This window comes from Citrobacter sp. CK191 (assembly GCF_030333435.1).
GTDB classification, from domain to species: domain Bacteria; phylum Pseudomonadota; class Gammaproteobacteria; order Enterobacterales; family Enterobacteriaceae; genus Citrobacter_B; species Citrobacter_B koseri.
Window position 1 is genome coordinate 59,006 of record NZ_JAOWFX010000034.1, and the last position, 115,343, is coordinate 174,348.

At 55.0% G+C, this 115,343-nt stretch carries 99 protein-coding genes and 1 pseudogene (2 of these 100 running past the window's edge); 35 read left to right on the forward strand and 65 right to left on the reverse strand.

All coding sequences use genetic code 11. The features are described from left to right. The 9 genes from OGV82_RS20025 to OGV82_RS20065 all read right to left on the reverse strand — a co-directional run. On the reverse strand, nt 1–1,889 hold the 5' portion of the coding sequence (locus OGV82_RS20025; RefSeq protein WP_373271749.1) for a cation-transporting P-type ATPase. 829 nt of this gene lie to the left of the window's left edge; only the first 1,889 of its 2,718 coding nucleotides appear in the window; it begins with the start codon at nt 1,887–1,889; the stop codon falls past the left edge of the window. Nucleotides 1,890–2,344: 455 nt separating this feature from the next. After that, nucleotides 2,345–3,112 (reverse strand): Fe(3+) dicitrate ABC transporter ATP-binding protein FecE, encoded by a 768-nt coding sequence (gene fecE / locus OGV82_RS20030; protein WP_047459649.1) that lies wholly within the window; start codon nt 3,110–3,112, stop codon nt 2,345–2,347. Continuing rightward, entirely contained in the window at nt 3,113–4,069 is a 957-nt protein-coding gene (fecD, locus tag OGV82_RS20035; protein WP_047459646.1) for a Fe(3+) dicitrate ABC transporter permease subunit FecD, read from the reverse strand. Then, the gene (fecC, locus tag OGV82_RS20040; protein WP_047459643.1) at nt 4,066–5,052 is read right to left on the reverse strand and encodes an iron-dicitrate ABC transporter permease FecC; all 987 of its coding nucleotides are present in this window, start codon (nt 5,050–5,052) and stop codon (nt 4,066–4,068) included. The genes fecD and fecC overlap by 4 nt, the downstream gene beginning before the upstream one ends. Continuing rightward, entirely contained in the window at nt 5,049–5,951 is a 903-nt protein-coding gene (locus tag OGV82_RS20045) for a Fe(3+) dicitrate ABC transporter substrate-binding protein FecB (RefSeq protein WP_047459639.1), read from the reverse strand. Before OGV82_RS20045 ends, fecC begins: the two co-directional genes overlap by 4 nt. Nucleotides 5,952–6,051: 100 nt before the next feature. Next, the gene (gene fecA / locus OGV82_RS20050; protein WP_047459636.1) at nt 6,052–8,367 is read right to left on the reverse strand and encodes a TonB-dependent Fe(3+) dicitrate receptor FecA; all 2,316 of its coding nucleotides are present in this window, start codon (nt 8,365–8,367) and stop codon (nt 6,052–6,054) included. Between the two features lie 97 nt (nt 8,368–8,464). Then, nucleotides 8,465–9,421 carry a ferric citrate uptake sigma factor regulator FecR gene (fecR, locus tag OGV82_RS20055; RefSeq protein ID WP_012134603.1) on the reverse strand — a complete coding sequence of 319 codons (957 nt, stop codon included), beginning with the start codon at nt 9,419–9,421 and terminating at the stop codon, nt 8,465–8,467. Next, nucleotides 9,418–9,936, reverse strand: coding sequence for a ferric citrate uptake sigma factor FecI (gene fecI, locus OGV82_RS20060; RefSeq protein WP_012134602.1), 519 nt, complete (start codon nt 9,934–9,936; stop codon nt 9,418–9,420). The genes fecR and fecI overlap by 4 nt, the downstream gene beginning before the upstream one ends. Nucleotides 9,937–10,092: 156 nt before the next feature. Continuing rightward, the gene (locus tag OGV82_RS20065) at nt 10,093–10,374 is read right to left on the reverse strand and encodes a YjcB family protein (RefSeq protein WP_012134601.1); all 282 of its coding nucleotides are present in this window, start codon (nt 10,372–10,374) and stop codon (nt 10,093–10,095) included. Between the two features lie 576 nt (nt 10,375–10,950). Here OGV82_RS20065 and pdeC point away from each other — a divergent pair. Beyond that, complete coding sequence (pdeC, locus tag OGV82_RS20070; protein ID WP_012134600.1) at nt 10,951–12,537, forward strand: cyclic di-3',5'-guanosine monophosphate phosphodiesterase PdeC; 1,587 nt, start codon at nt 10,951–10,953, stop codon at nt 12,535–12,537. 2 nt (nt 12,538–12,539) lie between these two features. On the opposite strand, the gene soxS is transcribed toward pdeC, so the two are convergent. Continuing rightward, on the reverse strand, nt 12,540–12,863 hold the full coding sequence (soxS, locus tag OGV82_RS20075; protein WP_012134599.1) for a superoxide response transcriptional regulator SoxS: 324 nt from the start codon (nt 12,861–12,863) through the stop codon (nt 12,540–12,542). Between the two features lie 86 nt (nt 12,864–12,949). On the opposite strand from soxS, the gene soxR reads away from it, so the two are divergent. The 4 genes from soxR (at nt 12,950) to OGV82_RS20095 (ending at nt 17,869) form a co-directional block, all read left to right on the forward strand. Next, a complete protein-coding gene (gene soxR / locus OGV82_RS20080; protein WP_012134598.1) occupies nt 12,950–13,408 on the forward strand; it encodes a redox-sensitive transcriptional activator SoxR in 459 nt (152 codons plus the stop codon). Nucleotides 13,409–13,726: 318 nt separating this feature from the next. Continuing rightward, nucleotides 13,727–14,395 (forward strand): glutathione S-transferase family protein, encoded by a 669-nt coding sequence (locus tag OGV82_RS20085; RefSeq protein ID WP_012134597.1) that lies wholly within the window; start codon nt 13,727–13,729, stop codon nt 14,393–14,395. A 325-nt stretch (nt 14,396–14,720) separates the two neighbouring features. Continuing rightward, a complete protein-coding gene (gene ghxP / locus OGV82_RS20090; protein ID WP_024130830.1) occupies nt 14,721–16,070 on the forward strand; it encodes a guanine/hypoxanthine transporter GhxP in 1,350 nt (449 codons plus the stop codon). Between the two features lie 152 nt (nt 16,071–16,222). Then, entirely contained in the window at nt 16,223–17,869 is a 1,647-nt protein-coding gene (locus OGV82_RS20095; protein ID WP_012134595.1) for a Na+/H+ antiporter, read from the forward strand. A 99-nt stretch (nt 17,870–17,968) separates the two neighbouring features. Here OGV82_RS20095 and OGV82_RS20100 read toward each other — a convergent pair whose 3' ends face one another. Continuing rightward, nucleotides 17,969–18,856: a LysR family transcriptional regulator gene (locus OGV82_RS20100; RefSeq protein ID WP_012134592.1), complete on the reverse strand. Its 888-nt coding sequence runs from the start codon at nt 18,854–18,856 to the stop codon at nt 17,969–17,971. A gap of 103 nt (nt 18,857–18,959) precedes the next feature. Between OGV82_RS20100 and OGV82_RS20105 the strand changes: the two genes are divergently transcribed. Continuing rightward, entirely contained in the window at nt 18,960–19,370 is a 411-nt protein-coding gene (locus OGV82_RS20105) for a CidA/LrgA family protein (protein WP_012134591.1), read from the forward strand. After that, a complete protein-coding gene (locus OGV82_RS20110; RefSeq protein WP_012134590.1) occupies nt 19,363–20,052 on the forward strand; it encodes an LrgB family protein in 690 nt (229 codons plus the stop codon). Before OGV82_RS20105 ends, OGV82_RS20110 begins: the two co-directional genes overlap by 8 nt. A 39-nt stretch (nt 20,053–20,091) precedes the next feature. Here the strand turns inward: OGV82_RS20110 and actP are convergent, their stop codons facing one another. The 3 genes from actP to acs form a co-directional block, all read right to left on the reverse strand. Continuing rightward, nucleotides 20,092–21,741 carry a cation/acetate symporter ActP gene (gene actP / locus OGV82_RS20115; RefSeq protein ID WP_012134589.1) on the reverse strand — a complete coding sequence of 550 codons (1,650 nt, stop codon included), beginning with the start codon at nt 21,739–21,741 and terminating at the stop codon, nt 20,092–20,094. Beyond that, nucleotides 21,738–22,052: a DUF485 domain-containing protein gene (locus tag OGV82_RS20120; RefSeq protein ID WP_024130828.1), complete on the reverse strand. Its 315-nt coding sequence runs from the start codon at nt 22,050–22,052 to the stop codon at nt 21,738–21,740. Before OGV82_RS20120 ends, actP begins: the two co-directional genes overlap by 4 nt. 136 nt (nt 22,053–22,188) lie before the next feature. Then, nucleotides 22,189–24,147, reverse strand: coding sequence for an acetate--CoA ligase (acs, locus tag OGV82_RS20125; RefSeq protein ID WP_012134587.1), 1,959 nt, complete (start codon nt 24,145–24,147; stop codon nt 22,189–22,191). Between the two features lie 435 nt (nt 24,148–24,582). Between acs and nrfA the strand changes: the two genes are divergently transcribed. The 7 genes and pseudogenes from nrfA to gltP all read left to right on the forward strand — a co-directional run bounded on the left by nrfA (nt 24,583) and on the right by gltP (nt 32,910). Then, the gene (gene nrfA, locus OGV82_RS20130) at nt 24,583–26,019 is read left to right on the forward strand and encodes an ammonia-forming nitrite reductase cytochrome c552 subunit (protein ID WP_012134584.1); all 1,437 of its coding nucleotides are present in this window, start codon (nt 24,583–24,585) and stop codon (nt 26,017–26,019) included. Nucleotides 26,020–26,131: 112 nt separating this feature from the next. Continuing rightward, nucleotides 26,132–26,698, forward strand: a complete 567-nt coding sequence (nrfB, locus tag OGV82_RS20135; RefSeq protein WP_024130827.1) for a cytochrome c nitrite reductase pentaheme subunit — start codon at nt 26,132–26,134, stop codon at nt 26,696–26,698. Continuing rightward, a complete protein-coding gene (nrfC, locus tag OGV82_RS20140; RefSeq protein WP_012134582.1) occupies nt 26,695–27,366 on the forward strand; it encodes a cytochrome c nitrite reductase Fe-S protein in 672 nt (223 codons plus the stop codon). Before nrfB ends, nrfC begins: the two co-directional genes overlap by 4 nt. Then, nucleotides 27,363–28,319 carry a cytochrome c nitrite reductase subunit NrfD gene (gene nrfD / locus OGV82_RS20145; protein WP_012134581.1) on the forward strand — a complete coding sequence of 319 codons (957 nt, stop codon included), beginning with the start codon at nt 27,363–27,365 and terminating at the stop codon, nt 28,317–28,319. Before nrfC ends, nrfD begins: the two co-directional genes overlap by 4 nt. Before the next feature lie 18 nt (nt 28,320–28,337). Next, nucleotides 28,338–30,552 (forward strand): annotated as a pseudogene (gene nrfF, locus OGV82_RS20150) (heme lyase NrfEFG subunit NrfF). Continuing rightward, the gene (nrfG, locus tag OGV82_RS20155) at nt 30,549–31,250 is read left to right on the forward strand and encodes a heme lyase NrfEFG subunit NrfG (RefSeq protein WP_373271750.1); all 702 of its coding nucleotides are present in this window, start codon (nt 30,549–30,551) and stop codon (nt 31,248–31,250) included. Before nrfF ends, nrfG begins: the two are co-directional and overlap by 4 nt. Nucleotides 31,251–31,596: 346 nt before the next feature. After that, on the forward strand, nt 31,597–32,910 hold the full coding sequence (gltP, locus tag OGV82_RS20160) for a glutamate/aspartate:proton symporter GltP (RefSeq protein ID WP_024130825.1): 1,314 nt from the start codon (nt 31,597–31,599) through the stop codon (nt 32,908–32,910). 103 nt (nt 32,911–33,013) lie between these two features. On the opposite strand, the gene yjcO is transcribed toward gltP, so the two are convergent. After that, nucleotides 33,014–33,703: a Sel1 family TPR-like repeat protein YjcO gene (gene yjcO, locus OGV82_RS20165; RefSeq protein ID WP_101744329.1), complete on the reverse strand. Its 690-nt coding sequence runs from the start codon at nt 33,701–33,703 to the stop codon at nt 33,014–33,016. A gap of 182 nt (nt 33,704–33,885) precedes the next feature. Beyond that, entirely contained in the window at nt 33,886–36,033 is a 2,148-nt protein-coding gene (gene fdhF, locus OGV82_RS20170) for a formate dehydrogenase subunit alpha (RefSeq protein WP_077956844.1), read from the reverse strand. Nucleotides 36,034–36,322: 289 nt separating this feature from the next. On the opposite strand from fdhF, the gene OGV82_RS20175 reads away from it, so the two are divergent. After that, nucleotides 36,323–37,054: a response regulator transcription factor gene (locus tag OGV82_RS20175; RefSeq protein WP_047459626.1), complete on the forward strand. Its 732-nt coding sequence runs from the start codon at nt 36,323–36,325 to the stop codon at nt 37,052–37,054. An 85-nt stretch (nt 37,055–37,139) separates the two neighbouring features. Here OGV82_RS20175 and OGV82_RS20180 read toward each other — a convergent pair whose 3' ends face one another. The 6 genes from OGV82_RS20180 to OGV82_RS20205 all read right to left on the reverse strand — a co-directional run bounded on the left by OGV82_RS20180 (nt 37,140) and on the right by OGV82_RS20205 (nt 43,368). After that, on the reverse strand, nt 37,140–38,135 hold the full coding sequence (locus OGV82_RS20180; RefSeq protein ID WP_096753815.1) for a carbohydrate kinase family protein: 996 nt from the start codon (nt 38,133–38,135) through the stop codon (nt 37,140–37,142). After that, complete coding sequence (locus tag OGV82_RS20185) at nt 38,132–38,992, reverse strand: ketose 1,6-bisphosphate aldolase (RefSeq protein ID WP_012134569.1); 861 nt, start codon at nt 38,990–38,992, stop codon at nt 38,132–38,134. The genes OGV82_RS20180 and OGV82_RS20185 overlap by 4 nt, the downstream gene beginning before the upstream one ends. Before the next feature lie 14 nt (nt 38,993–39,006). Next, the gene (locus OGV82_RS20190; protein WP_024130824.1) at nt 39,007–39,687 is read right to left on the reverse strand and encodes a D-lyxose/D-mannose isomerase; all 681 of its coding nucleotides are present in this window, start codon (nt 39,685–39,687) and stop codon (nt 39,007–39,009) included. 125 nt (nt 39,688–39,812) lie between these two features. After that, nucleotides 39,813–40,754 carry an ABC transporter substrate-binding protein gene (locus OGV82_RS20195; protein WP_012134567.1) on the reverse strand — a complete coding sequence of 314 codons (942 nt, stop codon included), beginning with the start codon at nt 40,752–40,754 and terminating at the stop codon, nt 39,813–39,815. Nucleotides 40,755–40,855: 101 nt separating this feature from the next. Beyond that, nucleotides 40,856–41,851, reverse strand: coding sequence for an ABC transporter permease subunit (locus tag OGV82_RS20200; RefSeq protein WP_047459617.1), 996 nt, complete (start codon nt 41,849–41,851; stop codon nt 40,856–40,858). Next, nucleotides 41,848–43,368 carry a sugar ABC transporter ATP-binding protein gene (locus tag OGV82_RS20205; RefSeq protein WP_012134564.1) on the reverse strand — a complete coding sequence of 507 codons (1,521 nt, stop codon included), beginning with the start codon at nt 43,366–43,368 and terminating at the stop codon, nt 41,848–41,850. The genes OGV82_RS20200 and OGV82_RS20205 overlap by 4 nt, the downstream gene beginning before the upstream one ends. 114 nt (nt 43,369–43,482) lie before the next feature. Between OGV82_RS20205 and OGV82_RS20210 the strand changes: the two genes are divergently transcribed. Next, complete coding sequence (locus OGV82_RS20210) at nt 43,483–45,741, forward strand: hybrid sensor histidine kinase/response regulator (protein WP_286462829.1); 2,259 nt, start codon at nt 43,483–43,485, stop codon at nt 45,739–45,741. 14 nt (nt 45,742–45,755) lie between these two features. Here the strand turns inward: OGV82_RS20210 and alsK are convergent, their stop codons facing one another. From alsK to OGV82_RS20240, 6 genes are all read right to left on the reverse strand, one after another. Further along, the gene (gene alsK, locus OGV82_RS20215; protein ID WP_047459611.1) at nt 45,756–46,670 is read right to left on the reverse strand and encodes an allose kinase; all 915 of its coding nucleotides are present in this window, start codon (nt 46,668–46,670) and stop codon (nt 45,756–45,758) included. Continuing rightward, a complete protein-coding gene (alsE, locus tag OGV82_RS20220; RefSeq protein WP_047459608.1) occupies nt 46,654–47,349 on the reverse strand; it encodes a D-allulose-6-phosphate 3-epimerase in 696 nt (231 codons plus the stop codon). The genes alsK and alsE overlap by 17 nt, the downstream gene beginning before the upstream one ends. A 10-nt stretch (nt 47,350–47,359) precedes the next feature. Then, nucleotides 47,360–48,340 (reverse strand): D-allose ABC transporter permease, encoded by a 981-nt coding sequence (alsC, locus tag OGV82_RS20225; protein WP_012134559.1) that lies wholly within the window; start codon nt 48,338–48,340, stop codon nt 47,360–47,362. Continuing rightward, nucleotides 48,319–49,851, reverse strand: coding sequence for a D-allose ABC transporter ATP-binding protein AlsA (alsA, locus tag OGV82_RS20230; RefSeq protein ID WP_012134558.1), 1,533 nt, complete (start codon nt 49,849–49,851; stop codon nt 48,319–48,321). Before alsA ends, alsC begins: the two co-directional genes overlap by 22 nt. Before the next feature lie 226 nt (nt 49,852–50,077). Next, nucleotides 50,078–51,013: a D-allose transporter substrate-binding protein gene (gene alsB / locus OGV82_RS20235; RefSeq protein WP_012134557.1), complete on the reverse strand. Its 936-nt coding sequence runs from the start codon at nt 51,011–51,013 to the stop codon at nt 50,078–50,080. Nucleotides 51,014–51,066: 53 nt separating this feature from the next. Then, a complete protein-coding gene (locus tag OGV82_RS20240; RefSeq protein ID WP_047459603.1) occupies nt 51,067–51,957 on the reverse strand; it encodes a MurR/RpiR family transcriptional regulator in 891 nt (296 codons plus the stop codon). Between the two features lie 359 nt (nt 51,958–52,316). On the opposite strand from OGV82_RS20240, the gene rpiB reads away from it, so the two are divergent. Both rpiB and yjdP read left to right on the forward strand, forming a co-directional pair. Next, a complete protein-coding gene (rpiB, locus tag OGV82_RS20245; RefSeq protein ID WP_024130821.1) occupies nt 52,317–52,766 on the forward strand; it encodes a bifunctional allose-6-phosphate isomerase/ribose-5-phosphate isomerase RpiB in 450 nt (149 codons plus the stop codon). A gap of 69 nt (nt 52,767–52,835) precedes the next feature. Beyond that, nucleotides 52,836–53,168 (forward strand): DDRRRQL repeat protein YjdP, encoded by a 333-nt coding sequence (gene yjdP / locus OGV82_RS20250; RefSeq protein ID WP_012134552.1) that lies wholly within the window; start codon nt 52,836–52,838, stop codon nt 53,166–53,168. Nucleotides 53,169–53,223: 55 nt separating this feature from the next. On the opposite strand, the gene phnP is transcribed toward yjdP, so the two are convergent. The 16 genes from phnP to OGV82_RS20330 all read right to left on the reverse strand — a co-directional run bounded on the left by phnP (nt 53,224) and on the right by OGV82_RS20330 (nt 65,097). Then, nucleotides 53,224–53,982, reverse strand: a complete 759-nt coding sequence (phnP, locus tag OGV82_RS20255; protein WP_047459600.1) for a phosphonate metabolism protein PhnP — start codon at nt 53,980–53,982, stop codon at nt 53,224–53,226. An 8-nt stretch (nt 53,983–53,990) separates the two neighbouring features. Beyond that, entirely contained in the window at nt 53,991–54,425 is a 435-nt protein-coding gene (phnO, locus tag OGV82_RS20260; protein WP_012134549.1) for an aminoalkylphosphonate N-acetyltransferase, read from the reverse strand. Then, the gene (gene phnN, locus OGV82_RS20265; RefSeq protein ID WP_012134548.1) at nt 54,412–54,966 is read right to left on the reverse strand and encodes a ribose 1,5-bisphosphokinase; all 555 of its coding nucleotides are present in this window, start codon (nt 54,964–54,966) and stop codon (nt 54,412–54,414) included. The genes phnO and phnN overlap by 14 nt, the downstream gene beginning before the upstream one ends. Before the next feature lie 2 nt (nt 54,967–54,968). Then, nucleotides 54,969–56,105 carry an alpha-D-ribose 1-methylphosphonate 5-triphosphate diphosphatase gene (phnM, locus tag OGV82_RS20270; protein WP_047459597.1) on the reverse strand — a complete coding sequence of 379 codons (1,137 nt, stop codon included), beginning with the start codon at nt 56,103–56,105 and terminating at the stop codon, nt 54,969–54,971. Next, nucleotides 56,102–56,782 (reverse strand): phosphonate C-P lyase system protein PhnL, encoded by a 681-nt coding sequence (phnL, locus tag OGV82_RS20275; RefSeq protein WP_047459594.1) that lies wholly within the window; start codon nt 56,780–56,782, stop codon nt 56,102–56,104. The genes phnM and phnL overlap by 4 nt, the downstream gene beginning before the upstream one ends. Nucleotides 56,783–56,905: 123 nt before the next feature. Next, nucleotides 56,906–57,664 (reverse strand): phosphonate C-P lyase system protein PhnK, encoded by a 759-nt coding sequence (gene phnK, locus OGV82_RS20280; protein ID WP_047459591.1) that lies wholly within the window; start codon nt 57,662–57,664, stop codon nt 56,906–56,908. After that, entirely contained in the window at nt 57,661–58,452 is a 792-nt protein-coding gene (phnJ, locus tag OGV82_RS20285; protein ID WP_174234025.1) for an alpha-D-ribose 1-methylphosphonate 5-phosphate C-P-lyase PhnJ, read from the reverse strand. Before phnJ ends, phnK begins: the two co-directional genes overlap by 4 nt. A gap of 46 nt (nt 58,453–58,498) precedes the next feature. Further along, nucleotides 58,499–59,566, reverse strand: a complete 1,068-nt coding sequence (locus OGV82_RS20290; protein ID WP_012134543.1) for a carbon-phosphorus lyase complex subunit — start codon at nt 59,564–59,566, stop codon at nt 58,499–58,501. Continuing rightward, nucleotides 59,566–60,150, reverse strand: coding sequence for a phosphonate C-P lyase system protein PhnH (gene phnH, locus OGV82_RS20295; protein WP_047459587.1), 585 nt, complete (start codon nt 60,148–60,150; stop codon nt 59,566–59,568). The genes OGV82_RS20290 and phnH overlap by 1 nt, the downstream gene beginning before the upstream one ends. Next, nucleotides 60,147–60,599: a phosphonate C-P lyase system protein PhnG gene (gene phnG / locus OGV82_RS20300; RefSeq protein ID WP_012134541.1), complete on the reverse strand. Its 453-nt coding sequence runs from the start codon at nt 60,597–60,599 to the stop codon at nt 60,147–60,149. Before phnG ends, phnH begins: the two co-directional genes overlap by 4 nt. 4 nt (nt 60,600–60,603) lie before the next feature. Beyond that, nucleotides 60,604–61,329, reverse strand: a complete 726-nt coding sequence (gene phnF, locus OGV82_RS20305) for a phosphonate metabolism transcriptional regulator PhnF (RefSeq protein ID WP_024130818.1) — start codon at nt 61,327–61,329, stop codon at nt 60,604–60,606. Nucleotides 61,330–61,349: 20 nt separating this feature from the next. Continuing rightward, a complete protein-coding gene (gene phnE / locus OGV82_RS20310) occupies nt 61,350–62,129 on the reverse strand; it encodes a phosphonate ABC transporter, permease protein PhnE (protein WP_012134539.1) in 780 nt (259 codons plus the stop codon). Between the two features lie 104 nt (nt 62,130–62,233). Then, complete coding sequence (phnD, locus tag OGV82_RS20315; protein ID WP_024130817.1) at nt 62,234–63,250, reverse strand: phosphonate ABC transporter substrate-binding protein; 1,017 nt, start codon at nt 63,248–63,250, stop codon at nt 62,234–62,236. Nucleotides 63,251–63,273: 23 nt separating this feature from the next. Further along, the gene (gene phnC / locus OGV82_RS20320; protein ID WP_012134537.1) at nt 63,274–64,062 is read right to left on the reverse strand and encodes a phosphonate ABC transporter ATP-binding protein; all 789 of its coding nucleotides are present in this window, start codon (nt 64,060–64,062) and stop codon (nt 63,274–63,276) included. 132 nt (nt 64,063–64,194) lie between these two features. Beyond that, nucleotides 64,195–64,641: a VOC family metalloprotein YjdN gene (yjdN, locus tag OGV82_RS20325; RefSeq protein WP_047459584.1), complete on the reverse strand. Its 447-nt coding sequence runs from the start codon at nt 64,639–64,641 to the stop codon at nt 64,195–64,197. 120 nt (nt 64,642–64,761) lie between these two features. Further along, entirely contained in the window at nt 64,762–65,097 is a 336-nt protein-coding gene (locus tag OGV82_RS20330) for a zinc ribbon domain-containing protein YjdM (RefSeq protein WP_003031835.1), read from the reverse strand. Nucleotides 65,098–65,528: 431 nt separating this feature from the next. Between OGV82_RS20330 and crfC the strand changes: the two genes are divergently transcribed. Then, nucleotides 65,529–67,883: a clamp-binding protein CrfC gene (gene crfC, locus OGV82_RS20335; RefSeq protein WP_047459582.1), complete on the forward strand. Its 2,355-nt coding sequence runs from the start codon at nt 65,529–65,531 to the stop codon at nt 67,881–67,883. After that, the gene (locus tag OGV82_RS20340) at nt 67,880–68,773 is read left to right on the forward strand and encodes a diguanylate cyclase regulator RdcB family protein (protein WP_012134530.1); all 894 of its coding nucleotides are present in this window, start codon (nt 67,880–67,882) and stop codon (nt 68,771–68,773) included. The genes crfC and OGV82_RS20340 overlap by 4 nt, the downstream gene beginning before the upstream one ends. 17 nt (nt 68,774–68,790) lie before the next feature. Here OGV82_RS20340 and kdgT read toward each other — a convergent pair whose 3' ends face one another. Beyond that, entirely contained in the window at nt 68,791–69,789 is a 999-nt protein-coding gene (gene kdgT / locus OGV82_RS20345) for a 2-keto-3-deoxygluconate transporter (RefSeq protein WP_286462830.1), read from the reverse strand. Between the two features lie 708 nt (nt 69,790–70,497). Here kdgT and proP point away from each other — a divergent pair. Then, a complete protein-coding gene (gene proP, locus OGV82_RS20350) occupies nt 70,498–72,000 on the forward strand; it encodes a glycine betaine/L-proline transporter ProP (RefSeq protein ID WP_047459579.1) in 1,503 nt (500 codons plus the stop codon). A 178-nt stretch (nt 72,001–72,178) separates the two neighbouring features. Beyond that, complete coding sequence (pmrR, locus tag OGV82_RS20355) at nt 72,179–72,268, forward strand: LpxT activity modulator PmrR (protein WP_052194426.1); 90 nt, start codon at nt 72,179–72,181, stop codon at nt 72,266–72,268. On the opposite strand, the gene pmrB is transcribed toward pmrR, so the two are convergent. The 15 genes from pmrB to uxuA all read right to left on the reverse strand — a co-directional run bounded on the left by pmrB (nt 72,262) and on the right by uxuA (nt 90,207). Further along, nucleotides 72,262–73,347, reverse strand: a complete 1,086-nt coding sequence (gene pmrB / locus OGV82_RS20360; RefSeq protein WP_024130816.1) for a two-component system sensor histidine kinase PmrB — start codon at nt 73,345–73,347, stop codon at nt 72,262–72,264. The genes pmrR and pmrB overlap by 7 nt on opposite strands. Further along, nucleotides 73,348–74,016 (reverse strand): two-component system response regulator PmrA, encoded by a 669-nt coding sequence (gene pmrA / locus OGV82_RS20365; protein WP_012134524.1) that lies wholly within the window; start codon nt 74,014–74,016, stop codon nt 73,348–73,350. It abuts the gene before it with no gap. Next, a complete protein-coding gene (gene eptA, locus OGV82_RS20370) occupies nt 74,013–75,656 on the reverse strand; it encodes a phosphoethanolamine transferase EptA (protein ID WP_101744331.1) in 1,644 nt (547 codons plus the stop codon). Before eptA ends, pmrA begins: the two co-directional genes overlap by 4 nt. Nucleotides 75,657–75,854: 198 nt before the next feature. After that, entirely contained in the window at nt 75,855–77,501 is a 1,647-nt protein-coding gene (gene fumA / locus OGV82_RS20375; RefSeq protein ID WP_058668435.1) for a class I fumarate hydratase FumA, read from the reverse strand. Nucleotides 77,502–77,587: 86 nt separating this feature from the next. Then, the gene (gene dcuB / locus OGV82_RS20380; protein WP_012134520.1) at nt 77,588–78,928 is read right to left on the reverse strand and encodes an anaerobic C4-dicarboxylate transporter DcuB; all 1,341 of its coding nucleotides are present in this window, start codon (nt 78,926–78,928) and stop codon (nt 77,588–77,590) included. 597 nt (nt 78,929–79,525) lie between these two features. After that, nucleotides 79,526–80,245, reverse strand: coding sequence for a two-component system response regulator DcuR (gene dcuR / locus OGV82_RS20385; protein ID WP_012134518.1), 720 nt, complete (start codon nt 80,243–80,245; stop codon nt 79,526–79,528). Next, nucleotides 80,242–81,873: a sensor histidine kinase gene (locus tag OGV82_RS20390; RefSeq protein ID WP_024130815.1), complete on the reverse strand. Its 1,632-nt coding sequence runs from the start codon at nt 81,871–81,873 to the stop codon at nt 80,242–80,244. The genes dcuR and OGV82_RS20390 overlap by 4 nt, the downstream gene beginning before the upstream one ends. A 109-nt stretch (nt 81,874–81,982) precedes the next feature. Further along, nucleotides 81,983–82,936 (reverse strand): nickel/cobalt transporter, encoded by a 954-nt coding sequence (locus OGV82_RS20395; protein ID WP_101744332.1) that lies wholly within the window; start codon nt 82,934–82,936, stop codon nt 81,983–81,985. 105 nt (nt 82,937–83,041) lie between these two features. Beyond that, nucleotides 83,042–83,821: a heme ABC transporter ATP-binding protein gene (locus OGV82_RS20400; protein ID WP_101744333.1), complete on the reverse strand. Its 780-nt coding sequence runs from the start codon at nt 83,819–83,821 to the stop codon at nt 83,042–83,044. Continuing rightward, nucleotides 83,814–84,806: a FecCD family ABC transporter permease gene (locus OGV82_RS20405; protein WP_012134514.1), complete on the reverse strand. Its 993-nt coding sequence runs from the start codon at nt 84,804–84,806 to the stop codon at nt 83,814–83,816. The genes OGV82_RS20400 and OGV82_RS20405 overlap by 8 nt, the downstream gene beginning before the upstream one ends. Beyond that, nucleotides 84,806–85,627: a heme/hemin ABC transporter substrate-binding protein gene (locus tag OGV82_RS20410; protein ID WP_012134513.1), complete on the reverse strand. Its 822-nt coding sequence runs from the start codon at nt 85,625–85,627 to the stop codon at nt 84,806–84,808. Before OGV82_RS20410 ends, OGV82_RS20405 begins: the two co-directional genes overlap by 1 nt. Then, entirely contained in the window at nt 85,624–86,652 is a 1,029-nt protein-coding gene (gene chuS, locus OGV82_RS20415) for a hematinate-forming heme oxygenase ChuS (RefSeq protein ID WP_286462833.1), read from the reverse strand. Before chuS ends, OGV82_RS20410 begins: the two co-directional genes overlap by 4 nt. A gap of 45 nt (nt 86,653–86,697) precedes the next feature. Further along, complete coding sequence (locus tag OGV82_RS20420) at nt 86,698–88,680, reverse strand: TonB-dependent hemoglobin/transferrin/lactoferrin family receptor (RefSeq protein ID WP_012134511.1); 1,983 nt, start codon at nt 88,678–88,680, stop codon at nt 86,698–86,700. 75 nt (nt 88,681–88,755) lie between these two features. Next, a complete protein-coding gene (hemP, locus tag OGV82_RS20425) occupies nt 88,756–88,992 on the reverse strand; it encodes a hemin uptake protein HemP (RefSeq protein ID WP_077956852.1) in 237 nt (78 codons plus the stop codon). A 150-nt stretch (nt 88,993–89,142) separates the two neighbouring features. Next, nucleotides 89,143–90,207 carry a mannonate dehydratase gene (gene uxuA, locus OGV82_RS20430; protein ID WP_012134508.1) on the reverse strand — a complete coding sequence of 355 codons (1,065 nt, stop codon included), beginning with the start codon at nt 90,205–90,207 and terminating at the stop codon, nt 89,143–89,145. A 478-nt stretch (nt 90,208–90,685) separates the two neighbouring features. Between uxuA and uxaC the strand changes: the two genes are divergently transcribed. From uxaC to OGV82_RS20465, 7 genes are all read left to right on the forward strand, one after another. Further along, a complete protein-coding gene (gene uxaC / locus OGV82_RS20435) occupies nt 90,686–92,095 on the forward strand; it encodes a glucuronate isomerase (RefSeq protein ID WP_101744334.1) in 1,410 nt (469 codons plus the stop codon). 20 nt (nt 92,096–92,115) lie between these two features. After that, nucleotides 92,116–93,660 carry an MFS transporter gene (locus OGV82_RS20440; protein WP_047459551.1) on the forward strand — a complete coding sequence of 515 codons (1,545 nt, stop codon included), beginning with the start codon at nt 92,116–92,118 and terminating at the stop codon, nt 93,658–93,660. A 73-nt stretch (nt 93,661–93,733) separates the two neighbouring features. After that, nucleotides 93,734–95,197 carry a mannitol dehydrogenase family protein gene (locus OGV82_RS20445; RefSeq protein WP_012134505.1) on the forward strand — a complete coding sequence of 488 codons (1,464 nt, stop codon included), beginning with the start codon at nt 93,734–93,736 and terminating at the stop codon, nt 95,195–95,197. A 371-nt stretch (nt 95,198–95,568) separates the two neighbouring features. Next, entirely contained in the window at nt 95,569–96,612 is a 1,044-nt protein-coding gene (locus tag OGV82_RS20450; protein WP_058668439.1) for a TRAP transporter substrate-binding protein, read from the forward strand. A 76-nt stretch (nt 96,613–96,688) separates the two neighbouring features. Continuing rightward, nucleotides 96,689–98,563: a TRAP transporter large permease gene (locus OGV82_RS20455; RefSeq protein WP_012134503.1), complete on the forward strand. Its 1,875-nt coding sequence runs from the start codon at nt 96,689–96,691 to the stop codon at nt 98,561–98,563. A 117-nt stretch (nt 98,564–98,680) separates the two neighbouring features. Then, the gene (locus OGV82_RS20460; RefSeq protein ID WP_012134502.1) at nt 98,681–99,445 is read left to right on the forward strand and encodes an SDR family NAD(P)-dependent oxidoreductase; all 765 of its coding nucleotides are present in this window, start codon (nt 98,681–98,683) and stop codon (nt 99,443–99,445) included. Nucleotides 99,446–99,490: 45 nt separating this feature from the next. Further along, nucleotides 99,491–99,910, forward strand: a complete 420-nt coding sequence (locus tag OGV82_RS20465) for an RbsD/FucU family protein (protein WP_012134501.1) — start codon at nt 99,491–99,493, stop codon at nt 99,908–99,910. A 41-nt stretch (nt 99,911–99,951) separates the two neighbouring features. Here OGV82_RS20465 and OGV82_RS20470 read toward each other — a convergent pair whose 3' ends face one another. Next, complete coding sequence (locus OGV82_RS20470; protein ID WP_338423709.1) at nt 99,952–101,019, reverse strand: LacI family DNA-binding transcriptional regulator; 1,068 nt, start codon at nt 101,017–101,019, stop codon at nt 99,952–99,954. Nucleotides 101,020–101,361: 342 nt separating this feature from the next. On the opposite strand from OGV82_RS20470, the gene OGV82_RS20475 reads away from it, so the two are divergent. Continuing rightward, nucleotides 101,362–103,569 (forward strand): TonB-dependent receptor, encoded by a 2,208-nt coding sequence (locus tag OGV82_RS20475; protein ID WP_047459541.1) that lies wholly within the window; start codon nt 101,362–101,364, stop codon nt 103,567–103,569. Between the two features lie 30 nt (nt 103,570–103,599). Beyond that, on the forward strand, nt 103,600–103,830 hold the full coding sequence (locus OGV82_RS20480) for a hypothetical protein (protein WP_047459537.1): 231 nt from the start codon (nt 103,600–103,602) through the stop codon (nt 103,828–103,830). Nucleotides 103,831–103,866: 36 nt separating this feature from the next. Here the strand turns inward: OGV82_RS20480 and OGV82_RS20485 are convergent, their stop codons facing one another. After that, on the reverse strand, nt 103,867–104,643 hold the full coding sequence (locus OGV82_RS20485) for an SGNH/GDSL hydrolase family protein (RefSeq protein WP_012134496.1): 777 nt from the start codon (nt 104,641–104,643) through the stop codon (nt 103,867–103,869). Between the two features lie 10 nt (nt 104,644–104,653). Then, nucleotides 104,654–105,691, reverse strand: coding sequence for a porin (locus tag OGV82_RS20490; RefSeq protein ID WP_101744336.1), 1,038 nt, complete (start codon nt 105,689–105,691; stop codon nt 104,654–104,656). A gap of 414 nt (nt 105,692–106,105) precedes the next feature. Here OGV82_RS20490 and OGV82_RS20495 point away from each other — a divergent pair, with 414 nt between their 5' ends. Then, complete coding sequence (locus OGV82_RS20495; protein WP_047459533.1) at nt 106,106–107,476, forward strand: class-II fumarase/aspartase family protein; 1,371 nt, start codon at nt 106,106–106,108, stop codon at nt 107,474–107,476. 37 nt (nt 107,477–107,513) lie between these two features. Here OGV82_RS20495 and OGV82_RS20500 read toward each other — a convergent pair whose 3' ends face one another. Next, nucleotides 107,514–108,407, reverse strand: a complete 894-nt coding sequence (locus tag OGV82_RS20500; RefSeq protein WP_047463819.1) for a MurR/RpiR family transcriptional regulator — start codon at nt 108,405–108,407, stop codon at nt 107,514–107,516. Nucleotides 108,408–108,754: 347 nt separating this feature from the next. Here OGV82_RS20500 and dcuC point away from each other — a divergent pair, with 347 nt between their 5' ends. The 3 genes from dcuC to OGV82_RS20515 all read left to right on the forward strand — a co-directional run bounded on the left by dcuC (nt 108,755) and on the right by OGV82_RS20515 (nt 114,098). Then, a complete protein-coding gene (dcuC, locus tag OGV82_RS20505) occupies nt 108,755–110,122 on the forward strand; it encodes a C4-dicarboxylate transporter DcuC (protein ID WP_047459531.1) in 1,368 nt (455 codons plus the stop codon). Nucleotides 110,123–110,148: 26 nt separating this feature from the next. Beyond that, nucleotides 110,149–111,843, forward strand: a complete 1,695-nt coding sequence (locus OGV82_RS20510; protein ID WP_047459528.1) for an NAD-dependent malic enzyme — start codon at nt 110,149–110,151, stop codon at nt 111,841–111,843. Nucleotides 111,844–112,199: 356 nt separating this feature from the next. After that, nucleotides 112,200–114,098 carry a methyl-accepting chemotaxis protein gene (locus tag OGV82_RS20515; protein WP_080750339.1) on the forward strand — a complete coding sequence of 633 codons (1,899 nt, stop codon included), beginning with the start codon at nt 112,200–112,202 and terminating at the stop codon, nt 114,096–114,098. 129 nt (nt 114,099–114,227) lie between these two features. Here the strand turns inward: OGV82_RS20515 and OGV82_RS20520 are convergent, their stop codons facing one another. Continuing rightward, nucleotides 114,228–115,343 carry the 3' portion of an EAL domain-containing protein gene (locus OGV82_RS20520; RefSeq protein ID WP_047459526.1) on the reverse strand. The gene runs 318 nt beyond the window's last position, so 1,116 of the gene's 1,434 nt are visible here — the last part of the coding sequence; the start codon falls outside the window, past its right edge — the gene reads right to left on this strand; it ends in the stop codon at nt 114,228–114,230.

A 115,343-nucleotide genomic window follows, 5' to 3' on the forward strand; every position in this document is an offset into this window, starting at 1 on the left:
TTCACCAGACGCAGTTTATGTTCAGGGCTGGTGCGGGCAAAGATGTCGTAGGTGACAGCGGCTTCGGCTAATGCCGCATCGTCCATCTGCTCCAGTTCGTAGCCCGTTACCGCGTGGGTGCTGTTATGAATCCCCAGCATGCCGCCGATACTCATGGCCGTTTGCGGGTGATCGCCGGTGATCATCTTCACGCGAATCCCCGCCTGCTGGCAGGCCTGGATTGCGTCAATGGCCTCTGGGCGCGGCGGATCCATCATACCTGCGATGCCCAGGAAGATCAGACCGTCATTCAGGCACTCATGGGTGAGAGAGGCGGCTTCTGCACGCCCTGGCTTCCAGGCTGCCGCAACCATGCGCAGACCTTCTTTCGCATAGCGCGCGATCTCCGCTTCCCAGTGATTTTGCGTAAAAGCTTCAGTACCGGTAGCAGTCTGCTGTAGCTGGCACAGTTTAAACAACACATCTGGCGCGCCGGTCACCAGTACGCGCTCTTCATTTCCAATGCGATGGTGCGTCGCCATGTATTTGTACTGCGAATCGAACGGGATTTTGCTGCGCAGTTCAGTTTCAATGGCGGGAAGGCGCGCTTTTGCCGCCAGCACTTTTAAGGCTCCTTCCGTTGGCCCGCCGGTGATGCCCCAGTGACCGTTTTCGTCCTGAATCAATTGGCTGTCATTACACAGGTCGATAGTGCGAAGGTAGTTCTCCAGCAGGCTGCCGGGCAGGATCTCTACCGCAGCGTCGCTCTCCTCAGTATGGATCTCGCCCATTGGCTCATAGCTGTTGCCCTGAACGCGGTAATTTTTGTCCGCCGTAATAATGGCTTTTACCGTCATCTCATTCATGGTCAGGGTGCCCGTTTTATCGGAACAGATCACGGACATCGCACCCAGCGTCTCGACCGTCGGCAGCTTGCGGATAATGGCGCGTTTGCGGGCCATCGTCTGTACGCCGAGCGACAGAATAATTGAGATGATCGCGGGCAGCCCTTCCGGTACGGCCGCGACGGCAAGGCTAATCAGAGAAAGCAGCAGTTCGCCCATCGGCATATCGCGCAGCAGCAGACTGAACACAAATAGTCCTGCCATCATGGCGACGATAATGGCGAAAATGGCTTTGCCGAGTTTATCCATCTGAACCAGCAGCGGGGTACGGTGCTTCTCAATGCCCGTCATCATCTGGTTGATGTGGCCGAGTTCAGTCTCTTCACCGGTGGCGATAACCACGCCCAGCCCAGCGCCTGCGCTGATGGTGGTGCCGGAGAACAGCAGATTTTTACGATCGCCTAACGGCAGTTCGCCGGTAAGGGTGTCGGCTGTTTTATCGACAACGGTGGACTCACCCGTCAGGATGGCCTCTTCAACCCGCAGGTTGTGGGCTTCCATAACGCGAAGATCTGCCGGGATGCGATCGCCTGCGCGCAGCACGACGATATCGCCCACCACCAGTTCGGTTGTGGGGACGGTTTCATGTTGACCGTTGCGGATAGCGACCGCTGAGTTCGACAGCATATTGCGGATGCTTTTCAGCGACTTTTCCGCGTTATTTTCCTGAATGTGGCCAATCAGCGCGTTGATAACGGCAACACCCAAAATGACGGCCGTATCCACCCAATGACCCATGACCGCAGTCAGCACCGCCGCAGCGATCAGGACATAAATCAGAACATCGTGGAAATGCGCCAGGAAGCGTAACCATGCCGGTTTGCCTGCTTTTTCTGGCAGCGCGTTAGGCCCATGCTGCGCGAAACGCGCGCTGGCTTCATTTTGCGTCAGCCCGGAAGGCTGACTCTGCTTTTTTTCAAGTACCTCGTTAACAGATTGCTGGTACGGTTTTTTTTCAACGCATGGCGCAGAATGGAGACGATTTTTATTCGGCATTCTGGTCAATTTAAAATTCCTCGAAGTATAAAATGCATAATGTTTTGAATCGCGCTTATACTATTAAAATAAAGAGTCTGAATTATTGACATTAATCAATGGCGTTTCGTTAAAGATTATTTTATCTTGATGGTTAGATAACGCTTGTAGCGTATATTTTCAGTGTTTTGATGGAAGTGTAAACTTAGTAAAGGAGGTAATTATGTTAGGAATATATAGCGGTAGGCGATTGATGTTACTGGTTATTTTTGCAATCATTATCGCGGTAATTAGCGGGATTTCAACCTACGCCTTCGTTAAATATCTGGGTTGAAAAACACTAAATATAGTGTTCCTTACATAACTTTTAAATATTTAAAGTTAATGACAGAGAATAAAAATAAAGGGCATAAGAATATATTTTTGATGAGCAGTCTGACAGGATGAACAGACTGCTCTGGACAGGTAAAAATATGGCTAGCAGACTAACGAATAATACACATTGGTTTTCCTGTCAGCGGTTCAGGGTGAATTTCCGCATCAACCTGAAATACATTGCGTAATAATTCTGGTTGCATCACATCAACAGGTTGCCCTTGCGCAATCACATTCCCCTGCGCCAGCACGACAAGATGATCGCAATAGCGACTTGCCTGATTCAGATCGTGCAGTACCGTCACGACCGTTTTTCCCGCCTGTTTTAGCATCTGCATGAGCGCCATCAACTCCACCTGATGATTAATGTCGAGCCAGGTGGTGGGTTCATCCAGTAATACAATGGGCGTATCCTGCGCTAACACCATCGCCAGAAACACGCGCTGCCGCTGACCGCCGGACAGCTCCGTCAGCCGCCTGTCTGCCAGCGCGTCAGTGTGCGTCTGCGCCATTGCCCGGTTGACATGCTGATGGTCGTCGCGAGAAAGCCGCCCCCACAGCGGCAGCCACGGGCTGCGGCCATAGCTGACCAGTTCCCGCACGGTGATCCCTTCCGGCGTCATGTGCTGTTGCGGCAGTAGCGCCAGGTGACGCGAAAGCGCGCGGGGTGAGAATGCCGACAGCGGCTTACCCGCAATGTGCAAGGTGCCGGATTGCGGTATGAGCAGGCGGGCAAGGCATTTCAGCAGCGTCGATTTGCCGCAGCCATTAGGCCCCAGTAATGCGGTGATCTGCCCGGCGGGTAGCGTAACCGACAGGCCGTCAAGAATGCGTTTATCACCGTATCCGGCAGTCAGGTTTTCACATCTGATATCCATCTAGCGCATCCTCACAAGCAACCAGATAAACCACGGCGCGCCGATAATGGCGGTGAGCATGCCTGCCGGAAGCTCCGTGGGAGGGTTAATGATCCTTGCCAGCAAATCGGCCAGCGTTAAGACAAATGCGCCGATTAGCGCAGCGCCGGGCAGCAGCCAGTGATGGCGCCCTCCCAGCAGGCGTCGGGTCAGGTGGGGCACGACCAGGCTGACGAAAGCTATCGGCCCGCAAACTGCCACGCTGGTGGCTGCCAGCGCGACGGCGAGGAGCAATCCCAGGCGCTGCGCCCGCCTGACCGGGACGCCGAGCGTGCTGGCGCGATCATCGCCCAGCGCCAGCAGATCCAGATCGCGGCAAAACCAGGCGCTGAGCGGAATAAGCGCCAGCATTACCGGCAGCGCCACATACACAAACGACCAGCCGCGTCCCCATAAACTGCCGGTCAGCCACAGCAGCGCGTTGTTAACGTCCTGCGGGCGGGAGAGCATCAGGTAATCCGTCAGGCTGGCCCAGGTTGCCGACAACGCCACGCCGATTAACGCCAGACGCAGGGGGGAGGAGCGACCCGCAATCGCACGCAGCAAGATCAGTGCACAAAGCCCGCCCACAAATGCCAGCAGCGGCAGCCAGACGACCGACAGCGATGGCAGCAGCATGAGTGCGCTTACCGTCGCCAGATTGGCGGCATGGTTCACCCCTAAAATATCCGGCGAGGCCAGCGGATTACGCACGATGCCTTGCACCAGTACGCCGGAAATCGCCAGGGCGGCGCCGACGAATATCGCCAGCAGCAGTCTCGGCAGACGATACTGGGTCAGAACATAGTGGTGCTCGTGACCGGTATGCCAGCCATCGATCAGCGCGGACCAGGGCAGGGGAACCACGCCCAGACGCAATGACAGCAGCGCGGTGATACTCAGCAGGAGCAACGTGATGAGCAGAATAAAGGCTTTCATCCACGCCTCCTTGCCAGCCAGACAAAACACGGTGCGCCAATCAGCGCCAGCACTGCGCCTGCCGGAAGTTCGCCCGGCCAGGCCAGCGCTCGCGCCAGAATATCCGCCAGCAGCATAAACGTTGCGCCCATCAGTAGGCTCATCGGCAGCAACTTACGCTGGTCGTGACCTGACCACGCCCTGGCCAGATGCGGCATTAACAGGCCGATAAACGCCACCGGCCCCGCCACGCTGACGCAGGTGCCGACCAGCACCAGCACGCCGATATTGACGGTAAGCCGCAGCTGAAACAGGTTTACGCCGAGCGTGTGTGCAGCGACATCGCTGACGTTGAGCAGATTAAGGGCGTTCGCCAACAGCAGCATGGCGGGAATAATCACCAGAACAAAAGGAAAGAGCTGCCAGAACTCAGCCCAGCGCACATGGGCAATACCGCCCGCCAGCCATGAAAAAATGCCGTAAGCGTGGTCTTCCGCCAATAACAGCGTGATGCGGGTCAGCGCCATACACAGCGCGGAGAGCGCGATTCCGGCGAGAATCAGTTTGTTGCGGTCGGGCTCCTGTCGCCAGCCGCCGCCAGCCAGCATCACCAGAAGCCAGGCGAGGCCTCCGCCTGCGGCGGCGATAAACGCGATGGAATACCCGCTGAGCAATATGGGGCTGAATGCGCTGGTTAACGCTATCGCCAGTGCCGCACCGCTGTTAATGCCGGTCAGAGAAGGGGAGGCTAGCGGGTTATGGGTCAGGGTTTGCAGCAATGTTCCCGCCAGGGCAAGGCTGGCGCCAATCAGCAATGCCACCAGGCTGCGCGGCAGACGTAAATTACGCACCAACGCCTCCGAAAGCGGAGGCGTTGAAGAAGGAAACAGGGCATGCAGAGCACTGACGGGTGAAATCGGGATCGCCGAGTAGCAGAACAGGCTCAGCCAGAACGCTGCCAGGAGCGCCAGTACGGGCGCTCCCCAAATGATCAATGTCCTCATTGCGTGGTATCAGGCGTCTGGTGATGAAAGATTTTCACCGTATCGCCGGCAATGCGTTCCGCAGCGAAAATCCCGCGCATCCGCGCCCAGCTATTGCTATCGACAGCGGCAACCTGGTGGTGTTGCGACGCCTGGAGCATGGACCACAACGTATCCTGCTGCCAGCGTTTAACGATGCTCTCCTGGCGGTAGTGCGCGACAATCAGCCACTGCGGATCGAGCGCCAGTAGCCGCTCCAGATTAATCGTGGTCATTGGCGCAGAGCTGATTGCCTCCGGCACGCGCAGACCCAGCGCAGCGAGCACGCCGCCCGTATACGATTCGTGGCTGTGCAGATTAAACTGCTGTTCGCGTGAGGTGCCGAATACCACGCTGGCCCCTTTCGGCAAGTGGGCGGCAAATGCGCGCATACGTTCCCGATGCAACGTCAGTCGTTTTTGCATTTCCGCATCTTTACCTGATACTTTCCCGATGATCGCAGCGGATTGCAGATTTTCGGCGTACGTTTCATTACGGGATTTGAGCAACAACACGGGGGCGATCTCTTGCAGCGCGGCGTAAATCCCTGCGTGGCGGCTGCTGTCAGCGATAATCAGGTCAGGCTTTAGCGCGCCGATCGCCTCAAGGCTCGGCTGAGCGCGGGTGCCGACGGACTGCCATTGCCCAATAATCTGGCGCACTTCCGGCAGCAGACGCATGGGATCGTTGTCATCGGCGATCCCCACCGGACTGACGTTCACCGCCGCCAGCGCATCGGCAAACGACAGTTCCAGTACGACAATCCGTTGCGGCGTTTTATTCAGGGTAAAGGCGCCGTGTTCATCCTGCACCGTCACGGCAAAAACCGGCGCAGCCAGGACGATCAGGCTGAAAAAATAAACGCGAATAAAAGCAAACATAGTCAACTCCGGTTGCCGGATGGCGTTGCGCTTACCTGGCCTACGTCACTCTGTAGGCCGGGTAAGGCATTTACGCCGCCACCCGGCAACAAATGAACAATCAGAACTTCAGTGACCCTTGCAGGTACAGCGTTCGTGGCTGTCCGGCATAGATGCCTTTGTTGTTGTCGTCATACGAGCGGGTGTAATACTCATGGTCGAAGATATTCTTTACGCCAAACGCGAGGTTCAGGTTGGCCATCTCGGGGCCGAAGTCATACGCCACGCGCGCGCCCCACAGCATGTAACCCGGAATACGCCCGGTGCTGCCGTCTGCGCTCTCTTTCCCGGTATTGGCGTTGTCGGCAAACTGGCTGGACTGGAAATCGCTGTTCAGGTTGAACGTCCAGTTGCCGGGTTTGTAATCCACGCCCAGCGTCCCTTTATGCTTTGGTGAGAACGGCACCTGATTGCCGTAAGTGTCGCCTTTTTCGCGAATTTCGGCGTTAACGTACGCGTAGTTAGCGTAAACGGCGACATTTTCCAGCGTGGGCGTCATATCGCCGAGATCGTAACGTACCTGCGTTTCCAGCCCGGTATGACGGGTTTTGCCACGGGCGGTGACCGTATCGTTAGTCTGGTTGGAGTCGTACTGATTATTAAAGTTAATCAGGAACAGCCCCATTTCCGCCGTCAGCGCGCCGTTGTCGAATCGGGTTCCGACTTCCCAGGTTCGCGCTTTTTCCGGTTCCACATTGCCGCTTTGCACAGCCTTGCCAATTTGACTGTACTGTACGGTGCCGAACGAGCCTTCAGTGTTGGCATAAAGATTCCAGCTGTCAGTGAGGTGGTAGAGGACGTTAAGCGCCGGAAGCGGGGCGTTGTAGCTCACCTCTTCGTGCGTACCTTTAACGTTGTTGTCCTGGTAGGATTCAATGTGTTCAAAACGCATACCTGGCGTAATGGTCCAGTTGCCGATATCAATTTTGTCATCGAGATACCAGGCGTGAGCTTCGGTCCCTGAACGTGTATCACGGTCATAAGGGCTGGATGTTGACGGCAACTGACCGCTGGTGGTTGCGGTGTAGTAGCGCATTTCATGCGTGGATTCATTGACATAGCGATAGCCTACGCCGACTTCATGCGCAGACGGGCCAATCATAAAGCTCTGGCTGTAGCGCGGTTCAATGCCGCGAACCCAGTAGTAGCGCGGTGAGAGCGTAATGCGTTTTCCTTGCTCTAAATAACCGCTGCGCAGGGTGCGGGTGTAGAAACCCTGAATATTGAATTTGTGCTGGCTGTCGGGTTGGTATTGATACCCCAGACTGGCAAGCTGGCGGCGGCCCCAGAAGCTGTCATACGGGCGCGTGGACTGCCAGCGATCGGCGTCGTAGTCGGCGCGGGACAGGCCGCCGGGCATATCGGCGTGACCGTCATAGTATTGCAGCAGGCTATTGAAGGTATGTACCTCGTCAGGCGCATATTTGCTTTTCAGCATCACGTCGTCGATACGGGTGTTGCTGTGTTCGCGCCAGTCGCTGCCGCGCGTGCCGGAGTAGAGCAGGGCCGTGCCGAAACCGTTATCCGCCGTTCCGCCTACCATCAGGTTGTGCGTCTCTTTTGGATTGTTTTGCGACGAGGTGGGGCTGAGTTGCCCTTCAACGCCGGCTTCAATACCGAAATCCTGCGGAATCGCGCGGGTCACGAAGTTCACCACGCCACCCACGCTTTGCGGCCCATAGCGCACCGCGCCGCCGCCGCGCACCACGTCAACGGCATCCATATTGCCCAGAGAGACCGGCGCGAGCGACAGCTGCGGCTGACCGTATGGCGCAAAAGGCACGGGGATGCCGTCCATCAATACCGTCGAGCGGCTGGCCAGGCGTGGGTTAAGACCGCGAATACCGAAGTTCATTGCCAGGTCATGGCTGCCGGTGCCGTTGTTTTCCGGGGCGTTGACGCCGGGGATACGGTTCAGCGCTTCGCGCATGGTCGTCGCGCCGGTTTTGGTGAAATCATCCCGGCGGATAACGTCACGCGCGCCGGCATGTTCGAACACGTCGTTTTCCCGGGCTTCACCCAGCCAGTCGCCGACTACGGTCAACGAGTCCTCGCTGGCAACCGGGGCGGCTTCCAGCGTCCAGGTGTTATCGCCTAACGATTTTTCCTGTAGGCCGCTCCCCTTTAGCAGTGTGCGCAGGCCATCTTCAAGCGCGTAGTCGCCGTGCAGTCCGTCGCTGTGTTTGCCCCGCGTGAGCGAAGCATCTACTGACATAATAATGCCGCTGCGGGCAGCGTATTGATTAAGTGCTTTGTCTAAGTCTCCGGCGGCAATATCGAACTGCGTGGCAAATGCAGGCAGTGAAGCCAGTCCGGCAAGCGGAAGCAGGCTTAAACGAATCGCCATCACCAGAGGTGCTGTGTTATGAAAGGCCATCACGTCTCCATCATCATTTCTTTATTTGTATTCAGTTATGAAGTCGAACGAGCGGGGCAAAAGGGACAATAAAAATGATAATTTTTTTCGTTATCGTTTAAATGGCGGGGGACAGCGTGACCCAGTAACGCGTAACAAACTGAATTTTCACAGGAAGTGTTTTCGCGATCGCATTCAGTACGGCATCGGTGTTGCCGAGCGGGAACGTCCCTGTCAGGCGTAATCCGGCAACGGCCGGGTCACAACGCAGTATGCCGTGCCGGTAGCGCGAGAGCGTGGCGATGACGTCGCCCAGAGGTTTGTCGCTGAAACTTAACACGCCCTGCGTCCAGCTTGCAGACTCGTCATTCAATGATGCGACGTCGCCAAACTGTGAGGCGCTGAAGCGCACCGTTTCACCTTGCTGAATAACCCGTTTTTGTTGCGGATCTCCGGCGAGAATCGCTTCGACGGCATGTTGGCGGACGCTAAGGACGGTTTCATCGCCGTCCTGGCGTACGGTAAATTCCGTACCCAATGCGGTGAGCTGGCCCTGGCGCGTCTGTACACGAAACGGGCGTTGCAGCGCGTCTTTTCCGGTGGTAATGGCGATCTCGCCGTACCAGAGCTGGATCTGGCGCTGGCTACCGTCAAATCGCACGTTAACCGCGCTGTCGGTATTCAGCGAAAGCAACGTGCCATCCTCCAGCGTCTGCTGGCGAGTCTGCCCCCGGGCGGTACGATAATCAGCACGCAGACCTTCGCCCAACTCCGATCGCCAGAGCTGCCAGCTGCCGCCCGCGCAGACCAGCAACAGCAATCCTTTCAGTACGTGGCGGCGCGTCAGGCGGCTGTCTTTCAGCGTGTGGCTGGCGAGTTTGCCGGGGACGCTGCTCATCTGGCAGCGCAGGTTTTCGACCTGCTGCCAGGCCCATTGATTATCCTGATCTTGTTCATACCACTGCTGCCAGCGCGCTTCCTGCTGGGGGCTTACGCGCTCCCCGCTTAAAACGGCATACCAGTGTGAGGCTGAACGTAGCGCCTGGCGGCGGGCATCGGTGAGGGAGGTTTTCACAGATCATGCTCCAGGCGGAACAGCAGGCAGTGTTCCGTGGCTTTCGCGACGTACTTTTTCACCGAGCTGACGGAAACATTCAGACGTTGCGCGATGTCGCTGTAGGTCAGCCCGTCAAGCTGAGAAAGCAGGAAGGCCGTTCTCGCTTTGGCGCTCAACCCGTCCAGCATCCTGTCGACAAGTTGCAGCGTTTCGAGATGCGACTGCTTTTCTTCAGCGGAAGGCGCCAGCGTTTCGGGTAACTGCGCAAGCATCTCCAGATACGCTTTTTCCAGCGCATTGCGGCGGAAAAGGTCGATCATCACCCGTTTGGCGACGGTGCAGAGAAACGACTTTGGGTCGCGAATCGCCGTCAGAGATTCACCGTTAATAATACGCAGGAAGGTGTCCTGGGCGACGTCGTCGGCGTCGAACGCCGACTGTAACTTTCGCGCCAGCCAGTGCGTCAGCCAGCCGTGATGCGCGCGATACAGCGATTCAAACGTTAAAGGAGCGCACTGAACTGGAGTCGGCATAGCGGAAAAGTATCAAAAGTTAATCATCACGGCGGGGATGTTAATATGAGAATAGTTCTCATTACAATAAATGATACGGCGATTTTAGCGGGATAAAGGTTAACTGGCTGTTTTTGAGAGAATAAAAAAGCCTCCGGGCGGAGGCTTATATCAGCATCAGGTCAACACCATCGGCCACTCTGGCGGGGTATGGCTCATGGCTTCCACCATCACGGCTTCGATATTGTTCCAGATTGCGGAGACATCCATCAGAGTGATGCCGAGTAACCCGGTTGCAAACCAGCAGGCCGATACGACGCCAAGGCCGCTACTGATCACCGCGAGTCCGATATAGTCGGATTTACGAAAGCGAATATTGAGCGTGCTGGCTAAAAACATGAGCACAGCGCTCAGCAGTTGCCAGCGGAGAAGAACCACGCCAGTGGTTATGGTAGCCATGAAACATTTCCTCTGAGAATAGCAGGTGCCCTGGACAGCGCGGCGTTGCTCACGGAAGGCGTGGTACACTCTGGCTATCGACGGGCATGACATCGACACTGAATGAAACAACGTTTCTGTTTCATCATTTTTGTGAACTATATCACAATAAATTGTTTGTTAGCCAGTGCAGGGCACCCTTTTTTGTGCGCTTTATAACCACAAATTAAACATGGGTATCTGAAGGGGGCTATACCGGAAGATTATGGGGCTGGTTATTGAAGATGTATTTTTATTACCATTTTATTAGCGCCGGAAAATTAACCAGCCTGGAAATTTAACTTAATTTTTCTGCATTAATCGGAAAAAACCCTGGAAAATTCTTACTCCTTTTGGATTAGAATATTCCCTAATAAAAATAAGCATAACTTTAAGTTTGCCTTACGGGAAAATATTATCGTCATCCGTCAATATCAGACTTTTACCAGGAAAAGTCTGTTGCTAATGTCGCTTAATTCATGCAACGTAATCACCTGTTTGTTATAGCATCCGCCTTGATGATGACAGGCACAGACAATTCAGGGATACAGGGCCGAAATGAATCATAGCGCGCAACGAAAGTTGCTGAGATTCCTTGGAACAATCATGGTGGTATTACTCCCCGTGATGCTGGCGCTATGGTTTGCCCACATGCGGGCGGTGTCTGAAACCCGTAATCAACTGCACTCTTTTGCCGAGCTGGCATTAGAAAAAACGGAACTGGTTGTCCAGCAGGTGGAGCTGGCCCGCGACGCGATACAGCAGTATCAGGGAAAAGCCTGTACTCCTGCGCATCAAAAACGAATGCAGGATATTATTCGTGGTCGTCTGTATATCAGCGAGTTAATTTATGCGCAAGACGATCATTTTTTATGCTCTACGGTAATGGCGCCTGCCAGTCCTTATATTATCCCTGCCGCAGATTATAAACGAGAACCAGACGTTTCTATTTATTACTATCGTGATACGCCGTTCTTTGCTGGCTACAAAATGACGTATATGCAAAGAGGACACTATGTCGCGGTAATAAATCCGTTGTCTTACAGCGAGGTGATGTCAGACGATCCCACTCTGGCCTGGGGCGTATATGATACGGTGACGAACTCCTTTTTCTCCGTGAGCGAGCAGGCAAACGTCGAACAATTATTACCGTTGCTGCACCGTGATGAATCTACCTTTCAGCAAAATAATCGCTTCTATACTATTGCCCATTCAGAAAAACGTCCGATCGCGATAATTGTTTCCACTGATAACGCGCGTTTCTATCAGAACCTGTACCATCAGGCGACGTTAACGCTGCCGTTAGGCATTATCTGTAGCATCATTGTGTTATTGATGTGGTCGCGTACGCGCGAGGAATATCATTCACCGCGCCGTTTGTTGCAGCGAGCGATCGATAAACGTCAACTGCGTCTTTATTATCAGCCCATTATTGATATTCAAAATGAAAAATGCGTGGGGGCGGAGGCGCTATTGCGCTGGCCTGGTTTTGAAGGGCAGGTGATGAGCCCGGCAGAGTTTATCCCGCTGGCTGAAAAAGAGGGGATGATTGCGCAGATTACCGATTACGTGGTGGAAGAAGTATTCAACGATCTGGGACATTTTCTCGCCTCGCAACCTCATCTTTATATCTCTATTAATCTCTCTGCTTCTGATTTCCACTCCTCCCGGCTTATCGCGTTAATTGCGGAGAAAGCCCGCCAGCATTCCGTTCTTGCGCAACAAATTAAGGTGGAAGTGACAGAGCGCGGCTTTATTGACGTGCCGAAAACCACGCCGGTTATTCAGGCATTTCGTCAGGCGGGTTTTGAAGTGGCGATTGATGATTTTGGAACAGGGTATTCAAACCTGCACAACCTGTATTCATTGAATGTCGATATTCTGAAGATTGATAAATCCTTTATCGACACGCTGACCACCAATAGCACCAGCCATCTGATCGCGGAACACATCATCGAAATGGCGCAAAGCTTACACCTGAAGGCCATTGCCGAGGGCGTGGAAACGGCAGATCAGGTGAACTGGCTGTTCAAGCGCGGCGTTCAGTATTGTCAGGGATGGTATTTTGCGAAGGCGATGCCGCCGCAGGCGTTTATTCAGTGGCTGCAACAGTCGCCCGCACTCCTGATGCAGCGCGGGCAGTAAAGTTACAGACGATGACGGTAGTCGCTGGGCGTGCGGTCAAACTCGCGGCGGAAGACGCGCGAAAATGTCTGTTGCGACACATATCCCAGATCCATCGCGATATCAAAAATGGGGCGCTCGGTCGTTCGTAGCTCTACGGCGGCCAGCAGGAGTCGGCGCTGACGAATATAGTCGCCCAGCGTCTGATGCATCACCGTGCGGAACATCCGCTGTAAATACCACTTCGAGTAACCTGATTTTTTTGCGACCACATCAATGTTCAGCGGTTGGTCGATATGTTCATCAATCCATTCAATAAGGGTCTGAATTATCTGCTGATGGGACATATTGCTGCCTCTTTCTCAGTGTTCGATTCGTCGTTTTGTCTGCGGGCGAGTATAATTCCTCAAGTTAACTTGAGGTAAAGCGATTTATGGAAAAGAAATTACCGCGTATAAAGTCCCTGCTTACGCCGGGTGAGGTGGCGAAACGTAGCGGTGTGGCGGTATCGGCGCTGCACTTTTATGAGAGCAAAGGGCTTATCAGCAGTGTCCGTAACAGCGGCAATCAGCGGCGATATAAGCGCGATGTGCTGCGCTATGTGGCGATCATCAAGATTGCTCAACGTATTGGCATTCCGCTGGCGACCATTGGAGAAGCGTTTGGCGTATTGCCTGAGGGGCATACGCTGAGCGCAAAGGAGTGGAAGCAGCTTTCTTCGCAATGGCGCGAGGAGCTGGACAGACGTATTCATACTCTGGTGGCGTTGCGTGATGAGCTGGACGGCTGCATCGGCTGCGGCTGTTTGTCGCGTAGCGATTGCCCGCTGCGCAACCCAGGCGATCAGCTCGGCACGCAGGGAACAGGGGCGCGATTGCTGGAAGATGATTAAATGTCGTTTCGCCGGGACGCGCGTAGGCCGGATAAGCGAGCGCCATATTGCCGCGCATAAAACTAAAGCGCCGCAAGGGCGCTTTAGTTTGTTTCCGGTCTTTGTCTTTCGCTCTATCCCGTTGGTTCACGGGAGGGTTTCCCCCGACATCAACACCCCTCAGTCGAGCACGTGGTGGAGGTTCCGGTTTGTGTTGATACTGTAATTGTATGCCATGCCCGCCCGTTTGCCAGTGTATTGTCTGTTTTTTAGCCGAAATTTTTACGCCATCTCTCGCTCTTTTCTATAGTTAATTTGAATGAAAAACAGGAGACAGCCATGCTGACGGTGCATCATTTGAATCAATCTCGTTCCCAGCGCGTGCTCTGGGCGCTGGAGGAGCTGTCGCTGCCCTACCAGATTGTTCGCTACCAGCGTGAAAAAACCATGCTTGCGCCACCGGCGCTGAAAAAAATCCACCCGCTTGGAAAATCGCCCGTTATTGAGGATAACGGTGAGATCCTCGCCGAATCCGGCGCCATCCTGGAGTATTTGCAGGAAACCTATGACCACGCAGGGCAGTTTAAACCTGCCGATGCCCGGCAAAAACGGCAGTATCGGTTCTGGCTGCATTATGCGGAAGGCTCGTTAATGCCAATGCTGTTAATGAAACTGGTGTTTGTCAGCCTGGGTAAACCGCCGGTGCCATTTGGGTTACGCACGCTGGGCGGCATTCTGGGGCAGGGCGTGCAAAAAGCGTATCTCAACCCGCAACTGGAGACGCATGCGCGCTACATTGATGCGCATCTTGCCGCGCAGCCCTGGTTTGCCGGGGAACATATCAGCATGGCGGATATCCAGATGAGTTTTCCTCTGTTTGCGTTACTGAGCCGAGGCGGAATTAACGACCTGACGCACATTAGCGCCTGGAAGAAGCGCGTAGAGATGCGCCCGGCGTGGCAAAGGGCTATCCAGCAAGGCGGTCCTTTTGAGATCCCTGGCGGGTAGACGGATGTGTCAGTCGTCCGCCCGAGAAAAAATGTTATCAGATTGCGCATTGACGATAACGTTTGCGCATCGACTGGCGATTTATTGACCGTGATGAAAAGAAATAAGCAAAAAGCCGCAAAGTTTTGTTGAAAAGCCCCGTATTATCGCTGGATAATCGTTTGCTTTTTTTTACTACCCGTTTTGTATGCGCGGAGTTAAACGTTTGCTTTTTTGCGACACCCCTTATTGTTGCAAACGTAGCACAAGGAGATGACGTTTCGCTGGCAGTGGATTGTCCACCACGCATACTCGACGAAAAATAAACTCTCAGGGGATGTTTTCTATGTCTACGCCTTCAGCGCGTACCGGCGGTTCACTCGACGCCTGGTTTAAAATTTCACACCGTGGAAGCACCGTCCGTCAGGAAGTGGTTGCCGGATTAACGACTTTCCTGGCGATGGTCTACTCCGTTATCGTGGTTCCGGGGATGCTGGGTAAAGCCGGATTCCCGCCTGCCGCCGTATTTGTGGCGACCTGCCTGGTGGCTGGCGTCGGTTCTATTGTTATGGGTCTGTGGGCGAACCTGCCGTTGGCTATCGGTTGCGCCATCTCGCTGACCGCCTTCACCGCGTTTAGCCTGGTGCTGGGTCAGCACATTAGCGTTCCGGTTGCGCTGGGTGCGGTATTCCTGATGGGCGTGCTGTTTACCATCATCTCGGCGACCGGTATCCGTAGCTGGATCCTGCGCAACCTGCCGCATGGCGTGGCGCACGGCACCGGCATCGGTATCGGCCTGTTCCTGTTGCTGATCGCCGCGAATGGCGTGGGTCTGGTGATTAAGAACCCGCTGGACGGTCTGCCGGTCGCGCTGGGTAACTTTGATTCTTTTCCGGTTATCATGTCGCTGATTGGTCTGGCGGTCATTATCGGCCTGGAAAAACTGAAGGTGCCGGGTGGCATTCTGCTGACCATTATTGGTATTTCGGTTGTGGGTTTGATCTTCGATCCATCCGTCCATTTCTCCGGCTTTTTTGCTATGCCGTCTTTAAGTGATGAACACGGCAACTCGCTGATTGGCAGCCTGGATATTATGGGCGCGCTGAACCCGATCGTCCTGCCGAGCGTGCTGGCGCTGGTGATGACCGCTGTTTTCGACGCCACCGGCACGATTCGCGCGGTCGCTGGCCAGGCGAACCTGCTGGATAAAGACGGGCAGATTATTGATGGCGGCAAAGCGCTGACCACCGACTCCCTGAGCAGCGTGTTCTCTGGTCTGGTTGGCGCAGCGCCTGCGGCGGTATACATTGAATCGGCGGCGGGTACGGCGGCAGGCGGTAAAACGGGTCTGACGGCGATCACCGTCGGCGTCCTGTTCCTGCTGATCCTGTTCCTCTCTCCGCTCTCTTATCTGGTTCCGGTCTACGCGACCGCGCCCGCGCTGATGTACGTCGGCCTGCTGATGCTGAGCAACGTGGCGAAAATCGACTTCGCTGACTTTGTGGATGCGATGGCGGGTCTGATCACGGCGGTGTTTATCGTCCTGACCTGTAACATCGTAACCGGCATTATGATTGGTTTTGCTACGCTGGTGATCGGCCGTATTGTGTCGGGCGAATGGCGTAAGCTGAACGTCGGCACCGTGGTGATTGCCGTAGCGCTGGTCGCCTTCTATGCGGGCGGCTGGGCTATCTGATTCCTGGCGTCCTCTAAAAACGGGTGGCTTTTGCCGCCCGTTTTTATTTTCAGGACACATCCCGTTGTCTTTTGCGTTACTCTGAGGAAGATAGAATTGAGGCACGACGCCTCACGTTTTAAAACATAAGAAATATCGCAAACAGGGAACGCATGGAAATCTTCTTCACAATACTCATCATGACCCTTGTGGTCTCGCTGTCGGGGGTATTTACTCGTGTATTGCCCTTCCAGCTTCCTTTACCCCTCATGCAAATCGCCATTGGCGCGCTGCTGGCATGGCCGACGTTTGGTTTGCATGTGGAATTTGACCCTGAACTGTTCCTGGTGCTGTTTATTCCGCCGCTGTTGTTCGCAGACGGCTGGAAAACGCCGACCCGGGAGTTTCTCGAACATGGGCGAGAGATTTTCGGTCTGGCGCTGGCGCTGGTGCTGGTCACGGTGGTCGGAATTGGCTTTATGATTTACTGGCTGGTGCCGGGTATTCCGCTGATACCGGCCTTCGCGCTGGCTGCCGTACTGTCGCCGACCGATGCGGTTGCGCTTTCCGGCATTGTCGGCGAGGGGCGCATTCCGAAGAAAATTATGGGCATCCTGCAAGGCGAGGCGTTGATGAACGACGCGTCCGGCCTGGTGTCGTTGAAATTTGCCGTCGCAGTGGCGATGGGGACGATGGTGTTTACCGTCGGCGGGGCGACGGTGGAGTTCTTTAAAGTCGCAGTGGGCGGTATTCTGGCGGGCTTTGTCGTCAGTTGGTTATACGGTCGCTCCCTGCGTTTCCTGAGCCGTTGGGGTGGGGATGAACCAGCGACGCAAATCGTCTTGCTGTTCCTGCTGCCGTTCGCCTCCTACCTGATTGCGGAACATATCGGCGTATCCGGCATTCTTGCCGCTGTGGCGGCCGGGATGACCATCACCCGCTCCGGCGTTATGCGTCGCGCGCCGCTGGCGATGCGTCTGCGCGCCAACAGCACCTGGGCGATGCTGGAGTTTGTCTTTAACGGCATGGTCTTTCTGCTGTTGGGTCTGCAACTGCCAGGGATTCTGGAGTCGTCGCTGGTGGCGGCGGAAGCCGATCCCAACGTTGAAACCTGGATGCTGTTCACCGATATCGTGCTGATTTATGCCGCGCTGATGCTGGTGCGCTTTGGCTGGCTGTGGACGATGAAGAACTTCAGTAATCGCTTCCTGAAGAAAAAGCCGATGGAGTTTGGCGCCTGGACGATGCGTGAAGTCCTCATCGCCTCCTTTGCGGGGGTACGCGGGGCGATTACGCTGGCCGGTGTGCTCTCTATCCCGCTATTGTTGCCGGATGGTAACGGCTTCCCGGCGCGCTATGAGCTGGTATTCCTTGCGGCGGGCGTGATTTTGTTCTCGCTGTTTGTGGGGGTCGTGATGCTGCCGATTCTGCTGCAACATCTGGAAGTGGGCGATCACTCACAGCAGCAGAAAGAGGAGCGAATCGCCCGCGCCGCCACGGCGGAAGTGGCGATTGTCGCGATTCAGAAGATGGAAGAACGTCTGGCGGCAGATACCGAAGAGAACATCGATAACCAGTTACTCACCGAGGTCAGCTCCCGTGTGATTGGTAATTTGCGTCGCCGCGCCGATGGGCGTAACGATGTGGAAAGCTCAATGCAGGAAGAGAACCTCGAACGGCGCTTCCGCCTGGCGGCGCTACGCTCGGAACGTGCAGAGTTGTACCACCTGCGCGCGACGCGTGAGATCAGTAACGAAACCCTGCAAAAACTGCTGCATGACCTGGATTTGCTGGAAGCATTGTTGATCGAGAATCAGTAAACACCCGTATCGCCCGGTGGCGCTTCGCTTACCGGGCCTACAAAATGCACTCCCGTAGGCCGGATAAGGCGCTTGCGCCGCCATCCGGCGAGCGAGGCGTTATTCCTGCGTTAACCAAAACCCTTCGCAACACGTCAACCACGCTCTGGCGCTGTGGGACAAATAAACGCCTTCGCGCCAGATCATGCCCAACTGCCAGCGTAAATCACTCTCCAGCGGGAGCCAACGCAGGGTTTGCTTATCCAGCCGTTGGCAAATCGGCTCCGGCAAAATCGCAATTCCGACGCCGGCCTGCACCATAGCGGCCAGGAAATCCCACTGACCGCTGCGTACCGCAATACGCGGCTTCACATCATGCTGCTTAAAAAGCCGCATCAACTGGCGATTCAACGCAAAATCTTCGTTGTAGATAAGCAGAGGATGCTCCGCCAGCGCTTCGGGGGAAATCGACTCGCACGCCATCCACTTACCGGAACGCGGCACCAGCACGCATAGCGGGTGGCTGAACAGCGGCAAGGTCGTCAGTCCGCTCTCTTCCTCCACCGGCAGCGCGGTCATCGCCACATCCAGCTCGCCGTTCATTACCGCCTGTTGTACCGTCAAACCGCCAAATTCTGCAATCTTCAGTTCCACACCCGGATAACGCTGGCGAAACAGGCTAATCGGCCCGGCCATCAGCATGCCGACCATCGGCGGGATGCCTAGCCGCAGCAGCCCTTTATTGAGATGGTTGATATCGCCCAACTCTGCTTCCAGCTGGCGAAATTCAGCAAGGATCGCCAGGCCGCGCTCGAACACCACGCGCCCGGTATCCGTCAGCAGCAGACGTCGCCCATCGCGGATCAGCAGCGTGCAATTAAGCTCATCTTCCAGATTCTTCAGCATCTTGCTGATGGTGGGCTGAGTGACAAATAACTTCTCCGCTGCGCGGGTGAAACTCTGCTGGCGCACCACCTCGACAAAATAACGCAGCGTTCTGATATCCATGATTATTCCTTAAGACTATGCCTGCAATGAGTTTAATTCATTTCAGTAGCGGACGGGCGCTCTCTATACTGGCGTTCCGTTTTATTTTTCAGGACATTCCCCCATGGCTGTGGCGATAAGCCGCGTTACGCCTGCTGTTATGCAACGACTCCAGATACCGGTTCAGGTACTGCTGTATGCAGGTTTATTTGTTTTTGCTCAATATCTTGTTTCATGGCTGCATCTGCCGCTTCCCGCCAATCTGGTTGGGATGGCGCTGATGCTGGCGCTGATTGTCTGTCGGGTGATCCCGCTTAACTGGGTTCGCGCGGGCGCACGCTGGCTACTGGCGGAAATGCTGCTGTTCTTTGTCCCCGCCGTGGTAGCGGTCGTTAACTATGCGCAACTGCTGTTGATGGACGGCTGGCGTATCTTCGCCGTGATTGCGATCAGCACGCTGATGGTGCTTGGCGCAACCGCATGGGTGGTGGATAACGTGTACCGCTATGAGATGAGCAGGGTAAACCGTGAGTAATTTTCAGCTAAGCGTACTGTGCCTGGTCATCACGCTGGGGATCTATTTCGTCAATAAGCGGCTGTACCGTCGCTTTCGTAAGCTGCCGTTGATGCCGCTGGTGCTCACGCCCGCGCTGTTGGTATTGATACTGGTGTTTGGCCATATCTCCTGGCAGAACTACATTGGCGAATCGCACTGGCTGCTGTGGTTGTTAGGCCCGGCGACCATCGCGTTTGCCGTTCCGGTTTACGATAATCTCGCCATCATTAAACGCCACTGGATGTCGCTGACGGCGGGTGTGGTAACGGCAACCGTGGTGGCGGTTACCAGTTCCGTCTGGCTGGCGCGCCTGTTTACGCTGCCGGATGAGATTCAGCGCAGCCTGGCCGTGCGTTCCGTCACCACGCCATTTGCGCTGGCGGCGGCAGAGCCGCTGGGCGGTCAACCGGATTTAGTGGCGCTCTTTGTGGTGGTGACTGGCGTGTTCGGGATGGCGGTTGGCGATGCGCTGTTTTTGCGCCTGTCTATTCGTGAAGGGATGGCGAAAGGCGCCGGGTTTGGCGCGGCATCACATGGGGCCGGTACGGCGCGTTCGTATGAACTGGGTCAGCAGGAGGGCGTCGTCGCCAGTCTGGTGATGATGCTGTCCGGTGTGATGATGGTGCTGGCGGCGCCGCTGGTCGCAAAAGTGATGTTCTGATGTTGTCCTCCGACCCGAGGGCCGGAGGAGTGCGCTGAATTAATGCGCGCGGCCTTGCTCAACGCCGTACCCGGTCTGGGAACGGATGAACTGGGCGCGGAACTGCTCACGTTCGCGATTACCTTCCGCAGAATTATCGGTAGCGGAGAAGAACCAGATCCCAATAAAGGCAACGCTGATGGAGAACAGCGCCGGATACTCATACGGGAAGATGGCTTTTTCGTGGCCGAGGATTTGCACCCAAATCGTTGGGCCGAGAACCATCAGCACGACAGCCGTCACCAGGCCTAACCAGCCGCCCATCATCGCGCCGCGCGTGGTCAGCTTCGACCAGTACATGGAGAGCAGGATGATTGGGAAGTTGCAGCTCGCCGCGATAGCAAACGCCAGGCCGACCATGAAGGCGATATTCTGGTTTTCAAACAGCACGCCCAGAATGATGGCAATCACGCCCAGCACCAGTACGGTGATTTTCGATACCCGCAATTCTTCGCGTTCGGTCGCGCCTTTACGAAACACGTTCGCGTACAGGTCGTGAGATACCGCCGATGCGCCTGCCAGCGTCAGACCGGCCACGACCGCCAGGATCGTTGCGAAGGCTACCGCAGAGATAAAGCCGAGGAACAGGTTGCCGCCTACCGCGTTCGCCAGATGAACCGCCGCCATGTTGTTGCCGCCGATTAACGCGCCTGCGGCATCTTTATACTCCGGGTTCGCGCCGACCAGCATGATCGCGCCGAAGCCGATAATAAAGGTCAGGATGTAGAAATAGCCCATAAAGCCAGTGGCGTAGAACACGCTTTTACGCGCTTCGCGGGCATCGCTGACGGTAAAGAAACGCATCAGAATGTGCGGTAAGCCTGCCGTACCGAACATCAGACCCAGGCCTAATGACAGCGCGGAGATCGGGTCGTTGACCAGACCGCCAGGGCTCATAATGGCTGAACCTTTCGGGTGTACCGCCATCGCTTCGGTGAACAGGTTGTTGAAGCTGAAGCCGACGTGCTTCATGACCATAAAGGCCATAAAGCTGGCGCCGAACAGCAGCAGTACGGCTTTGATAATCTGTACCCATGTCGTTGCCAGCATGCCTCCGAACAGGACGTACATCATCATCAGAACGCCTACCAGCACGACCGCGATGTGGTAGTTCAGACCGAACAACAGCTCGATCAGTTTACCTGCCCCCACCATCTGGGCGATGAGGTAAAGCGCCACGACCACCAGCGAACCACAGGCAGACAGAATGCGGATCGGCCCCTGTTTCAGTCGGTAAGAGGCGACGTCGGCAAAGGTATAGCGACCCAGGTTACGCAAGCGCTCAGCGATCAGGAACAGAATGATAGGCCAGCCCACCAGGAAGCCGAGTGAATAGATCAGCCCGTCATAACCGGAGGTGAACACCAGAGCGGAAATCCCGAGGAACGACGCGGCGGACATATAGTCGCCGGCGATCGCCAGCCCATTCTGGAAGCCGGTAATATTCCCGCCTGCCGTGTAATAGTCGCTGCGTGAACGGACGCGTTTAGAGGCCCAGTAGGTGATACCGAGCGTAAACACCACGAAAATCAGGAACATGACGATTGCCTGCCAGTTGGTTGGCTGGCGTTCTACTGCACCGCTAATGGCATCCGCTGCGTTTGCAGCGAAGGGTAGTGTGGCGGCAAGCGCCGTCAGGACTCTCTTCATGATGCTTTAACCTCGTGCAGTACGGCGTTGTTAAGACGGTCGAATTCACCATTCGCCCGCCAGATGTAAATACCGGTCAGGATGAAGGAGATCAGAATGACGCCCACCCCAATTGGAATACCCCGGGTGACATTGGTGCCGGCGTGTAGCGGAGTGCCCAGCCAGCCCGGCGCGAAGGCAATCAGTAGAATAAAGCTGATATAAACCGCCAGCATGATGACCGACAGGATGGTGGCAAACCGTTGCCGTTTTTCGACTAACTCCCTGAAACGCGCACTGTCTTCTATCCGTTGATAAATATTGTCATTCATCACAGAGTCTCCAGAGATAAGGTAGGGGGATTTTTTTATTTTGCCGGATGGCGGCTGAAGCCTTATCGAGCCTACAAGCGATGTTGAACCTGTAGGCCCGATAAGCAGCGCGCCATCGGGCATTTCACGGTTAGGGTTATGAAGGCATTGCGATGGCCTGCTTCTCTTCGAGCAGTTTCTCGACCACGCCAGGATCGGCGAGGGTTGAGGTATCGCCCAGATTGCTGGTATCGCCCGCTGCGATTTTGCGCAAAATACGGCGCATGATTTTGCCGGAACGCGTTTTCGGCAGTGAGTCTGTCCAGTGCAGCACGTCCGGTGTTGCCAGCGGGCCAATTTCTTTACGTACCCAGTTGCGTACTTCGGTATACAGCTCCGGCGACGGATCTTCGCCGTGATTCAGCGTGACATAGGCGTAGATGGCCTGGCCTTTGATGTTGTGCGGAATACCGACCACTGCGGCTTCGGCAATCTTCGGATGCGACACCAGCGCGGATTCAATCTCCGCCGTGCCCAGACGATGGCCGGAAACGTTCAGTACGTCATCGACGCGCCCGGTGATCCAGTAGTAACCATCTTCATCACGACGCGCGCCGTCGCCGCTGAAATACATGTTTTTGAAGGTAGAGAAGTAGGTCTGCTCAAAACGCTCGTGATCGCCGAACAGGGTACGCGCCTGACCCGGCCAGGAGTCGGTAATCACCAGATTGCCTTCGGTCGCCCCTTCCTGCGGGTGGCCTTCGTTATCCACCAGCGCGGGCTGCACGCCAAAGAACGGACGCGTGGCGGAACCGGCTTTCAGTTCAGTCGCGCCGGGCAGCGGCGTGATCATGAATCCACCGGTTTCGGTCTGCCACCAGGTGTCCACTACCGGGCATTTTTCGTTACCGATCTTCTTCCAGTACCATTCCCACGCTTCCGGGTTGATCGGTTCGCCGACGGAACCGAGGATGCGCAGCGAAGAGCGATCGGTGCCTTCAATCGCCTTATCGCCTTCCGCCATCAGAGCGCGAATAGCGGTTGGGGCGGTGTAGAGAATAGTAACCTGGTGCTTATCCACCACCTGCGCCATCCGCGCGGGCGTCGGCCAGTTTGGCACGCCTTCAAACATCAGGGTGGTTGCGCCGCAGGCCAGCGGCCCATACAGCAGGTAGCTGTGCCCGGTCACCCAGCCTACGTCTGCGGTGCACCAGTAGATATCGTCCGGGTGATAGTCAAAGACATACTTAAAGGTGGTGGCGGCATAGACCAGATAGCCGCCGGTGGTATGCAGCACGCCTTTTGGCTTGCCGGTTGAACCGGAGGTGTAGAGGATAAACAGCGGATCTTCCGCATTCATCTCTTCCGGCTGATGGTCAGCGCTGGATTTCTCAATCACGTCGCTCCACCACAGATCGCGGCCTTCATGCCAGTCGACTTTCCCGCCAGTACGTTTTAAAACCACCACATGTTCAACGCTGTTCACATTCGGGTTTTTCAGCGCATCATCGACGTTCTTTTTCAGCGGGATGCCGCGTCCGGCACGCACGCCTTCATCGGCGGTGATCACCAGACGTGAGCTGGAGTCGATGATTCGCCCGGCAACCGCTTCCGGCGAGAAGCCGCCGAAGATCACCGAATGCACCGCGCCAATGCGCGCGCAGGCCAGCATCGCCACCGCTGCTTCCGGCACCATCGGCATATAAATAGCCACGACGTCGCCTTTCTTAATGCCCAGCTCCAGCAGCGTATTGGCGAAACGACAAACATCGCGATGCAATTCGCGATATGAAATGTGTTTGCTCTGGGTGGCGTCATCGCCTTCCCAGATGATGGCGGTACGGTCGCCGTTTTCTTGCAGATGGCGGTCAAGGCAGTTTGCCGCCAGGTTCAGCGTGCCATCTTCATACCATTTAATCGACACGTTGCCGGGCGCAAAGGAGGTGTTCTTCACTTTTTTATACGGTGTAATCCAGTCGAGAATCTTTCCCTGTTCACCCCAAAAGGTATCTGGCTCGTTAATAGATTGTTGATATTTCGCCTCATACTGCTCCGGGTTTATCAGGCAACGATCCGCAATGTTTGCGGGAATAGCGTGTTTATGTATTTGGCTCATGGCTTTTGTTCTCCTTGTAAGATGTTAATAATATGTCTCACAAAAGTTAAATGTAGGGGCTTTGGCAGTTTTGTTTAGTATTTGCGCGGCAGATCACGCAATAACGGAACTGTGCAAATAAACGGCAAAGTGATTTTTGAAGGAATCTCGCAAAAATGGATTAATACCCGCGATAACATGCAGTTACAGGCGAGTTGTTGAAAAAGTGATCCGCGTCGAATGCTAACGAAAGGAGTAGGTTTAAGGAGGGGTGTATAACTCTAAAGTGGTATTTTACATGCACTTACAATTGATTAAAGACAACATTTTTAATGGGGTTTTTTGTTACACATAGAGGGGAGCAATGTCATGACAGTATTCGTGCGGTTGCTGTTGTGGAAAAACAAAATAAAGAACCGCCATTGAAGGCAATGGCGCAATCTGGATGAGACCTCTATGGCAAGGACAATATTACGCGCACGCCGTTTCTTCAGCCTGATATTACCGTTTTTTTTCATTTCCTCTGTATACGCTGAACAAACGTCCGTTCCCGCAAAGACCGTCACCGTTGAAGCGAAGAATGAAACCTTCGCCCCTCAGCATCCCGATCAATATCTCTCATGGAAAGCGACGTCAGAACAGTCAACGCGTGAAGATGCGCTGGCAGAAGACCCGCGTCTGGTGATCCTGTGGGCGGGATACCCCTTCTCGCGTGACTACAATAAGCCGCGCGGGCACGCTTATGCGGTTACCGATGTGCGTGAAACCCTGCGTACCGGCGCACCGAAAAATGCCGAAGATGGCCCATTGCCGATGGCCTGCTGGAGCTGTAAAAGCCCGGATGTGGCGCGTCTGATCCAGAAAGATGGCGAAGACGGCTACTTCCACGGTAAATGGGCGCGCGGCGGCCCGGAAATCGTCAATGCCCTGGGCTGCGCCGACTGCCATAACACCGCCTCAGACGATTTCGCCAAAGGTAAACCGGCGTTAACGCTCTCCCGTCCTTATGCCGAGCGCGCGATGGAAACCATCGGCAAACCGTTTGATAAAGCCAGTCGTTTTGACCAGCAATCTATGGTGTGCGGGCAGTGCCATGTGGAGTACTACTTTGACGGTAAAAACAAAGCCGTCAAATTCCCGTGGGACGAGGGAACAAAAGTCGAGGATATGGAGAAATATTACGACGCCATCGCCTTCTCTGACTGGACAAACCCGCTGTCGAAAACGCCAATGCTGAAAGCGCAGCACCCGGAATATGAAACCTGGAGCGTGGGCATTCACGGCAAGAACAACGTGACCTGTATTGATTGTCACATGCCGAAAGTGCAGAACGCCGAAGGCAAACTTTACACCGACCATAAGATTGGCAACCCGTTTGATAACTTCGCCCAGACCTGCGCCAACTGCCACACCCAGGATAAAGCCTCCCTGCAAAAAGTGGTTGCTGAGCGTAAACAGGCGATTCATGACCTGAAAATCAAGGTTGAAGATCAGTTAGTACACGCGCATTTCGAAGCGAAAGCGGCGTGGGATGCGGGCGCGACAGAAGCGGAAATGAAACCGATTCTGGACGATATCCGTCATGCGCAGTGGCGCTGGGATCTGGCGATTGCCTCGCACGGCATCCATATGCATGCCCCGGATGAAGGTCTGCGTATGCTGGGCGGCGCGATGGATAAAGCGGCGGATGCCCGTACCAAACTGGTGCGCCTGCTGGGCAGTAAAGGCATCACTCATGAAATCCCGCTGCCGGATATCTCCACCAAAGAGAAAGCCCAGAAAGCGATTGGTTTGAACATGCAGCAAATCAACGCCGAGAAGCAGGACTTCATCAAGACGGTGATTCCTCAATGGGAAGATCAGGCGCGTAAAAACGGTCTGTTAAGCCAATAACCTCACATGTGACAAATTTGCCGGATGGCAGCGCAAGCGCTTTATCCGGCCTACGGAAGTCTTGTAGGCCTGATAAGCGTAGCGCCATCAGGCATTATGCAACGGAGTGAATATGAGCGTATTACGTTCGTTATTAACTGCTGGGGTGCTGGCGTCAGGTCTGTTCTGGAGCCTGTGTGGGATAACCGCTACCCCAACGCCGCAGGACTCAGAGCAACGCTGGACGGTCACCCAGCAGCGTAATCCAGATGCTGCTTGTCTGGATTGCCACAAGCCGGATACCGAGGGTATGCACGGTAAGCACGCTTCTGTCGTTAACCCGAACAACAAGCTGCCGGTTACGTGCACCAACTGTCACGGTCAGCCATCGCCTAAACACCGCGAAGGGGTGAAAGATGTGATGCGCTTTAACGACCCGATGTATACGGTAGAGCAGCAGAACAGCGTCTGTATGTCCTGCCACCTGCCTGAGCAGCTGCAAAAAGCGTTCTGGCCGCATGATGTCCATGTGACCAAAGTGGCGTGCGCCAGCTGTCACTCGCTGCATCCACAGCAAGACACGATGCAGACGCTCAATGAGAAAGGACGGATTAAGATTTGTGTCGATTGCCACAGCGATCAGCGCACCAATCCGCACTTTAACCCGGCGTCCGTTCCCTTGCTTAAGGAGCATCCATGAGTTGCTCTCGTCGCCAGTTTATCACCCGCGTCGGCGCGCTGGTGGCGGTCAGCGGAACAGCAGGACGCGTGGTGGCGAAAACGTTGAATATCAACGGCGTGCGTTACGGCATGGTGCATGATGAGTCATTATGCATCGGCTGTACCGCCTGTATGGATGCCTGTCGGGAAGTGAACCAGGTGCCGGAGGGCGTGTCGCGTCTGACGATTATCCGCAGCGAGCCGCAGGGGACGTTTCCTGACGTGAAGTATCAATTCTTCCGTCATTCGTGCCAGCACTGCGATCATGCGCCCTGCGTCGACGTTTGCCCAACCGGGGCGTCATTCCGCGATGCCGCCAGCGGTATCGTTGATGTGAACCCGGATCTGTGCGTCGGCTGCCAGTATTGCATTGCGGCGTGTCCTTATCGCGTACGCTTTATCCATCCGGTCAGCAAGACGGCGGATAAGTGCGATTTCTGTCGGAAAACCAACCTGAAAGCGGGTAAGTTGCCCGCCTGCGTCGAGTCCTGCCCGACAAAGGCGCTGACGTTTGGCAACCTGGACGATCCCAACAGCGACATCTCTCGTCTGCTGCGGCAGAAAACCACCTACCGCTACAAGCTGGCGCTGGGTACGAAACCGAAGGTCTACCGCGTTCCCTTTAAATTTGGGGAGGTGAGCCAATGACGCACGCTTCTGCTTTCCATTTTGAATCGCTGGTGTGGGACTGGCCCATCGCCATTTATCTGTTTCTGATTGGTATTTCTGCCGGGTTAGTGACGCTGGCTATTTTGCTGCGCCGCATTCACCCGGAAGCGGGCGGGGCGGACAGCACGCTGCTGCGTACGACGCTGGTGGTGGGGCCGGGGGCAATTATTCTTGGCCTGCTGATCCTGATCTTTCACCTGACGCGTCCGTGGACCTTCTGGAAACTGATGTTCCACTACAGCTTCACGTCGGTGATGTCGATGGGCGTCATGCTGTTCCAGCTCTATATGGTGGTGCTGGTTCTGTGGCTGGCGAAAATCTTTGAAAAAGAGGTGCTTGCCCTGCAACAGCGCTGGTTGCCGCGTCTGGGGATGGTGCAAAAAGCGTTGACGTTGCTGACGCCGTTCCATCGCCTGCTTGAGACGGTAATGCTGGTGCTGGCGGTACTGCTGGGGGCGTATACCGGCTTCCTGCTGTCGGCGCTGAAGTCCTATCCGTTCCTTAATAACCCGATCCTGCCGGTGCTGTTCCTGTTCTCAGGGATCTCTTCCGGGGCAGCGGTGGCGCTGATTGCGATGGCCTTGCGTCATCGCAGCAATCCGCACAGCACTGAAGCGCATTTTGTGCATCGCATGGAAACGCCGGTCGTCTGGCTGGAAATCTTCCTGCTGGCGGCGTTCTTCGTTGGGCTGGCGTTGGGCGATGACGGTAAAATGCGCGCGCTGACTGCGGCGCTGGGCGGCGGATTCTGGACATGGTGGTTCTGGCTTGGCGTCGCGGGGCTGGGGCTGATTGTGCCAATGCTGCTGAAGCCCTGGGCGAATCGCGGTTCGACGTTTCACGGCGTGCTGGCGGTATGCGGCGCCAGCCTGACCGGTGTCCTGCTGCTGCGCTTTTTCATTCTTTATGCGGGACAGCTAACGGTCGCGTGAGCTTAGGCAGGGTGATCTCTGGACGTATTCCTTCCTGAAGCCGGTTTTCTGGCATTACTGCTGAGTCTTGGGGTCAACGTGTTGACCCCACTTGCCACGCTGGTGGGGTTGCGCCAGCGCTGGCAGGGCATCAGACGTCTGGCGATAATCGGCGTCCTGGCGCAATTCGCGCTGTTATTACTGGCGTTCGCTATTCTGGTTTTCTGCTTTCTTACCAGCGATTTTTCGGTTGTCTACGTTGCACAGCATAGCTACAGCCTGCTGCCGTGGGGATTAAAACTGGCGGCGGTGTGGGGCGGTCATGAAGGATCGCTGCTGTTGTGGGTGCTGTTCCTTTCCGGCTGGAGCGCGCTGTTCGCCTGGCGTTGCAAAGGCGAGCGCGATGCGCTCTTTCCGCTAACGCTCTGTATTCTGTCGATGATGACCGCCCTGCTGCTGCTGTTTGTCGTGGTCTGGTCGGACCCGTTTGTGCGTATCTTTCCGCCCGCGATTGAGGGGCGCGATCTCAATCCGATGCTGCAACACCTGGGGCTGATTCTCCATCCACCGCTGCTTTATCTGGGCTATGGCGGCCTGATGGTTGCAGCGGGCGTTGCGCTGGCGTCATTGCTGCGCGGCGGCTTTAGCGCGGCCACCGCCTGGGTCTGCTGGCGCTGGGCGCTCCCCGGCTGGTGCGCGCTGACGCTGGGCATCATTCTCGGGTCGTGGTGGGCGTACTGCGAACTGGGCTGGGGCGGCTGGTGGTTCTGGGACCCGGTGGAAAACGCTTCTTTATTACCCTGGCTTTCCGCCAGCGCGCTACTGCACAGCCTGTTCGTTTCCCGCCAGCGCGGCATCTTTCGCCACTGGTCTTTGCTGCTGGCGATTCTGACGCTGATTTTATCCCTGCTGGGCACGCTGATTGTGCGCTCCGGCATTCTGGTTTCTGTCCATGCCTTTGCGCTGGACAACGTGCGTGCGGTGCCGCTGTTCGCGCTGTTTACCGTGTTGAGCCTGGCGTCGCTCGGGTTGTACGCGTGGCGAGGCCAGCAAGTCCGCCAGAATGCGCGTTTTGGCAGTTGGTCGCGTGAGATGATGATTCTGGCCGCGCTGCTGCTTTTTAGCGCCGTGCTGCTGATTGTGCTTATCGGGACGCTCTATCCGATGATTTACGGCCTGTTCGGCTGGGGGCGACTCTCCGTCGGCGCGCCCTATTTTAATCGCGCCACGCTGCCGTTTGGGCTGCTGATGCTGTTAGTTATCGTACTGGCGACAATCAGAAGCCGGAAAGTGTCTGTGCGCCGCCAGCTTCCGGCGCTGCTGGCGCACACCGGCGTACTGATTATCGCCGCCGGGATTATTTTCTCCAGCGGCAGTCGGCACGAAATCAGCCTTAATCTGCGCCCCGGAGAGCAGGTGGAACTGGCAGGCTACACGTTTCGTTTTGAACGTCTCGATCTGGAGGCGAAAGGCAATTACACCACCGAGAAAGCGCAGATCGCCATTGAGCAGGATAAACGGCACATCGGGCGCGTCACGCCAGAGCGGCGTTTTTACGCGGCGCGCCGTCAGCAGATGATGGAGCCGGGGATTCGCTGGAATCTGCTGCATGACTGGTATGCGGTAATGGGCGAAAAAACCGGGCAGGATCGCTATGCCATGCGCCTGTATGTCCAGACCGGCGTGCGCTGGATCTGGGGCGGAGGGCTGTTGATGATTGCAGGCGCGGCGCTCAGCGGCTGGCGTGGGAGGAAGCGTGATGAGTAAATTAATCAACGCGTTGCCGGATGGCGGCGTACGGGGTGCGCAACACATTGTAGGCCAGATAAGCGCAGCGCCATCCGGCAGAATAGGTTTACTCTTGGCTATCATTTTGTTTTTCATCACCTTTGCAACGCATGCCCAGGTTGTGGACACCTGGCGCTTTGAAAACGCGCAACAGCAGGAAAAATCACTATTTATTGCCAGCCAGCTGCGCTGCCCGCAGTGCCAGAATCAAAACTTGCTGGAATCCAACGCGCCGGTAGCGGTCAGTATGCGCCATCAGGTCTATACCATGGTGGCGGAAGGTAAAAGCGAAGAGGAAATCACCGCCTGGATGACCGAACGCTACGGTGAGTTTGTCCTCTACAACCCGGTGCTAACCGGGCAAACGTTGCTGCTGTGGGCGCTGCCTTTCCTGCTGTTGCTGCTGGTGGGCGTGGCGCTGTGGCGAGTGATAGCGCGTCAGCGTAAAGAGGAGGGGAGTAAATGAGTCTGCATCAGGTGAGCGTATTGCTGCTGCGTCACAGCCAGCGCCAGGCGCAGCTGCAACAGGAATTGCATCATGATTTGGCGGAGCCTGTGGCTTCGGACGCGCCGTCGCGCCCGCTGCCGGTGAAAGCGCTGCTGGCCGTTGCGATCGTCATGGTGATGGCTTGCGTCGGCGGCTATCTGGCGTCGTCAAAATGGCAGGCCGTTCGCCAGGAACAGCAGCGTCTGGCCGATCCGCTGCGGGCGTTTACCGATGAACCGACGGCGGAAAAGCAGTTGCTGACGTTGCAGGCGGCGATTCGCGCAAACCCACAGGACAGCGCGCAGTGGGCGACGCTGGGCGAGTACTACCTCTGGCGTAATGCCTATGACAATGCTCTGCTGGCGTATCAGCAGGCGCTGCGCCTGCGGGGAGAGAACGCGGAGCTCTATTCGGCGCTGGCGACGGTGCGCTATTACCAGTCCGGGCAGCATATGACGCCGGAAACGCGTGAAATGATCGATAAAGCGCTGGCGCTTGATGCTTCGGAAGTCACCGCGTTAATGCTGCTGGCCGCTGATGCGTTTATGCAGGCTGATTATGTGCAGGCCATCGCATTCTGGCAAAAATTACTGGATTTGAACTCGCCAAGGGTTAATCGCGTGCAACTCATTGACGCTATTAATATGGCGAAGTTGTTGCAGAATCGTCAGAAATAATTTTGTTTTTTTGTGATTTGTGTCGTTTTTGCTGTTTAAAAAGTAAGCGAATGAACGGTGGCGTTAAAATAATTCCAGAAAGGTATTATTCGTTTTTGAGGAAATAAAAATCTTTCCATAACAAATAGTTATTCATGATGATCGCGATAAACTCGCGTTATTATGCAGAAAATCAGTTAGATGCCCTGTTCTGAAAGGGTTGCGCAGTATGCCATGCAAATGGTACTGATTATGCGCGTTAAAAAACTCCACAAACGAACGCAACACAATTCATACCCTTTCAGTATGTACTGTTCTCATCCTTTTTTGAATGCAGAACGGCGCTTCATTGAGGAAGTCTGTTGTTATGAAAAACTTGAAAATCAGCCTGGCCTGGCAGATTTTGCTGGCCATGGTGCTGGGTATTCTTCTGGGCAGTTATCTGCATTATCACAGCGACAGCCGCGAATGGCTGGTTGCCAACCTGCTGTCACCGGCGGGTGATATCTTTATCCATCTGATCAAAATGATCGTCGTTCCGATTGTTATTTCCACCCTGATTGTCGGTATTGCCGGTGTCGGCGATGCGAAACAGTTAGGGCGTATCGGTGCCAAAACCATTATCTATTTCGAAGTGATCACGACCGTCGCCATTATCCTCGGTATTACACTGGCGAACGTGTTTCAACCCGGTTCCGGGATTGATATGTCGCAACTGGCGACCGTGGATATTTCGAAATACCAAAGCACGACGGCGGAAGTACAAAGCCATGCGCACGGTTTGATGGGCACGATTTTGTCACTGGTTCCGACCAACATTGTCGCGTCGATGGCGAAGGGCGACATGCTGCCGATTATCTTCTTCTCGGTGCTGTTTGGCCTGGGTCTGTCTTCCTTGCCTGCGACTCACCGTGAACCGCTGGTCACCGTGTTCCGCTCCATCTCAGAAACCATGTTTAAAGTGACCCACATGGTGATGCGTTACGCGCCGGTCGGGGTGTTTGCGCTGATCGCCGTGACCGTGGCGAACTTTGGTTTTGCGTCGCTGTGGCCGCTGGCGAAACTGGTGCTGCTGGTACACTTCGCGATTCTGTTCTTCGCGCTGGTGGTGTTGGGCATCGTGGCGCGTCTGTGCGGTCTGAGCGTCTGGATTCTGATTCGTATCCTGAAAGATGAACTGATTCTGGCTTACTCCACTGCCAGCTCTGAGAGCGTGCTGCCGCGCATTATCGAAAAGATGGAGGCCTATGGCGCTCCGGCGTCGATCACCAGCTTTGTGGTGCCGACCGGGTATTCCTTCAACCTTGATGGCTCAACGCTGTACCAGAGTATCGCGGCGATCTTTATCGCGCAGCTGTACGGTATCGACCTGTCGCTGTGGCAGGAAATCATACTGGTGCTGACGCTGATGGTCACCTCGAAAGGGATTGCGGGCGTGCCGGGCGTTTCCTTCGTGGTGCTGCTGGCGACGCTGGGTAGCGTGGGCATTCCGCTGGAAGGGCTGGCGTTTATCGCCGGTGTTGACCGTATCCTCGATATGGCGCGTACCGCGCTGAACGTGGTGGGTAATGCGCTGGCGGTGCTGGTTATCGCCAAGTGGGAACACAAGTTTGACCGTAAGAAAGCGCTGGCGTATGAGCGCGAGGTATTGGGCAAATTTGATAAAACCGCGAATCAGTAATTCATGACAGATTGCCGGATGGCGCTACGCTTATCCGGCCTACGGGAAGCTGTGGTCTGTAGGCCGGATAAGGCGCTTGCGCCGCCATCCGGCAATATTACATTCACCCGTTGGTTAATTTATCAAACTCTTCGCAGCCGGTATCAAACCCTTCCGTACAGCTCAGATTCAACCAGTGCAGCGCCTTCTGTTTATTCTTCTCAATAAAGCCCTGTTCGCCGTTTAAGAACAACATTCCGGCCCAGTATTCGGAGTAGCCGGTACGGGAAATGGCGGAACTGTGTTTGAAATACCAGGTCGCCTTATCGTCATCGGCAGGAATGCCCACGCCGTTGGCATAAATCAGCCCGAGCAGCATCTGCGCATCGGCGGCAGAATCGCTCTCCAGGTTTTCTGAGGCGTTTTGCAGCAGTGAAATAGCTTTTGGATAGTCAGGCGTCCCCGCCTGGGTGTTGACCAGAATGCGCGCCAGAGTGATTTCTCCGGCTTTGCTGCCCGCTTGTGCCGCCTTTTCGGCCAGCGTTTTAGCCTGCGGATAATCCAGACTGACGGGGTTGGTGATTTTGATTTGCGCCAGCAATGCGCAGGCATCCGCATCACCGTTGTCTGCGGCTTTTTGCGCCCAGTATTCGGCCTTGCTGAGATCGCCGGAACTGAACCAGGTATCGGCAAGAAAATACTGTGCGCGTCGGTCTCCGCCCTCCGCCGCCTTCAGATACTGGCTGCCAGGCTCAGTATCGGTGGCATGGGCAAAGAATGTCATTAAGAACATCAATGCAAGAAGTGGTTTCATTTTGAGTTTTATTTAGGGTACGGAGTAGACAGTATAAAGAGATCGTATGGATAAAAAAACAGCCTCCGGCGGAGGCTGTTGCAAGGAAAATGTCTGATGGCGATGCTCACGCATCTTATCAGGCCTACAGTGGAAACAGGTCGTAGGCCGGATAAGGCATTCTCATGCCGCCATCCGGCAGATTACCCCATTGCGCTTTCGCGCAGACGGGTTTTCAACTTGCTGTACTCATCAATCACATACTGCTCGGCGGCGCGCTGATCGGCGATCGGCTCGACGCGCACGGCGCAGTACTTGTACTCCGGCGTTTTGGTAATCGGGCTTAAGTTCTCCGTCACCAGCTCGTTACAGGCGCCAATCCACCACTGGTAGGTCATGTAAATCGCCCCTTTGTTCGGACGATCGCTGACCTGCGCACGGGTGATAATTTTGCCTTTACGTGAATGAACCCAGACCAGCGCTTCATCTTCAATGCCCAGACGCGCGGCGTCGGCCGTGTTGATTTGCGCATAGCCAGGCTCATCCGCCAGCGCCGCCAGCGCGGCACAGTTCCCGGTCATCGAGCGACATGAATAGTGGCCGACTTCACGCACCGTAGACAGCACCATCGGGTACTCTTCGGTGAGTTTGTCGATCGGCGCGACCCAGTCGCAGGTGAAGAACTGCGCCAGACCGTTCGGGGTGTCGAATTTCTCTTTGAAGAGATAAGACGTCCCCTGATCGGCATCCGACGTGTCGCGGCAAGGCCACTGAATGAAGCCCAGCTCGCCCATCTTCTCGTAAGTCGCCCCGTAAAAATCCGGGCACAGATGACGCAACTCATCCCAGATCTCCTGGGTGTTGTTGTAGTGCATCGGATAGCCCATACGGGTGGCGATTTCACTGATGATTTGCCAGTCCGTTTTCAGATCCCATTTCGGTTCAACGGCTTTAAAGAAGCGCTGGAAACCACGGTCAGCAGCGGTAAACACCCCTTCATGCTCACCCCACGACGTAGACGGTAAGATAACATCCGCCGCCGACGCGGTTTTGGTCATAAAGATGTCCTGCACGATGACCAGTTCCAGGTCTTCAAACCCTTTGCGCACCGCAGAGAGTTCCGCATCGGTTTGCAGCGGATCTTCACCCATAATGTACGCCGCGCGAACTTCGCCATGCGCAGCACGGTGTGGCAGTTCGCTGATGCGATAGCCGGTATGCGCTGGCAGGCTTTCCACGCCCCAGGCTTTGGCGAATTTTTCGCGGTTAGCCGGGTCTTTCACGTACTGATAGCCCGGATAGGTATCCGGCAGCGCGCCCATGTCACATGCGCCCTGAACGTTGTTCTGGCCGCGAACCGGGTTTACGCCCACGCTTGGCTTACCGAGGTTGCCGGTCAGCATGGCGAGACTGGTCAGCGAACGCACGGTTTCCACGCCCTGATAGAACTGGGTCACGCCCATGCCCCACAGGATTGCGGCGCTTTTCGCTTCGGCGTACATACGCGCCGCCTTGCGAATATCGTGCGCGCTCACGCCGGTGATATCCTCAACGGATTCCGGCGTGTAGCCTTCGACAATCTTACGGTACTCTTCAAAGCCTTCAGTACGGGAGGCGACGAACGCCTGGTCGTACAGATTTTCTTCAATAATGACATGGCCCATAGCGTTGAGCAGCGCGATATTCGAGCCGTTTCTCAACGCGATGTGGATGTCGGCAATGCGCGCGGTTTCAATTTTGCGCGGATCGCAGACGATAATTTTCGCGCCGTTGCGTTTAGCGTTAATCACATGATTCGCCACGATAGGGTGGGAATCCGCCGGGTTATACCCGAAGATAAACACTAAATCGGTGTTATCAATTTCGTTAATCGCATTACTCATTGCGCCGTTACCGACCGACTGGTGCAGACCTGCAACCGATGGGCCGTGTCAGACGCGAGCGCAGCAGTCAACGTTATTGGTACCAATAACGGCGCGCGCGAATTTTTGCATTACATAGTTGGTTTCGTTACCTGTGCCGCGAGACGAACCGGTCGTCTGGATGGCGTCCGGGCCATACTTCGCTTTGATGGCGCTCAGGCGATCGGCGACGTAGTTCAGCGCTTCATCCCAGGAAACGGATTCCAGTTTGCCGCCACGCTGGCGACGGATCATAGGGGTTTTCAGGCGCGGGGTCAGGATCTGGGTATCGTTAATAAAATCCCAGCCATAGTAGCCCTTCAGACACAGAGTACCCTGATTGGTTTTCCCCTGCGCCGCCTCTGCCCGGACGATTTTGCCGTTATCGACCACCAGGTTGATTTTGCAACCTGATGCGCAATACGGGCAAACCGTGACGACTTTTTTCATCGGTCTCGCTCCAGTTAATCAAATCGCGCATACGCGCTGTCGGCCTCATTATGCATCTTTTATGCCATGTTTTTATTGGGGTCTTTCCCTGATATTACGGGTAAAATTTGGTCAAAACCCTGACGAAAAACAGGCTGTCGTCAGTTTTGACGTGACGAACAGGAAAAGCGGTGACGGCCCGGCAGTGTGACCAGGGTTATGTTTCCTGCATCTCCTGCTGCGCAATATCTGTCACTCCGGGCAGAATCAATCACACTCATCTGTAGGGGATGTGAAATGGGGAAGGGTGATGAAACCAGCCATACTGGTCGTGGATGATGACGCGGCGGTCTGCGCATTGTTGCAGGATGTCCTGAACGAGCACGTTTTTGCGGTGACGGTCTGCCATACCGGGCAGGCTGCGCTGGTGTGCGTCGAAACCCAGCCGGAGATTGCGCTGGTGTTGCTGGATATGATGCTGCCCGACACGAACGGTTTGATGGTGTTGCAGCAGGTACAGAAGATCAGGCCTACGCTGCCGGTGGTGATGCTCACGGGGCTGGGGAGCGAGTCGGATGTGGTGGTCGGGCTGGAGATGGGCGCTGATGATTACATCAGCAAACCGTTTAACCCGCGCGTGGTGGTGGCGCGGATGAAAGCCGTACTCCGTCGGGTTGGCGTGCTGATCGCCGAAGGCGGAAGCGTGCAGACGTCTGGCCTCTCTTTCAATGGCTGGCATCTGGATACCGCGCGCTGTCAGTTGCACAATCCGCAGCAGCAGGCGGTGGATCTCACCCAGGGGGAATACAGTTTGCTGCTGGCGCTGGCGCAAAACGCCCGTCGGGTGCTCAGCCGTGAGCAGTTGCTGGAATTAACGCACAGCGACAGCGTTGAGGTGTTTGATCGCACCATTGACGTGTTGATTATGCGTCTGCGCCGCAAAATTGAAATCAATCCGCATCAGCCGACGTTGATCAAAACCCTGCGCGGCCTTGGGTATGTTTTTGCCGCCGATGTGCAGCACCACGATAAAGCCGCGTAATCAGGCGCAGTTGCCGGATGGCGGCGTAAACGCCTTATCCGGCCTACTGTAGGCCTGATAAGCGTAGCGCCATCAGGCGAACTGGCTACAAAAGCGTTCGCAACTCCTCAAGCGTTTTCGCGCCATCAATCGCATTGGCGCACAGCAGGCTGACCCGCGCGCAGGCGTGCGCCAGCTTAATGCTCTCGGCCAGCGGCCATACTTCGTGGCAGCCATACAAAAAACCGGCGCAGAACGCATCTCCCGCGCCAACGCTACCGACAATCTCCCTCTGCTCCAGCTTTTGCGATGGTATCCAGACGCCAGGTTGATCCGGCGTTTCGCCCCAGGCGCCTTCCGGGCAATGAATCACCACCCGCTGGCGGACGCCTGCATCCAGCAATTCGCGGGCGGCTGCGGCGATGTGCGGAATATGCGGTTCGCCGTTGGGCTGGCGGATCTCCAGGCCGCTGAACTCTCCGGCCTCCAGCTCGTTGATCACCAGATAATCCAGATGGCGTAGCGCGGGCAAAACCAGCGGCTGATAGCGCGGATCGCCTTTGCGGGATACCAGATCCAGCGAAGTCTCAAAGCCCTCCTCATGCATCTGCGCCATCAGCCGTGCGCTGCGGGTGCCGTAGTCATCATCCGGCATATCCAGACTGTCGAGCAGCAGCAGATAGCCCAGGTGGAAAATCTTCATCGAGGCATCAAGCTCATCGAACGCGGGCAGATCCAACAGACGATTAGCGCCGGGGGAGTGGAAAAAGGTGCGCTGCCCGCTGGGATCGGTCATCACCTGCGACATCGACGTGGGGGCAAACGTGGTGCGCTGGACATGCTGGCGATTGACGTGATACTGCTCCAGCATCGCCATAATGTAGTCTCCGTCGGCGTCCTGGCCGATTAATCCCACAGCCTGTAACGGCAGCCCGGTGTGCATCTTTGCCAGCGTCAGCAGGACATTAAGCGGCGCGCCGCCCGTCGAACGTTCGCTATGGGTGATTTCCGCCAGCCAGCCGCGCTCCGGCCACTGTACGATTTGGTGCACATGGTCGACCAGCATATTGCCCGCCGCGATAATGCCTTTACGTTCCATCAGATCTGCCCCGCGCTGCCAAAAATGCGCATCTGTTCTGATACCGTATCGGTGATCGCCTCTTCAATGCCCAGCAGCAGTTCGGCGAACTCATCGTACAGCGGTTGGCGGTTAGTCATCCGTGATTCCACTGCCGCCAGCGCAGCCTGCGACATACCGGTGTAGAAATTGATTTTGTGAATGCCCAGCGTAATGGCGCGACGAAAATCTTCATCGCTGATGCCGGAACCGCCGTGCAGCACCAGCGGCAGCGCCGTTTGCTGGCGAATGGCGTCCAGACGCGGGAAATCGAGTTTGGGCTCGCCTTTATATTTGCCGTGAGCGTTGCCGATGGCGACGGCCAGGGCATCAATACCGGTGCGGTCAACAAAATCGCGCGCCAGCTGCGGATCGGTAAACAGCGATTCGTCGGCATGACCATACAGCGCACCGCCCTCATCGCCGCCAACTGCGCCAAGTTCCGCCTCTACCGACACGCCAACGGCGTGGCACATCTTCACCACTTCCCGGGTCTGGCGGATGTTTTCCTCATACTCCAGCGTGGAACCATCAAACATTACCGAGCTGAAGCCCAGACGTAACGCCCGCACCACGGATTCAAAATGCAGCCCGTGGTCGAGGTTAAGCACCACCGGAATATCGTGTCGGGCGGCTTCGAATTTTACCGCTTCGACCAGTGAGTCCAGCGAAACATACTTAAAATGGACTTCGGCAATGTTAATGATAAACGGCGAGCGTTCCTGCCTGGCGGCGGCGAACAGCGCGCGTAAAAAATGGGAATCCAGAACGTTAAACGCCCCCAGCGCATAGCGATGCTTGCGGGCATGGTCGAGTCCATCGGCAAGAGAAATCAACGGCATAATGTGCTCCTTGTTCAGCAGAACAGGCGGTACTCGTTACACAACACCAGTTGCGCCGGTTCATCTTCTTCAATGTCGTTATAGCGGGCGATCGGCTGGAGAAAATGGTTGTCATGGTCATCGTCATTGACGGAAGAAACTTCGCCGACCAGCACGTCGCCAAACCCTTTTTCCGCCCAGAAGCTGTGATACAGGCCCGGCGTCAGGCAAATGCTTTCTCCTGGCGAAAGGCGCAGCTGGCTGCCTGCCGCATGGGTCTGTCGACAGCCGTCTATCACAATAGTGACGTCGGTATTGTCGGTCTGGTCCCGGGAGTCGGCGTTCCACAGTTCAACGATTAAATTACCGCCGCCGCGATTGATAATGTCTTCACGCTTGCGCCAGTGGAAATGCATCGGCGTAACCTGCGCGTCGCGCACATGCATGATTTTTTCCGCGTAGCATTTCTCATAAGGCATACCTTTGGGCGAGCCGTTGCGCAGGGTAAACAGCGTCAGTCCCTGAGCGGCAAAATCTGTCCCGCCGAACGCGGTAACATCCCAGCCGAGCCTGAGATCGAATACTTCGCTCCAGGCGGCATCAAGCTGACGCCATTGCGATGGGGCAAAGCTGGCGAAAGGCGGCAGGTGGACGTCATGCATGGAAAAGAATTGCCGCGTGTGGCCGAGAATTTCGTTTATTTCGGAGCGTTTCATTGAAAGAATTCTCCTTATTGTGATGTAGCCTTGTAGGCCGGATAAGGCATTTTTGCCGCCATCCGGCATGGGTTTACTGCCTGATGGCGCTGCGCTTATCGGGCCTACGCAGAGGCCGCTTTCCGTTATTTCACCGTCCAGCCCTTGTAGCTGCCGATGTTGTTTTTATCGATCATCGTCACCGGAATCAGCACAGGTTCACCAGGCGCCGGTTTGCCCTGTAGAATGTCATAGCCGATCTCCACCGCTTTTGCCGCCATCACCTGCGGATCTTGTGCGGGGGTCGCCACAAACAGGGAATTTTCACGCTTCAGCGCCTCTTCGCCATCGGGCGAACCATCCACACCGACGATAAAGAACTCATTGCGCTGTGCCTGTTTCGCCGCCAGATCGGCGCCGATCGCCGTCGGATCGTTGATCGCAAATACGCCGTCGATCTTCGGATTCGCAGCCAGCAGGGCGGTCATCACTTCCAGCCCGCCTTCGCGACTGCCTTTGGCGTTCTGGTTCCAGGAGAGCACCTTGATATCCGGGTGGCGTTTGAACTCGGTCTGACAGCCCTCGACACGGTTCTGCACGGCGGAAACCGGCGGCCCGTTGATGATCACCACATTGCCTTTGCCTTTCAGACGATCGGTAATGTATTTACAAGCCATTTCGCCCGCCTGGGTGTTATCAGAGGTGATGGTGGCGTCTGCGCCTTCGGCAGCCACGTCAACCGCGACCACCACGATCCCGGCGTCTTTCGCCCGTTTCACCGCCGGGCCGATCCCTTTTGAATCTGCGGCGTTAAGGATGATCATATCCACCTTCGCGGCAATAAAGTTGTCGATCTGCGAAACCTGCTGACCCAGATCGTAGCCGCTGGAGACCAGCGTCACTTTTACGCCATCACCGGCCAGTTTGCGTGCTTCCAGCTCCGCCCCTTTTGTTATCTGCACGAAGAACGGGTTGGCAAGATCGCCCACCGTCACGCCGATGGATTTCAGTTCTTTGGCCTGTACAAACGGCGATGCGGCCAGTAACGCGCCAGCACAGAGCGCGGTCACTAATGGTTTCAAACGCATACTCTTTTCCTCACGTAGGGTATTGTTGTTATAAGCCTGATGGCGCTGCGCTTATCCGGCCTGCGAACGGGTAGGCCTGCGCCGCCATCCGGCAAGCTTGTCTATGCACTTTGATGGTGTCGGGTACGGTATTTGTCGATCAGCACCGCTATGATGATCACCGCCCCTTTGATCACCAGTTGCCAGAAGTAAGAGACGCCCATCAGCGTCATGCCGTTATTCAGGGTGGCGATGATCAGCGCGCCCACCAGCGTGCCGGTGATCGTGCCGATCCCGCCGACAAAACTGGTGCCGCCGAGGATCACCGCTGCGATGGCGTCCAGCTCATACCCCATGCCTAAGTTGCCGTTGGCGCTGTAGAGACGCGAGGCGCTCATTACTCCGCCCAGCCCCGACAGCAGACCGCTCATGCCGTACACAAATAGCAGCACCAGCCACACTTTGATGCCGGTTAAACGCGCCGCCTGCATGTTGCCGCCCACGGCATAAATATGTACGCCCAGCGTGGTGCGGCGCAGAATGAACCAGCACAGCACGATCACCGCGAGGGCGATAACCACCAGCCACGGAATCGGGCCAAGATAGTTATTGCCAATCCACTCGAAGCTGATGTTGGAGTTGATCACCGTGGTGCCGTCCGCCAGCAGGTAGGCCGCGCCGCGCAGCGCCGTATAGGTGCCGAGCGTGACAATAAAGGGCGGCAGCCCGGCGAAGGCCACCAGCGCGCCGTTAATCAGCCCCAGCCCCAGGCCGAGCATCAGCGCCGCCGGAATCGACAGCATGGCGAACTCCGGTATCAGAGAGACCACCATCGCCGCCACGGCGGTGGTGCCGAGAATCGACCCCACGGAGAGGTCGATGCCGCCGGTCAGAATGATGAACGTCATCCCCGCTGCCAGCACGATGTTGATCGACGCCTGGCGGGTGATGTTCAGCAGGTTGCTTTCAGTGAAAAAGTTAGGTGCGATAAAGCCAAATACCGCCACGATCAGCACTAAAATCGGTAAAATACCGACCGTTTGCATCAGATCGCTCATCAACATCTTTTTTGCGGAGGCGGACTTCGCCACCTGCTGGGGAGTGGTTGGGTTATTCATGATTTCACCGCCTCAAGGTGGGAGTCGTTTACGCCGGTCGCCAGCCGCATGATGTTTTCCTGTGTGATGTCCTGGCTGTGCAATTCCCCGGCAATGCTGCCTTCATGCATGACGTAGACGCGATCGCTCATGCCGACGATTTCCGGTAATTCACTGGAGATCATCAGGATCGCCACGCCCTTACGTGCCATTTCGTTCATGATGCGATAGATCTCGCTTTTCGCGCCGACATCCACGCCGCGCGTCGGTTCGTCGAGAATCAGAATGCGCGGGCCGATGGCGACCCAGCGTGAGATCAGGAGCTTTTGCTGATTGCCGCCGGACAAACCTCCGGCGCGAACCTGGGCATGCGGCACGCGAATGTTGAGTAACTGAATGGCGTCATCGGAGATGCTTTGGGCTTTTTTACGGTTCAGCATCCCCCAGTTGGCGTCGCGCTCCAGCGTCGCCATCGTAATGTTCTCTGCCGCCGCCAGTTCTAAAAACAACCCTTGTTCTTTGCGGTTTTCGGTGAGGTAGCCAATACCGTGCTCAATGGCCTCACGCGGGGAGTGGATCACCACCGGCTCGCCATCCACCTCGATCATCCCGCCGGTGGCTTTACGCACGCCGAAAATCAGGTGCGCCAGTTCGGAACGCCCGGCGCCGACCAGCCCGGCCAGGCCGACGATTTCGCCGGAACGTACCAGCAGGCTGCACGGCTGCACTTTACCGCCGTCGGTAAGGTGATGAACGTTCAGACGCGGTTTACCGAGCGGGATGTCGCGTTCTTTGTTGAACAGGTCGCTTAACGGACGCCCCACCATCATGCGCACCAGTTCGGACGCGTTGAGTTTGTCGCGGGTGAGGCTGCCCACGTACTGTCCGTCGCGTAGGACGCTGACGCGATCGGACAGCTCATACACCTCCGCCATACGGTGGCTGATATAGATAACCGCCATCCCTTCATCGCGAAGGCGCATGATCAGCTCAAACAGACGGTGGGTTTCACGAGATGAGAGGGCGGCGGTAGGTTCATCCATCACCAGGATACGGCTGTTGCGATGCAGGGCGCGGGCGATCTCCACCTGCTGCTGTTCGGCGATGGTCAGCCGCATTACCCGATCGCTGGCTTTAAACTGCGCGCCGAGCCGGTCGATGACCTTTTGCGCCTGCAACACCATCTCTTTACGCTGCACGATGCCGCCGCGCGACAGTTCGCTGCCGAGGAAAATATTTTCGGCGACGGTAAGGTTAGGCGCAAGCTGCATCTCCTGATAAATCAGAGTGATGCCTGCGCTCAGGGCATCTTTCGGCCCACGAATATGAAAGGGCTGACCGTCGATCAGAATCTCGCCGCTGGTGGCGGTATATGCACCGGCGAGAATCTTCATCAGGGTGCTTTTACCGGCGCCGTTCTCGCCCATCAGCGCGTGGATTTCACCGGGGTATACCGTCAGATCGACCCCTTTCAGCGCGTAAAATTTGCCAAACGCTTTGGCAATATTGCGCATCTCCAGAACCGGTGTCCTGCTCATGGCGGATCTCCTGCGGGGTTAGCGATATCAGCACTCCATCACAGGAAAGTAAATGCAAAATGTCAGAAGCCGTTCATATTTGTCATATTGCGATTTTTCTTCATGGAGCGTGATATGCCGCAGCACAGACGTCACTTTTTCGCCAGTGCGCGCGGGCGACTGCTGTTTTTTAATCTGCTGGTAGTGGCGGTGACGCTGATGGTGAGCGGCGTGGCGGTGCTGGGTTTTCAGCATGCGAGTCAAATACAGGAGCAGGTGCAGCAGCAAACCGTCGATGACATGACCGGCAGTATGAACCTGGCGCGCGATACGGCGAACGTGGCGACGGCGGCGGTGCGGCTGTCGCAGGTGGTCGGCGCGCTGGAGTACAAGGGCGAAGCGGAGCGGTTGCAGGAGACTCAGCGGGCGCTCAGGCATTCACTCGAACAGCTGGCGACCGCCCCGCTGGCGCAGCAGGAACCGGGGCTGGTGGCCCGCATTATTCAACGCAGCAACGAGTTGCAGACCAGCGTGGCGGGCATGTTGCAGCGCGGGCAGCGGCGGCATCTGGAACGTAATACGCTGCTGAGTTCGCTGTATCAGAATCAGAGTTACCTGCGGCATCTGCAACAGCTTGATGCGGCGTTGTTCAGTCAAATGGATCGCCTGATTCGCGCCGCCATCGAAACGCCGACGCCGCGCGCCGTCATTAAACAGCTGGATGGCGTGATGCGCGCTCTGCCTGAGCAACATGCCGATCCGCTGGTGAACGTGATTCTGTCTGACTTTAACCAGGAGTTACGCAAACTTGAACCGCTCTCGGCGGCGCTGGAGCAAAGCGACCTGGCCATCAGCTGGTACATGTTTCACATCAAAGCGCTGGTGGCGATTTTAAACAGCGACATCAATCAGTATGCGGCGCAGGTGGCGATCATCTCAGAACAGCGGGTGGCGCAAAGCCATCAGGAATTGCGCTCCGGCGCGTTGTTTATCATGACCTTCGCCCTGCTGGCGGTGGTGATTACCGGCTTTGCCGGGTGGTATATCTACCGCAACCTCGGTTCTAACCTGACGGCGATTTCGCGCGCCATGACCCGGCTGGCGCACGGCGAATCGGATGTCAGCGTCCCTGCCTTGCAGCGGCGGGACGAGCTGGGGGAACTGGCGCGCGCGTTTAACGTTTTTGCCCGCAATACGGCGTCGCTGGAGCGCACCTCCCGCCTGCTGAAAGAAAAGACCTCCCAGATGGAGATCGACCGAACGGAGCGTCAGGGGCTGGAAGAGGCGCTGCTGCACAGCCAGAAACTGAAAGCGGTAGGGCAACTGACGGGCGGGCTGGCGCATGATTTTAACAATCTGCTGGCGGTGATTATCGGCAGTCTGGAGCTGGTCAGCCCCGACTCGCCGGATGCGCCGCGCATTACCCGCGCGCTGAAGGCCGCCGAGCGCGGGGCGCTGCTGACGCAACGCCTGCTGGCGTTCTCCCGTAAACAGTCGCTGCATCCGCACTCGGTGGAACTGAAAACGCTGCTGGAAAACCTGAGCGAACTGATGCGTCACTCGCTACCGGCCACGCTGACGCTGGAGATAGAAGCCCAGTCGCCCGCCTGGGCCGCATGGATAGACGTCAGTCAACTGGAGAACGCGATCATCAACCTGGTGATGAACGCCCGCGATGCGATGGAAGGACAAACAGGGACGATCAAAATCCGCACCTGGAACCAGCGGGTTACGCGCAGTGACGGACGTCGTCAGGATATGGTGGCGCTGGAGGTGATCGATCACGGCTGCGGTATGTCGCAGGAGGTGAAGGCGCAGGTGTTCGAGCCGTTCTTCACCACCAAACAGACCGGCAGCGGCAGCGGGCTTGGGTTATCGATGGTTTACGGCTTTGTGCGCCAGTCAGGCGGTCGTGTCGAAATTGAGAGCGCGCCGGGGCAGGGGACGACGGTCAGATTACAGCTTCCCCGCGCCATCGCGCCTGCGGTGGCAAACCTGGAGCCGGTTGCGGTGCAAAGTACCGCCAGCGACGAGAAACTGGTGCTGGTACTGGAAGATGAGGCGGATGTTCGTCAGACGTTGTGTGAGCAACTGCATCTGCTGGGGTATCTGACGCTGGAGGCCGCCAACGGCGAGCAGGCGATGCAGATGCTGGCATCATCCGGCGAGATTGATGTTCTTATCAGCGACTTAATGCTGCCAGGCAGTCTGAGCGGCGTGGAGGTGATCAACCATGCCCGCAAACATTATCCCCGCCTGACGCTGCTGCTTATCAGCGGGCAGGATTTACGCCCGGCGCATAACCCCGCGCTGCCGGAGGTGGCGCTGCTGCGTAAACCATTTACCCGGGCGCAGCTCGCGCAGGCGCTGCGGGCGGCGCATGTGCAGGCCTGATAAGCGTCGCGATATCACCGCGACGACAGAAAACGGCAGCGCGCCAGCGTTGCCGCGCCCTGCGCGCCGTTAAACGCGGAGGACGAGGCGGCAATAAAACGTACGGCCTGATACGGCAACGGTCGGCGCAGGTATTTTTGGATCAGGGTAATTAATTGTTCGCGCGGGAAAGCCTGCATATCCATCACGCCGCCGCCCAAAATCACCGCATCGGGATCGAACAGATTTATGCTGGTGGCAATCGCGCGGGCGGCGCTTTCCAGCAGCGCCTGGACGAATGGCGCTTCTCCGGCGTGGACAAACAGTGCGTCCAGCGCGAAATCCCGTGGCTGTTGTTCGTACCAGCGTTTCAGCGCCAGCCCGGAACAGACCGTTTCGAGGCAACCTGGATTGCCGCAGGCACAGGTCTGCGTCATGTCGCCCTGGGGAATGTGCCCCAGTTCGCCCGCCACGCCATGCGCTCCAGTCCAGGGCGCGCCGTTCATCCACACCGCGAAGCCCATTCCCGTGCCGAGGTAGGCAGCCAGCACCTGCTGCTGTGTGAGATGATTTTCCACGACGTCATACGACAGCTGTAAGTTCACGTCGCGGGAAAACGCGACCGGGCAGCCCAGCGCATCCTCCAGTTTTCCCGCGAGGTCATGCACTTCTTCAGGTTGCAGCGGCAAATTGGGTGTCGAAATGATGGTGCGGTTGTCTTTGCCGACCAGCGCCGGAAATCCCATCACCAGACCACGGCAGCGCGCCCCGTAGCGTGCGATCTGTTCGCTAATCATCTGCGCAATACCGGCCACCACGCCGGGCGCGATCACCTCCGCCGTACGCTGTTTCTCACAGTGCAGAGTCTCACCGCTTGCCGTTTGCAGGCAAAAACGGATATGGGTCGCCCCCATATCCACACCCGCCACAACGCTATGCTGTTTTTGCATGAGGCAGTACCTCGTTTTTCGCCGTCAGGATCTGCGCCGTCATCACTTGCCATGCGTCGTCGATATTCTCCGCGTGGTTAAACAGCCCGGAGGTGCCGACGATAAAGACATCCGCACCTGCCGCCATTAATTTTTCGTAGGTGGCCTGATTGCAGGAGCCATCCACTTCAATTTCGTAATGCAGCCCTTCACGCTCGCGCCAGGCTTTCAGCTCGGCGATTTTATCCAGCATTTCCGGGATGAACGGTTGCCCGGCAAAGCCGGGATCGACGGTCATCACCGTCACTTTATCAGCCTTATGGATATAGTATTTCATCGCCTCAACCGGTGTTTCCGGGTTGAGAATCAGGCCCACTTTCATACCGTGGCGGCGGATTTCGTCAATCAGACGGAATGCCTGACCGTTGATGGTTTCCGGGTGCAGCGTGATGAAATCCGCACCGGCGCGCGCCAGTTGACCAATATAATCCTGCGGACGCGTCACCATCAGATGACAATCAAGAGGTTTGCTCGCCAGTTTCTTGACCTGGCTGACGAAGAAGGGGGACAGCGTCAGATTCGGCACAAAGTGGCCATCCATAATATCAATATGAAAATAGTCTGCATGGCTGTCGATAAATTCGATCTGTTCTTTAAACTTCAGCAGATCCATACACATTAAAGAGGGAGAGATTTTCATGATCCATTCCTTACTTACTGATAAGACGGTCAAGGGCGACAGCCGCGATAATTAATCCGCCCATCACCACCAGTTGGTAATAGGTTTGTACCTGCAAAATATTCAGACCGTTGTTGATGGTGCCGATGATTAAGCCGCCAATTACCACCGAGAAGATGCGTCCCTTGCCGCCGAAGAAGCTGGTGCCGCCAATGATGGCGCTGGCGATGGCGTAGGTTTCAAAACCCATTCCGGCTAAGGGTTCTGCGGCGCCGAGTCGCGCAGTAGAAACCACGCCTGCCAGTCCCGCGCAAATGCCGGAGATGATAAACACCACCAGGATGTGAAACTTCACGTCAATCCCGGAATAGAACGCCGAGTTTTTGTTGCCGCCGAGCGCGTAGATGTTGCGCCCAAGCCGCATGCGGGTAGTGAGGAACCAGAGGATCACCGCGACAATCAGCGAGAAGATGACCGGCACGGGGACACCTAACACGCTGGCGGCGAAGAAGTTCACGAAGTCGAATGAGAAGCCGTATACCGAGTTGGCGTCGGAAATCACCAGCGTGATACCACGGAAAATCGCGTTAGTGCCAAGGGTGATAATGAACGGATGCAGGCCAGTCCAGTTCACCAGGCAGCCGTTAATCGCCCCCAGCGCACCGCCGACCAGCACGCCGCCAATCAGCGCCGCAAAGAACGGATCGACGCCTGCCAGCATCAGTTTGGCCGTCACCATCCCGGACAACGCCAGAATCGCCCCGACGGAGAGGTCGATACCGGCGACCAGGATGGCAAAAAATTCACCCATGCCGATCAGCACCGTTACCGAACTCTGGACAAAAATCTGGGTGATGTTGTTGGTGGTCAGAAAATATTCTGACGACAGCGAACCGAAGATGGCGACGATAATCGCCAGGATGAAGAAGGTGCCGTATTTATCCCAGAACAGCGCAAAGTTGAACGGTTTCTTCCCGTTCACGTCACCTTTTACTCTTGTGGTAATGCCCATGCCATAATCTCCTCTTCGCTCATGTCATCGCGATTGGTCAGGATTTGCGTCAGTCGTCCTTCGCAGAACACGGCGATGCGGTCGCAGACGGCGATAATTTCAGGAAGTTCAGATGACACCATCAGGATGACTTTTCCGTCGTCCGCCAGCTGGCGCATCACTTTATAAATTTCGGCTTTCGCACCGACGTCGATACCACGGGTCGGCTCGTCGAAAATGATCACCTCCGGGCTACAGCACAACCATTTGGAAATCAGCACCTTCTGCTGGTTTCCGCCGGAGAGTTCGGTGATGTTCTGGTTAACGGAATGACACTTCAGCGCCAGCAGTTCGCGCTGCGCTTCGGCGGTACGCTGCTCGTCGCCTTCGTGGAACAGGCCCATCGCCCCCTTAAAGCCGCCGCTTTTCAGGCTGCGGCCGATCGCCATGTTCTGGGCGATAGAGAAATTGGGGAAGAAGCCGTTATCCCGGCGGCTTTCGGTGATGTAAGCCATCCCTTTTTTCACCGCATCCAGGGGTGAGCGCGGGGAGATGGTTTTCCCGTTCAGACGGATCTCGCCGCTTGCGCGTTTATCGACGCCGAACAGGCAATCCATCAGCTCGGTGCGCCCGGAGCCGACCAGTCCGGCGAAGCCTAAAATTTCGCCCCGGCTGACGCTAAAGGAGATATCGCGAACCTTTTTCTTGTCGCGGCTGGTGACGTTTTTCACCTCGAATACCGTATCGCGCTCGATATTGCCGGTGCTCTCTTTCATGGCGTTAAAGCGGTTTTGCAGTTCGCGGCCAACCATCAGGCGGACGATATCGTCGTTGCTGACGTCGCTCACCATCCCGCTGCAAACGCTGCTGCCGTCTTTCATCACCGTATAGCGATCGCAGATGCGGCGAATTTCCGCCAGCTTATGCGAGATGTAGACGATGGCGGTGCCCTCTTTGCGTAGCTGGTTCATGATCAGAAACAGGTAGTCCACCTCTTTATTGGTGAGCGAGGAGGTGGGTTCGTCCATGATGATCACTTTGGCGTTGAGCATCAGCGTCTTGGCGATTTCCAGCATTTGCTTATGGCTGATGGATAAATTCGCCACCTTTTCGTCTAAATCGACTTTTAAACCGACGCGCAGCAACATCATGGCGGCCCGTACGCGCATCTCTTTCCAGTCAATCATATTGACGCCACAGACTTTTTTCGTCAGATGACGACCAATATATAAATTCTCCAGCACGGTTAATTCATCAATCACGCTGAGTTCCTGATAAATAATGCCGATACCGAGTTGTGCCGCTAATTTATGATCCAGCTTGTCGTAATTAACGTTATTAATCGTAATGGTGCCTTTGGTCGGTTCATGTATTCCCGATAGAACCTTCATCAACGTTGATTTACCGGCGCCATTTTCTCCTAATAATGCGTGTATTTCATAAGGATAAACCGTTAAATCAACCGATTTTAATGCGTGAACCGGACCAAAGGATTTGCCGATCCCCGCCATCGAGATATATGGCGTGACCATAATTAACCTCTTTTACACTTCATCCTTCAAGCTGCCTCTTTGTTGGCTGCCTTCGCTCACCCCAGTCACTTACTTATGTAAGCTCCTGGGGATTTACTCAGTTGCCGCCTCGATGCATCTCGAATGATTTTGTGTAAGAAAAATATTGACTAAATCAGTGCCATTGCCTGATGGCGCTACGCTTATCAGGCCTACGTTCGCGTCGCCATCCGGCCTATTTACGGACTTACTTTGCGACCAGGATGGAATCGACCAGCTTAAATTCCGGCGCTTTATCCAGCGGGATCACGTTGCCTGATTTCGCGGCATCCACCATCAGCCTGAGCCCTGTCGCGCCGATATCCGCAGGGTTCTGAGCGATGGTCGCCGTCATCTGTCCGGCCTCCACCATTTTGCGGGCTTCCGGGATACCGTCTGTACCCACTACCAGCACTTTTCCGCTTTTCCCGGCGTTAGCCACGGCCTGGGCGACGCCCATCGCCATGGTGTCGTTAGCGCAATAAATCGCTTTGATATTCGGGTTGCGTTGCAGCACGTTGGTGGCAACGTCTAACGCTTTGATTCGGTCCCAGTCTGCGGGTTGGCTGGCGACCAGCTTGATTTGGCTTGCCTTTTTGAAAGCCTCGGTTGCGCCATTGCGGCGCGCCTCGCCGGAGGCGTTACCGGCTTTACCTTCAATAATGGCGACTTCACCGCCCTCGGCGCCCAGTTTTTCAATAATGAACTCCGCGCCTTTGGCGCCTACGGCGACGTTATCGGTAGTGACAAACCCTTCGACGTTACCGCCCGCTTTTTTCAGGTTATCCATATCGATTTTTTCATCGAGATTGACCAGATAAATCCCTTTCTTCCACGCGCGGGCGACGGGCATCACCAGGTTTACTGAGGATAATGGCGCAAAGGCGATACCTTTGTAATTTTTATTGCTGAGATCTTCGAATAGCTGCAACTGAGACTGAAAGTCGCCTTCCGAAGGCGAGGCAAAAATATCGACGCTGACGCCCAGCGTTTTTGCTTCATCTTCAATACCTTTTTTCATATCCACCCAGAATGGATTGGATAATGTTTTTAATACTACGGCATATTCGGCGGCGGCAAATGCGCTGGTGGACAACATTAAGCCCATAGCCGCACCGCTGAAATATTTCAGATATTTATTCATAGCAGTATTCTCAGTGTAGGGTGTTGCTCCCGAAAATGAGAGCAACGAGCATTTTATTTCAGCGCGCCTGGTGAAAAGAAATCAACAATTGCGCCAGTTTTTTGCATATTAATGGTTGCCTGTTCGATATTCAGTTGGGCGACGGAAACAAAAAATGCATCCAGTAGAGTGAGTTGTAATATGCGTGCGGAAGCATTACGCCCTAATAACGGTGTTTCTGGTGCTGGCGAACAAATAATATAGTCAGCCAATTTGGCGATAGGTGAATGGTAGCTGTGGGTGATACAGATAATTTTGGCACCATTCCTTTTCGCCAGTTCAACCGCGGCTTTTACATCACTGGTGCGCCCGGAATGGGTCACCACCAACACGACATCGCCTTCTTTTAATAGCGATGCGGACATCATCATGATGTGCGCGTCCGGGTAAGTCTGGCAGCGCACGCCGATGCGTAAGAACTTATGCTGTACGTCCGCGCAGATGGCATTCGACCCGCCAGCGCCATACAAATCACGCTGCTTCGCCTGATAAAAGAAGCGTGCGGCGCGATGAATCTCATCCACGTTGACGATTGACTGACCTTCCATAATGGTGCGCAAGGTAATGTTGAATACCTTATTCACCACATCCTGCGGCGCTTCATCAAAGGCCAGTTCGGCAGGCAATACCTGCTCAGACTGAGAAAAATAGTCTTCCAGCGCGCTGCGTAAGTTGCGAAACCCGCTGAATCCCAGCAGTTTCGATACCTTAACAATCATGGCTTCAGATACCGCCAGCGCCTCTGCGACATCTTTAATGGCTGGCGCGCTACTGAGATTACCCGGCTTGAGTAACCACTCGACGATACGGCTCTCGTTCTCCGTCATGCCTTCCTGCTTCATGCGCAGGTAAGGCGCAAGCCCGATGCCGTTTGGAAGCCCTGAATCAAATTCTGACTGACTCATTACGTTCTCTTGTCCTTGAAATGAAGACGCCACTATATCACCACAGCAGGAACAGAAAAGATGCTGACAACTTCACAAAATAGTTAAATTTATAAAGTTTGTCATTTTGTGAATTTAATAGCGTTGATAAAAATACGGAATGAAAATAAGTCAATATAAAACAATGAATTATAGTTTTTGCTTGTTCAGGCGCAGCCTGTGTAAGCATCAAGGTCGGGTATTTGTCGCTCTTGCTTTGCCGAACGGAGGTGTGTAGAACAGGCCCATACAGCGTCTTTCTGTCGATTTATTGTTCTTTTAAATTCATTTAAATCACAAATATTTTTTATTCGTAAAGTTTGGCCGGGGCGAGAATGAGTATGAAAAAGATTGCATTTGGCTGTGATCACGTTGGTTTTATCCTGAAACAGGATATTTTGACGCACTTAACCCAGCGCGGTATTACGGTGATTGATAAGGGAACCTGGTCGCCGGAGCGCACGGATTACCCGCATTATGCCAGCGAGGTGGCACAAGCCGTTGTCTCTGGCGAGGTTGATGGCGGTATTCTGGTGTGTGGCACCGGTGTGGGGATTTCGATAACGGCAAACAAGTTTGCCGGGGTCCGCGCCGTCGTTTGCAGCGAACCCTATTCGGCACAGCTTTCGCGCCAGCATAATGATACCAACGTGCTGGCTTTTGGCTCGCGGGTTGTTGGGCTGGAGCTGGCAAAAATGATCGTGGATGCCTGGCTGGATGCGGGGTTTGAAGGGGGGCGCCATCAAAAGCGCGTGGAGGCGATTATGGCGATAGAACAGCAGGGCAAATGAGATTCCTCCGCTACACGTCGAACAGGCCATTCGCTACCGTGAGGGGAAGATCTCTGCGAGGCTGGTTTTATGAAACGCTATTCTACGCTCATTGCTCTGGGCCTGTTGTCGCTGACGACGCTTCCTGCGCATGCCGATATTGTTGATGACACCATCGGTAATATTCAGCAGGCGATCAATGACGCGTATAAATCTGACAACGGGCGGGATTATGAGGATGACCGCCGTGATGAAGAGTGGCAGCGCCAGATGAGCGATGATCGCCGCAGACAATATGACGACAGACGCCGTCAGTTTGAAGATCGGCGTCGCCAGTTGGACGATCGCCAACGCCAGCTCGATCAAGAACGTCGTCAACTGGAAGATGAAGAGCGCAGAATGGAAGACGAGTACGATCGTTAACCGCGCGACAATCGTAGGCCGGATAAGGCGCAATGCGCCGCCATCCGGCGTAAGGCTACTCCAGCACAATCTCCATCCCGTCATATCCGGCTTCAATGCCACCCGGCAGGGGGTTATCCATCAGCCATACGTCGAACGAGTGGCTGATGTGGGTGAGAATGATCCGTGGGCAGTGAATCACCTCATTGAGCGCGATAACCGTGTTTACATCGCAGTGATTACGCGGCGCTTCCGCGCGTGGCGCGTGACTACAGTCGATGACGATCGTCTGCGGCTGGTTATTCAGCAGAAATTTTACTGTCTTGTCCGGCAGCGCTGCGGTGTCCGACAGCCACGCGACGCGGCTGTGCGCAGATTCCAGCAGATAGCCAAACGTCAGTTTTGAATGGTTAAGCGGCAGCGGCGTTACCTGTAATCCCTGGAGATCGAAGACCACAAACGGTTCGACGGTATGGCTGAAATCAAGGATGCCGGGATGTTTAAACAGATCGTCGCAGCCCTGTTCATCCGGCGGACCATAAACCGGAATCGCGGCGCCCACGCCCCAGCGCAGGGGGAACAGCCCCTGAACATGATCCATATGATAATGCGTGAGCAGAAACTGCTGAAAAGATCCGGCGGGCCAGCGATCGGTAAGATCGTGCAGGCCCGCATCAAGCAGCGTTACCGCGTCATTGAATTTGACGACGCCGCTACAGGGGCGGCGGCGATACTGCTCCTGTAAGCGTGCCCGACGGCAGGCGAGACAATCGCAGCCGTATGCTGGCACGCCCTGTGCGCCGCCGGTTCCTGTAAGCGTAATCGTCAGGCTCATTAGTCACCTCAAAGCGCTTTGGTAAAACGAAAATGGCTTTGCGCATACCCTTCACGCAGATAAAACCGGTGCGCATCATGGCGTTTCACGCTGGTGGAAAGCTCCGTCATCTCCGCGCCGGCCTGGCGGGCTTCTTCTTCCGCCCATGCCAGCAACCGGCTGCCGACTTTCAGACCTCGCGCCTGCGGCATCACCACCAGTTCCTGGATCTCCCCGATCCAGTTAGCGTGATGCAGGTGGTACTGCATATGCAGGCCGATCATCCCGACAACCTGCCCGTCGCGCAGCGCCAGCTGGTAGCGTATCGTGCGATCCTGCAAATTTGAGGCAAACCCGGCTCGAAAGGCCTGGCGATCGAACTCCGCTTGTTTCAGTTCGCAGATCAGTTGATACACCGCGTCGGTATCGTCCGGCGTGGCCCGGCGTAGTTCACAGACAGGCATGGCTTTTCTCCTGGCGGCCCATTAACGTTAACAAGGTATCGACTGACTGTAGCAAACTTCCGTCATTATTGAGGATATGACAGTTAAAAGGGGCGTAACGGGCCGCACGCGCCAGGCGAGCGGCAATCTCGGTTTCGCTTTCACGCCCGCGCGCCTGTAGACGCTGGCGCAAAATATCGGGAGAGACCTGCAAACAGATGGGTAGCAGCGCTTTGCCGTAGCGGGCCTGCGCCTGCGGCAAATGGGCGCGTGAGCCGTTAACCACCACGTCAAAACCGGCGTGCAGCCACAGATCGATCTCCACGCCAACGCCGTAGTACAGGCCATTAGCGTGCCAGCTCAGCGCCAGTAAATTTTGCCCTGCCCGAGTGAAAAACTCCTGCTCGCTCAGCGCAATATGGTTCTCGTTGCCCGCGTTAGCCGCACGCGTGATATAGCGGTGCGCAACCAGCAACTGCGTATGTTCCCGCTGGCGGAGCGCCGCCAGCAAACTGTCCTTACCGGAGCCGGACGGCCCCATCAGCCAGATCAGTTTTCCCATAGTCAGAACACCCTTTTACCCTGACGCCAGACGTGGTCGATATGAATGTGATCGCCTTTACGGTGCGCCAGCACCAGATCGGCGCGCCTGCCTTCGGCGATGATGCCGCGATCGTCGAGATTCAGCGCGCGCGCCGGGTTGCGTGTCACCAGGTGCATTGCCTGCGGCAGCGTAAATGTGTTGGCCTCGTCGTCCGCCACGCGGAATGCCGCGTCGAGCAGGCTGGCGGGGTAATAGTCGGAGGAGAGGATATCCAGCAACCCCAGTTCTGCCAGCTTATGCGCCGCCACGTTGCCGGAGTGCGAACCGCCGCGCACGATGTTGGGCGCGCCCATCAGTACGTTCATCCCATGCTTGCGTGACGCCTCTGCCGCCTCGAACGTGGTAGGAAATTCGGCGATCACGCTGCCAAGCTGATGCGATTCCAGCACATGATCGGGCGTTGCGTCATCGTGGCTCGCCAGCGCGAGATGACGTTCGCGGCACATCTGTGCGATGGCGGCGCGGTTCGGCTGCGACCAGCGCGCCGCAAGCTGAAGCTGTTCCTCTTCGTAGTGGGCCATCTGCTCATCATTGAGTGAATATTTGCCCTGATAGTATTCACGGTACTTCTCGCGGTTAGCGAACTGGCGCTGACCTGGCGAGTGATCCATCAGCGAGACCAGCGTTACCGGCTCGCGATCCACCAGCTTTTCGAACAGCGGCAGGGTGGTGTGATGGGGCAATTCACAGCGCAGATGCAGACGGTGTTCGGCGCGGTTAACGCCGCGTTTCTGCGTCTCTTCGACGGCATTGATCATCTTTTCCAGATTTTCCAGGCGATCGCCGCCGTCGCGGACATCGCCAATCGCAACGGCATCCAGCACGGTGGTGATACCGCTGGCGACCATCAGCGCGTCGTGGCTGCTCATGGCGGAATGGGCGGGCCAGTCCACCTTCGGGCGCGGGGTGAAGAATTTGTCGAGATTATCGGTATGCAGCTCAATTAAACCCGGCAGCAGCCAGCCGCCTTCGCCATCCAGCGCCTCGGGGTGACGGCTCTGACTTTCCGCAAAGGCGCGGATAATCCCATCCTGCATTTCCAGCGATCCCTGCACCACTTCGTCTTCCAGCACCAGCTTTACGTTGTTGATAATCATGATGTGGTTCCCATCAGATGCAAACGATCCGCTACGCGATCGCGTACGGTTTGATCGTGAAAAATGCCGACAATCGCCGCGCCGCGCGCTTTGGCTTCTTCAATCAGCGCGACCACGGCGGCGCTGTTTTTGGCGTCCAGTGAGGCGGTGGGTTCATCAAGCAGCAGGATCGGGTAATCGACGATAAACCCGCGCGCGATATTCACGCGCTGCTGCTCGCCGCCGGAAAAGGTGGAGGGCGCGAGATGCCATAGCCGTTCCGGGACGTTCAGGCGCGTCAGCAGGTTCGCGGCTTTCGCGGCGCACGTTTCGCGGGCGACGCCCAGATCCAGCAGCGGCTGCATCACCACATCCAGCGCGGAGATCCGGGGGATCACGCGCAGAAACTGGCTCACCCAGCCGATCGTCGAACGACGCACTTCCAGCACCTTGCGCGCCGGGGCCTGCACCAGATCGATCCACTCATCGCTATGACGAATGTGGATGTGCCCTTCGTCCGGCAGATAGTTGGCATATAGCGAGCGCAACAGCGTCGATTTACCGCTCCCGGAGTGGCCGTGCAGCACCACGCATTCACCGTTTTGTACCTCCAGAGAGGCGTTTTGCAGCACCGGCAGGCGCACGCCATTTTGCTGGTGCAGCACAAAGGTTTTACTGACGTTTTCTACGCGAATCATTTTGGCCTCTTAATTCTGATTGCCGGATGGCGGCTTCGCCTTATCCGGCCTACAGGTGCGCTTTTTGTAGGCCGGGTAAGCAAAGCGCCACCCGGCAAAACAAAAAATCAGCAAAACAAAAAATCAGTTCTGCAATACCGACGACACCAGCAACTGGGTATAAGGGTGGTGTGGATCGTCGAGCACGCGGTCGGTTAATCCACTTTCCACCACCTGACCTTGCTTCATCACCAGCAGACGGTCTGCTAACAGGCGCGCCACGCCCAAATCGTGGGTGACAATCACCACAGCCAGATCCAGTTCCACCACCAGGCCGCGCAGCAGGTCCAGCAGCTTTGCCTGTACGGAAACGTCCAGCCCGCCGGTAGGTTCGTCCATAAACACCAGCTTCGGGTGAGTGACCAGGTTGCGGGCGATCTGCAAACGCTGCTGCATCCCGCCGGAAAAGGTGGTCGGCAGGTCGTCGATGCGCGAGGCCGGAATTTCCACCTCCTCCAGCCAGCGCTTCGCCGTGGCGCGAATTTCACCATAGTGACGCGCGCCGGTGGCCATCAGGCGTTCGCCGATATTGCCGCCCGCCGAGACCTGGCGGCGCAGTCCGTCCATCGGATGCTGATGCACCACACCCCATTCCGTGCGCAGCAGGCGGCGGCGGTCGGCTTCGCTCATGCCGTACAGTGAACGGTTCTGGTACAAAATGTCGCCGGACTGCGGCGTCAGGCGCGAGGAGATGGATTTCAGCAGGGTGGTTTTGCCGGAACCGGACTCCCCGACAATGCCCAGCACTTCACCAGGCCACAGGTCAAAAGAAACATCGCTGAAGCCTTTGCCCGGCGCGTAGAGATGGGTCAGGTTATTGACTGAAAGCAGCGGTTGCGTCATTTGCTGAGTGCCTCGCTCTGTTGGCGGCAATAATCGGTGTCGGAGCAGACAAACATCCGTTTGCCGGTGTCATCCAGCACCACTTCGTCGAGATAGCTGTGCGTTGAACCGCAGATGGCGCAGGGCTCATCCCAGGTTTGTACGGTGAACGGGTGATCGTCGAAATCGAGGCTTTCCACGCGGGTCCAGGGCGGCACGGCATAGATGCGTTTTTCGCGCCCCGCGCCGAACAGTTGCAGCGCGGGCATCATATTCATCTTCGGGTTGTCGAATTTCGGGATCGGCGACGGGTCCATGACGTAGCGGTCATTGACCTTCACCGGGTAGGCGTAGGTGGTGGCGATATGGCCGAAGCGGGCGATATCTTCGTACAGCTTCACCTGCATGACGCCGTACTCTTCCAGCGCGTGCATGGTGCGGGTTTCGGTTTCGCGCGGTTCGATAAAACGCAGCGGTTCAGGGATCGGCACCTGGAAGATAATGATCTGATCTTCGGTCAGCGGCGTTTCCGGGATCCGATGACGGGTCTGGATCAGCGTTGCGTCTTCGGTGCGTTCGGTGGTGTTCACGCCGGTTACGCGCTTAAAGAAGTTGCGGATCGACACGGCGTTGGTGGTGTCATCCGCCCCCTGGTCGATCACTTTCAGAATGTCCGGCTCGCCAATCACGCTGGCGGTAAGCTGAATGCCGCCCGTTCCCCAGCCGTAGGGCATCGGCATTTCACGCCCGCCGAACGGCACCTGATAACCGGGGATCGCCACCGCTTTTAAAATAGCGCGGCGGATCATGCGTTTGGTTTGCTCGTCGAGATAAGCAAAGTTGTAGCCGGAGAGGTTAGTCGTCACGGGCGGCCTCCTGTTGCAGGCGTTTGAGCAGTTCCAGTTCAGCCTGGAAATCGACGTAGTGGGGGAGTTTGAGGTGCGAAACAAAACCCGCCGCCTCGACGTTATCCGCATGCGCCAGCACGAACTCTTCGTCCTGCGCCGGGCCCGTGACCGTTTCATCGTATTCGGGTGCCTGTAGGGCTCTTTCCACCAGCGCCATCGCCATTGCTTTACGTTCGCTCATGCCGAACACCAGTCCGTAGCCGCGGGTAAAGTGCGGCGCGTCGTTTTCCGGTGCGACAAAGCCGTTGACCATTTCGCATTCTGTCATCAGCAGTTCGCCGACGTTTACGGCAAATCCCAGCTCTTCCGGCACCGTTTCCAGCCCGACGTAGCCGCTGCGGATCTCACCGGCAAACGGGTGGTTGCGCCCGTAGCCGCGTTGCGTGGAATACGCCAGCGCCAGCAGATACCCTTCGTCGCCGCGCATCAGCTGTTGCAGGCGTGAGGAGCGCGAACAAGGGTAAACCGGCGGCGTGCGGGTGATGTCGTCCGGTACGGCGCCGCTGTCTTCTTCACGCTTCGCCAGCCCCTGGTTCGCCAGCAGAGAAAAAACGTGCGGCGCGGCGTCCTGCATGGCGTCAGCGGTACGCAGCGGCGGCGTTTCGCCGTTTGCCAGCAGGGTAAAATCGAGCAGGCGATGGGTGTAATCGTAGGTCGGCCCCAGCAGCTGCCCGCCGGGAATATCCTTGTAGACGGCGGAAATACGGCGCTCTAAACGCATCTCTGCGGTGTTCAGCGGCTCACTGACCGCCAGCTTTGCCAGCGTGGTGCGGTACGCGCGCAGCAGGAAGATGGCTTCGATGTTATCGCCGCTGGCCTGTTTTAAGGCGAGCGCGGCCAGTTCGCGGTCGGCGATGCCTCCTTCGGTCATCACGCGATCCACGGCCAGGTTCAACTGTTGCTCGATTTGCGCCACGCTCAGCTCGGCGAGGGTGTCGTCGCCCCGGCGTCGGTTTTCCTGCAACGCGTGGGCGTTGGCTATCGCCTTTTCGCCCCCTTTGACGGCTACGTACATCAGCACACCTCCACATGGGTGGTTCGCGGAATCGCCAGCAGTCGCTCGCCGCAGGTGAGGATGAGATCGACCCCCAGCGGGAACGGGTGCGGGCGCTCAGTCAGTTCATGGATGAGGCACTCCGGCAACTGCGGGGCAATCATGCGTTCTTCGGCGATACCCGCCCCGGTCAGGCGCAGCATACGTCCACCGCTCAGGCTGGCGACCTGGACGATCAGGGTGGCGCTGGTTTCCGGCGCGACGGCGCTTCCGGCGGAAAGGGCGTTTAGCTGCTCGCTGCTGATGAGTTCATCGGCGACGGCAAAGGCGGCTTGCTGCGGCTGTTCAACCAGCGGCGCGCTGGTGTGAAAGCGCAGGTTCTGACTGGCAATGTCGTTGTTGATGGACGGCGCGAGCCATACCGGGGTGTCGCCGTCGACCAGAGTGAGCAATACGCTGGTGGTGGCCAGATTCAGCGGCTGCCAGCCGTGCTTCAGTTGATGCAGGGCGACAATCACCCCCGGCTCGCTCATCGCCTTCAGCAGGCGACGAAAACTCTGTTGCGCGTCCTGAACGGGCAGGGTAAAGGCGGTTTGTAGGGTCATGCGTTATCTCCGCGTACCAGCGTAAAGAAGTCGACCCGGCTGGCGTTTACTTCGGCGCGGCGAGCGGTAATGTGTGCGTCGCGTTCCGCCTCCAGCGGGGCAATTAAGGTTTCCATTAAGGTCTGGAAGTGAGTGTGCTCCTGCAACAGCGCGTCGATGACGGCGCACTGCTCGGCGTGGTGTTTGTTGCGCCCCAGCAGGTAGCTGTAGCCCAGCGTGCCGCTCTTAAGACGCACCACCGCACGGGTCAGCGTGGTATCTCCGGCGAAAAAGCGGTTGCCGGTGCCGCCCATGCGGGCCTGAATCTGCATCAGCCCGGTTTCCGGGGCGCGAATCAGTTCATATTCCGGCGTGAGTTTCAGCGCCTGCATTTTCACGTTAAGCGCGTCGGCGTTGCTGTAAGCCAGCGCGCGCATCCAGCGCTGGCGAGTGGCGGTATCGAAGTGCATTCCGTCAGTGCTCCATAGTGAATTCGATCATGTCGGCGCGGGTCAGGCTGACGGAATACTCCGTCGCGTTTTCTTCGCCGTCACGGTGGTTCAGCGTGCGCACGCACAGCAGCGGCGCCATGTTGGGAATTTCCAGCACCTTGCTCTCTTTGGCCTGCGCACGGCGGGCGCTGATGCGCGTCTGGGTGCGCTGTAGCGCCAGACCGCACTGCTCGCGCAGGTAGTCATGCAGCGAACCGTGGTTAAAGCCCTGCAACAGCGGCCAGAGGGCGAGGTCGGAAAAGTAATGGTCGATCAGGCACAGGGCGATGCCATTTACCCGGCGCAGGGTGCGCAGGTGGATGACGTTATCACCCTCTTTGACGCTCAGCGCATCGGCGATGTGGCTGGATGCCGGGCGCAGCACCGCCAGCAGTTTTTCGCTGGTGGGATGACTGCCTTGTTCCAGTAGATTCTGGCTAAAGCGCGCCTGGGCATTGAGCGGGTAATCGAACGGGCGCATCAGCACCAGCACGCCGACGCCCTGGCGACGCTGCACCCAACCGCGCTCCACGAGCTGGTCGATGGCGCGGCGCAGCGTGTGGCGGTTCACCTCATAGCGGGCGGCAAGCTGATGTTCCGCCGGAAGGTAATCGCCGCAGCGGTAATGCTGGCGAAGCTCCTGCTCAAGTCTCGCGGCAATCTCCTGATAGCGCGTTGGGTAACTGGTCGGATGTGTAGACAAGTGCATAGCCATCAATGCCTCGCTAATCAGATAAAGTGCTTACGCAAACGCTGGGAGAGGAAATCCAGCAGGCTGACGGTAATGATGATTAACACCATCAGGGCGCAGGTCTGCGGGAACTGAAAGCCGCGAATCGCTTCCCACAGCGTGACGCCGATGCCGCCTGCGCCCACCATGCCGACCACCGTGGCGGAGCGGACGTTGGACTCAAAACGGTACAGCGAGTAGGAGATGAGCAGCGGCATAACCTGCGGCAGCACGCCGTAGAGGATCTCTTCAATTTTGTTGGCGCCGGTGGCGCGAATGCCTTCAACCGGGCCGGGTTCAATGGCTTCCACCGCTTCGGAAAGCAGCTTGGAGAGCACGCCGGTGGTGTGGATAAACAGCGCCATTACCCCGGCAAACGGCCCGAGACCAACGGCGACCACGAACAGCATGGCGAAAACCATTTCGTTAATCGCGCGGCAGGCGTCCATCAGGCGACGCATCGGCTGGTAAATCCACCACGGCACGAGGTTATCGGCGCACATCAGGCCGCAGGGAATCGACAGAATGACCGCCAGCGCAGTGCCCCAGACGGCGATTTGCAGAGTGACGGCCATTTCGCCCAGATAGTGCTGCCACTGGCTGAAGTCCGGCGGGAAGAAGTCGGCGGCGAAGGTCGCCATGTTGCCGGAATCCTGAATTAGCGTGAGCGGGGCCATTTCGGCGCCCTTCCACGAAACGACCAGGACGGCGAGAAGGATGGCCCAGCTCAGGAGCGAGAACCAGCTACGCTTTGGCGGGGCGACGGTGATGCTTTGCATGTTTAGCTCCGTGCGTCGTTTATTGCCGGATGGCAGCGCTTGCGCCTTATCTGGCCTACAGAACATCGTAGGCCCGGTAAGCGAAGCGCCACCGGGTATCAGGTTTACTGCACCGCTTTGGTGACGCTGGTCATCGCGCCCAGCGCGGCGGTCAGGCGGTCGAGATCGTCCAGCTGCGCTTTAATCGCGGAGGTTTTGCTGGTTTTTTCGCTCTCGTTCAGCCCCTTGTTGTCCTTCACACCCTGCATCTCTTTAAACAGCGCCAGCTGGCGAATCGGCACCAGTTGCAGGTCGCTGGAGGGGCGGAATGGCGCCCAGCCCAGGCGTTCCAGCACGGTTTTCTCTTCCGCTGTTTTGCCGTAATTCATAAAGAAGTCGTACACCTTGTCCTTGGTGGTTTCGGAGAGATTTTTACGCCAGACGATCGGATCGCCCGGGATCAGCGGCGACTTCCAGACAACCTTCAGTGCTTTCAGCTTGTCCGGCGCGGAGGTTTTCAGTTTGTCGAGGTTTTCGGTGTTATTGGTTGCGACATCCACCTGCTTGTTGGCGACGGCCAGCGCGTTGGTTTCGTGGCTGGCGTTAACGGTGCGTTTGAAGTCGCTGGCGGAGATGCCGTTTTTGGCGAAGACGTAATAACCGGGGACGAGGAAGCCAGAGGTGGAGTTCGGATCGCCATTGCCGAAGGTGAGATCTTTACGTTTGGCGATCAGATCGTCCAGGTTATTGATCGGGCTGTCTTTGTTGACGATCAGCACGCTCCAGTAGCCCGGCGATCCATCTGCGGCGACGGTCTGGGCAAATACCTGACCGTTAGCGCGATCCACGGCTTCCATCGCCGAGAGGTTGCCGTACCAGGCGATATCCACTTTGTTGAAGCGCATTCCCTGAATGATGCCCGCATAGTCAGGCGCGAAGAAGGCGTTCACTTTGACGCCCAGTTTCTTTTCCATGTCCTTCAGGAACGGGTCCCACTGCGGCTTCAGGTTTTGCTGTGATTCGGTCGAAATAATGCCAAAGTTCAGTGCTTTTTCCTGTTCTTCCGCATGTGCCGGGCTTAACAAGGTGCTGATGCTGAACATGCTGGTGAACGCCAGCGCGGCAACGGCTTTGTAGCTCATTTCCATTCCTCATTGTGGGGATGTTAAGCAGCCTGCGCGTTCTGTTCGACGCGGTTCATGCTGCGGTAGAGATGGTCAAAACGATCGTTATCAAAGTGCTGGCTGCTGCCGTCATAGAACACATGCCCCTGACGCAGCGCCACAATGCGTTCGCAGTAGCGCAGGGCGTAATCCACCTGATGCAGCGTGACGACCACGGTGATGCCGTCGGTCTGGTTAATGTCGCGCAGGGTGTCCATCACAATGCGCGCCGACTCCGGGTCCAGCGAGGCGATCGGCTCATCGGCGAGGATCACTTTCGCCTGCTGCATCAATGCCCTGGCGATAGCGACGCGCTGCTGCTGTCCGCCGGAAAGCGTCGATACGCGCTGATGCGCGAAGTGCGCCATCCCGACGCGGGTCAGCGCCTGTAACGCGCGCTGCTTCTGCGCCTGGGTGAACCAGCTAAAACAGGTACGCCAGAACGGCGTGCTGCCGAGCGCGCCAATCAGCACGTTCTCCAGTACGGTCAGACGGTTCACGAGGTTGAACTGCTGGAAGATGTAGCCGGTGTGAGCGCGGCTTTTGCGGATGTCCCGCGCCAGTTTGCCCTCACGCTGTACCGTGCGGCCCAGCAGCTCGACATGGCAGCCCGGCGCTTTATCGCCGGTAATCAAACCGCTTAAGTGACGTAAAAGGGTGGATTTGCCGGAACCGGAAGGCCCAAGCAGAGCCACCATCTCACCGGAAGAGATGTTCAGATCAACCGCATGCAGCGCCTGATGCTGATTGAACGTTTTGGAGAGTTTCTCGACGCGAATAACCGTTTGCATGATGCGGCCTCCCTAAAAAAGTGGCCCCATCGTGGCGGATTAATGTGACGTTTTAGTTAAGGGATGGTTACTTGGCGATGAAGAATTGAAGGGGCTTCGATGACAGCACGGGAGGGCGCGCCTCCCGTCGGTTTACTCTGTCGGCTGCGGCTGTTTCACCACATTGATCATCCACGGTACGCCATATTGATCGGTCACTTTCCCGAAACCGTGCGCCCAGAAGGTTTCCTGCCAGTCCATTTCGATTTGTCCCTGTGCGGCCAGGTTATCAAACCAGCGTTTCCCTTCGGCGACATCCTGCGTGTCGAGCACCAGCGTAAAGCCGGAGTAACTCGCGTTACCCGACGCGACGGCGTCGCTCATCATGATGTCGCTGCCTGCAATGCGTACGTTGGCGTGGGCGATGGAGGTATCAGGGAATTGCATGCCTGACGGGCAACCGTCTTCGCTGCCCTGCTCTGGCGGGGGCATTTCACCAAAGGTGATTTTATAGAGGAGTTCCGCGCCTAACGTTTTGTGGTAGTACGCGATAGCGTCGGCACAGTGACCGGCAAAAGAGATGTAGGGACTTAACGGCATAATCGTGACCTCAGGTAAGAGAAGCCAGTTAAGTGTAGTTATCGTAGGCCCGGTAAGCGAAGCGCCACCGGGCAATAAATGCCGGATGGCGGCGTAAACGCCTTACCGGGCCTGGAAAAATCAGTTCTTTTTCACGAACTCAGATTTCAGCTTCATCGGGCCAAAGCCATCGATCTTGCAATCAATGTTGTGGTCGCCTTCAACCAGACGGATGTTCTTCACTTTGGTGCCAATTTTCAGCATGGAAGAACTGCCTTTTACTTTCAGATCTTTAACAACGGTCACGCTGTCGCCGTCTGCCAGCAGGTTGCCGTTGGCATCTTTTACGATCAGCTCGTCGCTGTCCTGCGCCGGTTCTGCGTCGTTCCATTCATGGGCGCATTCCGGGCAGATGAACATGCCGTTATCTTCGTAGGTATATTCGGAGTTGCATTGTGGGCAATGGGGTAATGACATGTCGATTTCCTCAAAAAAGTCAGCAGGGGCAAAAGCGCCCAAAAAATGGCAGATTGCCGAAAAAGGCCGCAATTATACACAAAATCCTTAACGTTGTCGGGACTACTCGCAATTTAAGGATACGACAACCTGTGGCTGAAGGTTGCCGCCAGGGTAAGAAAAATGTCATGACTATTTTTTTAAGGGAAATTGCTACGTTTTACTATTTAAGATAAGGTGAGAGGAACGACCAGACGCGTTATAAATCTTTATCCCTCTTACTTTTACACGGTAAGAGAGACAGGTGTGGTTGATAAAAATATCTCTAATATTAACAATAAGTTATTTTAATAAAATTATTTCCACACGTAATTATAAAAGCCGAAAAGCAAACAAATAAAATCATCCGGCTAAATAAAAGTAATAAAGTTTGCGTTAAGGAAAGATTTTCCATGTACACACAGACAATATATGAATTAAGCCAGGAAGCGGAAAGATTGTTGCTGCTTTCTCTGGAACATCTCCGGTTATTGCAACAACTGCCTGTGGCTTCGCTGGATGGCGCCGCTCAGGAAGGGGGGGAAGGGAATGAAAATACCCGGCCTCAGCATGTTAGCGGGCGTGACGTGGAGGCTCAGCACGGCACGCTCAATAATGAGCTACGTAAAATAACGCGCCTGGAGATGGTGCTGGCGATTGTCGGGACGATGAAGGCTGGGAAGTCGACGACAATTAACGCCATTGTCGGAACCGAAGTCCTGCCCAACCGTAATCGGCCAATGACGGCGTTACCGACGCTGATTCGCCATACGCCAGGGCAGAAAGAGCCGGTGCTGCATTTTTCTCACGTCGCGCCGATTGATACGCTCATGCAAACGCTGCAACAGCGTATGCAGGCGTGCGATCGCCAGCATCTGACCCAGGTGCTGGAAATCGATAAAGACATGAATGCGCTGCTCCAGCGAATTGAAAAGGGCGTGGCTTTTGAGCGTCATTACCTGGGCGCGCAGCCCATCTTCCACTGTCTGAAAAGCCTGAACGATCTGGTGCGCTTGTCAAAAGCGCTGGGGGTCGATTTTCCTTTTGCGGCGTATGCCGCGATTGAACATATTCCGGTGATTGAGGTGGAGTTTGTGCATCTGGCGGGGCTGGAGAACTATCCGGGGCAACTGACGCTACTGGATACGCCCGGCCCTAATGAAGCCGGGCAGCCGCACCTGCAAAAGATGCTTAATGAACAGCTGGCGCGCGCTTCTGCCGTACTGGCGGTGATGGATTACACCCAACTGAAATCCATTTCGGATGAAGAGGTGCGCCAGGCCATTGCGGCGGTGGGGAAATCCGTGCCGCTGTACGCACTGGTGAATAAGTTCGATCAGAAAGACCGCAACAGCGACGATGAAGAACAGGTTCGCGCGCTGATTTCCGGCACGCTGATGAATGGCAGCATTACGCCCGGGCAAATTTTTCCGGTCTCTTCCATGTGGGGGTATCTGGCGAACCGTGCGCGTCACGAACTGCGGGTGCACGGGCGGTTGCCGGATCATCAGGAACAGCGCTGGGTGCAGGATTTTGCCGAGGCCGCGCTCGGCAGGCGCTGGCGGAGCGCCGATCTTGATGATATCGAACATATTCGTCATGCCGCCGATCTGCTGTGGGAAGATTCGCTATTTGAACAGCCCGTACAGCGGCTGATTCACGCCGCTTACGCCAACGCCTCACTGTATGCGCTCCGGTCGGCGTCGCATAAATTATTGAATTACGCACAGCGCGCGCGTGAATATCTGGATTTTCGCTATCACGGGCTGACGGTGGCGCATGACGCGTTGCAGGTCAATATTTCCCGCGTCGAAGAAGATATGCGACAGCTTCAGGTGAGCCAGGATCGCGTGAGCGATGAGGTCGGCCATGAAGTTGAACGGATGATGGAGGCGGCGAACACGTTCCTGAGCCAGCAGCAGGCCGATATTTTGCACCGTATCGCGCCGCTTTTTCGCGAAGAGAGCGTGGTGGCGTGGCTGCCGCGCGATCCGCTTTCCCCTGAGCAGGAGGCGGTGGTCGAGGGCGAAACGCTGGTGCTGCATAACGAAAGGCAGGCGCAGGTCGTTTTAAGCAAAATGCGTGCGTCATGCGAAGCGGTATTACTGGCGGCGCAGGAGAACATTAGCCGCGATCTGGCGCTGCGCTTCGAACAGCTCGAATCGACGCTAAGCCGGGTGTTAAATGACGCGATGCGGCCAATTGAGGCGCGGGTAAAAGACGATCTGAGCCAGGCGGGGTTCCGGGCGCGAATCAGCTTCCCGACGTTTCATGCCAGTATGTTTAACTTCAATACTCAACCGTTGTTTAGCGAGGCGGTCGCTCAGGAGAACCCGCCGGAAGGCGCCGCGCCTCGCGCGGGCGGCGTGCGCGACACCTTTGCGCGCTGGCTGAATCAACCGAACTGGGGATGGAATGATTATGTGGAAGCCAGGACACGCTATGTCATTGATATAACGGCATTGCATAACACTCTGATCCAGCATGTCAGCCATTTCTTCCAACAAATTCATAAAGCTTTAGATGCCCAGGTCGATGTTTCTGTTACGGCAGGTATGGCGACCTTTTTTGCCGATTTTTCGTTGTGTCTGTCGGGATTGCAGGAGAGCTTGCGCGAGAGTCTGGTGACGCGCCAGCAACATGAATCGGTTGTGAACAGACTGAGCCAACAGTTACAGCACAGTATCTCCGCCACCCGGTGGATTCATGAAGATTCCCGCCTGTTACGTGATGATATCCAGACCCTTTTTGCAGCCGAGCACTCATGACGAACGTGTTACTGGAAGGCCCGGGACGGATGCTGGAATGCATTCACCCGAAGTTTATGGTCGATCTGGTTCAGGGAGAAGAGCCGAAGCGACCTGGCGGCAACCTGCAACAGCAGCAGCGTTTTCGCGAACGCCTGACGCAAGAAATTCTGAGCCAGACGCAGCTTCGCGCCTGGGTCATGGCGGGCGTATTCAATGAGCATCTGATGATGCGTCTTAAGCTGGTGGAAAAACTGGCGGGGATGCTCGATCCCGGCCATCTGGCGCTGACGCGCATTTCCCGGCAATTGACCCTTCTGCAACAGACGGAAAGCCCCAGAGGGCAAGCTATTCCTGGCATCACGCAGCAGTTAGCGGCGCTGAGCGACGGGTTTGCCCGGCGCAGCGAACATAAAGAGAAGGCGCTGACCCGGCGTGGATTGACGGTGCAGGCGGGCGAACACAGCGAGCAGATTTTTACCCGCTGGCGCGCCGGAGCCTATGACGGCTGGTCATTGCCGGGGCGCTGTTTTGTCGCGCTGGAGGAGCTGCGCTGGGGGCCGTTTGGCGATGCCTGTCGGTTGGGCAATATGGAAGTGGTCGCGATGCTGAAAGATAATTTGCGCGCGATGGCTACCGATTATCTGGCGCACAGTATTCACGCCGCGCCCACCACGCGTCATTATTACCATCAGTGGCTTCATTCGCCCGCCGTGGCCGGCGCGGGGGAGCACAATGACATGTTGAGCTGGATTGGCGACTGGTGCGATCCCGATAAACATCCGGTGTGCTGGTCAGTGACCCAGCGCTGGCAGACGGTGGCGTTGGGGATGCCAAGGCTGTGTTCGGCACAGCGCCTGGTGGATGCGATGATTGAGGAGATTTTTGCGCCGTCCCCTCTCGTGGGCTGAGAGGGGACGTATGACGTTTAGTGATGGAGGGATTCCGTTGGGTTTGCCTCCGCGTTGCCCGGCGCCGGGATGTTGCCGAAACGTTTTGCATACAGGGCGGTGATAATCGGAACCAGAATCGCCGTCACAATCACGCTGGCGGCAACCAGCGCCGTGGCGGACGCGGCGACGGGTTCAAACGCCGGGTTAATCTGCGCGATGATCACCGGGTTCGCTACCGCAGCGCCTGCCGCAGAGGAGGCCGCGACGCCCGCAGTGCCGTTACCGCCGCCAATGACGCGGTCTGCGATAATCAACGGGATACCGGTAATAATGATAACCGCGACACCCAGCAGGATGCCCAGCAGGCCGGTATCGACAATCACGCTCAGGTTAATGGTGTTACCCAGCGCAAAGCCGAAGAACGGGATCAGCACCGGCGTAGCTTTGCTGAAGAACGCGCGCAGGTCGTGGTCCAGGTTGCCTAATGTGAAGCCAATCAGGAATGGCAGCACGGCGCCGACAAAGTGATGCGGTTCGAAAGAGGCGAGACCTGCGGAGCCCAGAATCACCATTGTCATCAGCGGGCCAGATTCCAGAGACATCAGGACGAACGCGCCGGACTCTTCTTTGGTGCCGTACTGGTTCATCAGGCTGGCGTACAGGCCGCCGTTGGTCATGTCCATTGCGGAGACGATCGCCAGTACGGACAAACCGGCGAAGAAGCCGGTTTGAATACCGGTATCCGGGATAAACGAGGCGGCAATCATCGCGACCACCCACGCCACGGCTATTTTAGTAATAACCAGCGTACCCGATTTACGTAATACCGTCCCGGTAGCGCGCAAATCAATCGAGGCGCCAATACAGAAGAACCAGACGGCCAGAATCGGCACGGTGCCGCTGATCATGCCTTTTGTAAATGAACCAAAATAGGCGCCGGTATCCGGGGCCAGGGTATTTAAAATTGCGCCGAGCAGCAGAGGGATCAACATCATCCCGCCAGGGATGCGTTCAATCGTGGCTTTAATTTTCATAAAAGTCCTCACATCTTGTCGCGCGGAACTAACGGACAAGTCGATAAATATTATTTAATTTCAATTTGTTATTTCACAAAGAGAACGGCGGGAAACCCTCTTTCTCCCTGCGTGATACATAATCGAATGTGGCATACGTCTGTTTGTCACAATCCTCAGGGATGTTGCGTCGGGTGTTATCTTGCATTCAGTGGAATATTGATTCAATCAAAATAAAACACTGTTTTAGTTATCTTCATCACATATTTTGCGTAAAGGCCAGGGAACGCGATGATTATTAAAAATGCTGTAAATTGTTTGTGAAGAGTTATGGCGGATTTTTTGCTAGCAGCATAATAGTGACGGACGTGATATTTCGAAAAGAATAACGAAATCGCCTCTCATTTATTGTCAATAATGCGCTTTGCTGACAATGTAAAAATACAGATAAAAATGCCCTTATTTACGCTCGCTGACGAAACGGCAATATATGTGTGAAGTTGATCACAAATTTAAACACTGGTAGGGTAAAGAGGTCATTAACCGCCCAATCAGGCGTCAACAGGTTCGGTTGTACAGACCTTGACCAGTCAGTGTAAGTAAACCTGCTACGCTTGTTCTACGAGGAATTGTGCCCGCACGATTCCAACGCTCGACGGTGACGTTAGCGCTTTGTGCGCCAATGAATGCAGTATGTAGCGAGACAGGGCTTAGTCTACGAGGACAGCTATGCTGAAAAGGAAAAAAGTAAAACCGATTACGCTTCGTGATGTGACCATTATTGATGATGGTAAACTGCGTAAAGCGATTACCGCAGCCTCGCTGGGTAATGCGATGGAGTGGTTTGATTTTGGTGTTTATGGGTTTGTCGCCTACGCGTTAGGTAAAGTATTTTTCCCGGGGGCTGACCCCAGCGTGCAGATGATTGCCGCACTTGCCACCTTCTCCGTTCCCTTCCTGATTCGACCGCTTGGCGGCTTATTCTTCGGTATGCTCGGCGATAAATATGGTCGCCAGAAGATTCTTGCCATCACGATTGTGATTATGTCGATCAGTACGTTCTGTATCGGGTTGATCCCCTCTTATGCCTCTATCGGCATCTGGGCGCCGATACTGTTGCTGCTGTGTAAGATGGCGCAGGGCTTCTCGGTCGGCGGCGAATATACCGGCGCGTCGATCTTTGTCGCCGAATACTCGCCAGACCGTAAACGCGGCTTTATGGGAAGCTGGCTGGACTTCGGCTCCATTGCGGGCTTCGTGCTGGGCGCGGGCGTGGTGGTGCTGATCTCCACCGTTGTCGGCGAGGAGAACTTCCTCGACTGGGGCTGGCGTATTCCGTTCTTCATCGCACTGCCGCTAGGGATCATTGGTCTTTATCTGCGTCATGCGCTGGAAGAGACCCCGGCCTTCCAGCAGCATGTGGATAAACTGGAGCAGGGCGATCGCGAAGGTTTGCAGGAAGGGCCAAAAGTCTCCTTTAAAGAGATTGCAACCAAACACTGGCGCAGCCTGCTGGCGTGTATCGGCCTGGTGATTGCCACCAACGTGACCTACTACATGTTGCTCACCTATATGCCGAGCTACCTGTCGCATAACCTGCACTACTCGGAAGACCACGGCGTGCTGATTATTATCGCCATCATGATCGGGATGCTGTTTGTGCAGCCGGTGATGGGGCTGCTCAGTGACCGTTTCGGTCGCCGTCCGTTTGTGATTATGGGCAGTATCGCGCTGTTTGCGCTGGCTATTCCGGCCTTTATTCTGATCAACAGTAATATTATCGGCCTGATTTTTGCCGGTCTGCTGATGCTGGCGGTGATCCTGAACTGCTTTACCGGGGTGATGGCTTCTTCTCTGCCAGCGATGTTCCCGACGCACATCCGTTACAGCGCGCTGGCGGCGGCGTTTAATATCTCGGTGCTGATTGCAGGTCTGACGCCGACCCTGGCCGCCTGGCTGGTGGAAAGCTCGCAGAACCTGATGATGCCAGCCTATTACCTGATGGCGATTGCGGTCGTCGGTTTTATTACCGGTATTACCATGAAAGAGACCGCCAACCGTCCGCTGAAAGGGGCGACGCCAGCGGCCTCGGATATCCAGGAAGCGAAAGAAATCCTTGGCGAGCACTACGATAATATCGAGCAGAAAATCGAAGATATCGATCAGGAGATTGAGGAGTTGCAGGCTAAACGTTCGCGGTTAGTGCAGCAGCATCCGCGTATTGACGAGTAAGCTTTAGCGCACCGCCTGATGGCGCTGCGCTTATCAGGCCTACAGACGGCGCAACACCTTTGCCTGATGGCGCTACGCTTATCAGGCCTACAGACTGCGTTTATCAGGTCGACAAATCTTAATGTTCGCTTAATCTTCGTCAGGCATACTCTCCTCCAGACCATCGGAGGAGAGTGTGATGAAAACGCGAATGTATGAAAGTCTGACAACCCTGTTCAGTATGCTGATTGTCAGCAGTTTCTTGTATGTCTGGGTCACGACTTACTGATCTCTTTTCAACAGCACCCACGCGCGGGTTCCCGTCGTTCCCACACGGTTTTGCAAAAAGAATTGCCCGTGGTGCAGCTGCGTGATGCGGGAGACGATGCTCAATCCCAGCCCGATACCGCCATAGCGGCTGTCCATGCGGACAAACGCTTCACTTAACTCCCCGCATTTACTTTCATCAATTCCCGGCCCTTCGTCTTCGACGGCCATCATCGCGTCGCTTTCCGCATTATTGAGGATAATGGTGATGGTTGACCCTTTCGGACTGTAGCGGTGCGCATTTTCCACAAGATTACGCAACAGCATACGCAGTAGCGTGGCATCGCCGCGCACGGTGGCGTCTGCTGTGCTTTCCGGCAGTTGCAGCGTCTGCTGGCGTGTTTCCAGCATGGTGTTCAGTTCATCGTAAGAGGGCAGGATCACGTCATCCAGCAGCTTCACCGACTGGTAATTACCGGATGAGAACGACTGCCCCACGCGCGCTAATTGCAGCAGCTGTGAGACGCTGTCCATCATTTGATCAAGACGCGCAATCAACGGCGTGACGTTAACGTTGTGCGCTTTCGCCAGCAGTTCCAGATGCAGACGCACGCCCGCCAGCGGCGTGCGTAGCTCGTGGGCGACGTCGGCGGTGAACAGGCGTTCATTCTCCAGCGTCGTCGTCAGGCGAGTGACCAGTTGGTTAAGCGCCGAGACGACGGCTTCAATTTCAATCGTCGAGCTGTGAATGTCGATAGGCGTCAGGTTATCGGCCGTGCGGGCTTCCAGCTCTTTTTGCAGGTCGGCAAGCGGGCGGGTGATGCGCCGGACGGCCTGATAGCAGATCAGCAGCGTCAGGCTGACCATAAACACGGCGGGAACGATCAGGCTGGCGACCGCTTCGCGAACCTCATGCCTGATGTGCCGATCGTTATTCCTGTCCTCCAGCAGCGCCTGCTCGAAAAGCTCAATCTGCTCGGTGCTCTCGTGCCATAGCCAGAAGGTGCTGATCAGTTGCAGCACCAGCAGGATAGAGCCAATGGTCAGCATCAGACGCTGACGAAGGGTCATCGGTCTGTGCAGAAAACGCGTAAGGTTCACTTAGTTTTCCTCAACGGCAACCAGCATATAACCAAACCCGCGCACCGTGCGGATACGTGATTTCCCCACTTTGTCGCGCAGGTTGTGAATATGCACTTCCAGGGTATTGGTTGACGGTTCGTTATCCCAGTTATAGATGTCGTTATACAAGATTTCACGGTGTACCGGGCTGCCTGCTTTGAGCATCAGCCGCGACAGCAGCGCATACTCTTTGGGCGTTAAGATAAGCTCTTGCCCGGCCAGCCACACCTGACGACGCCCCAGATTCAGCATCAGATTGCCGACGGTCAATTCGCTTTCACCCTGATTGTGATGACGACGCAGCAGCGCGCGAATACGCGCATGTAACTCCTCCAGCGCAAACGGCTTCACCAGATAATCATCCGCCCCGACATCCAGCCCGGTGATGCGGTCGTTGAGCGTGTCGCGGGCGGTGAGGATCAATACCGGAAGGGTGTATTTTTTCTGTCTTATTCGCGTCAGAAAATGCAGACCGTCCTCATCAGGCAACCCAAGATCCAGCACGACCAGGCTGTAATGCCCTGTTTCCAGACAGTGTTCCGCCGCCCGGGCGGTAGAAACGCCGTCGCAGGCGTAACCCTCCGTTTGTGCAGCAAGAATCAGTCCCTGTAATAACAGCGTATCGTCTTCAACAATCAGAATTTTCATTCAGTTAGCCTCCTGCAAGGTTGCAGAATATCGTCTGCGGCCTGGTAGTTCCTGGTCTGTACGCCCGTTAATCCGAGCATGGTTGAGAAAAGGTTGTCCTGCGAGAAATCCTCCTGGGCTGCCCGCTTTTGCAAACATGTCAGGTCTGTCCGGTAACGTTTCTGATAATCCTCCGAGAGCCAGAGGAGCATCGGGATATGCTTTTGCGCATCCGGCGCAATGGCGTATGGCAGCCCATGCAAATAGACGCCATTTTCTCCTAAAGATTCACCGTGGTCGGAAAGATAGACCAGGCTGGTGGTGAATTTATCCTGATGCGCTTTTAATATATTGATTGCCTTATCAACAATATAGTCCACGTACAGTACGGTATTATCGTAAGTATTCACTAACTGTTGCTGTGAACAGGTCTGAATTTCATTGGTGTCACAGGTCGGGGTAAATTGCGCGAACTGCGGCGGATAACGGTGATAATAGGTCGGGCCGTGGCTGCCGATGGTGTGCAGCACAATGACGCCGTCGCCCTGGAGTTTATCGATGTATTCCTCCAGCCCGTGAAAGAGCACTTCGTCGTAACATTCGCCGTTAATGCACTGACCCGGCAATTTCAGCGCGGTCATATCCTGATGCGGCACGCGATCGCAGGCGCCTTTACAGCCGCCGTCGTTATCGTTCCACAGCACGCTAACTCCGGCTCGCTGAATGATGTCCAGCAACCCTTCCTGATGGTGCGACAGCCCTTCATTGTAGTGTTTACGCGGCATACCGGAAAACATGCAGGGAACCGAGATCGCCGTTGCGGTGCCGCAGGAGGTGGTGTGCGGGAAGTAGACCACATTATCCTGCGCCAGACGCGGGTTGGTTTGCCGTGAATAGCCAGACAGCGAGAAGTTATCCCCACGCGAGGTTTCGCCGACGATCAGGATGGTCAGATTATGCCGTTTTTCTTTCAGCATCGCGGGATTGCGATGCGCATCTTCGCCAATGCGTACCAAAGGCAGGTTGGCGAGTTGCTCATGTGAATACCACGACCAACTGGCGACCAGGCTGTTCGACGGGCTGAGAGACTTGATCAGCTCTTTGTTATTGCGAAAAAGCGAGGCGTAATCTTTGTAGAAGCAGGCGGCGACCAGCACGATCAGCAGAAGCGAAGCCAGCACGTTGAGGGCGCGATACGCGCCGCTGCGTAATGTCAGAGAGGTCGGTTTGATTTTGATGCTACAGGCGATTACCGCCGCCAGAAGGCCGCTTAATCCCAGCGTAAGCGCCATTTGCGGCGTGACCAGCGCGAACGTTTCTGCCGGTGTGGTATCCATCATGTTGGCGATCATGGAGCGGTCCATGACGATGCCGTAGGTCATGATGAAGTATTGCACGGCGGCGCCCGTCAGAATAAAGAGGCAGGCCAGCGGGCGGTTAAGCCACAGGAACGACGCCAGCGTCAGTACGATATTGATGACGCTAAACGCGACAAGCGGCATGGATAAAAACACCAGCACGTTGTGCATTGAATCCAGCGGCAGGGCTTGCATCACCTGCTTGTAGAAAGCGATGTTCAGACAGACGGCGATGTAGAATGAAAGGAGTAACAGCCAGGTAATGTGTCCGAGGGTCGGTCTTTTTAAAACGCGCTTCAACATTATGGTATGTCCATCAACTAAGTGCGCCGATCCTCGCAAAGCAACATTAAGCCAACCTTAATTTTTTAAGGTTGTGGGGCGACCTGCGATCGTCGCCACAGGACTGATAAACGTAGCGCCATCGGGGGGTAAACGGCGTATCCGCCATGCTGTAAATAAAGGGAAAAACGGCCCGACAGGATCGCCGGGCCGGGCAGGTTATTTCGCGCAGTTCGCGCACTGTTTGCTGACAATCTGCTGGAAGAAATCGTTGCCTTTGTCATCCACCAGGATAAACGCCGGGAAGTCTTCCACTTCGATTTTCCAGATCGCTTCCATCCCCAGTTCCGGGTACTCCACGCACTCCAGATGCTTGATACTCTGCTGCGCCAGCACCGCAGCCGGGCCGCCAATGCTGCCCAGATAGAAGCCGCCGTATTTGTGGCAGGCGTCGGTGACCTGCTGGCTACGGTTGCCTTTCGCCAGCATGATCATGCTGCCGCCGTGAGATTGCAGCAGGTCAACGTAGGAGTCCATGCGTCCTGCGGTGGTTGGCCCCAGGGAGCCGGACGGGTAGCCTGCTGGCGTTTTCGCCGGGCCTGCGTAGTAGATGGGGTGATCTTTAATGTACTGCGGCAGACCTTCGCCGGATTCGATGCGCTCTTTCAACTTCGCATGGGCGATATCGCGACCGACGATGATGGTGCCGCTCAGCGACAGGCGGGTTGATACCGGGTACTGTGAAAGCTGGGCGAGGATCTCTTTCATCGGCCGGTTGAGGTCAACTTTCACCACTTCGCCTTCACCGGCCTGACGCAGGGATTCCGGGATGTACTGCGCGGGATTGTGCTCCAGTTTTTCGATCCAGATCCCTTCACGGTTGATTTTGGCTTTGATGTTGCGGTCAGCCGAGCAGGAGACGCCCATGCCGACCGGGCAGGACGCGCCGTGACGCGGCAGGCGGATTACCCGGATATCGTGCGCGAAGTATTTACCGCCAAACTGTGCGCCAAGGCCGAGCTTCTGCGCCTCTTCCAGCAGTTCCTGTTCCAGTTGAATATCGCGGAAGGCCTGGCCGTGTTCGTTACCTTCAGTCGGCAGACCGTCGTAATAATGCGTACTGGCCAGCTTCACGGTTTTCAGCGTGCTTTCCGCCGATGTCCCGCCAATCACAAACGCGATGTGGTATGGCGGGCAGGCTGCGGTGCCCAGGGTGCGCATTTTCTCAACGAGGAAGTTTTTCAGCTTGCCGGGCGTCAGCAGCGCTTTGGTTTCCTGATACAGATAGGTTTTGTTCGCCGAGCCGCCGCCTTTTGCCACGCAGAGGAACTTGTATTCATCGCCATCAACCGTGTAGAGGTCGATTTGCGCGGGCAGGTTGGTGCCGGTGTTGACCTCTTTGTACATATCCAGCGCGGCGTTCTGCGAATAGCGCAGGTTGTCTTCGATATAGGTGTTGAACACGCCTTTGGAGAGCGCGGCTTCATCGCCGCCGCCCGTCCAGACGCGCTGGCCCTTTTTACCGACGATAATCGCCGTGCCGGTATCCTGGCAGGTCGGCAGAACGCCTTTAGCGGCAATTTCGGAGTTGCGTAAAAATTGCAGCGCGACGTACTTATCGTTTTCGCTGGCTTCGGGGTCATGGAGAATGGAGGCGACTTGTTGCTGGTGCTCCGGGCGGAGCATAAAGGAGGCATCGTGGAAGGCTTGCTGGGCCAGGAGCGTCAGGGCCTGTGGCTCAACCTTCAGTATCGACTCTCCTTCAAATTCGCCAACGCTAACGTGATCGGAGGTCAGGAGATAATACTCCGTTTTGTCTTCCCCCATCGGGAAAGGCGCCTGATATATAAATTCTTTATTCGACATATGCTTCCAGCCTTTTTAATTATCCTGAATTATTTGAATTGTATAGATGGCGTGCCGCGCGATAACGGGCGGCACGCAAGGTGCTGTTACAGGAACCCGTACATGGCGGCGAAGATCCAGCCAAATACACAGGAGACGCTTACGCCAATCAAACCGGGCAGAATAAAGCTGTGGTTAATGACGAAGCGACCAATGTGGGTGGTGCCGGAACGGTCGAACTGAATCGCGGCCAGATCGCTCGGGTAGGTCGGCAGAATGTAGTAGCCATAGCACGCTGGTGCTGACGCCACGATGTAAGCCGGGTCTACGCCGATAGCCAGTGCTAACGGAACAATCGCCGCCAGCGCCGCCGCCTGGGAGTTTACAAACTTGGAGACCAGCAGCAGAACAATCGCATAGGCCCACGGATACTCTTTCACCATTTCGCCCAGCACGCTTTCGATTTCAGTCATGTGCGCGCCGAACATGGTTTCCGCCATCCAGGCAATACCGTACACCGCCACAATCGCGATCATACCTGAACGGAAGACTTCATTTTTTGAGATAGAAGCAGGATTGGTTTTTGTCAGGATAATAATCAGCGCGCCGGTCAGCAGCATGAACATCTGAATGACCAGCACCATCGACAGCGGTTTGCCGCCGAAGACCGGACGCAGTTCAGAGAAAGCGCCTAACAGAGCGACAACGGCGATGGCCGACAGGAAGATCCACATGGCCAGCCAGTTGCTTTTCGGCAGTTTTTTATCCAGCAGCGTAGCGGTGTCGCCATACACGTAGTGGTAGTTTTCCGGGACGGAGATGAACTTCTGGAACTCTTCGTCTTTATCCAGATCTTTACCACGGAACCAGCTGAAAATACCGATAGCCAGGATACCCAGCAGGGTCGATGGAATGGTGATGGAAAGCAGGTCAAGGAACTCCAGATGCTTACCGTTAAAGGTGAAGTTACCCAGCATCGCGACCAGCGAAACGACCGCCACAGAAACCGGGCTGGCGATGATCCCCATCTGCGCGCCGATAGAACTGGCTGCCATAGGACGTTCCGGGCGAATATTGTTCTTAATCGCGACGTCGTAGATGATGGGCAGAATGGTGTACACCACATGGCCCGTACCGCACAGGATGGTCAGCGTGCAGGTTACAAACGGGGCGACGATGGAGACGTATTTGGGGTTGCGACGCAGCAGCTTCTCGGCAATCTGCAACATCACATCCAGGCCGCCGGAGGCCTGTAGCGTGGCGGAGGCGGCGACCACGGCGATGATCACCAGCATTACGTCGACGGGCGGTTTACCCGGCTGGAGGTGGAAAACAAAGACCAGAATGACCAGACCGATACCGCCTAATAAACCCAGCGCGATACCGCCTTTTCTGGCGCCATAAAACAAACACACTAATATTATGATAAGTTGTATACTAAATAACATTTATCTACCCTCGCGATAAACCTGTTTAATTTTTGATAAATAGATCACAGTCATGTTCTGTTTTTTGTGAATTGTCCTCAGAGCCTGACGAATATTCGCTTTGTCTGTATTGATGATTAATCTCTAAACATGAAATAAGAATTTTTCAGTAAATCATGAGTCATTCTTGGCTTCTGTTTATGGCGTATTCAGAGAACGAAGCTCCCTGGCGATGGGCTGGTTGACAAAGAAGAGCAGGGCAGGTTGTGTGTTTTGTATTCTATGTTACTGAATTTCAGGAACATATCGTCTGCTCACAAAAATAGCGTTATTTTAATTTTTTTTATGTGTCCGGTGAATCCCAGACTACTCCTTTATAGTTAAAAATACACACTCTACGAGTCACATAATACTTAATTAACTTTTGTTACCGTTTTTGAAATTAAAAACAACGTGACGCTTCTGAATAATAAGCTGATGAATTAAAACATATTTGTGTTCATATTTGATCTGGCACAAATTCTCTATTTTTGAGGGTGTAACTTGTGCCTTTGTTATTTTTCATTATTGTAATAATTGTTACCTTTATATAACGCATAATGCGAAGCGGCTTCTTTTCTACTGGCAATATTGCTTAAGTAAAGAATAATGTTCGGCCTGAATACGATAACGGTAAACCGGTCTGCCGGTCACGCCATAATGGATGCTGGTAAACAGAATATGGCAATTGACCAGCCAGATAAGATATTTACGGCAGGAAACGCGGGAAATATTGACCTCATTCGCCAGCTCGTCAGTTGAAAATTCCTGGTCCTGGTGCGCATCGATCCACTGACACAGGGTGCGCAGCGTTTGCGGCGTCAGCCCTTTAGGCAGGCGTCGGGTATCCGGCTCATTGGATGCACTGCCGTGAATCAGCCGATCCAGCTCTGATTGTTCATAATACTGGTGCTTCTCCATCGCCGTTTTCTTTTGCAGCCAGCCGGTCAGCGCCTCTTCAAAGCGGGAAGCCTGAAACGGTTTGATCAAATAATCGACCACGCCGTAATGGAGCGAATCTTTGATGGTGGTGGCGTCGGCGGCGGAGGAGATAACGATGACGTCACATTTGCATCCGGCGCTGTGCAGGACGGGCAGCAGGTCCAGCCCGTTCTCCTTCTGCATGTAAATATCCAGTAAAATCAGATCAATATGGTTTTCGCCATCGAAGATAAACGCTTTTGCTTTCTCCAGCGTAGACGCGGTGCCGCAGCAGTGAAAGCCAGCGATCTGCGCAACATAGCGGCGGTTTAACTCTGCTACCATCGCATCGTCATCGACAATTAAAACATTGATCATATGCTGGTCCTCTCCCCGTCCCAGGGTATTTGAACAAAAAATTGTGTGAAGATCCCGGGTTCCGATTCGACGGTAATATTGCCGCCGATACTCTCAACTTGCTGTTTTACTATCGCCAGACCGACGCCACGCTCCGTTCCCTTTGACGAGACGCCTTTGTCAAAAATTTGCTCTATGCGTTCGGGGTCAATTCCCGGCCCGTCATCGTTGACTTCACAATGCAGCCAGCCATGCCGATAATGCAAGGATACGCTGATTTCACCGCCGGGTTGTTGACCTAGCGCCTCCAGCGCGTTTTCAATTAAATTGCCCAGAATGGTAATCAATACGGTGATTTGATCTTCATTACGGCTGTCCGGTAATCGACTTTCATTGCTAATCACCAGGCTGTGCCCTAAATCGGAGGTGCGATTAATCTTACTGAGCAAAAAGCCTGCGATAACGGGCGACTTTATTTTCCCCAACAGTGAGCCGATCTCTTCCTGATAGTTATTAGCCGTCTTAATAATATAATCTTCAAGCTGCTTATAACTCTTCAGATGCAATAATCCCAGAATGACATGTAATTTGTTCATAAATTCGTGGGATCGTTCACGGAGTGCATCCGCGTAGTTGACCATTCCGTCCAGACGCTGCATGAGCTGGCGGACTTCTGTTTTGTCCCTGAACGTGGAGATCGCGCCGATGATTTTTCCATTGCTGCGCACCGGAACGGTGTTGATAAGCAGCAGACGATCTTTAACGGTAATCTCTTCATCCCGGCGCGGCGTACCGTCGCGGAGCACGTCGTTCAGATTCACTACCTGCGACCAGGCGTGGCTAAGCGAGGATAAGTGCGCGTCATCCTGCGATTTGCGGTAATCGAGGAGTTCCTGCGCCGCCTGGTTGATTAACGTCACCTCGCCGCCGTCGTCAACGGCGACCACCCCCTCTTTGATGGATTGCAGCATCGCCTGGCGCTGCTCAAACAGCGTGGAAATTTCATACGGCTCCAGGCCGAACAGGATGCGTTTGAGCACCTTCACCAGCACGTAAGTGCCCAGCAGCCCCACCAGCGCGCCGAACAGAATCGACCAGATGATGCTCCAGCGGCTGTTGTTGATCTGCTCCGTTACTCTGCTAAGTTCAAGGCCAATCGCCACGACGCCGATCTGCTGATGATTGTCGTCATAAATGGGCGTGAAAACCCGCAGCGCTTTAGCAAGAAAACCGCGATTGATGGCGACGTTTTCATGCCCCTGTAGCGCCAGCAGGATGTCGTCGCCTTTAAACGGCTGGCCGATTCGCTGCGCTTCCGGGTGCGAATAGCGAATGCTCTTCATATCGGTAATCACGATAAATAACATATCGTTGCGTTTGCGAACCGCCTCGGCGATCGCCTGAATGCCGCTCTCTGTCGGCTTTTGCTTCATACGCTGGCGAATTTCCGGGGAGTCCGCCAGCGTACGGGCGACCGCCAGCGCTTTGTCTGCCAGCGCGTCGCGCGTCATGTGGCTGATCTGTGAGAAATAAATCAGATGGACGACGAGCAGCACGGAGAACAACACGGCGCTGACCATCAATATCACGGTCGTGCCGAGTTTCATCTGGCGTTTTCGTCCAGCGCGGCGTTGCAGAGAATGTTTCATCGCGATCCTGAGATTACACATTGTGTGGGTATTATCCCTGATGGGACGGGTAATTCAAAGGAGGTAGGGAAAGACAGGGGCATAAGCACGCTATCGCCCGGCAAACAGGTTAACACCCCGCCGCAATATAATCACCGTTCGCACTGATGGGGATCACCGTCAGAAACAGAATGAGGGCAAACAGCATCAGCGCCAGCCCGCCGATGATACGGATAACCGGCCCCAGCCAGCGCAGGGGGGCATGGTTCCCGGCAAACAGCGCCTGGGTCTGGTTGCGTGCGTAACGTACCGCCAGCGACAGTCCCATAATCGACAGCGCCGTGCCGAAGGACATGGTCATGACGGCGGCAATCCCCCAACTGACAATACCGAGCGCGTTGGAGAACAGTAAAATCATGATTGCCCCGCTACAGGGGCGGGCGCCTGTCGCCAGAATCACGCCGAGGCGTGTTTTCCAGTTGCCGTCGGTGAGTTCTGCGCCCACGCCGTGATGCCCGCAGCCACAGTGTTCGTCGTGGCTGTGCGGCTGGGAGAAACGCGAGAAAATGGGCTTTGGACGCAGGGTTTTTAGCGCCTGGTAGATGATAAATAGCCCGAACGCGCCAATCAGGACGGCGCTGATTTTCTCGACGTACCAGCGGCTGGTGCTGAGATCGCCGGCGGCCAGGTTGAAGCCGACCGCCAGAATAAACACGAACAGTATGGCGCTGACGCCCTGCATCAGGCTGCCAATAAAGGGTACGACCCGCGCGGCAAGCAGGCTCTCTTTCGTCGTGCTCAGCCAGGTGGTGACGATAAATTTCCCATGCCCCGGCCCAATCGCATGCAGTACGCCATAGAAGAACGCGCCGGTCAGCAGCCATAGCCCACCGGTGTACTGGTGGTTATTGAGTTGCAGCAAATACATGACCAGATAGCGGTGCAGGGTGATCTGGGCGGCGAGACACCACTGGATAAACGCTTCCCAATGGCTGTGCACGGTGAAACCTGCCCACAGCAGCGTCAACATCAGGAGTCCTGCCAGCGGTAAACGCAGGGAGGGAAGCTGTTTTGGTGCGATCATGATTCCGCCTGGTAATGAGTTTTGCGGAAAGTATAGCCTGAGGAAAGCGATTCTCCGCAGAATTGTCAGCCGGATAAGGCGAAGCCGCTATCCGGCATTTCCCGGTTAAGGCGCGAGGAAGATCTGCGGCCCGCCGCTTGTCGGGTGTGTTCCGACGTGAACTTCCGCGCCGTACCAGCGGGTTAGCGTACCGGCTTGCAGAACCTCGGCGGGTGCGCCTTCGGCAACGATGTTGCCGCCATGCAGTAACACGATTCGATCCGCCCACAGGGCCGCCAGGTTGAGATCGTGCAGCACGATGCAAACATGCAGATGGCCCTTACGGGTCAGCGTTTTCAGCAACCGCAGTAAATGCTGCTGATGGAACAGATCCAGCGCGGAGGTGGGCTCATCAAGAAAAAGCCAGCCGCGTGGGGAGCCGTCGCACCATAGCTGCGCCAGCGCGCGCGCCAGCTGTACGCGCTGCTGTTCGCCGCCGGACAAGGAGGCGTAACGTCTTCCCGCCAGCGACAAACATTCCGTAAGCTGCATCACCTGATGAATCACCGCCGGTTCGGGCTGCTGCGTCCAGGGCATTCGCCCCATGCCGATTACGGCCTCAACGGGCCAGTCGAACCCCATTCGCGTTTGCTGAAGCATGACCGCGCGGTAGCGGGACAGCGTCTGCGCAGGCCATTGCTCAAGCGGTTTGCCGGCCAGCAGGCAACGTCCGTCTGCCGGAGTGAGATAACCGGTGAGCAGCCTTAACAGCGTCGATTTCCCGGCACCGTTGGGGCCAATTAATGCCAGCAGTTCTCCCTGGGTCAGGGAGAGCGAGATATCGCGAATAATTGTTCTGCCCGCAGCGGCGTAGCTGACGCTGTCAGCGAGAAAACGTTCAGCCATATTGACCTCCCCGGCGGAAAATAAGCCACAGGAACCACGGCGCGCCCAGAATACTGGTCAGCAGCCCGACCGGCATTTCAGCCGGGGCAACCAGCGTTCGGGCGATGGTATCGGCAATCAGCAGCAGAAAGGCGCCCGCCAGCACGGAGCCGGGGATCACCGCACGATGGTCCGCCCCTAGCCACATCCGTATCAGATGCGGCACGACCAGACCGATAAACCCGATCACGCCGCTGACGGCGACAGCCGCCGCCACCAGCAACGCGCTACAGATCAGCAGGATTCGCTGAACAACCCGGACATCGACGCCCAGGTAATGCGCTTCTTCCTCTCCCAGTTGCAGCAGGTTAAGCGCGCCAGCAAGACGCCAGATGAGAAATACCGTTGGGATCATCAAAGAGGCGACCGCCAGCAGCGTTGACCACTGCGCCTGGCCAAGGCTGCCCATTCCCCATAGCGAGAGCTGGCGTAGCTGGGTGTCATTGCTGATCCACGACAACACGCCCACCGCCGCGCCACATAGCGCATTAATGGCGATGCCGACCAGCAGCAGCCGGGAGAGCGAACTGTCCCGCTGTCGGCTGAGCAGGAAAATAACGACCGTTGCGATGAGCGCGCCAATGAATGCCGCCAGCATCGGCGCATACAGCATAATCAGGGGAGGCAGCGTGAGCGGAAGGACGACCCACAGCGCAACGGCTAACGCCGCGCCGCTGCTGATGCCGAGCAGTCCCGGATCGGCGAGGGGGTTGCGAAAGAGCCCCTGCATCACGCACCCGGACAGCGCCAGCGAGCCGCCAATCACCAGCGCGAGCAGAACCCGGGGCAGACGAATGTTGAACCAGATCTGGCGTAACGCGTCGTCGCCGTCATGCCAGAGCAGGCTGAGCGGCAGGCGTAATGCGCCAAAACCGCTTGCCACGACCGTCACCACTGCCAGCATCAGCGCCAGCGTATACAGAGAAAGCGTGATCCGCCGTGGCATCAGGGCAATGACTCCGCTTTCGCGCGTAGCTGCTGAATCGCCTGAGGCGTACGCACGCTAAAACCGAGCAGCGCCATATCATCGACCGCGAACACCTGCTTATTGCGCCCGGCAGGGGTCTGCGCCAGTCCAGGTAACTTCCAGAGATTCTCTTCGCCGCCCATCGCCGTTAATCCCTCCTGGGGAATCACCACCAGATCGGGCTGGCTGGCGATCACGCCTTCCTGTGAGAGCGGCTGATAGCGGGAGACGCCCTGCATTGCATTTTGTAGCCCTGCCGCGCGAATGGCGGCATCCGCTCCCGTTTGCTGTCCGGCGGCCATCGCGCTCATTCCGCCGTGGTTAAGAATAAACAGCACCCGCTTATTGAGCGGCGTGGTCGGCAGCGCGGAGATCTCTTTATTCAGCGTCTGGCGCAGCGCCTCGCCTTCAGCCACCCGGTCGGTGGCGTTGGCGATGACCTGCACTTTCTCGTCGATGACGCGCAGGTCGTTGCGGCTCGGTACGGTAATGACCCGAACATGACTTTGCTCGACCTGTTTGAGTACCAGCGAGGGCTGAGCCTGGCTGCTTGCCAGCACAAGATCGGGACGCGTGGCGAGGATACCTTCGGCATTTAGCTGGCGCAGATACCCCACATCCGGCAGGGCAGTGGCCTCCGGCGGCCACTGGCTGGTGCTGTCGCGGGCGACCAGCGAAGACTGTGCGCCGAGCGCGTACACGATCTCGGTGACATCTCCGCCGAGCGCGACGATCTTATCCTGTTTCGCGGCAAGAACCGTCAGCGGCAGGGCGGCAATCAGGGCAAGCAGTTTTTTCATGCCGCCAGCCCTTTTGGCATCAGCGCCTCAATCTGTTTGCGCCACTGTGTCTGTTCTGGTTCGCCTTCCGTACGCTGACCGTAAAGCTGAGCGATTTGCGTGCCGTCATGCGCAAAGAGTTCCAGACTGGTGACGTGGCCGTCTGCGGTAGGTTTGCGGGTTATCCAGGTCTCGTCAATCGTCTCTTCCAGCAGGTGCAGCGTAAACGTCGGGTTGAAAATATTCAGCCAGCCTTTCATCGGCACGACTTTTTCGACCACGCCGGTGAAAATTTGCACGCAGCCTCTGTTGCCGACGAACACCATGATTTCATTGCCGTCTTTAAGGGCGGCGTCGAGGAGCTGCGCCAGCGCGCTGTTCGGCACCTTGCAGGCCAGATCGTCAGCGACCCGTTCAAAAGCCTGCTGGCGGGTCAGGTTATGGCGCTTGAGCAGCGTGAAGAACTGGTGAACGTCGGTCATCGCGCGCCACTCTCTGTCAACGGTCACGGCATCGGCAGCCGTTTCGTTAACAGGGGTTTCAGCCGCTTTCAGCGCCAGCGGCGCATTCTCGGTCACGATAAAATGTTGCAGAAGCTCGTCCCAGGCGGCGGTGTCGGTGTTGTCTGTGGCATACACCTTCAGGAGCGCATCGCCCTGATGATCAAAGAACTGAATGCTCTGGCGCTCGCCGCGGGCGGTCGCTTCCTTAATGTGGAACACGCTGGCCCATTGATTTAAAAATAAGCGCAGATCGAGCGCGCGTGGGTTCAGTACCAGCCCGGCGTGACCGCTCAGGTGTTGATTGGTGAATGCGCCGACCTGCTCGTGTACCGCGTACTCGTTGCGGCAGATGCATTTTGTTTCGCCAACGGATTCCAGCGCCGCGAAAATTTCACGCGTGTCGCCGCGCAGCCGCCATGCGTCATGACCGACGCGGGCAAACGTCAGCTCCGCCTCGCTGATCCCCAGTAAACCAGCGATGTCACGCGCGTACTTACCAGGATGTTGTTCTTTTAGCTCAAGCCAGCGTGTGTAGTGGTTCATTGTCTCTTCCTTCCAGTGTTTGCCCCGGCGAACCGGGGCGGGTGATTACCATTGATAGCTCACGAAAATCTTGCCGTTGCGCCCGTCCTGCGGGATGCCCTGCGGCGACCAGTACTCTTTATCGAAGGCGTTACCCAACACCAGCGTGGTGGTCATGCCTTTCAGCGCCTGCTGTCCCTGGTAGCTAACGTAAAAGTCGTTGACGGCATAACCCGGCTGTTTGCTGTATTCGCTGCTGATATGCGTTGAGCGATCGGCAAACGTTCCTACCCAGCCAACGGAGAAGCCGCTCTGCGCGACGGGAATATTCAGCTTGCTGGTGACGGTATCCGGGTTAATGCTGGAGATATACTCTCCGGTATCCTTGTCTTTCCCACGGGTGCGGTTGTAGGCCACGTCGAGGCTGAACAGATCAGCGGTATATTTCGTCATCACATCCCAGCCCCAGATTTTGGCGTTCGGGACGTTGTAAGACATGGTGGTCGCGGCGGCGAAATCGACGGTCGTGGAGATGTAATCTTTTGCTTTGGTATCAAAGTAGCTGGCTTTGAACTCCAGCGCATCGTTGGACAGCATCAGATTGTCGAAACGCAGACCAAAACCGTACTCCTGCGTTTCGTTGGTTTCCGGGCGCAGGTTAGGGTTTGGCACCCAGTAGTTAGTGTAGAAGCTGCCAATGGAGAAGTGTTTTGCATCGTTATACATTTCACCCATTGTCGGCGCGCGGAATGCCTGGGCGTAAGAGCCAAACAGCATCAGCCAGTCCGTCGGGCTGACGGTTAACCCGGCGCGGGATGACCATTTATCGGCATCAACATCGTCATAGCCGTCGCTGCTGCCGCGGTAGTTGTCGTAACGCGTGCCGCCCAGCAGGGTGACGGGCAGGTCGCGAAGGGTGATTTCATCCTGCAACCAGCCGGAGCTGAAGTCGATTTTTGCTTCCGGGAAGCCGGTTGTCACACCGCCGGGTTTTTGCTCCTGACGGTAATACTCTCCGCCATACGTCAGCAGGTGAGAGGCGAAAGCGTCGCTGAAGAGACGCGTGCGGTTTTCAACTTTTCCGCCTTTGGTGGTTTGTTTGCGAAATTCGCCCGTGTTATCGACGTTCTGGGCGTTGATGCGCGCTTCAGACCAGTACACTTTGGCATCGGCATTCAGCCAGTCGTTGCCCTGCGGCGCGATCCTGTAAGAGAGTTGCATGTCGCGCTGGATGGTCGAGCGATCCACAAGAGGGTTGCTGGTGGAGGCATCAATCGTTTGCGGGTTCTTCGGCTCTTGCGCGTCGTTGTTGTAGTAACGTAATGACCCACTCAGCGCCTGCGCATCGTTAATATACCAGGTGCCTTTTGCCAGCATGTTATTGATCGATTCATCATTTGGCGCCGTGGAGCCGTCGCCCTGACGCAGGTCGCCACGATCGCGGCTGGACCATGCCACCAGTCCATCAAGGTTATCGGTTCGGCCAAAGGCGCTGGCGCCCATTCCCAGACTGTGATCGCCGGTGCCGCCGGTGCCAAAGACGCGGAAACCGCTGTTCTGGCCTTCCTGAAGCAGATCTTTCGCATCGGCGGTTTCATAAGAGATCACGCCGCCCAGCGCGCCGCTGCCGTACAGCAGTGCAGAAGGGCCGCGAACGATCTCAATACGTTTGATCAACGCCGGATCGAGGAAGGTGCTGTTGAGGTGCCCGGTATCGGTTCCCTGACGAACGCCGTCCACCAGAATCAGTACGCCGCGACGGTCATAGCCACGCATACTGATATCCTGGCCGTTGGTTCGCCCGCTTCCGCTCAGGGTGATCCCTGGAACAGGACGCAGCAGATCGGCTGCCGAGCTGGCGGTCTGGTTTTCGGGATCGGACGTATCGATAACGCTCACCATCATGGGGGCTTCAAAGGTGCTGCGCGCATTACCGGTCGCAGTGACGGTGATATCGTCTGTGGTCGCGTAAGCCGCTCCTGGCAGGGTGCTAACGATTGCCAGCGCCAGCAGAGATGGGCGCAAGGAGGCAGATTGCAGGCGTAACATAACAACTCTCCATAAGGAAATTGAAAAGTGCTGGCTGCCTGGGGGGAGACCTGGGTGGCTGGCGAAATTGGTTATTTATTTAGTCAGGATCAGTTTCCCGGATTGCGTCTGGCGGAGCAGATAATGTTCACCCTTATGCTCAATCAGTACCCAGCCTTCTTCGCCGAGCAATACTTTGCTGTCTATCTGGCGTTTGGTGCCTGAAGGAGAAAGCGGAGCGTTGTTTTTTATTATTGCAGCCATAGTGTTATGCATAGCGGGCGCATCCGTTATGAAAATGATAATAAACATGATAACAAGAATGATTATCATCAAGATCAATTTTTGCATCAAGCGTTTTTTCGTAAAATAGCGTCTGGATCAACTTTGGTGAGAAAAGCGGTGATATTGAGGGGTACGGCAAGTAAAAACCCGCAAAATGGCGGGTTTTTTATCTCGTTACATCGTGATTCACAACGGACTTTATTTTTTCTCCAGCGCTTCCCAGAGACCTGACAGGTAAGTGACGCCGAGCGCGCGGTCGTAAAGACCATAGCCTGGGCGTCCCGTTTCTCCCCAGATAAAGCGACCGTGATCCGGGCGGATGTAGCCATCAAAGCCGTTATCGTGGAGCGCCTGCATTACGCGGTACATGTCCAGCGAACCGTACTGCGAAGGGTGGGCCGACTCGTAGAAGTCTTTATCTTTGATCAGCTTAATGTTGCGTACGTGCGCAAAATGGAGGCGCTTGCGACGCGTGAATTCAGCCAGGATTTCATAGACGTTATTTTCTGGATCTTCCGCGATCGAACCGGTACAGAGGGTGATGCCATTCGCCGGAGAGTCAACGGCATCGCAAATCATCGCCAGGTCGGCGTGGTTTTTGACCACGCGCGGAAGGCCGAAAATAGAATACGGCGGATCGTCCGGGTGAATGGCCATTTTCACGCCCACTTCTTCGCACACGGGAATAATCTCCCGGAGGAAATAAAACAGGTTTTCCCGCAGCTTGTCGTCATCCACTCCACTGTAGCGCGCGAATAATTCCTGCACTTTAGCCAGGCGCTCAGGTTCCCATCCCGGTAATGCGAAACCGTTGGAGTTATCCAGAACCTCTTTTACGACCTCTTCCAGCGTCTTATCAATGCCATGTTTTTCAAAGGCCATCGTCAGAGAACCGTCCGGCAGGACGTAGTTCATGTCCGTTTTCATCCAGTCGAAGACCGGCATGAAGTTATAACAGATGACCTTTATGCCAAAGCCCGCCAGGTTGCGGATCGTCTGCTTGTAATTCTCAATATAGCGATCGCGTTCCGGGGTGCCGATTTTGATGTCATCGTGGATATTGACGCTTTCGATGACTTCCATCTTCAGGCCCGCAGCGTGCGCCTGCTCAACCAGCGCCTTAATTTTTTCAACCGGCCACACTTCTCCAGGGGCGACATCATAGAGCGCCCCGACGACGCCTTCTACACCCGGCACCTGGCGAATGTATTCCAACGGGATTTTGTCTTCCTGTGGCCCAAACCAGCGCATTGTCATCTGCATTCTTTGTCCGCCTTTCTTATCTTATTGCGTATTTCGTATATTTGACTTCATGCCATACTAGTATTGACTAGCATATTCAGTAATGACAATTTGATCAACCTTACCGTAGAAAAAAGATTAAATGCCGCCAGGAATATACATTTCCGTTAAGGGGAAGCTTTTACTGGAAAGCTTATTTCCGGTAAGTGTTTTAATTTTGTAAAATATAATGATCAGTTTGTTCTTATTTGTCGTTTATCGTGAAAATAGCCGCTATAGCACAGGGATTAATACACGCCATTACGACTGAAAGTGATTTTTTTATTGAAAGTTGCATAACATGATTTAAGTCACAAATTTCTTAATTACACTTGTATGGTAGTAGACTTTAAATGGGCGGGAGGGGTAATGTCGGGGCTATTAAGTACCTGTCATACACCGATTTTAGCCTCAACCTGGGGACGTTTTAGCAAAAGCCATCCCCTTGTGCGGAGTAATTATGTCCATGATAAATAAAAGTTTTATGATAAATAACGAACCGGGTCAGCGGTTGTATTCTGAGCTGGCTAAGACGTTACCTATTATTGACTATCACTGCCATCTTGAAGCGAAAGCGATTTGGGAAAACAAACCTTTTTCCGATATTACCCAGCTTTGGCTGGAAGGGGACCATTATAAATGGCGGGCGATGCGCGCCAATGGCATACCCGAGCGGAAAATTACCGGCGATGCCTCTTCAGAGGAAAAATTTGAAGCGTGGGCGCAAACCGTTGAGGCCAGTTTTGGTAATCCGCTGTATCACTGGACTCATCTTGAACTGAAATATTATTTCGCGATTGAGGAAACGCTAAACAGTAAGAACTGGCGCACGATTATGGCGCAGTGTAATGAACAATTACGTCGCGATGATTTTTTACCGCAGGCGTTAATTACACGTTCAAATGTTGAAGCGCTTTGCACAACCGATGGGCCGCTTGACGATCTGGAATATCATCAGCGACTGGCGGAAAAGCGTGATTTTTCAACGCTCGTGCTGCCGACCTTCCGTCCCGATGAACTGTTTGAAACGCATCCCGATCGCTTCCTGACGTTTGTTTCTCGCCTGTCGCAGAAAACCGGAAAAACCATTACCACTCTGAATGAGTTTCTCGCGGCGCTTGAAGCGCGCGTCGATTTTTTCCACAGCACGGGTTGCCGGGTGTCGGATCATGGGCCGCTGGCCGTTCGTTTTCGCCCGCTTGATGCTGCCGGGCAGGCCTCGCTGTTCCAGCGCCGACTGGCAGGTGATGCGCTGAGTGAAGATGAACTTCAGGCCTGGGATAGCCTTATTTTTGTCGCCTTAGCCAAAATGTACAAACAGCGCGACTGGGCAATGCAGATTCACTTTGGCGCGATTCGCAACAACAACACGCCAATGTTCGAAAAAATCGGCATTAACTGTGGCTTTGATTCCATTGGCGATCAGACGCACCTTGCGGAAAGCCTGAATGGTCTGCTGAACGCAATGGCGGAAAACAACGGTCTGCCGAAAACGATCCTCTACAACCTCAACGCCAGCTATAACGATGTGGTTGCCTCCACCATCGCTAATTTCCAGAGCGGTGAAGATGGCGTGAAATCCCCGCTGCAATTTGGCTCCGGCTGGTGGTTTAACGATACGCGACGCGGCATGGTGAATCAGCTCAATGCGCTTGCCGATCAGGGATTACTCTCTAACTTTATTGGTATGCTGACGGATTCCCGTAGCTTTGTCTCCTATACCCGACACGATTATTTCCGCCGAATCCTCTGTGATTTGATTGGCGGGTGGGTCGAAAGAGGGGAAGTGCCGGAGGACGATGCGATCCTCAATAATATGATTCGTGGCATCTGCGTGGATAACGCCCGCCGCTATTTCCGTTTTCGATAAGACTGATGCAGGAATAAACGATGACCCGTAAGAACAGAAAAGTCACCATTCCCGTCAGTATCGGCTACGGCCTGACGGATATCATGGGGGGCGGCGCATTTACCGTTATCGGTGCCTGGCTGCTTTTCTTCTATACCACCTTTGTTGGTCTGTCGCCGATTGAAGCGGCGTCTATTGTGGCGATCGCGCGTATTGTCGATGCGATCGTGAGCCTGTTTATGGGCAGCTTCACGGACCATTTCTATAAGCATTATTTGGGCAAGAAATTTGGCCGCCGCCGGTTCTTCCTGCTCATTGGCGCGCCACTCATGCTGGTTTACATCCTGTTATGGATGAACGGCATGAACTTCTGGTTCTATCTCGCTGTGTACCTGGCCTTTGAGATTATCGCCGCTATGGTGCTGATCCCGTGGGAAACGCTGCCGTCTGAGATGACCAAAGACTTCAATGACCGTACCAAACTGTCAACGTGCCGCATGTTCCTGTCGGCATCCGGGACGTTCCTTGCCACCTTTATTCCGGGCCTGTTGATCGGCTGGCTGGGTGAAAACAACGCGGATGCGTATCTGATCAACGGCGTTGTATTTGCCGTGCTGTTTACGGTCTGTGTGTTTATCTCCTGGAAAGTGACCTGGGAACGTGAACTGACGCCGGAAATGCTGGCGGAAATGGAAAAAGAGCGTCAGCCGATGACCGCTGGCGAAAAACTGGCGGCGTTTGGCAACCTGTTCAAAGAGTATGCCTCAACGTTAAAAGTGCGCGCGTTCCGTAAACATCTGGCGATCTATCTCTTCTCCTTTACCGCCAAGGATGTCTACAACACCGTATTCGTCTTTTTCTGCGTCTACTGCCTGAATGTTTCATCCTCGCTGGCGGGAACATTGCTGTCGATGAGTATCGTCGGCTTGCCGGTCACGCTGGCGGCGGGCGTGGCGATTATTAAATATGGCCCTTCTCGCCTCTATGTCTTCTCCTACAGCCTGATGATGCTGTGCCTGGGCGGGTTCTTCCTGGTTTACCAGTTCCCGACCGACAACAAAATCGTATTGCTGGTGATTCTCGCCGGGGTTTACCAGGTCGGGCGCTGCATTCTGGAGTTCACGCCGTGGAACGTGTTCCCGTTCATCCCGGACATTGACGAAATGATCACCCGTCAGCGCCGTGAAGGGCTGTTTGCCGCCGTCATGACGTTCTCCCGTAAGACAACGGTAGCTATTGCGACCTTTGCCGTGGGCCTGCTTCTGCAAAGCGGCGGCTTCGTGAAAGGCAGCCAGACGCAGCCGCAGGAAGCGATCACGACCATTGCCATGCTGCTGTTCGTTGGTACGGCCGGGCTTCTGATCATTGCACTGTGGCAAGCGCTGACCTTCCATCTGAATAAGCGCACGCACAAAATTTTCGTGGATGAAATTGAACGCCTCAAAGCGGACGGTCTTAAACAGGATGTGACGCCGGAAGCCCGCCATATTGTGGAAGACCTGACGGGCTACAGCTATGACTCGCTCTGGTGTCAAAGCGCGCCTGAACGGGTAAAGCCCGCTGAACCCACCTCCATACTGAGCTGAGACAGCCTGGCGGCAGCAAGGGCGCAATAGGCCTGCTGCCGCCAATCCTTCTTTTTATACAGTGAGTAGAAAGATGCAAAATAAGCTATTACACGCGAAAGCCACCGTTCCGAACTGGGATCGCAACGCGCTGGTTCCGCGAATTGTTCACCTGGGATTTGGTGCGTTTCATCGTGCGCATCAGGCCGTTTATGCGGATATTCTGGCTGCGGAACACGGCAGCGACTGGGGATACACCGAAGTTAACCTGATTGGCGGCGAGCAGCAGATCGCCGATCTGAAAAATCAGGATCGCCTCTATACGGTGGCGGAAATGTCGGCCGATGCCTGGACCGCCCGCGTGGTTGGCGTAGTGAAGAACGCGCTGCATGCGCAGGTGGATGGCCTGGAAACGGTGCTGGCTGCCATGTGCGAGCCGCAGGTTGCCATTGTATCGTTGACGATCACGGAAAAAGGCTACTGCCACTCTCCGGCTACCGGCCAGTTGATGCTCGATCACCCGGCTATCGTTGCCGATCTGCAAAACCCTCAGCAGCCAAAATCAGCGCCGGGCGTTATTGTCGCCGCGCTGGCGCGCCGCAGAGCGGCGGGTCTCCCGGCGTTTACCGTGATGTCCTGCGACAATATGCCGGAAAACGGTCATGTTATGCGCAACGTAATATGCGCCTATGCGCAAGCCGTTGATGCCGGGCTGGCTGCCTGGATTGCGCAGAACGTGACGTTCCCCTCCACGATGGTGGATCGTATCGTCCCGGCGATGACGGCGGAAACGCTGGATAAGATTGAACAGCTTACCGGCGTGCGCGACCCGGCAGGCGTGGCCTGCGAGCCATTCCGTCAGTGGGTTATCGAGGATAACTTTGTCGCAGGCCGCCCGGAATGGGAAAAGGCCGGAGCCGAACTGGTGGCTGACGTGCTGCCGTTTGAAGAGATGAAGCTGCGTATGCTTAATGGCAGCCACTCTTTCCTCGCTTATCTGGGTTATCTTTCCGGCTATCAGCACATTAATGAGTGTATGGAAGATGAGCACTTCCGACGCGCCGCGAGGGCGCTGATGCTGGAAGAGCAGGCGCCGACGCTGAACGTGACGGGGGTGGATCTCACTCGCTATGCCGATATGCTGATTGCGCGCTACAGCAACACGGGGCTGCGTCACCGTACCTGGCAGATTGCGATGGACGGTAGCCAGAAACTGCCGCAGCGCATGCTGGATTCCGTTCGCTGGCACCTGGTTCACCACCATCGTTTTGATCTGCTGGCGCTGGGCGTTGCGGGCTGGATGCGTTACGTCGGCGGGGTGGACGAACAGGGAAACCGTATTGACGTTAGCGATCCGCTGTTGCCGGTCTTGCAGAATGCGGTGATGCAGAGCGCGGAAGGCGAGGCGCGGGTAAAAGCGCTGCTGGGCGTGGAGGCCATTTTCGGGAACGAATTACCGCATGAGCCGCTGTTTGTGGCGCAGGTAACGCAGGCTTACCTGTCGCTGCTGGAAAACGGCGCGAAAGCGACGGTTGCCCGCTATATCTCTGAACGGTAAAGCGTAAAGGAGTGCCGCCAGATAACGACGGCACTCCTGCGTTGACTGACGCCCCCATTCACCAACCCTTTTCCTCTTTTTTCTCTCCCGTTGCTTCCTTCTGCGCTAAACAGTGACTAAACAGCGATGATGTCGTTTTAACGATGTAACGCACCTGCGCGAATTAGCGATGCCCGCCACAAAATTCACATATCACTCCCACTGATGAAAGGAAGCGACTTGCTTTTGTACAGGGAGGCGGATAGTTTCTGTAACGTTACACTAAAACGTTACAGAAGAAACATACAGCAGTTTTTCTCATTTACTCTCCTGGCGATTTAGCGGTGCCAGACGGCGTTATCGCTACCCTAATGGTATGTGGAAGGACAATCATGATGGAAATAAAACAGCTTCGTTCGACCAGACGTTTTTTAGCTTTAGCTTGCTTAAGTACCGCGCTGATAGCGGGCAGTGTGGTGACTTCTTTTGCTCAGGCAGCGCTTAATTTTCGCGTTTACTCCTCTTTGCCCGGGGATGATTCCTCCGCGCACTATATCTGGTTTACCCGTTTTCAGGAGAACCTGAACAAAAACGAAAAATTGAAAGGGCAAATTAAGCTCAACTATTTTGCCAACGGGATGTTAGGAAAAGAGGCCGATGCCACGCAGCAGGTACGCATTGGCGCAATCAATATGATGATCTCCGGCACCTCGATTTGGGCCACGCTGGTGCCTGAAATTGGCGTTCTGGATCTGGGGTATCTGTTTAAAGATTACGACCAGGTTGGCAAAACGCTGGACGGAAAAGCGGGCGAGCAGCTTTCTGCGTTAATGCTGAATAAAGCTAACGTTATGGTGCTGGGTTATGGCTATAACTTAGGCGCGCGTAATGTGTATACCAAAAAGACCATTGAAAAACCTGAAGATTTAAAGAATCTGAAAATCCGCGTTCTGCCGGTGCCTAACTTTATCGCCACGCTGAATCATATGGGCGCGGTGGCGATTCCGATGCCGGGCGGCGAGGTCTATTCCAGTCTGCAAATGGGCGTTATCGACGGCGTTGAACATGATGCGCCGACCATCTACTCCAGCAAATATTATGAAATTATCAAGAATGGCACCCTGACCCGCCATAGCTTTAACCCGCTGATGATTGCCATGAATAAGAAGAGCTTCGAACAAATTCCAGAAGCGCTGCGGGCCGACGTCCTTGCGGCGGCGCAGGAAGCCACAGAGTACGAGCGCCAGCAGGCAAGCCAGAAAGAGCAGGAAGCGATTAAAAACCTGGAAGCCAAAGGGGTGACATTCCGTGAGACCGATCGCGCGTACTTTGCGCAGCAGGTGCAGCCGGTCTGGAAGGCATTCCTCGATCAATATCCTGATATGAAACCGATTGTTGATGAGATTACCGCCGCGGCGCCAGGCGATAAGTCGTAATACGTGAGCCGCCGATTCAGCCGGTTTTGGGGTGGGTCGGCGGTATCACCCGGTAAGCCCATGAAAGGAGTCCAACATGGCAGATATCTCTATGAAAGCAAAGGATGAAAATGCTTTGCTGATGCTGTTAGGCCGACTGAGCAGAGGCTTAACGACCTTAACATCCTGGGCCGGGGCACTGGTGCTGTTTATCAACGTACTGGTGGTATTCGCATCCGTTATCTGGCGCTACGCATTGCATTCACCGATTCACTGGGCGGAAGAGGTGGCGCGTGCGCTGATGATTGCCCTCGTCTTTTTTGGCGTGGCCACGTCCACAGGCAGAGGCGGGCATATTGGCGTCGATCTGTTCCTGCGTTTTTTGCCCGAGCAGGTGCGCCCTTATGTTATCCATGCCAGTCGTTGGGTGCTGTTTCTGGTGTCGGTGGGGCTGGTGATTTCCAGCTATGACCTGGTGCAGGCCGCGCGGGTACAAACGACCGAGACCGGCCTGCCGCAGACGATTTACGTTATCCCGGTGTTGATCGGTTCCGTGGTGATGATGGTGGCCGCGCTGGAACATGCGCTGCATGAACGCGCGCGGGTTGTTCTGCTCAGCGGCGGCGGAATCCTGGTGCTGGCGGCGCTGGGGTATCTGAAACTCTCGCTGATGGCCGATCCGGCCAGCGCGGCGGCGGGGCTGATGCTGATCTGTTTTGCGCTGGGTATCCTGGCCGGTGTGCCTATCGCGTTTACGCTGGGCATGTCCGCAATGGTGTTCTTTATTTGCGATCCGTCGTTACCGTTTGTCTTTTTCTCTCAGCAGGTTGCCGCCGGGGTGGACCACTTCGTTCTGCTGGCGATTCCGTTCTTTTTACTTGCCGGGGCGGCAATGGAAATCAACGGGATGTCAACGCGTCTGGTTGAGCTGATTGTGCGCGGGATGGGGCGTTTTCGCGGCGGGTTAAACATGACGACCGTGCTGTCGATGGCCTTCTTCTCCGGGATTTCCGGTTCCAAACTGGCGGATGTCGCCGCAGTGGGCGGTGTCTTGATGCCTGCGGTGCGTCGCGCTAAGCAGGACAGCGAAGAGGCCGCAGGGGTGTTCGCCGCATCGGCGGTGATGGCGGAGACCATTCCTCCGTGCGTAAACCTGATCGTCATGGGGTTTGTGGCGAATATCTCCATCGGCGCGCTGTTTATCGCCGGCCTGGTTCCCGCCGTCTGCCTGCTGGTACTGCTGATGATCGCGGCCAACCGTTTTGGCGGAAAAATTAACGTCAGCGAGGCTTACCCGGTTTTACGCCCGCGTGCGCAGCTCTACCTTGGCGCCGCCGTGGGGCTGGTCATGATCTTTATGATTGGCCGTGGGGTGATGATGGGGATTGCGACCTCGACAGAAATCTCTGCCTTTGCGGTGATTTACGCCATCGTTGTCGGTCGCCTGGCGTTTCGCGAGCTGACGCTGAAAGCGACGGTAAAAATGTTTATTGATATCGCGGCCATGTCCGGCGTACTGCTGTTCATCGTCGCCTGCGCGACCAGCCTTTCTTATGCGCTGACGATACAGATGATTCCGCAGCAAATTGCTGAACTGCTGGTGGGGATTGGAATGGAACAGGGCGCCTGGCTGTTCCTGCTGTTGACCATTGTGATTCTGATTATCTTTGGCGCGGTTCTGGAAGGTGCGCCAGCGTTGATCATTTTCGCCCCTATCCTGGTGCCAATCGCCATTCAGCTTGGGTTTAACCCGCTGCATTTCGGTATTGTCATGATTCTGGCGATGGGCTTTGGCTTATTTTCACCGCCGATTGGATTAGGGCTGTATACCACCTGCGCCATCTGCGGTGTGGAGATGAAACATGTTATTCGGCCAATGGCGAAATATCTGGCGGTTGTTTTCGTCGGCATCATCATTGTGGCGATGGCGCCGCCATTAACCACCTGGTTGCCTGGACTGGCAGGCTACTGATTATTCATTACGGATATTCGCCACGCTCAGTGGCGGGGATGTCCGCGCGCTGAAAATGGCAGTAACGCGACAGGTTATCGCCTGGCGATGTTTAAATCTGAATAAGTGGAGTATGAAATGGGATCATTAGTGGGTAAAAAAGTTTTTATTACCGGTGCGGAACAGGGTATTGGTAAAGAAACGGCCAGAAAATTAATTGAGGCCGGATGTGATATCTATATTCATTATTTCAGCGGCGAAGAAGGCCCACGAGAATTAATGGCCATTGCGGAGCAAAAGGGAGGCCGGGCGGCTTGCGGTTATGCTGATTTAACGAATGAGGAAGATGCCGCGCGGTGCGTTGCGCAGGGCGCGGCGTTTCTTGGCGGCATTGATATTCTGGTGAATAACGTCGGTGGAATTATCGCCCGAAAATGGCTCGGCGAGATCGAACCACAGTTCTGGCGTACCGTTATTGACGTGAATATGACCACGATGCTCAATGTCACCCAGCAGGCGTTGCCCTGGCTGAAAGCCTCGCCAGATGGGGCGAGCATTGTGAATCTGGCGTCATTAGCCGGTCGTTCCGGCGGCCATGCGGGATCTCTGGTTTATTCCACCACGAAAGGCGCCGTCTTGACCTGGACGCGCTCACTTGCCGCCGAACTGGGCGAATCTGGCATTCGGGTGAACGCCGTGGCCCCAGGATTGATTCTGGGCACCCGTTTTCATAATCAGCATACGACGCAGGCGTCTGCCGACCAGACGATTCAGGCTATTCCTTTGGGGCGCGCCGGTACGCCTGAAGATGTCGCCCGGGTAATCTGTTTCCTCGCCTCTGAATATGATGGTTTCGTCTCCGGCGCGACGATTGATATTAATGGCGGTATTTATCGGGCGTAAAAGCGGGCGGGTTGTAAAACCCGCCTGAGTTAAAAGGGACTCTTTATGATAAAGTCAGATATTATTCATCCTGATTTATTACAGGCATTGGCGCAGTGCGGTCATAAAGCCAATATTCTGATCGCGGATGCGAATTACTCTTTCCTGACCAACTCGTCACCGCAGGCACGTATTATCTGGCTTAACTTTTCTCCCGGCTTAATTGGCAGCGTGATGATTCTGGAGAAAATTCTTGGCTATATTAACGTAGAGAAAGCGACGTTAATGACGAGCCCGGCTGAATTTGATAACACGATTGAGCGTGAATACCGTGGTCTGCTTTCAGAAATGACGGAACTTGCTCATGTTGAGCGAAATGCGTTTTACGCGCTGGCAAAATCATCGGATACGCTGCTGGTGATCGCGTCGGGCGAAACCCGCCGTTTTGCCAATATTCTCCTCACCGTCGGCCCGACATTACTCTGAGAATAACGCGAGAAGAACGCGACGTTCTTCTCGCGTTATTCTCATCGTATATTTTCCGCTTCCCGCACCGATTGTCGGCATACCAGGGAAGGGGGAAACAAAAACTCGTCGGGAGGGATTGCCGGAGTCTCTATTCGGGCGATCAGGCGCTCAACCATCACGTCCGCCATCTCCGTGAGCGGCGGCATAATAGAGGTCAGGCCGGGGTAAACCAGGCCAGAGAGTGAAATATTGTCGATACCGACGAGAGAGATCTCTTCCGGTACTCGGATGCGGGCTTCGTGCAAACCACTCATCAAACCAATGCCAAGCGCATCGTTAATGGCGACGATGCCGTCAGGACGAAGGGATTGCTGGCAGAGGGTTTGCGCCAGAGAACGGCCCAGTTCGGTCATTTCGGTATCTCCGTAGGCGGCCATCGCTTTTCCTTCGATGATCATCCCTTCACGATACATGTTGTGCTGGCGTACCGCGCTGAGAAAGCCTTCTATTTTATGCGCGCGGCTGGGGGTCATTCCTGCGACGGTCGCAAACGCGAGGCGGCGACACCCGCGCGCGATAAGATGCTCTGCCGCCATTCGGCCCGCCTCAACGTTATCCATCGACACACTGTCCAGCGCGAAACCGCCAGAGTCAACGCTTGCGGGCATACGGCCATCGTAGTTCACCATTATCATGCCCTGCGCCGCCGCGTGGGCGAAATGCGGCTTTTCGATATCACAGGCGGCCACAATAATCCCGCGAACGCCATGAGCAAACATATCTTCCAGAAACGCTTCTTCTTCTTCGATTTGGCGATAGGTGTTGCCGATCAGCACGCGGTAGAGGTGTTTTTTGGCGGCCAGATCCACTTCACGCGCCAGTGCCGCAAAGCTGGGGTTCACGATGGATGGCACCAGTAACCCGATCATTTTTGCCTGCCCCGTTTTGAGTTGCTGGGCGACCCGGTTGGGGAAATAGTTGAGCGTTTGCATGCTTTGCTGAATGCGCGCCAGCGTTTCCGGGCGCATTTGATCGGTGCGGCCGTTAAGCACATTGGACACCGTGCTGACGGAAACGCCCGCATGTTTTGCGACATCTCGAATGTTTGCCATACATCTCCTTTGCAGCAATCGGTGAATGGCGGCTCATTCAGTATCGCCATCTGGATAGCAGAGTATAAACTACAACGGTTTAGTGTAACGTTACAGCTAATCGTGTCAATGCCATAAATCCCGTAACCGTTGTTCACACAATGAAAAATCTAAATAACATTGATAATGAGTTTTACTCTCATTATCATGTTGGCTGTGCGGGTTTCGGTGATTATTCTTCGTATCAAGGATGGACACAGAACATATATATGGAAAACCCTTCCCATACATAAAACGAGCATTTTTGTTCGGGTTTCATTCAATAAGAACCCCATTTTAAAGGGTTTTTTTCGTGTCCTTGTATTCATGAGATTAATGATGAAAAGCAGCGCAAAAAATAATTATTCTCTGCAAAAATCCTTGCTGGCATTCGCGATTGGTGCCGCCGCTCACGGTGTTTACGCAGCAGAAGACACTACCGGGAAAGAAGATACGATGGTCGTTGAGGCCAAATCCGCAAACAGTGGTTTTAAAGCCGGTGGCGACGCGCAGGTGCCCGCGTTCCTGGAGGGGCAGGTTGCCCACGGAGGACGACTGGGGGTTCTGGGCGAACAAAAAGCGATGGATGTGCCGTTTAACGTTATCGGTTACACCTCAAAACTGGTGGAAGACCAGCAGGCGAAGACCGTCGGCGAGGTGCTGAAAAACGACGCCGCAGTACAGCCCGTACAGGGATACGGGAACTTCTCGGAAAACTATCGTATTCGCGGCTTTGAGCTGGCGGGGGATGACGTGACCTGGGGCGGTCTGGCTGGCGTGCTGCCGCGTCAGGTTGTGGATGCTTCGCTGTTTGAGCGCGTGGAAGTGTTTAAAGGCGCCAGCTCTTTTGTGAACGGCGCGGCAAGTTCCGGGGTGGGCGGTATGGTCAACATGGAGCCGAAACATGCTGATGACCTGCCGCTGACGCGCCTGGGAGTGGATTACACCTCTTCAACTCAGGTAGGTACCACGCTGGATGCCGGTCGTCGTTTTGGCGACAACAATCAGTTTGGCGCGCGAGTAAACATTCTGCATCGTGAAGGCGAAACCGCCGTTGATAACGAGAAAAAACGCACGACGCTGGCCGCCCTCGGGCTGGATTATCGCGGCGATAAACTGCGCTCCTCGCTGGATGTCGCCGCCCAGAAGAAGACGTTCCACGGCGGGACGATGGGGATTAACTTAAGCGGCGTCGATTTCGTGCCGGATGTACCGAACAACACGGATAACTACAGCCAGAAGTGGGGCTACAGTGATATCACTAACCAGTTCGGTATGGCGCGCGCTGAATACGACATCCTGAATAACTGGACGGTCTACGGCGGCGCCGGGGCGCAACATGCGCATGAAACCGGGATTTATACCGCGCCAAAATTACTGAACAGATCGGGTGATGCTGTCGTCGATGTGCTGTATACCAACCGTATTATTGACGCGTTCAGCAGTATGGCGGGTATTCGCGGCGAATTTGATACCTGGTCGGTCAGCCATAAGGTGAACCTGGGCTATTCGGCGGTGATCAAACGCGATAAAACGGCATGGCGTATGAACTGGGCCAACCCTGGCTCCATGACCAATATCTATGACAACCATGACGTGCCGATGCCGCAGTGGGATCTCGCCGGCGGCAACTATCACGATCCGCTGACAACCTCCCGAAACCGTACTCAGGGTTATCTCCTCAGCGATACGCTGGGATTCTTTGATGACCAGGTGCTGCTGACCGTCGCCGCGCGTAATCAGAAAGTGGTGGTGCGTAACTACAGCAATGCGACCGGTGAAGAAGACACTGACTCTCGCTATACGGAAAGTCGATGGATGCCGACCTACGGTATCGTATATAAGCCGTGGGACACGGTGTCACTGTATGCTAACCACACCGAGGCACTACAGCCGGGTGAAAACATTACCGACCACGAGTCGCCGGATTACGGTAAAAGCATCGGTATTCTGCACTCTAAGCAAAATGAAGTGGGCGTGAAAATTGATTTCGGCACCGTCGGCGGTAGCCTGGCGCTGTTTGAGATTAAGAAACCGTCCGTGATTAAGAACGAGACGACGCAGGAATATTCGACCGATGGCGAGCAGCGTAACCGGGGTGTGGAAGTTAACCTGTTTGGTGAGCCGGTCTACGGTCTGCGTCTGAACAGCAGTGCGACCTGGTTACAGCCGAAACTGACCAAAACGCAGGATGGCGTCAACCAGGGGAATGATGCTTCCGGTACTCCACGTTTCACCGCCGTTCTCGGTGCTGAATATGATATCCGGCAGGTTGATGGGCTGACCGCTACCGCGCGACTGAATCACACCGGCTCGCAGTATGACGGCGCCGCTAATGAGAAGAAGCTGGACAGTTACACCACGCTTAACCTCGGCGTTCGTTACCGGATGCGCGTAAACCAGGAGCAGAATGAGATGGTATGGCGTTTAGGGGTGGATAACGTCACCAACGAGCAATACTGGTCTGGTGTATCCGACTACGATGGCGTGTATGTGTACCGTGGCGAACCGCGTACCCTGAAGCTGTCTGTTAATTACGACTTCTGAGTTAAAAACGGGCAGGGATGCCCGGTAGTAATGCCGGATGGCGGCTTTGCCTTATCCGGCCTACGGTACTACGGTATGGTGCGGGTAATGCCGGATGGCGGCTTTGCCTTATCCGGCCTACGGTACTACGGTGTGGTGCGGGTAATGCCGGATGGTGGCTTTGCCTTATCCGGCCTACGGTACTACGGTGTGGTGCGGGTAATGCCGGATGGCGACTTCGCCTTATCCGGCCTACGGTACTACGGTGTGGTGAGATTGTAGGCCCGATAAGCTTGCGCCATCGGGCAACCGAACCGGCTATGATGATTTCTGAAATTCGCTGACGGTTTCCCACGCAATCTGCTGCAATGCTTTTGCGGTGGCTGGGGTCATATCCGTGTCTACGGGCAGCGCTCCGCCCACTGGCGACTGGTTATACAGCGTGGCAAAGAACACACAGGCGGCTAAATAGGTTCCTGCAATGGAAGGGTGTACGCCATCGTGGTAATAAAGATTAATTTCCGGGTGTGCTTTACGCGCTTTTTCAAAAGCCAGGCCGACCGGCGCGACATAGCCGCCAGTTTTCTGCGCAATGGAAACATAGGCGTCAGCAAGTTTCTGTATATCCTCTGGTTGATCCCGCTTTGCCCAGGTCATGAAGTACACGACTTTTGAACCTGCCTGATGCGCCATATCCGCCATTTTTGTCGCGGATTCGATGAAATTCTGCCGGGTGCTCTCTTTCTGTGAGATCGTCTCCGTGGAGTTGCCTTGCAAGATGACAACGTCCCATTTTTGCAATGTATTCTGATAGGCGAGATTATGAATTTGCCAGCCTAAATGACCGCTTGAGATGGTGATCCCCCGATATTTATACCCTTTCGCGTGGTTCGGCAGTAAAGAGCGCGTCAGATCCCGCAACCGGGTATTAATATTGTTGTTATAGAACGTGAAAGAGTTGCCATACAGCGCGACAATTTTATTATCCCCCTCTATTTTTGCATAGGGTGAGGGCGCTAATAGCGCATCAGCATGCACACATAAACTGCCAAATAAAAAAGTTGATGCAAGGGATAACTGCATTATTCTTTTCATAAATCACCTGTCAGAAGTCATAGCGGAGTCCAACGATGAGCGCGTCATCATTGACTTTTTGGTTTTTATTGGCGAAGGCTTTATCGTAAGTAAATGATAACCAGGTATCATCGGCTAATGTTATTTGTGTTTCGACACGCCAGTCCTCTTTTTCATAGACGGATTTATCTTTCTCATCCAGGAAACTGTAACCGGTAAGGAATTTAAATTTACCGTATTTCCAGGACAGTAATGAATCCATGCCTTTAAAGTCATTGTCGCTTTTATTATCGCGCGCAATGGATGTGCGTAATGCGGTGACGGCGGCTTCAACGTTCTTATAGCTGAGCTGCAAGCCTGCCATGATCTGGTCGTTTTGATTCCGGCCATCGGTGGTTTTTACACCATCCTGGCGTTTATAACGGCTGGCGGCAATCGCCGGTGTGAGTCTGAAATCCCCCAGTCTGAGCGTGTTTCTGTAACTGGCCATTGCGCCATAATCCAGAGCTTCATTACTGTTGCCATTGCCCGCGACCCACGCCAGCTGTATCTCATTGCCTGCAAATTTAGCATTCCATTGTACGGTGCCGTCCTGGCGGTTGAACTGGTAGGAGTCATCAATGGTGGTGATGCCGTAGCTGTAAATATTCGGCGTAAAGTTTTTATATTTATCAGTCATTTTCATGACCTGATACAACGGGTTTTTAGTCCTGCCGACAATCAGTTCGCCCCAGGTTTTATTGGACAAACCAATATAGGAGTAGCGCGCTTTTAAATCGCTATCCCCGGTATTGCTGTCGTTTTTTTCGGTTCGCACCTGCCATTCCAGACGGCCCACGATCTTTGTCTCGGGGATAAAATCCAAATCCCGGGTGAGGTAAATCCCCAGACGGCCACCCAGATTCGTTCGTGTTTCGCTTCCGGCATAAGAGTTTTCTCCGCTGGCAATTTTACCTTCTACACGGCCATAAATATCCAGCGTATTTCCATCTTTATTATAGATACTCATCGCATATGAGGAGGTTGTCATCCCCGTCAGTAGAATGAGTGAAATCATTTTTATTTTCATAGCATCCCCAGAAAACAATAGTTAGCTTATTTATCTGTTCGAGTGAGCGGTTTATCGCAGGGGGGATTGTTCTGGAAAAAAGGAAGTTCATGATATGGGAATTATTTTTTCTCATTACAAAATGTGATTTTTAGCGCATAACGATGTCCTGTTTTATCGTGTTGCTAAATTTAATGATGCTTATTTGCGAAAAGTTAAAGTAAAGCGGAATACGCGTTGCACTAACAAAGCAACTCATTGTGATAGCTATCTCATTTTTGTGTTTTTCGGGTGTTAAAAAGGGAAAACAAAATTCTCATGACGTATTTTATGAATGGGAATTTTATTTTCCCCTGTTAATCAGTTGGCCGATCCCGCAAGATTCATTCACGACCTTTTATATTAATATGCTTTATATTGCCGGAGAGTCGCAGTATGTACGGTAAGCAAACAACAGTATTTGATTCTGACCTCTATTCATCGCTCTTTACCGAGAGTCGGATGCGGGAAATCTGGTCTGACGACAATCTGCTTCGCTGCTGGTTGACGTTTGAAGCAACGGTAGCGCGCGTGCAAAGCGAGCTGGGCATTATTCCTGAACAGGCGGCGATTGAAATCGAGCAGGCATGTCAGAACATCGAGATAAACTGGCCCGCCTTAGCCCAGGGAACGCAAACGGTGGGCATGGCGATTAAACCCTTGATCGACCAGATTTCGGCTGCTGGCTCTCCGTTGGTTAGCCGCTATCTCCACTGGGGATGCACCACCCAGGATCTGCTGGACTCCGGCGTGGCGATGCGATTACAGCAGACGCTGCAACGGGTATATCAGCAGCTGATTGAGGTAGGGGAAGAGATGAAGGGCATGGCTTTAAAGCATGCCCGCACCGTTATGGTTGCGCGCACTAATTCGGTTGATGCTTCCGCCACGACCTGGGGGCTGCATGTCTCCGGCTATCTGGCGGAGGTGAATCGGCATCTGAACCGGCTGCAACAGCTCTATCCCCGGGCGATTACGGGTCTGTTTGGCGGCGCGGTGGGGAATCTTGCCTCCGTCGGTTCTCAGGGAATGGCGACGCGTGATCGGTTGATGCGGGCGCTGGGGCTAAACGTTCCCTGTGGTATAAACAATGCCAGCCAGGATGCAATTGTTGAAGTGGTTCAATGCTTTGCGCTGATTCACGGTACGCTCTGCCGCCTGGCGAATGACGTGGAAACCCTAGGACGCACCCCCATCGCGGAAGTGCTTGAAGGTGAGGGCGGCGGAGGCTCCAGCACCATGCCGCACAAGGCTAATCCGCGCGCCAGCAATATGATTCAGACGCTGGCGAGGATGGGCTGGATGTACGCCTCCGGCGCGCCTGCGATGCTGGATCAGCAGGATGTGCGCGCGGCGTCGATGAGAGTATTGAACTGGACGATTCTACCCGAGGCGTCGAACGCCTTATCGGTCAGTCTTAGCCGGGCCAAAAAGCTGCTTTCCCACCTTATTGTGAATGAAGACAGAATGCGCGCTAATTTTGACTGCTCGAAATCTTTCATTATGTCGGAATCGATTACGATGAGTCTGGCGAACAAAATAGGGAGAGAACCCGCTTATAATTTAGTTAAAGCGCTGCTCAGTCAGGCGAATGGTGAGCAAAGTCTTATCGACATTGTCCACGCCAGCCCGGAAATTCGGGCGTCGTTATCCGCAGAAGAAATTGCCGATGCCTGCGAGCCGTTGTCTTATATTGGTTGCAACGATGCGCTGATTGCCGAGACCCTCGCGCGGTTTGATGAAATGAAAGTCATCGATATTGCGTAGCGCTTTATGTCGGGAGCGTCCCTCCCGACTCTGCTGGTCAGGTATTATGTGAAGAAGCGGAAAATGTCTCAAAGAAGAGAAACAACTCTTCCAGTTGGGCAAAGTTGCCTTCATTGTCACTCTTCTCATAAGCCAGATGCAGAATCAGTTCGATAAAAAAGAAACCGAGAATTCGGCTTTGAAAAATGGACTCCACGTCGCTTGGCAGTACAAACTGAAGATCGCAGAATTTACCGTAAGGATTGGCATCAGAATTGGTGATCAGCACGACGGTCGCATTTTTCTTTCTGAACCATTTCGCGATATTGAGTGCGACCCGGTTAAAGCGATAGTAGGAGAATACGATCAGAACATCATCTGGTTCAATGTTTATCAGGCACTTGGGCAACTCGCTGATGTCGGTAGGCAGAAGAGTGATGTTGCTGCGAAAGTACTTTAACAACGTACAAAAATGCAGCGCCATTGCGTGGGAGGAGGAAGGGCCGACCACATAAATATGGCGCTGGCTGTTGAGTACCAGTTCGATGAATTTATTCAGGCTATCGATGCTGATGGTCTGTTTAAAACCATTAAATAATGAAGTGACTTTATTATTAAAGGTCTCAACAATCTGTTCTGTTTTGGTGGTGTTTTTAGGCCGCTGGCGACTGTTTTTCTCAAAAGGCGCGGCGATTTTGTTTTTTGACAGCGTGGTATCCAGCGCTCTTCTGAAAGCCGCATAGCCGGTAAAACCAACTTTATTCAGAAAGCGCCCGATGGTTGCTTTGCTCACGGCGGCATTCTGGGAAAGATCGACAATCCCATGATAAGGTAATTCGCTGAAGTGTTTATTAATATAGTCATTAAGCCGACATTCAGACTCTGTCAGGTCACCAATATTTTGGGTGAGTGAATTATACTCATCCAGACTTAATGTGTTTTTTCTGTACATGTGCAGTACCCGGTGACGTTTTATATTGAGATTGTTATATGAAAAGATACCTCTGCCGTCAATCATTCCGTGGCTGGCAATTTAGTAAAACGTCTTATTTTCTGCGGGATCGCGCCCCATGTAGATAAGATGCGATCTTACTCACAAAAAAATATGGGAAAAGCCCTTTCCCATATTTTATAGCACGGTGGTTTATTACGATTAAATCGACAGTACAATTATTTAATTCCGTGAACTGACGGACATCTTCTCATGGCAATATGTATGAGCAGGTTTTTAGCTGTTGATGAAAACGCTGCTTGCATAAGGCTGACATCTCTGATTTGTATGGTATAGGGATTGTTGTTATGACTGCATTTATTATAGCAATAGTGATAACAGTAATTGCCGCGTGGTTAATTGTGAAAAATTACCAGCCGCAAACTGTGTTATTATTCGCGGGGCTGGCGTTATTAACAGTTACCGTTCTGTTTTACCCAGAGAATAGTATTCTTTATGGTAAAGCAAAATCTACCGGGTCAACCTGGCTGGATATCTTCAGTTTTGCAAAAGAGTCTTTGACCACGCAAATCGCGGGTATCGGCTTAATTATTATGGCGGCGGGAGGATTCGCCAGTTATATGGATCACATCAAAGCCTCGAATGCGATGGTGAATATGTGTATTCGTCCCTTGCAGGTCATTAAAGCGCCTTATCTTATTCTTGCGCTGGGCTACATTTGCGCGCAGCTTCTGCATGTGGCGATCTCCAGCGCTGCCGGGCTGGCGATGTTATTACTGGTGACGTTCTTTCCCGTTCTGGTGCGGCTGGGCGTCAGTAAAGCGTCCGCTGCCGCGATGATCGGCCTGTGCGCGTTTATGGATCTTGGCCCGGCGGTTGGAACGGCGAATCTTGCGGCCAAACATGCCGGAATGGAAAGCGCGATTTACTTTGCGCACTATCAGATGCCGGTGGCGGTTGTGGTTATGCTGGCCGTCGCGGTGGTGATTTTCTTTACCGCCAAATATTTCGATAAAAAAGATGGGTTTGTTCCGGGGACGGAAGAGGTTGCCGAAGCGGAAGAGGAAGGACGCAAAGTGCCCGCCATTTATGCGCTGCTGCCTGTATTGCCCGTCATTCTGGTTCTGGTTTTCAGCCCGCTGGCGATCGCATCCATCAAAATTGACGTTGTGACGGCGATGATCCTCGGGGCGGTGGTCGCTTTTTTCTTCGAGCTGTTCACCACGCGTGATTTCCGCGCCTGTTGCAAAGGGTTGCAGGTATTTTTCAAAGGAATGGGAAGCATGTTTACCAGTATCGTTTCTTTACTGGTCTGCGCGGATATCTATGCCCAGGGGCTACAGAAAATCGGCGCAGTGGACTATCTCCTTCAGTCCGTACAAAGCGCCGGTCTGGGCTTTACCAGTATGACGCTGGTGATGACGGCGCTGGTGGGCGTTACCGCGGTATTAACCGGTTCTGGCGTGGCGGCATTCTTCTCCTTTTCCGGGCTGGCGCCCTCTATCGCGGCGAAGTTTGGTGAAAGCGCGGTCAATATGATTCTGCCTATGCAGCTGATGGCGGGAATGGGGCGCTCTATTTCTCCGGTTGCAGGCATCATTATCGCCGTGAGCAAAGCGGGCGAATGCTCACCGTTTATGATCGTCAGAAGAACGCTGCTCCCGGCGCTGGCGGGGATTGCCGCGATGTTGATTGCCAACTATGTGCTGATTTAACGCTTTCTTATTACCGGATTTAACTCATGGACAGCAACGTGACACACGATGTTTTATACGTCCCGTTTACGGGGAAACTGTTACTGGAATCGCCGTTATTGAATAAGGGGAGCAGTTTTACTCAGCAAGAGCGGAATGATTTTAATCTTAATGGATTGCTGCCCTGCGCTATCGAAAATATTGATGAGCAAGCGGAACGCGCTTACCAACAATATCTGGAGGCGGAGTCTGATAACGCGCGGCATATTTATTTGCGTAATATCCAGGATACGAATGAGACGCTATTTTATTACCTGCTGAAAAAACATCTCCCGGAAATGCTGCCGATTGTTTATACCCCGACTGTTGGCGCGGCCTGTGAAAAGTTTTCCGGGATTTACCGCCGCGCCAGAGGGGTCTTTATTTCGTGGCCCGATCGCGAACGTATTGACGATATTCTGCATGATATTCCGAGACACGATATCAAAGTGATTGTGGTGACGGACGGGGAACGCATTCTGGGACTGGGCGATCAGGGCGTCGGGGGAATGGGGATACCGATTGGCAAACTGTCGCTGTATACCGTTTGCGGCGGGGTAAATCCGGCGCATACGTTGCCCGTTATGCTGGATGTCGGGACAAACAATCCGCGATTATTAGACGATCCCCGCTATATGGGCTGGCGGCATCCGCGCATCACCGGTGAAGACTACTTTGCGTTTATCGGTATGTTCATCGCTGCGGTGAAACGTCGCTGGCCGGATGTATTGCTGCAATTTGAGGACTTTGCCCAGCATACTGCGGTTCCTTTGCTGCATCGTTATCGTGATGAGCTGTGCTGTTTTAATGATGATATTCAGGGAACGGCGTCGGTCGCGCTGGCGACAATTTTAGCGGCCTGCCGCGCCAGTCAGCGTGATTTTAATCAGCAGACGATGGTCATCGTTGGCGCAGGGGCGGCGGGTTGCGGCATTGCCCGCCATATCATAGCCTGCCGGGTGGCCGAAGGTATGGACGCCGCAGAGGCCAGCAAAACGATTTTCATGGTGGATCGCGACGGCCTGGTGATGACCACCGCCTCGTCGCTGGCTGATTTTCAGGTTCCGCTGGCGCAGCCTCCTGAAATGCTATCTGGATGGGCATACGCTGGCGCGACGCCATCCTTGCTGGAGGTCATTCATAACGCGAAACCTGGCGTGATGTTGGGCGTTTCAGGGCAGGCGGGGCTGTTCACTGAAGAGGTGGTGCGTACGATGTATCGCCACTGCGAACGCCCGATTATTATGCCGTTGTCTAACCCGACCTCCAGAATGGAGGCCCGGCCGCAGGACCTTGTCCGCTGGACTGATGGACAGGCGATTATCGCAACGGGAAGCCCTTGTGAGCCGGTAGATTTTGCCGGACGTACGATACCGGTATCGCAGTGTAATAACGTGTATATCTTTCCTGCCATCGGTCTTGGCGCAATTGCCAGCGGCGCCAGGAGGATCACGGAAACGATGCTGATGGCGGCGAGCCGCGCGCTTGCCGACGCCTCGCCTTCGGTGCGTCATCATGGCGGAGGATTGCTGCCGGAAATCAACATGATATGCGACGTAACCCGCCGTATTGCCTTTGAAGTGGGGAAGGCGGCGCAGCTGTCTGGCGTAGCGGATGCGCTGGATGATGCTGTGCTAACACAGCGCATTACGGCGCATTTTTGGCTACCGCACTATCGTCCTTATAAACGCCGTGCTATCTAGTTTTTGGCTATGAATGCCCCGCTTCGGCAGTCGCGCCGGAGCGGGGCCGGGCGTATTAATAAAAAATACAAGGCGATAAAAAATAAAGGTAAGGAATAAAACTGACATCATAAGTTGAAAAATAAAACTTCATTAGCCTGCGATGCATTGCGCGGATTGTGCAACTTCATGATATGTATTTAATTATTTTTGAAAGCGGATGTGCGGCCTTATACAAGGTCAGATGGACGACGGTTAATTAAAATGCTGTTTTTATTTTATGTGGGGAAAACCTTATTCAGAGCGATCGAAATAAGTAAAGAATTGCGGATAAATGTCGTTATAACACTTATCCAAACCGATCGAGACCCTACCCCATGATGTGGAAAACAACTCAAGCCCGAGTGACACTCCTGCTTATAAGTTTTTTTGTTATATTACTGTTGGTTACGTTTGTTGTTATCAAACAATTTGTCTCTCCGCAGATTATTGCAACGGAAACCAGAAATATAAGAGCCACGGTCGAGCTGCAAAGTGACGCGATAAAAGAGCAAATGAACCGCGTTAAAGCGCAGCAGCGCACGATCACCGAACTGGTTTCCGGGCTTCAGAGCGATCAAATTGACGCGCTCTTGCCGCTGTTTGTGAACCAGTATGGCGATCTGAACGTTTTTGGCGGCGGCATCTGGCCATTACCCGGGCTGCGCGAGCCGGGCCGCGACAAATTCAGCACTTTTTATGCGCGCGATGCCGGTGGCGTGCTCCAGCTTAATACGGTCTGGAACCAGCCGGAGTCAGAAAAATACTGGGAACAGCCGTGGTATAAAGACGGTATGGCTGCGCCAAAAGGTGAGTGTGCATGGGCCAAAGCCTACCAGGATTCGGCCAGCCCGCAGCCGAGAACCAACTGCGCGATGACAATCTGGAAAGAGGGAAAGGCCTGGGGTGTCGCCACTATCGATGTGACGTTGGGCTTTTTTAACCAACTGGCAAAAGAGATGGGGAAGGCGGTCGAGGGAACCGTATTAATTGTTGAGTCTGATGGCAAAATTGTTGGGAACGGCGCGCCGACTCAAGGCAATACCGCATTGATGAATGTGCGCGATTTGAATATTCCGTCAGCTTTACCGCTGCTCAATCTGCTGAGCCAGGGGCAAAAAGCGGAATATGAGGGCGGCTATGACGGCGAAGACGGCGCCCATTCGCTGTTTGTTTTGTCGATTGAAGGCAGCCCGTGGTATCTGGTGATTGATACGCCCAGCAGCAACCTGGTGCGCCAGTCTAATGCGATACTGACAACACTCACGCTCGTACAGACGGTGATCGGCCTTATCATTGTTCTTGTCCTGATGCTGATTGTGCGCAACATTTTCAGGAATGTGACGCTGCTGAACAGGAACATAGAGGCGCTATCCGGCGGCGGCGCCGATCTCACGCAACGGCTTGTGGAAAGCAAAAGCCCGGAATTTAATGCCATCATCAATAACTTTAATAAATTCATCGCGTTCCTTCAGGATTTGATGCAGCAGGTTGGGCACAGCTCCTCGGCAATTTCTTCCGCTTCGCGGCAGATCGCCGGAGGCAACCTGGATCTCTCCTCCCGTACGGAAGAACAGTCCGCTTCCATTGTTGAAACGGCGGCGTCGATGGAGCAACTCACCAGCACCGTACGGCAAAATGCGGAGAATGCGTTGCAGGCGAACAGGCTGGCGACACAGGCTTCCGACGCGGCGAAGGCGGGAGCTTCAGTGGTCAATGACGTGGTTGCCACAATGAGCAACATCAATGATTCATCCTCAAAAGTGGTGGAAATCATCAGCGTAATTGATGGCATCGCGTTCCAGACCAATATTCTGGCGCTGAACGCGGCGGTTGAAGCGGCGCGGGCCGGTGAGAATGGCCGTGGTTTTGCCGTCGTTGCCGGTGAGGTGCGTTCTCTTGCGCAGCGAAGCGCCCAGTCCGCGCAGGAAATTAAGAAGCTCATTGAAGAATCGGTCAGCAGCATTGAGCAAGGTAGCGGTCTGGTTCGCCAGGCGGGTACGACAATGGACGGCTTAATGGAGAAGGTTGAAGACGTGAGCGTTTTAATCTCTGAGATCAGCTCCTCAAGCGATGAGCAAAGTCGTGGAATTGAGCAGATTAATATCGCCATTACTCAGCTTGATAGCGCGACCCAGCAGAATGCGGCGCTGGTAGAAGAGGTTGCCGCAGCGGCCCAGTCAATGGAATCGCAAACCGAGATGCTTGAAAAAGTGGTCGGCAGCTTCAAACTCTGAAAAGCGGTATAACAAAACGCGCAGCATGATGGGGGGTAGCCCTTCGCCGGACCGTGGAACACGTCGGTCTCAGAAAAGTTATCCCCTGTCATGCGGCGCTCTATGAAATCAGTAAGGCGCAGCGTGCGTTCAGCGAGGTGCGGGATGTTTCGGTAAAAATTGCTGGATTATCTCCGGCAGACGATCGTGAGTGATGGGCGGCGAGAAAAGATAGCCCTGAAAGCGGTCAACTCCCAGCGCTTTCAACTGATTGAATTTCTCCAGACTATCGACGCCTTCGGCAATACAGCGGCTCTGTGTCAACTGGCAGTAGTAGAGCAGGCTCTTTATCAGCGCCAGTGCATGTGGATCGCGTTGAAAATCATTCACGATACTCATATCCAGCTTGTAGCCGCTAAAGCGGATTGTCCTGACGGGAAACATTACGCTGCTGTGTGAAAAGCAGTCATCGAGGAAGATGCGAAAGCCTTGCCGTTGGATTTTGTCCATATTTTCTGCTGTTCTTCCTTGCTGATGCAGATCGACCGTTTCTGCAAATTCCAGCACTAATCTACCCGACCATTGCGGCTGCTGTAGCTGCTGGCGCGCCGTTTCCATCATCCGCAGCAGGTTTTCGTGGTTGGCGATGCAGGGTGGAATATTTATTGAGAACCAGAACTTACCCTGGTGTTGGTTAATGTTCTGGATTGCTATTTGTAGCACAAAGGCCGTGAGCAGGAGCCAGGCGTATTCGGCGTGGATCTGCGGCAGAAATTCGCCGGGAAGCAATACGTTGTCGCCTCTTCTCCAGCGGGAAAGGATTTCAACCCCCTGCAACCGCAGGTGGCCGTCGGTTATGGGTTGAAATACCGGGAATACCTGTTGGCTATGAATGGCATGGATAAATTCGCGCTCAAAGGGAGATAGCGCGGCGATGAGCTGATTGTTGTGAGTCTTGCTCTGGCTTCCAGGAAAGCGGGTAATCAGATGCGGGTGAGACGCCACCATCTTTTTTAGTCCTGACGTTCTTTGATTATAAAGTGTTTTCTGGCTCACACCGCGGATCTTCGCCTGTGTGTTGATGCTGTACCCGTACAGAAGAGAGAGGGTGGCGCTCAATTCCGTTTTACTTAACCCCGCTGCCGGTTTGCCCTGTATCTGCGCGTCTAAAAAGGACAATTGCTGTAGTTTCGGGTATTGCAGGAAGTCCCCCTGTAGCAGCGCTGCCAGTTGTTTCCCTGGAAGGTCGGAGGCGACCGCCCGGAC

Excerpts from the sequence above, each read along its gene's own strand:
- fecE (WP_047459649.1), bottom strand. The coding sequence starts at position 3,112 with ATGGATATCAGATGTGAAAACCTGACTGCCGGATACGGTGATAAACGC.
- fecD (WP_047459646.1), bottom strand. The coding sequence starts at position 4,069 with ATGAAAGCCTTTATTCTGCTCATCACGTTGCTCCTGCTGAGTATCACC.
- fecC (WP_047459643.1), bottom strand. The coding sequence starts at position 5,052 with ATGAGGACATTGATCATTTGGGGAGCGCCCGTACTGGCGCTCCTGGCA.
- OGV82_RS20045 (WP_047459639.1), bottom strand. The coding sequence starts at position 5,951 with ATGTTTGCTTTTATTCGCGTTTATTTTTTCAGCCTGATCGTCCTGGCT.
- fecA (WP_047459636.1), bottom strand. The coding sequence starts at position 8,367 with ATGGCCTTTCATAACACAGCACCTCTGGTGATGGCGATTCGTTTAAGC.
- fecI (WP_012134602.1), bottom strand. The coding sequence starts at position 9,936 with ATGCCGACTCCAGTTCAGTGCGCTCCTTTAACGTTTGAATCGCTGTAT.
- OGV82_RS20065 (WP_012134601.1), bottom strand. The coding sequence starts at position 10,374 with ATGGCTACCATAACCACTGGCGTGGTTCTTCTCCGCTGGCAACTGCTG.
- pdeC (WP_012134600.1), top strand. The coding sequence starts at position 10,951 with ATGAATCATAGCGCGCAACGAAAGTTGCTGAGATTCCTTGGAACAATC.
- soxS (WP_012134599.1), bottom strand. The coding sequence starts at position 12,863 with ATGTCCCATCAGCAGATAATTCAGACCCTTATTGAATGGATTGATGAA.
- soxR (WP_012134598.1), top strand. The coding sequence starts at position 12,950 with ATGGAAAAGAAATTACCGCGTATAAAGTCCCTGCTTACGCCGGGTGAG.
- OGV82_RS20085 (WP_012134597.1), top strand. The coding sequence starts at position 13,727 with ATGCTGACGGTGCATCATTTGAATCAATCTCGTTCCCAGCGCGTGCTC.
- ghxP (WP_024130830.1), top strand. The coding sequence starts at position 14,721 with ATGTCTACGCCTTCAGCGCGTACCGGCGGTTCACTCGACGCCTGGTTT.
- OGV82_RS20095 (WP_012134595.1), top strand. The coding sequence starts at position 16,223 with ATGGAAATCTTCTTCACAATACTCATCATGACCCTTGTGGTCTCGCTG.
- OGV82_RS20100 (WP_012134592.1), bottom strand. The coding sequence starts at position 18,856 with ATGGATATCAGAACGCTGCGTTATTTTGTCGAGGTGGTGCGCCAGCAG.
- OGV82_RS20105 (WP_012134591.1), top strand. The coding sequence starts at position 18,960 with ATGGCTGTGGCGATAAGCCGCGTTACGCCTGCTGTTATGCAACGACTC.
- actP (WP_012134589.1), bottom strand. The coding sequence starts at position 21,741 with ATGAAGAGAGTCCTGACGGCGCTTGCCGCCACACTACCCTTCGCTGCA.
- OGV82_RS20120 (WP_024130828.1), bottom strand. The coding sequence starts at position 22,052 with ATGAATGACAATATTTATCAACGGATAGAAGACAGTGCGCGTTTCAGG.
- acs (WP_012134587.1), bottom strand. The coding sequence starts at position 24,147 with ATGAGCCAAATACATAAACACGCTATTCCCGCAAACATTGCGGATCGT.
- nrfA (WP_012134584.1), top strand. The coding sequence starts at position 24,583 with ATGGCAAGGACAATATTACGCGCACGCCGTTTCTTCAGCCTGATATTA.
- nrfB (WP_024130827.1), top strand. The coding sequence starts at position 26,132 with ATGAGCGTATTACGTTCGTTATTAACTGCTGGGGTGCTGGCGTCAGGT.
- nrfC (WP_012134582.1), top strand. The coding sequence starts at position 26,695 with ATGAGTTGCTCTCGTCGCCAGTTTATCACCCGCGTCGGCGCGCTGGTG.
- nrfD (WP_012134581.1), top strand. The coding sequence starts at position 27,363 with ATGACGCACGCTTCTGCTTTCCATTTTGAATCGCTGGTGTGGGACTGG.
- nrfG (WP_373271750.1), top strand. The coding sequence starts at position 30,549 with ATGAGTCTGCATCAGGTGAGCGTATTGCTGCTGCGTCACAGCCAGCGC.
- gltP (WP_024130825.1), top strand. The coding sequence starts at position 31,597 with ATGAAAAACTTGAAAATCAGCCTGGCCTGGCAGATTTTGCTGGCCATG.
- yjcO (WP_101744329.1), bottom strand. The coding sequence starts at position 33,703 with ATGAAACCACTTCTTGCATTGATGTTCTTAATGACATTCTTTGCCCAT.
- OGV82_RS20175 (WP_047459626.1), top strand. The coding sequence starts at position 36,323 with ATGAAACCAGCCATACTGGTCGTGGATGATGACGCGGCGGTCTGCGCA.
- OGV82_RS20185 (WP_012134569.1), bottom strand. The coding sequence starts at position 38,992 with ATGCCGTTGATTTCTCTTGCCGATGGACTCGACCATGCCCGCAAGCAT.
- OGV82_RS20190 (WP_024130824.1), bottom strand. The coding sequence starts at position 39,687 with ATGAAACGCTCCGAAATAAACGAAATTCTCGGCCACACGCGGCAATTC.
- OGV82_RS20195 (WP_012134567.1), bottom strand. The coding sequence starts at position 40,754 with ATGCGTTTGAAACCATTAGTGACCGCGCTCTGTGCTGGCGCGTTACTG.
- OGV82_RS20200 (WP_047459617.1), bottom strand. The coding sequence starts at position 41,851 with ATGAATAACCCAACCACTCCCCAGCAGGTGGCGAAGTCCGCCTCCGCA.
- OGV82_RS20205 (WP_012134564.1), bottom strand. The coding sequence starts at position 43,368 with ATGAGCAGGACACCGGTTCTGGAGATGCGCAATATTGCCAAAGCGTTT.
- OGV82_RS20210 (WP_286462829.1), top strand. The coding sequence starts at position 43,483 with ATGCCGCAGCACAGACGTCACTTTTTCGCCAGTGCGCGCGGGCGACTG.
- alsK (WP_047459611.1), bottom strand. The coding sequence starts at position 46,670 with ATGCAAAAACAGCATAGCGTTGTGGCGGGTGTGGATATGGGGGCGACC.
- alsE (WP_047459608.1), bottom strand. The coding sequence starts at position 47,349 with ATGAAAATCTCTCCCTCTTTAATGTGTATGGATCTGCTGAAGTTTAAA.
- alsC (WP_012134559.1), bottom strand. The coding sequence starts at position 48,340 with ATGGGCATTACCACAAGAGTAAAAGGTGACGTGAACGGGAAGAAACCG.
- alsA (WP_012134558.1), bottom strand. The coding sequence starts at position 49,851 with ATGGTCACGCCATATATCTCGATGGCGGGGATCGGCAAATCCTTTGGT.
- alsB (WP_012134557.1), bottom strand. The coding sequence starts at position 51,013 with ATGAATAAATATCTGAAATATTTCAGCGGTGCGGCTATGGGCTTAATG.
- OGV82_RS20240 (WP_047459603.1), bottom strand. The coding sequence starts at position 51,957 with ATGAGTCAGTCAGAATTTGATTCAGGGCTTCCAAACGGCATCGGGCTT.
- rpiB (WP_024130821.1), top strand. The coding sequence starts at position 52,317 with ATGAAAAAGATTGCATTTGGCTGTGATCACGTTGGTTTTATCCTGAAA.
- yjdP (WP_012134552.1), top strand. The coding sequence starts at position 52,836 with ATGAAACGCTATTCTACGCTCATTGCTCTGGGCCTGTTGTCGCTGACG.
- phnP (WP_047459600.1), bottom strand. The coding sequence starts at position 53,982 with ATGAGCCTGACGATTACGCTTACAGGAACCGGCGGCGCACAGGGCGTG.
- phnO (WP_012134549.1), bottom strand. The coding sequence starts at position 54,425 with ATGCCTGTCTGTGAACTACGCCGGGCCACGCCGGACGATACCGACGCG.
- phnN (WP_012134548.1), bottom strand. The coding sequence starts at position 54,966 with ATGGGAAAACTGATCTGGCTGATGGGGCCGTCCGGCTCCGGTAAGGAC.
- phnM (WP_047459597.1), bottom strand. The coding sequence starts at position 56,105 with ATGATTATCAACAACGTAAAGCTGGTGCTGGAAGACGAAGTGGTGCAG.
- phnL (WP_047459594.1), bottom strand. The coding sequence starts at position 56,782 with ATGATTCGCGTAGAAAACGTCAGTAAAACCTTTGTGCTGCACCAGCAA.
- phnK (WP_047459591.1), bottom strand. The coding sequence starts at position 57,664 with ATGACGCAACCGCTGCTTTCAGTCAATAACCTGACCCATCTCTACGCG.
- phnJ (WP_174234025.1), bottom strand. The coding sequence starts at position 58,452 with ATGATCCGCCGCGCTATTTTAAAAGCGGTGGCGATCCCCGGTTATCAG.
- OGV82_RS20290 (WP_012134543.1), bottom strand. The coding sequence starts at position 59,566 with ATGTACGTAGCCGTCAAAGGGGGCGAAAAGGCGATAGCCAACGCCCAC.
- phnH (WP_047459587.1), bottom strand. The coding sequence starts at position 60,150 with ATGACCCTACAAACCGCCTTTACCCTGCCCGTTCAGGACGCGCAACAG.
- phnG (WP_012134541.1), bottom strand. The coding sequence starts at position 60,599 with ATGCACTTCGATACCGCCACTCGCCAGCGCTGGATGCGCGCGCTGGCT.
- phnF (WP_024130818.1), bottom strand. The coding sequence starts at position 61,329 with ATGCACTTGTCTACACATCCGACCAGTTACCCAACGCGCTATCAGGAG.
- phnE (WP_012134539.1), bottom strand. The coding sequence starts at position 62,129 with ATGCAAAGCATCACCGTCGCCCCGCCAAAGCGTAGCTGGTTCTCGCTC.
- phnD (WP_024130817.1), bottom strand. The coding sequence starts at position 63,250 with ATGAGCTACAAAGCCGTTGCCGCGCTGGCGTTCACCAGCATGTTCAGC.
- phnC (WP_012134537.1), bottom strand. The coding sequence starts at position 64,062 with ATGCAAACGGTTATTCGCGTCGAGAAACTCTCCAAAACGTTCAATCAG.
- yjdN (WP_047459584.1), bottom strand. The coding sequence starts at position 64,641 with ATGCCGTTAAGTCCCTACATCTCTTTTGCCGGTCACTGTGCCGACGCT.
- OGV82_RS20330 (WP_003031835.1), bottom strand. The coding sequence starts at position 65,097 with ATGTCATTACCCCATTGCCCACAATGCAACTCCGAATATACCTACGAA.
- crfC (WP_047459582.1), top strand. The coding sequence starts at position 65,529 with ATGTACACACAGACAATATATGAATTAAGCCAGGAAGCGGAAAGATTG.
- OGV82_RS20340 (WP_012134530.1), top strand. The coding sequence starts at position 67,880 with ATGACGAACGTGTTACTGGAAGGCCCGGGACGGATGCTGGAATGCATT.
- kdgT (WP_286462830.1), bottom strand. The coding sequence starts at position 69,789 with ATGAAAATTAAAGCCACGATTGAACGCATCCCTGGCGGGATGATGTTG.
- proP (WP_047459579.1), top strand. The coding sequence starts at position 70,498 with ATGCTGAAAAGGAAAAAAGTAAAACCGATTACGCTTCGTGATGTGACC.
- pmrR (WP_052194426.1), top strand. The coding sequence starts at position 72,179 with ATGAAAACGCGAATGTATGAAAGTCTGACAACCCTGTTCAGTATGCTG.
- pmrA (WP_012134524.1), bottom strand. The coding sequence starts at position 74,016 with ATGAAAATTCTGATTGTTGAAGACGATACGCTGTTATTACAGGGACTG.
- eptA (WP_101744331.1), bottom strand. The coding sequence starts at position 75,656 with ATGTTGAAGCGCGTTTTAAAAAGACCGACCCTCGGACACATTACCTGG.
- fumA (WP_058668435.1), bottom strand. The coding sequence starts at position 77,501 with ATGTCGAATAAAGAATTTATATATCAGGCGCCTTTCCCGATGGGGGAA.
- dcuB (WP_012134520.1), bottom strand. The coding sequence starts at position 78,928 with ATGTTATTTAGTATACAACTTATCATAATATTAGTGTGTTTGTTTTAT.
- dcuR (WP_012134518.1), bottom strand. The coding sequence starts at position 80,245 with ATGATCAATGTTTTAATTGTCGATGACGATGCGATGGTAGCAGAGTTA.
- OGV82_RS20390 (WP_024130815.1), bottom strand. The coding sequence starts at position 81,873 with ATGAAACATTCTCTGCAACGCCGCGCTGGACGAAAACGCCAGATGAAA.
- OGV82_RS20395 (WP_101744332.1), bottom strand. The coding sequence starts at position 82,936 with ATGATCGCACCAAAACAGCTTCCCTCCCTGCGTTTACCGCTGGCAGGA.
- OGV82_RS20400 (WP_101744333.1), bottom strand. The coding sequence starts at position 83,821 with ATGGCTGAACGTTTTCTCGCTGACAGCGTCAGCTACGCCGCTGCGGGC.
- OGV82_RS20405 (WP_012134514.1), bottom strand. The coding sequence starts at position 84,806 with ATGCCACGGCGGATCACGCTTTCTCTGTATACGCTGGCGCTGATGCTG.
- OGV82_RS20410 (WP_012134513.1), bottom strand. The coding sequence starts at position 85,627 with ATGAAAAAACTGCTTGCCCTGATTGCCGCCCTGCCGCTGACGGTTCTT.
- chuS (WP_286462833.1), bottom strand. The coding sequence starts at position 86,652 with ATGAACCACTACACACGCTGGCTTGAGCTAAAAGAACAACATCCTGGT.
- OGV82_RS20420 (WP_012134511.1), bottom strand. The coding sequence starts at position 88,680 with ATGTTACGCCTGCAATCTGCCTCCTTGCGCCCATCTCTGCTGGCGCTG.
- hemP (WP_077956852.1), bottom strand. The coding sequence starts at position 88,992 with ATGATAATCATTCTTGTTATCATGTTTATTATCATTTTCATAACGGAT.
- uxuA (WP_012134508.1), bottom strand. The coding sequence starts at position 90,207 with ATGCAGATGACAATGCGCTGGTTTGGGCCACAGGAAGACAAAATCCCG.
- uxaC (WP_101744334.1), top strand. The coding sequence starts at position 90,686 with ATGTCCATGATAAATAAAAGTTTTATGATAAATAACGAACCGGGTCAG.
- OGV82_RS20440 (WP_047459551.1), top strand. The coding sequence starts at position 92,116 with ATGACCCGTAAGAACAGAAAAGTCACCATTCCCGTCAGTATCGGCTAC.
- OGV82_RS20445 (WP_012134505.1), top strand. The coding sequence starts at position 93,734 with ATGCAAAATAAGCTATTACACGCGAAAGCCACCGTTCCGAACTGGGAT.
- OGV82_RS20450 (WP_058668439.1), top strand. The coding sequence starts at position 95,569 with ATGATGGAAATAAAACAGCTTCGTTCGACCAGACGTTTTTTAGCTTTA.
- OGV82_RS20455 (WP_012134503.1), top strand. The coding sequence starts at position 96,689 with ATGGCAGATATCTCTATGAAAGCAAAGGATGAAAATGCTTTGCTGATG.
- OGV82_RS20460 (WP_012134502.1), top strand. The coding sequence starts at position 98,681 with ATGGGATCATTAGTGGGTAAAAAAGTTTTTATTACCGGTGCGGAACAG.
- OGV82_RS20465 (WP_012134501.1), top strand. The coding sequence starts at position 99,491 with ATGATAAAGTCAGATATTATTCATCCTGATTTATTACAGGCATTGGCG.
- OGV82_RS20475 (WP_047459541.1), top strand. The coding sequence starts at position 101,362 with ATGAAAAGCAGCGCAAAAAATAATTATTCTCTGCAAAAATCCTTGCTG.
- OGV82_RS20480 (WP_047459537.1), top strand. The coding sequence starts at position 103,600 with ATGCCGGATGGCGGCTTTGCCTTATCCGGCCTACGGTACTACGGTATG.
- OGV82_RS20485 (WP_012134496.1), bottom strand. The coding sequence starts at position 104,643 with ATGAAAAGAATAATGCAGTTATCCCTTGCATCAACTTTTTTATTTGGC.
- OGV82_RS20490 (WP_101744336.1), bottom strand. The coding sequence starts at position 105,691 with ATGAAAATAAAAATGATTTCACTCATTCTACTGACGGGGATGACAACC.
- OGV82_RS20495 (WP_047459533.1), top strand. The coding sequence starts at position 106,106 with ATGTACGGTAAGCAAACAACAGTATTTGATTCTGACCTCTATTCATCG.
- OGV82_RS20500 (WP_047463819.1), bottom strand. The coding sequence starts at position 108,407 with ATGTACAGAAAAAACACATTAAGTCTGGATGAGTATAATTCACTCACC.
- dcuC (WP_047459531.1), top strand. The coding sequence starts at position 108,755 with ATGACTGCATTTATTATAGCAATAGTGATAACAGTAATTGCCGCGTGG.
- OGV82_RS20510 (WP_047459528.1), top strand. The coding sequence starts at position 110,149 with ATGGACAGCAACGTGACACACGATGTTTTATACGTCCCGTTTACGGGG.
- OGV82_RS20515 (WP_080750339.1), top strand. The coding sequence starts at position 112,200 with ATGATGTGGAAAACAACTCAAGCCCGAGTGACACTCCTGCTTATAAGT.